Source organism: Ralstonia chuxiongensis (assembly GCF_024158925.1).
GTDB classification, from domain to species: Bacteria; Pseudomonadota; Gammaproteobacteria; order Burkholderiales; family Burkholderiaceae; genus Ralstonia; species Ralstonia chuxiongensis.
The window spans coordinates 1-86,040 of the sequence record NZ_JAMYWC010000011.1; the positions used below are offsets into that span (position 1 = coordinate 1).

Consider the following 86,040-nt stretch of genomic DNA (forward strand, 5'->3'; position numbering starts at 1 on the left):
CCCGTCGAAAGGGATCAAAGGAGGCAGAAAACGAAGAGTTATCCACACCGCAGTAACGCTTTACGCTGTCTCGGGGTGGGTCAAATTTAGATGAAAACCGTGGGTCAAATTTAGCTGCGCGCCAACATATCAAATCGGCACAGAGAAAGCGCGGAGCGTGGCGGCGGGTGGTTGGTTCCACTCGCTCCTACTCGATAACCAAACGCTACCGCTTCCGAAACCGGCACAAGCGAAGGCGAGTGGAAGCGAGATTTCCACTGTGTTTCCGCTCACACCAGAGCAGGCGATGGCCGTGGCTTCCAGCACGCAAAGCATTGGCCATGCGATACAACTCTCTCGCGAAGCCCCGACGTTCATCGGCTACCAGGTAGATGTGCCAGCTTCTGCAATCCAGAAAATCAGCGCTTTCATCCATAACTGCTTACGTCCGTGATTATTCTTGGTCGTAAGGGGTAGGAAAGACGCCGGCTGCGCCGGCACAGAGTCAAAAGGAGAGAACATGGACTTCGAGAAATACAACCGCATCATCACAGCGATCAACGACCAACTTGAGGCGATCGCTGAGCTAACGGCCGCACAGGCATTAACCGGATGCGCGGATCAAAACAATCCGTTGTTCGTTAAGGCGATGCGCGAACACGAACGATTGACCGCAATTTCCACTAAGCTGACCAATAGTGCTCTGCACGCGATCGGGCTGAAACCATAGCCGGATGAGAAGAAAACGCCGGCCGCGCCGGCACAAGGAAAAGCAATGGCAGTATTCACAGGCCCCGACAAAGAGACGCGGAAGAAAAAGGGTCCAATGGCGCGCTAGGTGTATTGCGCGGCAGTATTGCCGCATTCGTGACTATCTGTGCGGTGTGGCTTATGTAGCTTTGTGACATGGTCCGATGAATTTGCTGCCCCTTCTTGAAGCCATCCAGTCGCAGGTCGCTGTCGTGCTGGCCCATCCCTACACCAAGTTCATCTTCTGGCTGGCCTCGGCCGCCGCTGCGGTGGGCCCCGGCCTAGGCTTGGTCAGCAAGTTCCAAAGGCTGCAACTGAACCGACGCTCCAAACAGATTGCTGTGCGTATGCAGGCGGCGGCTAGCGTCTGCGCCTTCACCGAAGACGAAATCCGGCACGCCCTTAGCGACTACACGAGTCCAAATTGCACATCGATCGACCCTGCTAATGAATCCGATCTTCGCAACGTGATTGTGGCGGCGCCGCTTTTTGAGACCATCGCAAGCCATCTGGATTCCTCAGACCGGCGGCATCTCATCGTCCTTGCTGATTCCGGGATGGGAAAAACGACGTTCTGCCTTAATTTCTACGCCAGGCATCTCAGGCAGAAGCGAAGCCGGCCCGTCGCCGTCGTCGCCTTGGGACGCAAGGATGCGCTAAAGCATATCGAATCCATTGGCGACAAGCGCAATACGACGCTTGTGCTGGACGCCTTTGATGAAGATGCTGAGGCCATTCACCAACCGCATGAGCGGTTTTCCACCATTATGGCGGCGGCAAGCGACTTCCGCGCCGTGATCGTCACGTGTCGTTCGCAGTTCTTCCCCAATGATGACGCGGTTCCGAAAACCAGTGGGGTGATGTACGCCGGCCCCCGCAAAGCGGGCACTAACCGCGAATACCCATTGCGGTGCCTCTACATTGCCCCTTTCAATGAGCACCAAATCCGCTTTTACCTGCGCAAGCATTTCCCAGTTCTCTCCCTGAATGGCCACAAACGGCGCAAGCAGGCACGACAGATGATCGCGCAAATCCACGACTTGGCGGTTCGTCCGATGCTGATGGCCACTCTGCCAGATCTGGTTCGCCAGGGGCGGCACATCAGTGAAACCTACAGCCTCTATGAATTCATGGTGGACTCGTGGTTGGAGCGAGAGCGGTCCTGGATCGACGGCAAGGAGCTGCTCACGCTGTCCAAATCTATCGCCGTGACGCTCTACTGCAAGCAGTGTGCAGGCGGCGACGACCGCATGCCGCCCGATGAGTTGGACCGGCTGTGCGCCGCATCTGGCTGGGATGTACCGAGGTGGCAACTCACCCAGCGCTCCCTTTTGAATCGCGATTCACAGGGCAATCTTAAGTTTGCCCATCGCTCCATTCTCGAATATCTGTTCGTGACAGCCGCCATCGAGCACGACGACCGATGCTTCACCGTCCCCTGGACGACGGAAATGCGGCGGTTGTTCCTGAGTTGGGGGCGCACTGATGCCTCGTCGATTCCCGCCACGTTTTCGCTGATCGAACGCGACCATCGGGAGACGAAGCTTTTCCCGCTCTACGAAGAGCGCCTGCAGCGTCCTGCGTCCCTAACGATTGGGGAAATCAAGGCAATGCTGTCATCCCAATCACTGCTCTCCGGCACGATGCCCATCCACTGGCACCTCGCATGCCTTTCAGTTGTGTCTACGGCCGACTACATCAAGGTTATAGACGTCGCGTACGACACTACCTGGACCGTGGTGAACATCGGTGCAGTTGACGATGCAGACATCTACCGCGATAGGGCGTCTTCGATACGTTCAGAGCTGTTTGAACAGCAATTGCCCGATGCCCAGACCGCTGATGTGGGCGCTGGAGCCGGTTTGTTGCCGACGTTGGGCGAAGTCTGCGCCCTTATTGATGTCGCCTTACGTCATCCCTCCTGCCAAATTTTCGTTGAAGGCGAACTGTATTGGCTTGGACAGACTCTCGGCGATTCTCTGCTTGCGTTCGGCATTGGACCGGTCGCGGCAGAACTCCCAAATGCATCACTGATCCACTCGAAGCCGCTGTTGGGCAGCCGTTCGCTCCACGTTTATGAGATACCCATCCAGGTCTCCATCCGTGCTGCTTTCGCCGGCGCCAGCGTGGGGGGCAGCACGCCTCATCAAACGCGCGGGTTGGCGTTGCGCCTAACTTATGGAACAGCAGAGACGGATCGGGACCGACATCGCAACAATGTTATCCGGCTCGATCCCACATTCAACGGTGGGCATCTCACCTTGAGGAAAAGGTGACGGCCAAACTGAAAGCAGCGAGCGCTGCTTTGCCGGCACGCAACGCAAAAGGCTAGCTGTCTCGCGAATAGGAAAACTGGACATATGCCATGACCATCACGAAATCCTTGGGAGCTTGCTTGTGGCTTGCATGTGCAATTGGCTGTGCGAACGAATCTCTGGCCGCCCCTGCACAAGGGTCTGATGAGCGCGCCATCAATGCAGTGTTTCCATTCATCACGTGTATCCGTGTTGAGACCGAGAAACAGCTTGCGAATGCCGTCAGACCATCACAAGGCTCGCCCGTCTCTGAATTTGAGGTGAAGGTCTGGGCGGCAGTAGCTGATGTCTGCGGGAAGCAGCTTACAGACGAAGCGAAAGGACTCATGCTGCTTCGCGCTGGCGGTGATACGAGGAAGGCGATTGGCTTCTATGACGGCGTCGCAACTGCTGCTCGCAGTATGGTGGTTTCCCGCGTTATCGAATGGCAGAGCGATCACAATTAACACCACGGAAAAGATTTGTAGTCATACAGGAGAGGACGATGAGAATCGTTTGCCCAAAATTGTGCAGCGGCGGGGATTCATCGAGGCAACATGTTCTGAACGACGCGCAACTCGCCAAGCTGAGCGAAGCCGCTCGTGAGCGTGTCCAGTCCGCTGGCGGCGGCATGCGGTGTTCATACTGCGGGTGCGTTCACGTTCATGACAGCGGAAAGCGCGTCTCGCTTGGCTCACTGGATGGAGGTGTCACGGGCATTGGCTGGAATTCAACCCGGTACCCGTAATCGAAAGGAAAACACAGATGGAGATTCTGGTTGAGACGTACCGCAATTCTGGTGAGCCGTCCAACGCAGTCGTGCGCGTCCGAGCATTGCCAGGGCAGCGTCTGTTCGGAGTCGACGTCGGAGGCTTAAAGGTTGAATGTTCAAAGGCCATGCGTCTGTCAAGGAAGGTTGGACAGCGCTTTTGGCTAGAAGTGTCGCTGAAGGAGCGGCAAGGGGGGGGCTTGCATCTATATGCAGGGCCACGTGCGGAATGGCGCCCCTACAAGGAAGCAAACTGAATCAGAAAACGCCGATGCCTCTCGTCGACATTCTCATCGCTCTCGTTTCCTTCTTGCTCGGCCTGATGGTCCGAGAGTTCTTGCCTAGCTATTTCCGCAAAAAGGGTGAGAACCTGGCAACGAAAGAGGACATCGCAGAAATCACGGACTTGCAAAAAGCGGTAGAGCATCGATTCAATGACTTGATCGAAAACTCGAAACAACGACACGCTTTGCGTCTCGCGGCGATCGATCGCCGTCTTGCGGCTCACCAGGAAGCATTTTCGCACTGGCGCGAGCTGTTGGGAGGCGCGCACACAGAGACGGTCGGCACAGTCGTTCTCAAATGTCAGGAGTGGTGGGAGAGGAATTGCTTGTATTTGGAACCGGAAGTCCGCGATGCCTTCGTGCGTGCGTACTCTGCAGCTAATTCCCATCATGCTTATGTTCAAGCACGCGCCGATTCGAGGATCATCGAGGAGAACTGGAGCGCGATCACGAACTTCCCCAAGATCTTGTTTGATGCGATTCAACTGCCACCGATCACTCAAGCAGACGCTGTGCAGGTGCTACCTAAGGCAGAACTGAAAAAACAACAATGAAGATGCGCTTTGTGGCCCGATCGGGCGATGTGGGAGAGGTGAACCCAGCGACCTTCCCAAACAGGTACACCACCACTTCATTGCCGATGGTGAGCCAGCGGTGTTGGTCCTGTCGTTGCTGACAGAGGCGGAGTGACGAGAGCTGGATCAGTGGGCCACGAGCCAGTCGGCGGCGCAGGGTATCGTAAAGCTTGATGCTGCCGATCTGGCGGGTGCGCTAGTTGGTAACACAGTAACGAGAGGAGGCAGGAGTGTTGGCGAATGTGGGTCGAATGAGGCATGCAGTGAACGAATGGCTCATCACCGAGGGCCTATTGGGCGATGCGAAGTTTTATACGGGCGAAGAGTGGCGAACACGCGGGGAGCAACTCCACGACGAGGCCTTGCTGGTGCTGATGATCGACGGCAGTGCGCTACATACAATTCTGAACTACGGTGGAGACACTTCAGAGTTCGACGACCTAATCGAATCATTCGGGTTTTGGTACGAACTGGGTTACTCGTGGAGCGTCGGTTTTTATCCTGCGGAAGACTATGACTTCTCTCCGTTGCAATGCTCTTACGCGAGTAAGTTGAAGGATCAACGTTGGCAGCGAAAGGCGAAGTTAATCAAAGAACGCGCTGGCTACTCCTGCCAAGACTGTGGTGCAACGGCAGCGCTGGATGCGCATCATTGCTACTACGCGAACATGCGGCACGGGTTCGAGCCTTGGGAGTATCCGCTTGGCGCATTCAGGGCACTGTGTCGAACGTGCCACGAAGCTCGGGAGCGTGCGGAGATCCGTATGAGGGCATTTATGGCTTCGTTGACGAAGACTGAGATGGACTCTATTCGTGACGCTTTGGGTCATGCGTTCTACTGGTATCAACCGGGCGCAGTGTCGGCTTTTCTGTCAGCGCTTGGGCCGGAGGAGCGCCACATCCTGGGAGGTGTGGACCACCTTCGATTGGGCAGGACCAACGCGAATTAACTTGAGTGATACCACGAAAGGGAAATTCCAATGGCTACGTCAGTTACGGAAGTAGAAGTTCTTCGCCAGTACATCGAAGGCGTCATGCAGCGGGCAGACCACCATGCTCGGGGAGTCGATGAGGTCGCCCTGCCAATGATTGGGGCGATCCTTTGGCGGAAGGACGCGGATCAGGAAATCAGGGTGCTAAAGAATGTTCTCTGGGTCCATATTGGCGGGAATCGGTACGCATTCTCATACAACCATGACACTGGCGAAATTGAGATGCGGGACGGCAGTACCCAGGGCAACGTCAAGTACGCCTTCGACAACTCAGTGAGCGCAGCGCAGGTGAAGACGATCTTCGAAAGGCTGTAGGAAAAGGGAGGTTTGCTTTGAGCGAAGCAATTCAGTTTGCCGGGAGGCTCTACACAGCCTTGGCAAGCGGGGATCTGAACATAATCGGATTAATCGTGGGATTCATTGGTGGCGTGATGGTGACCGTCTTCGGCATGCCCTCGATCGGCCTACTGAATGAAGGCATGTATGTGGAGATTGAAGTGACCCTGCGGATGCGTATCTACAACAGGCTAGCGAGGCTCGGCTTGGTGATGATCATGACTGGCTTTCTCTTCCAGTTAATCCCAGCGGTGAAGGCAGTGCCCGTTCACTAACCTATCGATCGGAAAGATGGAAAACCGGTCTCCTCTGAGTGACAAGCTGACTGACGAACAAAGGGTCGCCGTCGCATCACACATCAATGCGCGGATGCACTGGCACTTGTTCTGCAAACGTGTCTTGATAGCCTTACCGTTGTTGTGCGTGGCGGTGTATTTCCTGTTGCCCGCTTTTGCGAGGGAGCTATCCGAATTTGATTGGCTGCCCTTTTTGGTCCGATTGCTCACCGTTGTCGTGTGCGTCACCGCCACCCTTGCTATGGGTGTGTATGCGTACATGGTTAGGAGCACGAAGCACGCAATGCGGGACGCGGGGCTTTCCGACTCGTATATCAAGGAGCTGGAGTCGTTGCCGGATCGAGAGATTGCAAAACACCTGTAACGAGGAACATTCAGGAGCAAGCGATGTTCAAGTGGCTGTATAAGTTGACGCACACGCCCAAAGAGGTGTGCGAACGCTACGGGCATCTTGCTGGTAGCGTCAGGGAAACCTCTGGGAACGGTCAGTCCTGGACGTGCGAACGCTGCGGTTTCAACGGTCATACGCCAGAGTGGCGTTGAAGCGCAATTTCAGCAGTAACGTCGGCGTGTGCCGCCGCGGAGACGAACATGAAATTGCTGACGTTTTGAAAAATCTTGCGGACGGGGTATCGCTGCCTGTGCCGACCGGGTGGTGGTTGAAGCGTTATCGCAATTTGGAACACCGTGGCTTGATCACCATTTCCGCCGGTGAGAAGGATGACTTAAACGGCGATATGTGGAACGTTGATCTGACCGCAGCCGGCCGGACGCTCCTGCAAGCTGCCTCTGCGGCGGAAGCAAATTGTGGCTAGTCAGAATACGTATCGACGCAGACGCCTCGGGGAGCGCATTGCTTTCATGTAACATGGGTGTTTCCTTTGCTCGAAACCCAATGACGGTGGAAGACACGCTGTACGGTGAAGATGCGCAGGCGCTGCGCAAGAAGGCCGGGTTGACCCAGGCGGGGCTTGCCGCCCGCTGGAACCTCACTCGGGTTCAGATCGGCCGCTACGAGAAGACGGGCCAGCCTGTGCCGCCCAAGGAAGCCGATGCTTATCGTGGGCTAGCGCTACTCGCAAAGCAAAAGGCAACATAGATGTTGCATATGAATCGTAGGTGATATACGATCTGGTCATGTTCAATCATGATCGGATCGCCACCATGCACACGTTCTGTCACGTTGAAGACTCCACCGTCGAACGCAAAAACGCCCGCGCTGTACTGCGTAACGAAGAGGGCGAAATCCTGCTGAGCGTTCCCGATTCCTGGACGGACGCCCAGATCAAAACCGCACTCGAACTCGCCAATCGCGCCTACGCGAAGGGAGTCGAATTCGGCAAGGCGCTCAAGGCGCTCGAAATCGAAGCCCGCCTTTCCATCTGACGACCAAGAGGACGCTGCCATGTTCAAGCTGGTTGCCAAGGTCGCCATCGACGGCGAGTTGCTGCAGGTAATGGAAGCCCCAGTGTTCGAGGTAAAGGGGCGGCAGATGCTGGCGCAGGCGCACGCCGATGAGCGTGCACTGCCGCTTGTGCGAGGTGCGTGGGAAGACGGTGCGGTCTGGATCAGTCTTCGCACCGCGGAAGGTGCCGATGTGGCAGCCGCGCCGGTAGGGTTTCATCGGGCCGATGCTCAAGACGCGCTGCAGCTGCACTTTGGCGCCGCGCCCGACACGGTGGCGCAGTGTCTTTCCCGAAGCAATATCGCTGAGCACTACAAGGAATATCGCGCGGCGCTGAAGGGTTCTCGCTAGAGCGCGTTTCTGAGTGGGAGTTGCCAGAGGCAACCTGCGTTACCGCCGATTGCGCTCGCGGCATGTGGGGTGATCGCGCTGCCCTAGGCAGCCTCTGCCACCAAAGTTGCAACCCGGTCTTTTTCGCCTACGCTAACGCGTTGCCGTTTGCTTCGTCATCGAGCCGAACAAAAACAGGAACCGCGGAGCGCATCTGAACCACTGGAAATCAAATCGCAACAGGAGAGCTTGAATGGAAACCCACGGCAAAATGGATTCGTTTTTCGCGATGATTCCAGTATGGCTGCAGGCGCTGGTGATGAGTTTGATCGTCATTTTGGTGCCAGAGATCGCGATGAAAGTGATGCCCGAATTGCAGTTCCCTGGCTCGCTGCTCATTGCAGGTCAGGTTCTTGGGTGTGTGGGTCTTGTGTACTCCGTGGTGAAGGCTTGGCTGTCCGAATCACCTTCCGGAAAGTGGTTTTGTTTTGCGGTGGCTTTGGTGGTGGGGGCGTCCATCGGTTGGACGGTCTTGGGATTCCTCGTCCACTAATGCTCACGAACGTTCCCCTAGGAAACTGCACATGTCGCAAATTGTGATCAGCGAACCGGACATTGAGGCTGCTGTTGCGCATCTGCGCGGGCTGCCTTATTCGGCCACCGCGACGATGCCGGCAGAGTGGTCGCGCAAGCGGTTCCTGGACACGCTAACGGCGACGTTGCGGGCGAATCCGAAGGCTAAGGGTGCGCTGCCTATTGCACCTGGCGTTTGGGCACTGGTGCAGCCGTTTGGAGTGGACCTCGCCGGTTCATTCGAGCCGGACGAGCGCCGGCAGGTTTGGGTGCTCCTTCGTTCGGTCGGGACCGATCCTGCTCGCATCGAAGCACTCGCCGTATAACCAAGGGAAAAAAACATGCTGAAACGAACAGTCAAATTCGAGACAAGGACAATGCAGCGCTTTCATGCCAGCCTGCTTGAGCATCAAGCGCAATTGCGTGCCAGCGGCGAACTCGCGCGGCAACTCGCGGAGAGCCGTCGCAGCTTCTGGAAATCTACTTTCCCCATTTTCGTGGCCCCGCAAGTGTTGGTGGCCGGGCTTGTGATGGGGGTAGAGGCGTATTTGGGTGCAGATATTGAGCGGATCTTCACTGCCGGCTGCGTAGGCGTCATCACAACGCTCGTTGCCTTCGTCATCCTGTACCCGCGTGCCTGAATCGGAAAAACAGGAAGAGATGCCATGATCGCTTTCAAAGACTTTCAGAAGGCACCGAAGCTTGGCGGTCTACTAAGCGGCTCATTGGAAACCGCCGTTGCCGCAGCCAATGAGTGGATCAACGCCAGTGCTGTTCAGGTGATCAACATAGAAACGATCTTCCGTGCGGGTAGCATCGCCGGGGTCACTTCGACATCGCAGGACGGGGTGCGTGTCTGGTATATCGAGTAAGACGGAAAAGCCAGCCATGAGCTTCGAACCCTCACTGCCATCACGAAAACCAGCTCCTGTACAGCTCGCCATGACAGGCGACGACTGGACAAGCGATCGAGATCGCAAAGCGCATGCACGTGCCGAAGCAGTCAGAAGAAAGGCCGCTGTCGAATGCGCCCGAAAACTGGAAGCGGCGTGCGACGCCTTGAATGCCTACTTGCTCGCATGTATCGGTTGCGATGACGCCTCGCGCAGTCGCGGCGCCGATGACGGTCGCCTCATCCTGATGGGCTGTATGAGCGAGTACGCCGGTTGGCTACGCTCGGTCTACGAAAATTAACCTCGAAAATTTTGGCGCGGAGAGCGCCCCGCACCGGCAAGAATGGCTGGATCTACACGGCGCCAACGCAAAGTGAGTTGCGCGACCTCTGCGACTCCCACTCGTAGCACGGACCAAACCAGGGTTCGTCACAAGTGTTGACACTGTACATCCATACAGTAGTATACCTCCAGGGCTAGCCGCGCCGGTCGCGGTGGAATGCGCCGGACGTTCGGCCAGCCCACGGTCGACAAGGAGGCGGCGATGGATTACTGGACGCAGGTTTCGCCCTACGGTTGGGAGCACCCGAGCGGGTGGGCCATTGCTTTACTGTACGTGCTAGGCCAGCCAGGCTACATGCTGTCGCGTGATGCCACCATCCATGGGCCGTTTGAGTCGCTTTGGGATGCCAAGGCGCGCCACGCAATCCTGGTCCCAGCGTTTTCCGTCACCGACGCGCCGGAGCTGGTCGACGCCGAGCTGTGCGATTGAACGGCGGGGTGGGTGGGGTGCGGTAGCCCGAAATTTTCGGATGCTGAGCTGATGGGCCGCAGCGCCGACAGGCCACCCCCCGACCGTTGTTGCGCTCGCTAAGGGTCCCGCTTCGCCGGGGTGGGGTGGGTGCGGGGTTGTTGTTGTGTAGCGGTGCCCGCCATGAAAAATCCGGAACGGAAGAACTATCCAGCGCTGACCCAGGCGGAGATCCGTGCCCTCTACCAGGAGAGCCCGACGCGCCCCATGCGTCGCCTGGTGTGGGAGATCTACTGCTTGCACACCGTCATCAAGACCGCCGGCGCGGTTGTGCGCGCGCACCGGATGCAGGATCAACTGATACCCGGCGGGTTCGACTATGTGTTGGGCGAGTTGGCCGAGGTTTTGCGCGACGAGTGCTACGTGCACGAGAACCTGCCGTCGCTGCATCACATCAAGGAGAAGCGGCGGCATCGCTACAGCACGAAGAAGCGTAATAAAAAAGTCTACCGCTAGTGCTCTATGATGGCGGGCATCGCAAGACTGCGAGGTGCGCATGTGCAATAACTACGAGCCGTCGGAGCTGGACCGGATCAACGAACTGTTTCGTACGGCCGCAGAGCACTTTGACTACCGTGCCGAGTCGTACCCCGACTACGCCGCGCCGATTGTGCGCATCAACGAGCACGGTGTGCGGGACTGCGTCGTGGCCAACTTCGGTTTCGTGCCCAAACGCAGGCTACCGCCTGGCGTGAGCATCGACACCACCAACGCGCGCTCCGAGACCGTGGGCGAAAAGCCCACCTTTGCGAAATTCTGGAAGGCTGGCCAACTGGCGCTCATTCCAGCTCGCGCGGTATTCGAGCCAAATTACGAGGCCGATCCGAAGAAGAGCACGCGCTACAAGATCTGGCTGAAGGACGAGCCCGACTTTGCCATTGCCGGCCTGTGGCGTGCTTGGGACGCGCGTGCCGATGGCCTACCACCTGGCTACAGCTTCACGATGCTGACAATCAATGCCGACGAGCACCCGCTGATGCGGCGCATGCACGCGCCGGGCAAGGAGAAGCGGAGCATCGTCATCGTCCCGCGCGATCGCTGGGATGACTGGCTGGTTTGTCGAGACCCCGAAGTCGCCCGTACCTTCCTGAGCCTCTATCCGGCCGAGCTGATGGACACTGCGCCGGCGCCGCGGCCGCCTCGGGCAGCCAAGCAGTCGGCGAGCGACCTCCTGATCTAAGGCTTGTACACCGTCGTCACTTCGCGGTGGTGGGGGGTGTGGAAGCCCTTGGGTGTCAGGTCGATCATCAGGTCGCTGAAGATCTCGATCACCTTTTCATCGACCTGCACGTGCACGATGGGGAAAACGACCTGGCCATCCTTGATAGCCTGGCGATAGGCCGCCGCCGGATCGCGACTACCGGACGCATCGAACAGGGTGACGGTCAGGTAAGGGGCCTTCAGTCCTTTGGGAGCCATCGTGGCCCGCAAATACAGCTGCAGGTTCACCACGACGTGGCCGGGCGGCAGGATGCCGTTGGCCTCCAGGTGCGCCGCCAGCGTGTCCGCCGTGCGGTTGTTATGTGCGTATGCGACGCCGCTCCAATCGTCGTCCGACATGCTCATCGTCGTCTCCCAGGCGTTGCCGCGCTTGTGCTTGCGAGCGCGTGGCTGCCGATCGAGGCAGGGCATGCAGCGCGGCCGTTCTCTGTTGCACCGTTCTATCGCATCTTACGCCGGCGTGGCCGGTTTCTGCAGGCGCCGGAGAGGCAACGGCAACTGACTGTCGACAGGCGTGCCGTAGTGGTCCACCAGGCTGTGGACAGCCGCTAGCGCGGCCCGTGTGGATAGCCTGATGGACAACCCGATGGACAGGCTGCGCCTGCCCACAGGTTGCCCACGAGGCTACCCACACTTGCCCACAGCAGCTCCAGTGTGCGAGCCCACATCACGAGCAATGTTTGATATTTTGAACCCCATTTTGAACCCCACCTGCGAGCGCTCGCGCCATGACAACCTAGATGGGACATCCAATGAGTCAGAAGACACCAGTCACGCTGGTGCTGCTTCCCGGTATGGATGGGACCGGCCGACTGTTTCAGCCGCTGCTTGCCGAAATGGGAGAGGGGATCGTGCCAAAGGTCCTCACGTATCCAGAATCAGAGCCCCTTCCATATGCAGCGTTGATTCCACGGATACAGGCCGAGCTAAAGGCCATCGATGGACCCTATGTCGTGCTCGGTGAGTCATTCTCCGGGCCGTTGGCAATCGAAATCGCGGCGAGCTGTCCTCCCGGCATGATGGGCCTGATCCTGTGCTGTACCTTCGCGCGTAATCCGCATCCTCGGCTGCGCCCACTCGGATTTGCCCTCAACCTATTGCCGTTCAACGACGTTATCACCCGCATTGGCAGCCGGCTGCTGTTTGGCCGATTCTTTACCCAGCCGTTGCATCGCATGTTCCTGCAGGCCGTGAACACGGTAGCGCCGGCAGTCTTTCGGGCCAGACTGCGATCCGTGCTTGAGGTGGATGTCACCGACAAACTTGCCGCGGTGCAGGTGCCGCTGCTCTATCTGCAAGGTGCGGAAGACAACGTCGTGCCGCGTTCCGCAGCTTCGCTCGTGCAGCAGGTTCGACCGGACATGCAGCTTGTCACGATGGACGCGCCGCATTGCCTGCTGCAGGCCGTGCCGCGTGAGGCGGCTTGCGTGATTGGCACATTTATCGCGGCGGCAGCTGAGCGCTTCACAGCTTCACAGGTCAAGTACGCTGGTGCGTGAGCGTTCCCCACACCTGCCCACGTTACAAGCAATATTTGCTATGTTGAACCGCATATCGAACCCCACCCACGAGTGCTAGCCATCGCAATCTCAGTAGATCCACCGGCCCTTGCATCGCGATGACCCGTGGCAACCCGCTCTCAACTTCAGCTTCTATGCCGAACCGCGCCGCCCTCTCCATCATTGAACCCAGCTCGACCGTGGCGTTGCGCCGCCGAGCTGAGGCAATCACGTGGGTCCGTCTGCAGATCGCGCGCTACGGGCTGACGTACGCCGACCTGGCGGCTGCAGGCGTGTTCCCATCGCGACAGCGAAAGCAGCTGACGGTGCGCTATCGCAGCGCGGATGGCCAGACCTGGGACGGGGAAGGCGAAATGCCCGATTGGCTGCAGCGGGCCGTCAACGCTGGCCAGAGTGCGGAGCATTTCCGGGTCGATAGCTGAGTCATCTGCCGGGCGCAGCGCGCCGGCTCCCACCGTCTTTGCAAAGGCGCAGACCTCATCGGGGCTGCGCCTTTTCTCTTTGGGGCCATCACGCGTCGACTTGGGCGGCCGCGGCGCCGTGTCCATGAGTTCCAAGTGCGGGCCGACGGCCCGTGAATGACGAGCGTTCCGCACCGCCCGCGCCCGGGCCAGTCCCGCGCCAGCGCTGCGCACTGTCACGCGCCTGGCTGATCCGGTCACGTGCGGCGCAGACCGCAGGCGGCACCGACGCAGCCGTCACGCCAGCGCCAGGGCGCTGTCATGCCGGCCGCCTGATGTCGGCACCGCCAACGGCACAGCGACACGGCCGATCACCGCGTCGCGCATCCCCACACAACCCCCGCACCAAGGTGAGGGGGCCTTGTGTGGGGATGCTTGATGCGACGCGGCGACCAGCCGTGTTGCTCGCTGCTTTAACCCCACCCCATCCCAACCCTTGCCCGTGAGGGCAAGGGCTATCTCCCACCCCCCGCCCGCCCCAGGGCGGGAGCGAGGGAAACCGAGCGAGAGGATCGCTCGTAAGTGCCTCTCAGAAAGCAAAAGCCCCAGAGCGGCTGCAACCGCACCGGGGCTTCCTGACCACTTCTCACGGAGGCTCGTGAACTATGGCTAAGCAACAGTGTAACCACTTGGACCCCCATCAACAGGCGTTGGTGAAACTAATTGAGCAATGCGCACGCCGGTATCGCCGGCACGAGGTGTTCCGCGACTTCTGCGAACTCGCGGCCCTGTCCCTCAGCAACCGCGTCGACCTGGTGCAATACGACGCACGCGAGGCGCGCTATTTGGAAATCGTGAAGCGCTATGAGCGCGAGGAAGTCGAATACTTCCCGCGCATGCTGGGCTGCCTGGTTGAATCGCTGGAGGGCGGCCACAAGGATGCGTTGGGCCAGATTTTCGAGGCTCTGCAACTCGCCGACCACTGGAAAGGGCAGTTCTTCACGCCGTTCGAGGTGTCGCGGCTGATGGCCAAGATACTCATGTCCGGCGCGCCGGCCGAAATCGAGCGCAACGGCTTCCTGTCGCTGATGGAGCCCGCCGCCGGCGCCGGCGGCATGGTGATCGCAGCTGCGTCCGCGCTGCTCGATGACGGCATCAACTACCAGCAGACCATGCATGCCACGCTGATCGACATCGACGCGACTGCCTGTCACATGGCCTACGTGCAACTGTCGCTGCTGCATGTCCCGGCCATCGTCATTCACGGCAATGCGCTGGCGCCCGACACGGTCTGGGGCCATTGGGTGACGCCGGCCCACGTGCTGGGCCTCTGGGATATGCGTTTGCGTCGCCGCGATCGTGAAGAGGCGAAGCGGGAAGCGGCCGACCAGGAAGAGGGTGCAGCGCAGACTGTTAGCGCTACGGCGCCCACCGTCGCCTCGGCATCCGATCCGCTCGCACAACACCGTGCGGCGATCGTGACGCGCCGCATCGCGCAGAGCGAGCAGCTCGATTTGTTCGGCACCTGACCCTAGCTATCGCCAAGCTGCCCGCGATGAGCGCGGGCAGCTCAGCAGGCGTGGTCGATGGTCGTCGTCTCCATGATGAAGTGCGCTGCCGCGTAGTGCGCATTGCAACTCCAGACCTTCGCGCCATCGCGAAAGAAGGTGCACCACTGGCCATCGCTCACGCACACCGCCTCCGGATACACGCTGCTGTGTCCGTTCGCTGCGGCGCTGAGTAGATCCGCCTCGCGGCACGTGGCGCGATAGGTGCCGGCGGCAAGTGGAGGCGGGAGCACGGGCTTCCGCCTCACCATGAACTGCTCTCCTCGTACATCTGTTTCCGAAACGCGTGTTGATATGGCGCTGACGATATCACGCGTGTCGGGCTGTGCGTCGCGCTAAGTGCCGCAACTGATGCTGCCGACGCGTCTTCATCGCGTCACCAACAGCCAGCCGCCGCCGTGCGGCATGTGCAGCTCGGATTCCAGTGCGGGCCAAGGCCCGCAATAGGCGCTCGCCGCGCGGCGTTGGCCAGCGGTGATGGCGTGCCCTGCCGCCGTTCTCCCGAGCCCGTCGCCCTAATCCGGGACCGTAGTCAACGCCAGCCAGGCGGACAAGGGTTCGCAAGCCGCGCAAGCGCGCCCTTGTCCGCCTGGCCGGCGCTGCCTCCTTAAGTCCCAGGGCGACGAACTCAGGAGAACGGCGGCAAGGCTGACAGGCCGCCGCACCGCCTGGCCAACCTGCCCACGAGGGGGCTCCGAATCTAGGAGCCCGGTAGCACGACAACCCGTTATGGAATCCCATCATGCAAGAAAACCTGACCACCGTACCGCTGTCCCGACTGGTCGAATCCGAGGCCAACGTCCGCAAAGGCGCGCTCGATGAGAGCCAAGTGCGCAGCCTTGCCGCCACCATCGCCGCGCATGGCCTGCTGTACCCGCTGCTCGTCACCGAAGTGGCGCCCAAGGGTCGAAGCAAGAAGACCGGATTCGCCGTGGCCGCCGGTCGTCGCCGGTTCGCCGCGCTGCGGCTATTGCGCGACGAAGGCAAGATCGACGCCGACCATGTCGTGCCGGTGCGCATCGTGGCTGATGCGAATGCAGTCGAACTCTCGGCGGTCGAGAACATGCACGAGCCAATGCATCCCGTCGACGAATACGAAGCCTTCCGCCGCATGGTGGACGAGGGTGCCGGTGTGGAGACCGTGGCCGCGCGCTTCGGCGTATCGGTGGCCGTCGTACAGCGCCGCCTGAAGCTCGCCAACGTCGCTCCCGCGCTGATTGCGCTCTATCGCGAAGGCGATATGTCGTTGGAACAGTTGATGGCGCTGACGGTGAGCAACGACCATGCAGCGCAATTGCAGGTCTGGCATGGCGCGCGTGGATACCATCGCGCGCCCGAGGCGCTGCGCCAAGCGCTGCTGGGTGAAACGTCGATCGAATCCGATTCTGTGCTGGCGACCTTCGTTGGGCGCGAAGCCTATCTGGCGGCCGGCGGCCGTGAACAGGTGGACCTGTTCACTGACCATGGTGCGCACTGGATCGATGGTGCCTTGGTCCACCAGTTAGCCGAAGCACGTCTGGCGCAGCAAGCCGAATCGATCCGTGCGGAAGAGGGCTGGGCGTGGGCAGTCGCACTGGTGCAGCCCGACTACGCCACCATCAACGCCTACGGTCGCGCGCCGATCATTTTGCGCGAGCCGACCGAGGCCGAGCGAGCCGCCATGGAGGCGTTGGAAGCCCGTCAGGAGGCAATTGGGGCACAGATGGAGGCGTTGGAACTGTCGGAGGACGAGGGCTCGGACGCTGCCTACCAGCGGCTGTCGCAAGAGAATGACGACCTCTATTTCGAGGGCCGGGCGCAGGAAGCCGCATTGGAGACGGTGGCGGACAAGACCAATGTCGGTGTCATCGTGGCGTTGCGCAGCAATCGCGTGGAAGTCATTCGAGGAGCGATCCGCCCGGAAGACCGCAAGGCGGCTGCGAAGGCGGCACGCGCCCAAGCGCCCGGAGCAGGCGCTGGGTCCGATGGCGGCAATACCAACTGTCTGCCCCCGATGCCCGAGAAGCTGGTGCGCGCGCTGACCGCGCAGCGCACGGCTGCCTTGCAAGCCATGCTGATGGAGAATCACCACGTGGCTCTTGCCGCGTTGGCGTTCACGCTGCTGACCGATCTGACGCCCGAGGTGTACTACCGGTGCAAGAGTGGCGTCGAGGTGTCCGCCAAAACCGTGGCCTACTCCATGCACCTCGCTGATCCGAGCGTAGAGCAGTCGCGTGCGTGGCAGCAGATCAGTACAGCGCAGGAAGCGTGGAGCGAGCGCCTTCCGAGCGAGCCGGAAGCCCTGTGGCAAAGCGTGCTGAGCCTATCGCAGGAAGACTTGATCGCGCTGCTGGCGCACTGCACGGCACTGACCGTCAACGGCATTCAGCTGCGTGCCGGTGAGCATGCCACCGATGCGCTTGCGCAAGCCGTCAATCTGGACATGGCGGACTGGTGGAGCGCGACGCCCGATGCGTACCTGAGCCGCGTGCGCAAGGCCGACGTGCTGCAAGCGGTGAGTGAGGCCGTTTCGCCAGCGGAAGCCGTGCCGCTCGCGTCGATGAAGAAGGGGCCGATGGTGGAGGCCGCAGGGCGCTTGATGGAGGGCAAACGCTGGGTGCCGCCGCTGCTGCGTCAGCACGCCGCCTAAAAAAATACCCCAGCGTTAGAGCCGGGGTGAGATGAGAGTTTGCGCGCGCAGAGCCATCTGCCGCGCGCAGGCGACAGTGTAGTGGCTCGCACCGTTGCCTGCAATCGTTCGCCGTCTTCTTGGCCGGTTGAGTCGCCAGTTGAGCGGCCATGTCCTCTGCGCTGTGTCGTGTCGCGCGCTCCAACGCTTACGTGGAATCTAGTGCGGGCTAAAGCCCGCAATAGGCGCTCGCCGCGCGGCGTCTGCCAGTGGTGTCGCCGGGCACTACCGCCGTTCCCCTGAGTTCCTCGCCCTGTTGTGGACGGTAGTCGACGCTTGCCACGCCGCAAGGGTTCGCTGCGCCGCGTACTCACCCGTTCGGTGCTCGCCCCAAGGGGCTGCGCTCCGCATGCGGCCTCCGTGCGCGCCCTTGCGGCGTGGCAAGCGTCGCCTCCTTTGTCCACAGGGCGAGGAACTCAGGGGAACGGCGGCAGTGCTGACAGGCCGCAACACCACCTGACACACCTGTCCTGGAGAGGGCTCCAAATCTAGGGGCCCGGTAGCTAAAAAACCATTGAGAGTAATAGCAATGAGCCAACATTATTTTGAAACGACCTACCTGAATCGTCCGGTGCGCGTCATGATCGGCTGGGACCGGCCCGTGCAGCAGTATCTGCTGACGGTCGAATATCTGGACGCTGACCGCTACGTCTACACGAACCTGCAGGAGCGCAAGCCGTTCGCGTTCGAGCTTGAGGACTACCGCAGCAAGCTGCAGACGCTGGGCATTGACGTTCCGGCTTCCATGTTCAATGAGGTGCAGCAGGACCGCGCCAGGAACATGCGGGAGCGCTATGTCTACTACAAGGCGGATGGCACCTATACGGAGCATTTCATGGGCCCCGCACCCGCAGGTGTGGAGCAGCGCCGGGGCCTGCCGTTCAAACTAGGCGACGCAATCATGACGACAGGGGTTTTCGACTACATGAACCAACATGGCCTGTTGGGCGTGGTGCCCGCCATGCTGGTAGCGCGTCACGCGATGGGCGACTGGGGCGACGTGTGCGAAGAGGACCGCAATAGCAACAATCTGGCGCTGGAAGAGGGCCGGCGCATCATGTCGAGCTACATGGTCGGTAGCCGCAAAATCTGGGTCATCACCGAGGCTGACCGTAGCGTGACCACCCTGCTGTTCCCGGACGAGTACTAAGTTGAACGGAGCGCCACCCTTGGCGCTCCTTAGGCGGGCCAAGCCCGCCCACCCTCGCGGCGTGACGGCTACGGCTGGATACGCCGCGAGCGGTCCACCTACCATGGCGGATGGGCTTGCAGTGAAGGGTAGTCAGGCAAGGGCAACGCTGAAGGCTGGGCGCTGCTGGTGATACCCGCTACTCGGTCCCCGCCAGGCGCGCTAGTCGCGCGACAACCGCCCGGACGCTAGCCAACGCTCCCATGTCCCCAGAGGGGCCCCCTGTGCCCTTCGATTGCGGCGCGGACACTCCTGACGCTGGCCGCCTGCCCTTTTTATCCGCTTGCCGTGGTCAAACCGTTCCCTGCGCCATTTTTCGCGGCTTGCTCGCGTTGCAGGCGTTTGCGCTCTTCCTGTTTGTGCAGCAATTCGGCCAGCGGGTTCGGCGGCTCTTTCTGGAACTGGCGCGAGTACAGATCGAGGATGGCTCGCTTGCTCAGCGTGGGATTTTCCTTGGCCAATTCCTCGACTTCCTTGATGGTCTCGGAGCTTGTCGCGTCTTTCTGCACAGAGTCGATGGGTGCTTGCGTGCTGACCGGCTTCGGCGTGTCTATCGCTGCTGCTGGCCGGGCCATGGCTGCAGTTTCCGCCCCCTTGGCATGCTTGGCGACAAACGCCGCCAACGTTGACAGGCCGATTGCCACGCCATTCGCTGCGAGGTAGTCGCGGATTTGAGCGATCGAGCATCCCGCCGTGCGCAAGGTCAGGATGTCGCCCAGCCATGGAAGCAGTTTTGAGCGCCGAGCGGCAGGCTTAATGCCCTCAAGAAACTCAGTAGGCGTCACACCAATCCCTCTCCGATGAATTCCTGCGAATTCTATCAGTGCATCCGGCCCATTCTCTGGAATTCCGCATCGACTCCGACCATTTCCGACGAGTTCTGACCCTGTCTGACCCTAGCTCCGGTCAACTCTTGCCGAGTCTGAGCTATTTCGATAGCGAGGAAAGAAGTAAGGCACGTCGGATATGTTTACGCGATGCTTCGCATCCCGTAAAATATCCCCGTGCCAAAGGGGCTCGCCCCTTTGAAACCCCCGCGGCCAAGGCCGCGTGGAACCCGCCGGCAGACGGCACTCCGCGCCTCCGTTTAGGCGTTGCGCGACGCGCCTCTGCCCTGCCTGTCACCCCCACCAAGAAGGCCCAGCGATGCCCAAACCGAAGACCGAAAGTGGCCTGTCCAAGCCGCTCAGCTTCCGGCTTCCTGTGGCCGAACGTGAGGCGTACTTGTCCAAGGCGAAGGCCGCGGGCCTTAGCCCTTCGGAATTCTTTCGCCAAGCGGTGCTGACCAACCGCACGGAGGTGGTGGCGAGTTTGAAAGCCACGCCGCACCGCGAACGTCTGTTGTTCATCTTCGGCAAGACGAGCCGCGACATCGAGCAGCTCGCGCGCCAGGCCTGCGATGACCACGAGCGCGGCGCCCTGTCCGAAGAGGCCTACATGCGCATGCTCGACCGGCTTCAACTCATTGGGCGCTACCTCAAGGCCACACTGGCCAATGTGGATTGAGCGGCCATGCTGATCCGTGTGCGCGGCCACAACGATGGCATCAAGGAGTACCTGGAGAAGGGGCAGAAGCAGGATCGCGAGTTCAGTCGCGAAGAGATGGACGAGCGCGTCATTCTGGCTGGCGATTTGGACCTGACCGATGCGTTGATCCAGTCGATCGCCACCGACGCAGAGCGCTACGTGCACATCACGCTGGCCTTCAAGGAAGACGAGTTGTCGCGAGAGGTGCTGGCCAACATCACGCGAGACTTCGAGGCGTTCATGTTCTCTGCGTATCGGCCGGACGAATACAACTTCTATGCCGAAGCGCACGTTCCCCGGATCAAGAGTTACGCGGACCGCAAGACGGGGGATCTGGTCGAGCGCAAGGTGCACATCCACGTCGTTGTGCCGTCGCTCAATCGGCTGACGGGCCGGCGTCTGGACCCGTTCGGCAAGGTCGAACAACAGATCCGCTTCCTGGAAGCCTTCCAGGAGCACGTCAACGCCAAGTACGGCTTGGCCAGCCCGCGCGACAACCGGCGTGTGGCCTTCACCGATTCGTCGGAGATGATCAGCCGGTACAAGGGCGACGCGTTCAATGGAACGAACCGTGAGCTGCGCTCCGCGATTCTGGACGCTCTGCTGGCGCGGGACATCACGCGTTACGACGATTTCCGAACGCTCTTGTCCGAGTTTGGCGAGGTGCGCACGCGCAACGCTGGCCGTGGCAGCGAATACGAGAACGTGAAGCCGCCTGGCGCGGCCAAGGGCGTCAACCTCAAGGAATACGTGTTCTCGCGCGAGTTCGTGGAACTCAGTGCGGAAGGCAAACGCGCAGCCATGGAGGCGCGCGTGCACGCTGAGTACGTGGTTCCGGGCGAGTCGCGCGGCACGCCTGCTGTGTTCCGCGAGGTGCTGGCCGAGTGGCACGCGGTGCGCGCACGTGAGGTCAAGTACCTCAACAGCGGCAGTCCGTTCTACAAGATTTATCGAGAAGCGCCGGCGGACGAGCAGCGCAAGCTGCTGGCCGAGCGCGAGTTTCAGTTCTATCAACCCTATGGAGGTTTGGATGGCAAAGCAGTCGACAGGAGCGAGCACAGCGGATACAGCGACCGGGACGCCTGGCGTTGGTCCGAACGAGTACGTGGACTCGGATGGGGTGATTCACACCCAACCGCCGACCGCGAGCGGGGAGTCGAAGCGCAGCAGCCGACCGAACGTGACCGGGGAATCGGGCACGGGCGTGGTGGCGTTGACGTTGATGCAGATCGACCCATCGAGGCGCCCGAATCCGCCGACCGTGTGCGAGGTTTGCCCTTCGGGGCTGTGGATGGCCAACCCGCGCGAGGTCAAGTGCTACTGCCGTCTGATCCACTACTGGAGCTGGGAGACGGGCAAGCCAAACGACCTGACGAATTGCGACGGGCTGGCGATTTCCCTGGAGCAGGAACGGGAGAGAGACGAGGCGTAAATCTGTCGGCCGAGGATCTCGCGTGGCGGTTTGTGGCGGCGCAGATGTACGACGCCTATCAGGCAGGAGGGCCCGCGGAGCGGGCACGCTTGGGAGCCGCAAGCGCGGCGAAGCTCACGCAGTACCAGTTTGCGCCGCCGCCTGGTGCGGCGGGTACGCCGGCACCGTTTGGCCAACGCCCCGGGCCGCGCAGCCTGGCTGATATCAAGAGCTTCGATGCGATCGGCTCGATGCCATTTGAGCCGGCGCGGCCGAGTCCGCCCATCCGAATAAATGCAATTAACAGCCAGCCTGTTAAGGCTGACGCTCCCCCCCACCACTTTCAGCCGCCACCATCATGGCCACCAGCCGTCGGCGCCGGCGACATTGTGGTGTCGTTCAACACCCGAGCGCGTCCGTCGACGGGACGCGAGGCAGATAGTGTGCTCGACCAGCTGGCGCGGGATTTGTCGGAGCGGCGGGCCGCCGGCAGCGACATCGAGCGCACCGAGTTCCGAGAGATCAAGGTCAACCTGGATGCTCAGCGGCTGCTCGATACGCTCTCGCGCACGCATGGGCTGATCGTGGACAAGTATGCGGTCACCAAGGGCACCGACGGAGGCGACCGCATCCGCGCCGGCACGCGCAACTTGAACGTGTCGGACTTCCTCACGAAGGAGTTGAACCTGTCCTGGGCGGAGGCGGCGCAGCTGCTGCGCACGACCTATCGGGCGCAGACCGGTCGGGAGATTGACCTCCCCTCACCGCAGCGACCAGAGCCGACGCCGGCGCTGTGGCGAGACTTCATGCTGCAGCGTGGAGGATTGGGAAAGGCGGACCGCGCTGTGTGGACTGCGCAGTTGCAAAGCGAGCGCGAGCGGCGCGAAGCAATTCGTTCAACCTTCCGCGATGCGCGCCGTGCCATCCGCGAAGATCCAACGCTCACGAAGGCCCAGAAGATGGCGGCATTGTCGACGTCTCGGATGATGCGCGTGGAGCGGGAAACCGCGCTCAGCCGCACCATCACGACCGAGCGCGATAGGCTGCACGCGTCACGGCCGTCGCAGGAGGATCGTTACCTGGCGTACCTCGCTGCGCGTGGCCAACGTGGCGACCACGCGGCGCTGTTCGAGTTGCAGCGATTGCGCGCAAAAGAGCCGGCGGAAGATCCACAACGCCTCACGATCCGCCCTGCGCGCCAGGTGCAGCCGAACGCCATCGTGTACGACGGCCCGGTCATTACGCACCAGGTGCAGCGCAACGGCGACGTGGAGTATCAGCGCAACGGCACTGCGCTACTCGTTGACCAGGGCAAGTCAGTGCGGCTGTGGCAGAACGATCAGGACGCGATCGAAATCGGCTTGCGCCTGGCGCAGCAGAAATTCGGGCCGGTGCTGGAGCTGACCGGACCACTGGAGTTTCAGATGGAAGCGGCGCGGGTCGCGGCCGAAGCGCGACTGCATGTTGAGTTCGCCGACCCCGCAATTAACCGCATGTTCGTGGAGCGCAGGGACAATCTGCGGGAACTGGATGCGCAGCGGGCTCGCAGACCTGAGCCCGAAGCGGCCGCTCCGGGCAGATCGATCAACGGGCCCGCGTCCACTAGCGCCCCTCAGCCCTCTCCAAGCGAACCAGCGAAGCACGACATGTCGCGCCCTGAACCAGAGCCTGGAGGCGACATCGAGCGCTGACGTGGTGAGCGTCGGCCAAGTTCATTGGTCCTGTTCCTCGGTCACCAGCTCCTTCGCTGCGCTGGCCAGGTGCTCCCTGCCATCCCAAATCGCATAGATCTGCCCGACTTTGCAATCACCACGCTCATAGGCAAAGAAGGGAGTCGCGATCTCTCGTGGGGCGGCTCGCCACGAAGGTTCCTTTGCCGGTGACGGTTCGTGACGTTGATACGATCGATAGGGAACCGAATTGCGCGTAAAGCGCTTGTGGATGTCCTCTTCTACAGCATGCTGGTTCGACAGCAGGTGCATTCCGTTACTGTCGGGATAGGCCACGCACGCCAGGCCATTGGATCGCGCGATGTGGATTGCCGTATCGAAGAACGCATCGACAATGGAACCGACCGCATGCGTCGTCCCCATCTCGCCAATCGGATTTAGCGCGCGAATCACCAGGCTGGGTGTCGTCCGGTCGATGCTGGGTATCACTTCCACGTAGAGCAGCGCCATCCCCGCCAAACGCTTGGAGACCGGGTCAACCACGAGTAGATGTAGCTGACGCGCTTCGCACCACATTGCGGTGTTCGCCCGCGTGCAGAGACTGGCGGCTTCCTTTGCGAAAAATGCGGCGGGGGACTTCGAGATGATCGCAGTCAGCTCGGTGAAGCGCGAATCGCTGCCTTCATCCTTGAACTTGGCGCGTTCCCGCTTTACCCAGCGTACATAGACGGTCGCTACGCGCTCTTTTGTATGCAGAATCGCGCGCTTGAGCCAAGCCGTGTCTGACTCGTGCTCTTGCCGGACAACCCCAAGCCTGCCTGCAAGGAGCGCGCAATCGCTTTGATCAAAGCGCCCGACGAACCGATCAACCCCCGCGACCACAGCGTCGGGGAGTTGGGTGTCAACGTACTTGAGCAACGCATCGAGACGGTCGGCAGCCGATACGCTGTCGGGGTCAATTTTTAGCAGCGCATCGAACTCCCGGCGGCCCCACTGGTCGGCCACCGAGTCGCCGCGGGCCACTGCCATCAGCACACCGAGGTGCATCGAGAGCGAAGCGGGATCAGCCGCGTCACCCCTGGCGAGGCGCCGAGGTTTCAGGTTGAGGCAAGCATCCGACATCCTGCCAAAATTCGCAGGACGGAAGCGCTCGGCGCACTCTGCCGCGCGCACAAGCGAGAGCAGGTATTCACGGTTGATTGGCGCACCGACCATGCGCCACCTTGTATGGCGCCAGGTCATTCGAATGGGAGTGCGCACTGGCAGCACATTCGCATCGGCCTCCCGACCGCCGACAGCCTGCCAACGTGACTGCACCACATCCACCGTTGTGCGATACACCAGCGCTACGGCATCGGCTTCCAATGCGGTGAGTGTAGAAGCGGATGGGCCGCCGCCGGCGAGCAATTCGTCCATGATCGGGGTAAGTCGGTCAAGCGCTTCGTCCAGCGCTGCATCCGACGTCCACAAGGCTTGCAGAAGTGCCGGAAGAACAATGCCGCGCGCGCGGGCCAGCAGTTTCGGAAGCAACGGGACAAGCGCGGCCCGGTGTCGCAGGTTGGCTGCTTCCCGAGCAGCGTGATACGCCTGTCGTTCACCTTCTTCGCCCTGATACGGGAACCGGCCGACCTCCGCGTCAATGCGACGGGAAACGGCGTGGGCTATGCATGACTGATTACCACCGAGCTGGCTGAAACTTCGGCGCGCAAATGCGTCATCGACCAACACCTCGTCGACGGCATCATGGCAGCCCCAATATCGATAGCCATCAATGCCCATCGCATCGTGGTAATACCAGTGAAGAAGCGCCTTGACCGTTCGCAATCCTCGCTTCTCGACGAGGTAGCGCAACAGCGAAGGGCCCAGAGGCGCTAACTTCGACGCCTGATGCAGTGAATCGAGTCCAGACATCGGAATTGCGCTCACCAGGTATTGGTATGAAGCGATGTACCCGCCCGCTCGTGCCTGGTGCAGCCACTCTACGGCCAGTTGAACCGGAACGCCGCGGGCGCGATCGCCCGCCACCGTCAACCATGCATCGAGATCCGATGCACTGGACTCCCGAAAGAACGGCTGGAACGCAAGTATTTCCTCGGGCGTCCGATAGCCGTGCCGCTGTAGCAACATCAAGTATTCGCGCAAATCACCGCGAACCGTGAGGTAGCTCTTGCATTCCGCAAGCTGCTCCAGGTTCAGCGCATAAGGCGCGCCAGCCAGCAACTCCAACTCCGTAGTGGGGGCGGGCCGATTTTCGATTTTGCCGACCCCCAACAGCATTGTCTGGCAAGCAGCGATGGCCGAAGATCCTGCGCCCATGCCGACCAGCCGGCGCGTCAATTCCCATGAAGGATCGGTGTTAGCGTCGAGCGTTTCCTTGAAAAGTCCGCCGTCCACGCAGACATCGACCTGCGCGCATTCGAGCAGATATTTCCACCGTTCTGTGGGGGCCGTCCACAGGCGCTTCTGCACCTGTTCAAAGACGGCGGCGATGTTGCCGACACCAGCCGACTGCAGGAACTCCAGGTTGGCGCGCAACCGCTCCGGTTGGAGTGCCCACAATTGCTCGTAGAAAACCTCCGACATGCGAGCACGATCCACCCCGTGAGGGGCCAAAAGTCGGATCGAGGCGCGCAATGCACGCTCGCGCGCAGGATCAAGTTCGGTTGGCCTATAGCGGTCGCGCCCGAGAAAGGAAACCCAGGCGAAATCTTCCGGCTCGCGGACCACACCCTCTTCCACGTAGATCATCAGCAACCGGGCTTCACCGCGCGAAATAGACGTTCGGCAAACGTCCGCGATTCGGGCAATCTCGTTCAATCCGATCCGCGCCATCGCTTGCAGTGCGACGACGTCCATAATCCAGATCCGCTTCAGATCCGCAACCTCGCGTGCACCTTTCAAATGGCGCAACGCGAAATCGACCGATTCGCAGTAGTGAGTCCCCGGTAGCGTCCATTCCAGGAACTTCTCATAGATGTACTCCCGCCCTTCTGGCGTGCGAACCGAGCGCAGCAGCTTGCGTGCGCGTTCCAGGTTGAAGCGTTCTGGCAGAAAGAGTTGTCCAAGCTGCCTCAAGCGGCTATACGTGCCGGACAGCAGGGGCACCGTGGCGGGAATTCCCAATGCGCGCCGAACGTGAGGCTCCAATGACGGCGAAGTCTCCAATGCGTCGGATAGGTGATACGCCACATATTCGCGATACTTTCGAATCCTGGCCTTCTGAAGGCTCAAAGGATGAACGTCGTTCTCGGCGCCATATTCCGTTGCCCTTTTGGGGGAAGGCGACGACTCGCATTTCAACAGCATGAAGTTACGAAAGGCGGCGTACGAAGTAGCGTTCTGGGTCACTGGTCAGCCCTTTTTCATTTCGGCGCGAATCGCCGAATCCTTGTCGAGATATCGGGAAAAATTGGTGTCAGCTTCAGGTTCCTGGAGAAGCTAGACCTTTGCATGGTCGCCGCCGGCTGGTCATCGCCGGCAACGCACATCGCTGTCCTACGGTCACCGGGCTCGCTTGCGCAGGCGTTTGGTGATTTCGTCAAAAGCGGCAAGTTTGGCTTCGTCCGACGAACCGAACCCCGCCTGCCTCCAACTGACGGCTTCGTCCTGCATTGGAGCAACGGTATAGGACCAAGACCGCCCAGTGAATTCAACGATGACACGATGTCCATCGGCGTACAGCGTGGAACGGCCATCGGCCGTACGCTTCCAGGCCCGCACGAACCAGCGCATGCGCTTCATCGACCTGCCCTCTTCGAATGAGGCGGTCCGTTTCTTCTGTTCAACGATCGGGCTTTGCAACGTCGCCGCGCACCGCACGTCGACCCGGATAGCTTCCTTCACGTTCGGGTGCCCTAATAGATGATAGGCACCGTGTCGAACGGCATTGCAAGCTGCGCATAAGAACTGTTCGCCCTTGCGCCCTTCTACTGCGATACGCGTCCATCCGTGTGACGGAAGATCCTGCCTAACCCATCGCCCGTTCTTCCAAATCGCCGGAAGTCGCGTCTGTTCAGCGCTGTGAAGCTTCATGGTGCTCTACTTGCTCCGTAACCGCCGCCGGCGTCCAGATCTTCCATAAACGCCGTGACGGCGGCCATTTCCTCTTCCGTCGCCTGCATCCCTTGATACAGTCCGCCCATCTCGTTCACCATGTCTGGCGGCGGCATCCCCGAACTGGCCATGTCATTCAACGTCTTTCCGAGTTCCTCCGAACGCGAACGCATCTGCTTGAACTGGGATTCCAACGCTTTCATCCGCCGCTTAAGGGCAGTCGCATCGAGACTGGCGAGCTGGGGGTAGGCCGTGCGGTAGTCCATGTATTTGTCGCCATAGACGGTGCGCCAGCGCAGGAAGCCCCACATCTGCCAGAGTTCGCGGCCGCTGGTTTGCTGCGGCAATTGTTCGGTATAGGTCGGATCTTTGAGGGCCTCGTCCTCCGTTTGCCCTTTGGCCTCACGTTGCCTTTTTAGGCGATCGTGCAGCTCCAGCATCGAGCGCTCTTCTTGTGTCAGTGGAGGCGGCGGCGGCACGCCCACTTTGGCTGTCAGCGCATTGATCTTGACCGGCGGCGGATTCTTCAGCGCGGCATCTTTCGCGGCGACCTTGTCGAGCGCGTTCTGCTGCTTTCGATACCAGACGTCGTTGTCGTCACCCACCGGCTTGAACCAGGCCCGTGAGTCGTGCACATAGCGTGAGAAAAAATGATCGACCGCTTGTGGAACGTCGTTGTTATCCCACGCACTCTGTACGGCGCTCCAGCTGTCGAACTTGTTGCCCAGCGCCTGCTTTGCGCGTAGGAAAAGCGTCGCACCTTGCACTGCGCCAACGGCCGGAATATAGGCGATTGGGCCCCCTGGCGCCTCCGGCACGGCGTTCTGCAAGGCCGCTCGACCGCCCGTGCCGGCGACACCGGCAACCAGGGAGCCCAAACTGGTTACGCCAGCCTCTACCGTCCATTTCCCGCCCTCCATGATCCAGCCTATGTAGTGGCCCTTTGCCCAACTCGGCACCAGGTTCTGGTAGCTCGAATAGCGCTTGACCCACTTCAACTCCTCGGCCAGCTCGGCATCGGAGGTAAGCAGGTCAGTCTGGTCAGTCTTGGCGGCATGCTGCACGCTCGGCATGCTGGCCACCTTGCCGAGCCAGCGGTGGCGCCAACGCAGGAAGTAACCGTAGTGGTGATGAATCAGGTCCGGCGTGGATGCCGCAGTGGTCTCGACAGTCGCTGCGCGATAGGCGTTGAACGCCTTGATCAAGTCCGGATCGACCTTGAACTGGTCCTGCAATTCTCGCGGCGCGGCGGAGGGTTTCATCAACGGAACGCCGGAGATGACCGCCTCCCGATACATGTGCGACAGCGAAACCTGTGACAGCTTGGCGCTATCGTCCGGCGTCCAGTCGATACGACGGCCGCGCCCCTGCTCACCCGGCTCATAGCCACCGCCCAAGTCGGAATGCACGCCCGGGTAGACGAACTCCTCCACGTTGCTGCCAAAGGCGCTGTCCAATGGAAACGAGCCTCGGACCTCATGGCCAGACACCAGGTGCACGCAGCGCTTGACCAGGTCAGGACCGGGAATGCGCATCCAGCGCTTCTGGCCCCAGGCCCCGTGCCCGGACACCATGGTCTCGATCATGCTTTGCGCCATGCCGGCTGACACCACGGTATCGAACAGGCCCAGGAAATCGATCTGAACGGGGATGCCGCACAGGCTGAGTCTCTCGCCGTTGGCATCACAGGCATCGCGAAGCCAGTTGCAGAACACGCGCGCCTGCGCTGAGCCACGCGAAAAACCGAATACGTGCAAGCGGATGCGCTTGATGATGGGCTTGCGCTCTTTGGGCAGGTTGCCCAAAGCCTTGGCCAGCGCCGCCTTGCGCTCGTTGAGCACGCGACGCCTGCCCTTGGTGTTGACCTCGCGCCAGTTGGTGCGAGCGACCGAGGTGAGCGAGGCAAATGAACCCACGCCGGCGCGCAGATCGCGGTCGAATTCGCCCTTGGCGCGGTACTTACCCTTCAGCTCACGCTCGATGGTGGCACTGCTGCCGAGGTTCTGCATCTGAATCTCGGGCGCGTTGATATCGGCGCTCATCTGCTTGACGAGCTCGCGGTCCGTATATCGATCTGACAGTGGGTGGTCGTAGTAATGGTAATGCAGATGGTTATGCATCTGCAGCAAGCCCCAGTTGATGCGGCACTCGCCACCCCAACCAGCTGCCGCGCCGGCAACGGCATGAATGCCGATACCGAGATCACCGACTTCCTTGTAGAACGGCGTGCCAACTCCGGCCGCATAACTGGCAAATCGGTATTGCCTTAGTTCCGTTGCCCGCCGATCCACATCAAAGAGGTCGAACAGCCGAGCTACGTTGCTGTGCGCTTGCCGTGGGCGGTCATTGTCCCTGTTGTTGCGTGTACCGTCGAAAAAAAATCCGAAGTGCAACTCTTCCTCGCATGGGGCAGGAACCTTCAGGTTGGCATCTTTCCAAGACTGCTTGCGCGACTCCTCTTGTGGTGAGAGGTCGAATGGTTTGTTAGGGCAAGGCGGTGCAAAACGAACGGTGGTCATCGTAGAGCGACGTGATTGCGAGAAATCGGGAAGTACCCGGCAGATCTTGCTATTGCGCTTTTTGCTGTTCTTTCTGCTTCTGCAAAGCGCGGTATTCCTCTCGATACTCTGGGGCGTAGCATGTCTCCCGCTCCTGTGGGGCTTTCCGCTTCAGGCACGCATCTTTAGGATCTTCAGGGCTGTTTTCGTCGCCTTTGTATCCAGGCCCCCCCTTGGTCAGATAGAGCTTGACCTCGTGGTTCGGATAGAACGCCACATAGAAATATGCACTCCCTGTCGGCGGATACTTCTCAATGGGCACTTCCTTTGTGTAGAGCGCCGTCTTGTCTTTCTCATACAACTCGTCGTCGCTCCATTTGATCGTCACTTTGAAGTTCGGGTCCCAGTGTTTGGGCACGGAAGCGCTTCCGATCCATTTGGTTCCGCCAGCGTGCGGCACCATCCCGCCGGCCCATTCCCCATTGACGTAGACCGCCCCGATCGGAATGTCGGTGTAGTTGAGTACGCCGATGGCACCGCCCAGCGTTTCATCGTCCTCAACGGCAGCAGCCTTCGGCGCTTCCGCTTTGCTGCAAGCGGCAAGGCCTAGCAGCGCTCCTGCTATTACCACTGCACACAGTCGCTTCATCGTTTTTGCATTCATGCTGATCCAATCTCGGTAACACCGTTCAGACTCCGGCTTATGTGCCTTGCGCTTTCTGCTTCTGTAATGCGCGGTATTCCTCTCGATACTCTGGGGCGTAGCATGTCTCCCGTTCCTTCGGAGCCTTTCGCTTCAGGCACGCATTAGTCGGGTCTTCAAGGTGATATGGGTCGCGCTCCCAACCTGGGAGCCAATCGGTCAGGTACACCTTGACCTCATGATTTGGAAAGAACGCGACATAGAAGTAGGAGCCGCCCTTCGGCGGATATTTCTCGACGGGAACTTCCTTCGTGTAGAGCGCTGTCTTGTCCTTCTCATACAACTCGTCATCGCTCCATTTGACCGTCACCTTGAAGTTCGGGTCCCAATTTTTGGGCACGGATGCGCTGCCGATCCATTTGGTTCCGCCTGCGTTAGCGACCATTCCGCCGGCCCATTCCCCGTTTATGTAGACCGACCCGATAGGAATGTCGGTGTAGTTGAGCACGCCGATGGCACCACCCAGCATTTCATCTTCCTCAACGGCAGCAGCCTTCGGCGCTTCCGCTTTGCTGCTAGCGGCAAGGCCTAGCAGCGCTCCTGCCAGAACCACTGCGCACACTCGCTTCAGCGTCTTTGCCTTCATGCCAGTCCAACCTCAGTAGCCGCACCCTGAACCACAGACAGATAGTCTTGCAACGCTTCTGGCGGACGTTGCGGATTACCTAACAGTGCCAGAAGCTGCGGCTCATGCAAGCCATCACCGCCGGTAGCGAGCGCGTAGGCTGCGAGCTGGACGGTGTCCGGTGTCGATTCAAGCGAATACTTCTTGGCCAGGGCACAGGCTTGTGCGACCAAACGATAGATTTCCGCCTTGCTCGTATCAGGCATGCTGCCTGGCGCCTCCCTGGTCATGAAATCCAGGATGGCGTCGGGCATGGCGGCATCGACCATCCGATCGATGTCACTTTGCGGGAGCACCAGCTGCGCACTCGGGTAGGTAGACGGTTCGTCCTGTGTCTCGGAGAGCCATAGGGTCTCCAGATCTCCGGCCCGATCGATATAGCACCAGTGCAATAGGGGCGCGGTCAGTTGCGACCATGCCGCGGGGCTCACCGCGCCTGGCAGTGCAGGCAGGACCCGCGTATCCGCGAACCGCAGCAGGTAGCGTGAGCCATCCTCTTCCACCACTGGCTGCAGGCACGGCTGCCACAGACGCACCAGATGTTCGGCCGGTTGCCATGAAGCCACGAAGCTGAGCATCGGGCGACCCTGGCAGTGCCTGCCCACCTTATCGATCAAGCCGCGCAGGTCATTGCTGGCCCGGCGATCGAGCGGCAGTAGATAGGGTGAGGCGGGAAGCAGTTCGTGCAGGGCGCTTGTCGCTCCATAGAGCGGATAGGTTGGCACTGGTGCGACGAAGGGCTTGCGCCCATAGTCAAAGACCCCATCGACCAGGGCAAACCAGTGAGCGGCCGGCGCGGCGTCGATGGTCTGCACCAGGCCATCGAGCCAAATATTGGGGTCACGGGAATCAACAGCGAAGTACATGGCGACCTATGGGTGTTGGAGTCATACGCGGGCGACTGGAGAGCCGGACGCGGCGGCCTTGAGTAAGCATTCAAGACACACGCTTTGCGGAAATGTCGGCAGCGGATACGACTGGTTCACTGGCCCATCAAAGGTGCGCTGCGCAGCCTTGTAGGTAATGGGCCCTGAGCACTCGACCGTGATGTTGCCGCCCTCCAGCGTGATGGCCGCACCGGCCGCCGTCGCCAGGCGAATCCGCTTGGCCGCCGCAAAATCCACGTTCATGTTGGCCGACACCAGTTTCAGGTCGTCCTTGGCCATGAGCTTGAGCGTGTCGTGCTGGGCCTGGACGTCGATGTTGTCCGCGCCGGCGGTGAGCTGCAGGCCGAGGTTGTTGTCCCCCGCCTTGGACAAGCCCGCCGCCACGCCGATCGCTTGGCCAGCGTGCACGCGTGCCTGTTTACCCACGGCGATGTTGGTGTCGTGGCCGCTGCCCAGGGCGATGTTCTCGCCGTTGGCCAGCTGCAGGTCCTGACCGGCCACCATGACCAACCCGGCACGGCCGTTCGCATGCACCATCGCCTCGCCCTGGTGCGGCACTTTGCCCTGCGTGCTGGTGTTGCCGGCACTGGCGTCCTGTTTGGCTGCATCGAGCGCCTTGCCATCCACCATGCCGGCGGCTGCCTTCTCCTGCTTGGCCAACGGCGCATTGTCGTCTTTCGCTGTGGAGAGGGCAGCCGTCTGGTGCGTGACCGCCCCTTGCCCCAGCGTTTCAGTGAGTGCTTTGGCCTGTTTGATCAGCGCAATGCCGGCTGCGTTGTCCCCCGTCGGCACGGCCTTGCCGCTTGCCGCATCGCGGTACGTGGTCAGCAGCACACCGGCCTGGCCGCGCACGGCACCATGGCCATCAGTCCGCAGCTCGAAGCCTTGGCCGCGGAAGCTGCCGCGCCGGTTGTCCTGCTGGTGCACCAGGTGCCCCAGGTTGAGTTGCGTGTGCTGCTGCGTGGTGGCGAGCTGCGTGCGCAGCTGTCCGTCGCTGTCGTCAAAGACGAGCTGGTTATAGCCGGCCCCGCCGTGTTCGGCACTCTTGAAGCCGGTGTGGGCGGCGGCGTTACGATGGCCGTCTGCCTCGGTGCCCATACCGTGCCAGGCCGGGCTGTGGCCGCCCGCGAGGTTGCCTTGTGCGCTGCCGGCGCTGTCGCTACCTTGCTTGTAGAGGGCCGTCGCATCTCCTGCGCCGGCGGCGCCCTGCCCACCTGGTGTGGGTGCAATGCCGGCTTCACCCTGCCCGTTGTACATGGCGCCAATGACGACCGGCTGGTCAATATCGTCTTCCTGGAATTTGACCAACACTTCCTGGCCGATACGCGGCAGCCACTGCCAGCCCATGCCGGCGCCCGCCTGTCGCTGCGCCACTCGGACCCAGCGACTGCTGCGGTCGTCCGCCCGCTCGCCGAGCTGCCATGGGAAGCGCACGCGGATCTCGCCTGCAGGCGAGGCATGGTGTTCGCCGGCGCCACCCGCCTGCGTCTGACCATCTGGGCCAACAACGATGGCGCTGTGCACGCCCTGCGCGGTCGGTTCGGCGTACAGCCGGCCCGTGTCGGGATGGGTGACTGCAGGACGCCAGCGGCGGCGGGCGTCGCCCGCGCGAAACAGACCGGCATAGCCATGCGCACGTGCAGCCGCGAGCAGTTCACGCGTGGGCGTGCTGCGCTCGATGCGTACGTCGTCGGCCATGAAGCCGAACGCTCCGGGACCCGACTCGGGGGGCGAGGGTGGCGCATCGAACGCCAAGGCGGCATCGAGCCCGCCCAGGCGTGCGCCAATGGCGGCATGCGTGTCGGCGGTCAGGTTGTTGATACCGCAGTGCTCGACCAGGTCCATCAGCAGCGGATAGCCGCCCTCCGCGTCTTGCGGCAGGTGCGGGCAGTCCACGACTTGCATGCGCGTGCCGCTGCGCAGCGTGCGCACCGTGCCACGCCCAGACACCAGCAGCGCACGCGCCTCCAGGCTCTCCATGATCTGTTCGGCGATGCGTTGGGCATTCGCGGCGTCCGGCGCAAGCGAAGGGCTGATCGACAGGTATGCATCGGGGCTGCCGGCACTCGTAGCCGACCGTGCCGGCGCATGGGCCCGCACACTGTGCTTGCCCTCCGGGTCCCACGCGGCCACAGCAACGCCGCCTGCCGTTGTGCGGTTGTGGCACATCAGCTGTTGGATAGCGTCGCGCTCTTCCAGGCTGTGTGCGCGGTGGAAGCGGATACCCCCGTCTGCAGCAGACTCCGCGTCTTCGGCCAGCTGAGTGCTGTCGGCAAAGATCAGCAACGAATGCCCGTTGGGCGCCTGCTCGTCTTCAACAAAGGCGAAGCCAAGACCAGCCTCGGCCAGCAGGCGCGTGACGAAGTGGTAATCCGTCTCCCGAAACTGTGCGATGTGACTGCGCGTGCCGAACGCGGCCATGCGCGCTTCGGCGCCGGCGGCGTAGTGCCACGAGACATACGGTTCGTAGGGCGACAGCACCAGCTCGACGATGTCAGCCAACGGCCGGTTCTGAAACACCTGGCTGTGGCGCTGCTGAGTGGTCAGCCAGAACCAAGGCACCACGGTCAGGCGGTAGCGGGTGAGACTGCCATCGGCACCGAGCTTCTCGGCAAGGCGAACCAGCCCGGTGCGCTTGGTCAGCGTGCTGTTGGCCAGCGTTGTGGTCAGCGTCACGCGTTGACCGATCAGGGATTCCAGCGCGATCCGCGCATTGGCGCTCACCACAATGATGCGCCACTCGAACAACTCGGATAGGGCCTCGCGGCCTAGCCAGGCTTCCACCGCCAGGTCGGCCAGCACGCCCTCCCCCTCCAACGCATACAAGCGATTGGCTGGCGCAAACAGGTTCTGCAACAACGTCGTGGCGTCCATGGTCGGCCTCGCATGTTCAAAATGCCCGACGCGCAACGAAAATGCGGGCGCACCATTTTAGATGGGGCGCCCGCATTTTCAACAATTAATACCTTCAATAATGTTTGCGCAACATTAAGAAAGCGAAATATTCAATATATCTATAATCAGACTTATAAATCACTAACTTCTCATTCCCTCTCGGTCCGATCCTGGCGCGGCACCCCCGCCAGCTCCATCACGCACGCATAGACCCGCTTGCGCAGCCGGTCGTCACGTTCGGCTTGCTCGCTATCGTGGCGGACCACGTGCTCGATGATCGCGCCCCGCTGCCGCATGATCCTGTGCGTGCCCTGCTTCTGATCCAGGTATTCCTGCGAGTCCGCTCCCATCGTTTCGATCAGGAGACGGCCCGGCGCATCCGACGACCCCGCCGGCGCCGGCACCTCCAGCTCAAAATCCGCCCGACAATGTGCCGTCGTGCCATCGGCCAAAGTCACTTCGCTGTCGAACAGCGGTTTCTTGAGCGTGACGGTGACACCCCTCCTTTTGATCCCCTCCATTACTTTCAGAAGCAATGCAAGCGTGTGCCGTTCGTAGCTGCTGTCCAGCGGCACGGGTTGGAGCATATTGAAGGCAAGCTGGGCGAACGCTTCGCGCACCCGGGCGACGCCGTTGTCATCCCGATCGATAACGGCAAGCACCCAGTACGGCGGGTTCGCGAAATTCTGGTCGCGGCCGCCGATCCGAATCTCGCTTGCCGGCGCTACGACAACGGGCTTCCCCTTGATCAACTTGGTCGCGGCCGCTGCGGTCACCTGGTTCGCGACAAAGAGGAGATAGCCCATCCGCTTCTTCCCCTTGGGCCACTGCAGTTTGTCCACCTCAGCCATGAAATCGCCAGGCTTGATCCATGCGCGGGTCTCCATCATGTCCCAGAGCGTGAGCGCCTCTGTCACCTCTTCTTCAACGGCAAATTGCTCCAGGCGGTCCCAAGGACTCAGCCGCTTCTTGCCGGTGTCCAAGTCATCCGTGGAAAACGTACTGAAGCCGGCTTGATCCAACAGGGTGTAAAGGATGCGCCCGAGCTTGGGCAAACGGCGGCTCCGACTCTTACCACTACTGCTGCCCGCCTGACCGCTGGGGCGCTTGCCACCCGCTTCGTGGGCCTTATCGAGATAGTCCAGCGAGTTCCGGATCGGACGCAGCGCCCGGTGCTTGCCTGGCTCAGCCTGAGCATCATCCTCGTCCTCGGACGGATCGGTGCGAAAGGTTTTAAGCACACAGGTATGTGTGTCGCGCCCGACGATGCGCACAAAGTGCCGGGGTCCATCCCCTCGAATGCGCGCCGTCATCCGCGGCCAGTGCTCGGAGGCCTCCCCATCCCGGCAGTCGCACTCCAGCCAATAGCGAGGCTCCTTACCGTCGTGCATTTTGGCAAGGATGCCCGCAACGACCTGCGCGTCCTGCTCTTCGGCCTTCATGCCCGCACCGCAGTAGCGGCGGACCGACGCTGCCTCTTCTGAAGTAAGTTGGAGATTTTGGGGGTTCTTCTTTTTTTCAATCAACCGCATCGATCCCTATCCTTTTACCAGTTCAACATGCGGCCGGGCCAGCCGGCGCCGCCGATACCAACATACTGCATTTCGCCAGCTAACCGCCTGCGAGGGGCCGCCCGGCCCCCTAACTGAACGTAGCTACTTCAGCTTGGCTTCGATCGCCTTGAGTGTCTCCAGCGTCTCCAGTTGCGTGTTCTGCATCTGAAGTTGCGTGTTCTGCATCTGACGTTGCGTGTTCTGGATCTGCGCCAACAGTTGCGTATTCATAGCGCCAACCTGAGCGGACTGCGTCGCAGTCTCCGGTCGCTTGAGCGTGTCGGCTTGCGCCTGAGCGGCCTGAGTGGCCGTCATATCAACGCCAAGGGGCGCCTGCGCGTGGGCCACGCCAGTCGCGAGTGCAGCGCAGAGGCTGAGGCAAAGCGAGATTTTCTTCATTGTCGTTATCACCAAAAGAGAGCCAGCTCACGCCGGCAAAGTGGATTTGCGTTTTACCCAGTCCTGATCGGTATTCCCCATCGGCGCTACCACGTCGAGGCCGGCATCTTGGCTTCGATGGCCCGAAGCGTGGCGAGGATTTCTGTCTGCGTCGCCAACAGCTGGGCCAACATGCGGGTCATGGGGTCCAAGGTGGCGCCATTGGATTTTTTCTCATCGACGTCACCACCGCGCAAACGGTTCGGCACGCCGATGATGGACACCTCTGGTTCGTCCCGATCGTTCTGGGGTGGCATTTGCGCACGCGCAGCGCCGGCGATGACAACGTAGGTCGTGGAAATTGGTAGGGTCTCAGTCATGGTTCTATCGTCTGAATTTTTTGAGTCGCAGCGAGTTTCCTCCACCTGCTGCCGTCAGGCCCCGCTGGCGGTCTTGGGCCGCCGTTTGCGGGCTATCAAAAGAATCGACACAAGGCACAGCACCGTGGCAGCGACCACCCAAGCTCCCCAGCTCACGGTGGGCTGCAGCAAGGCACAGAACATTTGGTTCATCTCAGCGGGATACCTGGCAATGAGCGGCGCCAGTCCCATCAGAAACGCATAGGCCACCAGCACCAAACCGAACGCGGTGTGCTCGGCTTTCCATTCGCGGAGCAGCTCCTCATTGCTGATGTCACGGCACCCCTCTCCAGCGGCCCGCACGCCTGCGGTCCTTGCGCACTCATGCGTCCGGTCTTGCGATTGCACGTCCATGTACTCCCCCTGCAAGGTCTGATTGGCCGGCTACCAGCGCACGCGCTGATACAAGACGTTGTTCATGTAGATGTCGATCGCACGCGGGCTCTGCGCCTTCTGCCAGACAACCTGGTCGTACACGTTGACCGTCGTTCCGTCGTCCATGCCGCCCATCTGGAAGCGGCCGACCGGCTTTCCGACACAGGCGCGCAGCACGGATGTCGCGCCCTGTTGCGCCGTTCCCTTCAGGCTGTACCCATAGACACTGTTTGACGCCGGTTGGCCTTGCACGACGAATTGATCGACGTCGGCCGGCTGCAACGGCGCGGGGCACGGGTCAAACGGATCGTTGACCGGCACGGCGCGATTGCCAGTGGACTCCGCCTCTTCACAACGCGGGAATGGGCGACCGTGTGCGAGGTCGAAGTACAGTCGGTTGATCGGTTCTGGGCATTCGGCAACGCCTTTCGGGCCGCCGTTGGACGCGGGATTGGCCAGGCACAGCAGCACCTTGCAGCCGTAGTCGCTCGCGCTCGCGTAGCCCGAGGCCAGCAGCGCAGCGAGCGCGCCGATCCGGGCCAAGGATTGGATGGTCAATTTCATGGGATCAATGGGATAGAAGTCGTACAACGATCACGGTGGTCAGGCCGCACGCCGCAGCCGCGCTACACAGCCCCACCACAATGTGGTCCAGATAGCGGCGGATGCCTTTCGTTGAACGCGTGGCATTCGCGGTATCCAGCGCCTCGCGGACCACGCCCAGCAGCTGCGTGCGGGCTTGCTCCGAGGCCTTCAATGCGACGGCGCCGACGAGCATTTCTCGCGCGGCGCTGGCGTCCTTGACGGCGGCGGCCATCTGCAGGATTCGCTCGGTCAACAGGGTGTCGGCGCGGGCAACCTGTTTGTCGAACTTGAGCGCCGCGAACTCGCCGGCGCGCTCGATGGCCTCCCGCGCTTGCGGCACCACGTTGGACAGCACCGCCACGTCCTCGCGCAGCTTGTGCACGTCGCCGAGCAGTTCGGCCAGCAGCGCTTCTTGGGCAGAGGTTTCCACCATGGCGTTAGCGCATCAGCGCCGCAAAGACGCTATCGAGCTGCGCGTTCACACCAACCGCCAGTCGGCGATTCGACACCTTGCGCGCCAGTTCGGTCTTCTCCAGTGGTGACTGGGCGTTGTGGATCATGGCCTTGTAGTCCGTCGTGTCGGCCAACAAGTCACCAATCGTCATTGGACTATTGGCCAGCTTGCCGAACAACTCGCTCTCGTGGATGGCGGCCTCTTCACGCAGAATGAAGCCGCGATGCGTGGCATGGAAGTTGAACAACGACGCAAAGGACGCCTCCAGCGACGCTCGCGGGTCCACCCGGTTCAAGACAACGCGGATACGGTCACGCTCGATGCCGATGTCGTCAGACAATGCCTTGATGGTGGCCAGCGTGTCGCGCTCCTGTTTCGCGTCCGGCACCGTGGGCACAATGAACATGTCGAAGTCCTCGTGCGAGCCGCTGTAGCTCTTCATGCGGGTCACCAGGTCTTCCACATTCGATGCACCGATATCGACCACGGCCGTATCCAGTGTCATCAAGTTTTCCTGCAGCATGCCGAATTCATTGCCGCGCATGGTGGGTCCATCGTTGTCGTCCGCGTTGATGGACTCGATCGAGATCACCGGCGCATCGTCCATGCGGGGCGCCAGCAGATGACGCGCCACGGTGCTCTTGCCAACGTTCCCGGAATAACTGATCACTGCAACAATTTTTGCCATTGAAGGTTCCTCTACTGTTCTGAATTCAACGTGGATGTGGTCTCACCGGTCCATCTCGACGCCCGGTTCAACGGCGGCCCGCTCCGGGGCTTTGGATGCTTGATTGGGCTGGCCAGGTGCGGCAGGCTTGGTGCGGTCAACCTCCGGGCGCTGCGCCGAACGACGCTGCGCCATGGTCTTTTCTGAGACCTTCGGCGTCGGCAGGTCGACCTTCTTGTCCTTGTAGGCCGCGGCGCTGGCAATCAACTGATCGAACTCCTTGCGGCACTTGTCCTGTGTGGCCGCCGGCCATTCCGCGATCTGGCGTTCCAGGACCATGCGCGCGGCGGCGATGCCGAGGCTTTCCTTAGCCTTCGGGTCGGTGTTGTTGGCCACCGGTTCCGGCGCGGCGGTCGCCTTTGCGGGTTCGGACGTCTTCTCGGCACCCTCGGCTGCTTTGCCATCCTCCGCGTCCAGGCTGTTTTCTTTTTCCTGGCTGCGCTCGCCGGCGCTGATGCGCATCTCCTGCCTTGCCGCTTCCAACATCGCGCGGTCCTGCGCCTTGGGGCGGAAACCGGTCGACTTCAAGCCAGCCAGTTCCGCGGCGATCCAACCTCGGCGCCGAAACTCTTCATCGCCCTTGAGCGCCACGGTGCCCCAGTTCTTCGCCTTGGCCACCTCCACCATGTTCGCAAGCACAGTGCGGTCATTGCTCTTGGTGGCCAGCGAGCGCCCCTTGTCTTCAAAGTGCAGTTCCTGGGTCTTGCGGTCGACAAACTTGCCCTCGTGCGCGACATAGAGCGCAGCGACTTTCTGGGGGATCTCGTAACCGGTTTTCTTGAAGACAGGCTTGGTGCCTTCCTTGCTGACCAACTCACCGCCGGCGTTTTCCTTCCCTGCCTGCTCTTTTCCCTTGGTTGCGGAACGCACTTGCTCGGCCACTTCCTTCAGCATCGCTTCGGCGCGCGCACGATCGGTCTTGCGCGCGGCCTTGACCGCGACAAGATCCAGATCCGTCAACTTCTCGGCCACCGGCTTCTGTGGCTCATTGGCAGGCTTCTTGGCATTGGCCTCATTGGCCGCTTCGCCGACGTCCACCTTGTCGATCTTCTGCTCGACAGGCTTCTCCGGCGTTTCGTTCAGTTCACGGTGATTACCGCGCTCAGCTGACTGGTAGCGCAGCTCCAGCGCCACGTCGGTCGCGGGATCGATGAAGTCCGGCAGCGGGGCATCGGTGCCCGATTCGCGCCAGACATCGGCCGCGGCATACCAGTCGCGCTCGGCCAGGTCGCGCAACCCTTCCACAATGGGGTCCAGCTCGGCCCGTTCCTTGCGCCAGTCCACGGCGCTGAGTTGCGCACGTAGCTCGTCGGCCCGCTCCTTGATGGCTTCCGGGGTGTCGATTTCAATGGTGTTCATGCGGCAATCGCTCCTGCGGTGTTCAGGATCGCCATCACCTCGCCGAAGTACGGCATGGCGCCGCACAAGGCTTCGGTGATTTCGTCCTCATTGGTAAAGTCCGACGCCTGCAGGAAGGACAACTCGTCCGGTTCCACGGGCCGGCTGTCATCCACTTGCGGGACATCGAATCGGGGGGTATCTCGAAGGACGAGGGCCATCACCTCGTCGAACTCAGGCATCACCTGGCGCATTGCCAGCAGAATCTCGTCGGCATTGGCAATGTCGGAGGCTTGCAGGATGGCCAGCTCATCGGCCTCAATGGGGCGGCTGTCGTCCGTCTGCGCCGCGTCCTGCGCTGGCGACGCGTTCCAGTACGCCTGGAAATCGACCTGCGGCAACTCGATGCTGCCCTCGCCACGCGTGAGGAACGCGTCTTCCAACTGCTCCTTGGTCGGCATCACGTCCTCTCCCAACGCGGCGATCGACGGGCTGACCTCTTTCAAGCGATCAATGAAAACCTTGTGCTTGTAGAAGAGCGCCTTCTCTGCCTGGATCGGCTTGCAGTTCTCCAAGGTCACGATGAGCTTCTCCTGTCCCATCTCCTTGAGTTCCTGCGGCAGCATCAAGGCGCGCTTCTGGCCCGATTCGCTCTCACCGGTGCTGTTCGACTTTGCGCCGCGGTTGCGGCTCTTGGAGCGAGCAATGGCCGTGAAGTACCCCAGCATCTCGGAGTATTCGTTGGCGTCCTTCTGCTCACGAGGCGGATACAGCAGGTGGGAGCCATGGTTGGTGATCAGCGTGCGGGCGCCCTGCTCCCCATAAACCTCGGTCGCCTGCGCCACGGTTTGGATGACGGTGGCCAGGCGCAAGTCATAGCCGGCCATATAGCCGTTGGCCTGCGCGATGATCTCGATCTTGCCTGGCGCCGTGAATTCGTCATTGAGCAGCAGACACTGGTACTTGAGTTCCGGATTGTCGGCAGGCAGTTCGCGCAGGTTCACATTGACCAGCTGCGAATAAAACAGGTTCACCAGCAGCTGCGCGGAGGCCTCGGCAAGCTTGCCCGGTGCGATCCCGACATAGATCGTCATGCGGCGCTTGCGCACGTCAGCGAGATCGAAGTCTGACTTGCTGGTGGCCGCCTCCACCACCGGATCGGTAAAGATCTGCAGCGGCGCGTTGAACGTCGACAACACGTTCCCCAACGTCGTTTCCGGCTGGTTCAGGAAGCGATTTAGCGCGTCAAGACATCGCCACGTCAGCGGCGGGAGATCCGTGTCCGTGCGTGTGCGCGCCTCCAGGATGCCCTTGAGGTATTCCTTGATCGGCTTACCCTTGCCCGAACTCTGGCGCAGGATCTCGCCCAACGTCACCGGCATGCCAGGCGTTTCGCGCAGATACAGCGTCAAGCCGAGAAACAGGCTACGCGCGTTATCGTTGAAGAACCGAGCGCGGGGCTCGACCTTGGCCGGGTACAGCGCGTCGCCGATCGACATAATGTCGCCGATTTGCAGGTGTTCTGGGCGCTGCCACACCGCATCGAAGACGTTCCAGCAGTGCGTGTGGCCCGTCTCGGAGAACGGCGCCCACAGGTACACCTCCTGGCCGTTGCGCTGACGGTAGAGCGACGTGTATTTGAAGTTTTCTTCCTTCACGTCCAGCTGCACGACCGAATGCGGGTAGTTCAGCAGGTTGGGGATCACGAAACCGACACCCTTACCCGAGCGCGTGCCCGCGGCCAGCAGCACGCCCTGCTGGCCGTGATAGATCAGTGGTCCCAGCTGAGGGTGCCAGCCAACAATCAGACCGGGATAGGCTTTCTGACTCATTGATCTTGCCCCACCAAGCCAGACTTGCGGATCTCGGCCAGCGTCGCAAAACGTGCGCTGCCGTGCAGTTCACGGTCTTTGCGCAAGCGTGCCAATGCCACGGCGATGAACACGAAGGGCACCGCCGTGATGGCGGCAGCGACCAGGCTGCAGACGCCCAACGCCTGCTTGACCGGTTTCACGTCCGCATAGAACTGCCAATAGCGGTAGAGCGTGGTCACGCCCACCACCGAATCCGGCAGCTTCTGCAGCTTGGCAAACAAGGTGGCGCCCGCGAGTTGGCCACCGATCGCAAATCCGCCCACCAGGACCAACCCAGCGACCACTGCAACGATGATTTGCGGCGTTTTCATGCCACCCCCCGCTGCAGCTTCCACTTCTCGACCGGATCGAAGTACAGCTGCGTCATGCGCTTGGTCTTCTTGTCCATGAAGGCCACCACGTCGATGGTGCGTTTGACCTCTGCCAGAATGAAGTTCCAGTCCAGGGTCATCCCAACCGGGCTTTGCTTGATCAGCGTGGCAATGCGCGCCAGCGCCGAGATGCAGTCGTTGGCATGCACCGTGGTCATGCCGCCCTGGTGACCGGTATTGAGCAGGGTCAGGTAGTCCCAGGCCTCGTCGCCGCGCAGCTCGGACAGGTACACCCGATCGAACATCATGCGCAGGGTCGACTTGACCAGTTCCCGGGCCGGCAGCGCGTCGCTGAAGAACAGGTGTGAGCGATTCGGGTGATACGGCAGAGACAGCTCGTGCGTGTCCTCGATCGTGCAAACGCACGTTTCTGTCGGCACCAAGTCGGCAAGCGCCTTGGTGAGCGTGGTCTTTCCGGAGCCTGTGCCGCCCACCAACACGATGTTCTGGCCGTTCAGCACCGCCAGTTCAAAGAAGCGCCGGATGTCGCGCTGCTCCTTGGCGACCATCATTTCCCGCTCAAAGGGCTCTAACTCAACTTCGACCGGCACGGTCTTGTGCGGTGAGACGTCTCGATAGTCCTCGAACGTCCCAAAGTCGATCAGGTCATCGATCGAGTACCGGTTCTCGCTTGCGATGCGCACGGTCAGGGAAACGGTGTTGGGCTCGCAGGCCGGTGGGATCACCACCTGGCCACGCTGTCCGGCGGGTAGTTCCACCGACTTGAGCGGGTCTTGCTCGGTTATCGCCCCCTTGCCCCGGTTGAAATTGACTAGGGTGTTGGCCAGCTTGCGGAGCAAATCGAGCGAACCTTGAGGCGCTTCATGGCGTTGCCATCCGGCATGGCTCCGGGTCCAGATCTCGCCTGGGCGGTTCACCCTAAGGTCGGTGACGCCTGCAGTGGCAAGCAACTCTGCAATGCCAGTCTGCTTGAGCAGGCTTCGCACCGTGGTGGATCTATCGTGTTCGTGCACGGCAGTCATTGCGCACCTCCCGACACAGACGGCAAGGCCGACACCAGCTCGTACTGCTTGCTGAAGTCGATGTCGCGCGCCACGAAGATGTTGATGATGGCGCCCTGGTTGGCGTAGCCCGTCGGCGGGATGTTGATGGTGTTGCGCAACGTCTCGGCCGCCAGGCTTTGTGTCGCCTGCGTTGTATTGGACAGGTTGATGGTCGTGGAGCCGCCCGAATTCCGGGTCTGATTGGAAACGGCCTGCCCAAAATCACTGATCAGCGCCACCATGGCCGCCCCGCCGAAGCGCTGCCAGAAGTGGTTGTCGACGAAGGCTTCCATGCCACTGGCGCCCAGCGCATCCGTGACGGGCGAGTCGAGCGGCACGGTCACTGAGCCGTCATCGATGCGGGTAAAGAGTGCAAAGATTCGCGCCTGACCTTGCAGCAGCGCCGAGCGCTGCTCGCCGGTCACCTCAGCGCCCTTGCGCAGCAGCAGCGTGCTGCCGTCCGCGCTGTACACATCGCGCATCAGCGAACACGACGACATACCGGGATAGGTGGTGACGGTCTTAGTGCCCATCGCGCACGGGAGCATCGTGCCGCGCTTGAGAAGGTAACGAAGGTCAGGCAGGAAGCCGGCACGGACGACGCCGGCGCGCGAGTTGGCCGAAGGTGTCAACTGCTCGTCCAGAGCGTTCTTGCCAGCGCCACCCAGGGAGGTCGAAGGTTGAACGCTCAACGCGCCACCCTCGCCTTCCGTCGGCGACGCTTGTCCCTTGCGTTGGGACAGCACGGTCACGTTGCCGGCTAGGCGGCGCTCGTCCGGTGTCTCGACGTGCTGTTGAGAGCCATTGCTGGGTGTGCCGGCGGTGGGCTGAACATTGCCCCCTGCGTTGCTCCCGTTGCCAGGCGTGCCGAAACTGTTGTCTGCCTGGGCGCCAGCCGGCGTGGCCAGCCCTCCCGGGCCCAAGGCACCGGCAGTCGCCCCCTTCGTCATCGCTTCCTCTTCCTGGATTCGTTTCTTCTGCGCTTCCAGATCGACGTTGTCCTGATTGGCGCGGGAGGTCTCCTTGGGCTTTTTGCGCTCGGCCTCCTTCTCCGCCAGCTTCATGTCGGTCAGCCGTTTCACGAACAGCGCTGTGCCGCCGATTGCCATGGCCAGCATGAGCACTACCACGACCAGGATCACCAGCTTCTTGCTGTTGGTCTGCTTCTTACCTCGGCGCACCGAGGGGATGCCGCGCTCTTCGGCCGGCGCGGGATGGATTGCATTGGAATCAGTCATGCGCTTATCCGAATTGAGAGGTCGGCAGTCCGTGGCGCAAACTCATCCGCTCCAAGCGGATTTCGCCATCGGCCGGCGTGTTGAAGTGTTGGCGCAGCATCGTGGCGACTGCAGCGCGGTAGTGATTGCGGAAGCCGAAGCGAATGCCCATCCAGGCCATCCCGACAACCTGCAACACCATGAACATGGCGCCGTACGGCAAGAGCGAGCGCATCCAGCTCGTCACGGCGGCCGGATCGGCACTGAGCAGGTTGCGGATCACGGCGGTGTGCGCACCTGGCTCCAGGAGTGCTAGCGCGATTGCGCTCCAAGCCATGCCCAAGGTCAGGCCGACGAGGAGCCAGCAAGCGCCCACCACCGCAACCTTCCCGACATTCAGCAGCTGAGCCACCGCACAGCTGCCGTCGTGCAAGGCCAGGCACTGGATGGCCGCATACTCGGCATCGGTAATGACGCCCACCTTGACGTCGTTGATCCGCACGCTCCATGCAAAGGGCGCGTTGGCTCTCCCTCGGCTCGCCAGGCGTGTGTCCACCAGCTTGAACAGGAGGTGTCCCAGCAACACTGTCGCGAGTAGGATGGTCACGGCTACAGCCAGGCGCAGCGATGCGCCGAAGACATAGACGAACCCCAGTGAGGCCAGCACGGCGGGCAGCATCAGGACTACCCAGCGCTTGAGTACGTTCTGTATCCCGGTCATTCAATGTTCCTTCGTGAGACGCACCGTGCCGGGCACCGTCGTGCCGGCGGCGTTGTAGTGGCCCTCCGGGGAGTAGCCATCGTTGCGGATGCCCAGCACCGAGTTGCCCAAGCGCGCCAGGAATTCGCGGGCAACCTCGTGAACCACGATCGTGTCGGCTTCCATGTGATACGCCGGCAACGCTTCGGACCCATCCGCACGCTTGACGAAGATGCGCGGCAGATCCCGGGCCGTCGCATAGCGGAAGTAGGTGAACGTGCCGTCATCCCACGCGGCCGTCGGCGCCAGTTCGGTATGGCCGCGCATCTGGTACGCCGCGTTGCGTGGCTTGGTCGTGCCCTGCACGCGTTGCGCCACCGCGGCGACCTGGGCGCGCTTGCGCGCGTCGTCTGCCGATGCGCGGGCCCGCGTATCCGGGTAGTCGAACTTGAGCACCCACGTGGCTGGCACGCCGCGCGTGGCCGTCACCAGGTCAAAGCTGTACGTCCGGCGATTGGTGACCACCATCAGGTTGGTGTCTGGGCGCTTGGCTGCGCGCTTGAGCAAGATCCAGTTCTTGTTGGCCGAGACGTTCCAGGCCTTGCCGTCCCCCATGCCGGCACCGTCGTCTTCGATCGTCTCGCCGGGTTCGAGCTGCAGCATGATGGCTTTGCCAGGCGTGGTGGCTACCTCATAAACCTCGTTGGGGTCATACACCGCGCACTGGATGTGGGTCTCGAATCCGCACGCACCAGGAATCACGCGCGCAGCTGCTGGCATCGCCGCCAAAGCGAGGGCGGCGGCAGGAATCCAATGTTTCATTGCTGACCCCCTTGCTGCGTGCCGGTGTCCTCGCCACTGCGCGACCAGTCACGTGTCACGGTGTAGCTGGTGGCTTTCCAACCCGTCGGGTTGATGTCCTGCAGTTCCCTCTTCTCTGGGATGTTGTCGTGCCGGTAAGTGATGGTGGCCACCCAGTACGTGGTCTCCGGCTTGATCGCCGCGTTGAGCGGCACGTACTTGCGCGAGAACATGACCTGAGCGGTCGAGCCGACAAAGCTGATCGCCCCGACCTTCGGAATGACACGCGCGTCTGCTTTGAGCACCTTGAGAGGGGAGTGATCGCCGCGGATGAAGTTGTCGTACAGCTCGCCTTCTTGCTCCGAACTCATTGCCTTCACGGCGTCGTGCATGTCCTGGATCGTTTCCCAGTCGTAGCCTTCGCGCCGCTCGACGTACTTGCGCAGGTCGGCCCGGTCTTCCTTCTCCGTGAAGCTGACCTTGCCGTCTGCTGCGGTCGGCAGCACGTCGACCTTGCCCGTCGCGTTGTCGACACGCAGCACCGGCGGCGGGTTGGGCCGCTTGACCACCACCACAGTCGCCATGCCAGCCACCGCGACAATCGTGATGGCGCCCATCCATTTGACGGCTCCCACCGCCACATCGGTTATCCGGTCACGGGATTCGACGCGCGACTTCGCCAGTTGTTTGGTCTGCTCCAGATACCACTTGCCAAGCTCCAGGTCATCGACCTGCGGCATGGTGATCGCGCCGGCAGCTGAACCGCCTTGGAGCTTGTTTTTAATTAGTTTGAACATGCCTGCTCCTTACTTCGACAGTGTTCGGTTGATTGGCTGCCATGCGCCGGATGGCTGTGGCGCTTCGGGAGCGCTGGCGCAGGCGGCCAGAAGCGCCGCCAGCGAAATGACGATGAGTGTTCTCATTGGAGAGTCAGTCGAAAAAGTTGGATGAGGAGCTGTGCCGCGTCCGATCACGGCAGTCGCGGAGGGCCTTCTCAGCCTCCCGTCGTCGGCTGGGCACCCGACGTGCCATGCATCGAGCCTCCACTGCCGCCCTTGCCGCCACCGCCCTTCATGAGACTGCGGATAGCCTGCATCGCACGCGCCGCCTGGCCGATCTTGCCGACCATGCTGGAGATGCCGACGCCGCCGGAGAGCTGAGACGCAAGGCCCGGCAGGTTGAGCGAGATGACAATGAAGGAAACCCCCATCAACACGATCTTGATCAGCGACCCCAGGGTGGCGTGGTTGGGCGAGATCGATTGGGCAAACCGAATCTCAATCAAGCCTGCGGCCGAAATCAGTGCGACGAGGAAGCCATAACTGAGGCATTGCCCAATCCATGCCTCGCAGAACCGACGTGTGGCTGGGAACAGCGCCGCGCCGATAAACATCGGCCCAAGTGCCAACAGCAGGCCAAGCGCGAATCTCGACAAGATGATGTAGGCCGCAGAAATCGACATGAATGGCATGCCGAAGAGCAGCGTGATCGCGATGTAGACGATCGCATTGAGGGTCTCTTCAATGCCGTCGGCCGCCTTAAAGATCTCCCACATGACCTGCGCATAGGTCGTTGCCAAGGAGTCGATTGCCGCGCCAGTCGAAGTGTTGCCGCACAGTGCGCGTGCGATGTCGTCACCCAAGCCGTTGAAGAACGGAACGACGTACTGGCTGTAGTAACCAATGTTCATTCCGAACGTCAGCACCACCGCCCACCCCACCATGCGCTGAATGAAGTCCGGCACTGGCTCGTGGCTGTGGCCACGCCAGTAGGACACCATCACCAGCATCACGTAGATGGAGAAGCCGACCGCCATCAGCGGCGTAATGAGCGTGATGATGTTGGCTGAACCGGTGTTAATGACACCCAACAGGTTGTTGTCGAAGTCATTGAACATGTCGGCAAAGACCGTCACCTGCAGGTTTCCACTATCTGCCATGTGTCACTCCCGTTTGGCCTTACATCCGCTGCAATTCAACCGGGCCGACCACCGTCATGGCGAAGTACCCGGTCTTTGTCACGAATGGCTTTTCCTTGGCGCCATCAGACCACCCGGCAGGTACGCTAATCAGTGCCAGCGCCTTGGTCTGCAGTCCGATCGGTTCCACATCCACCGCGTGGTGGGTCAGTCGTTCAAGATCGGCGCGCGTAAAGGGCCGCACTTCCTGCAAGGTGCGATCACCGCCCAGGAGCATTGATGTCCTGGGACGTCGCCAGTGGTCGTGGCTGAACTCGAACAACTGGTATTCCTGACCTTCCTTGGTGACCTTGAGCAACGGCATGACTTGACCGCTGTTCTTGGTGACGTACCCATAGGTCCCGATCAAGTCATCTGTACTGGGCGGTTTGCTCGCCGTGGTGGGTGAACGGTCGCACCCACCAAGGACGAACAGCGTTGCCAGCAGCGCGAGTACGAGACGCCTCATTCCGTTTCTCCGAGAAACTTCCGTTTGAATTCGCTCTCGTGCTTGCCGTCGCCATTCCCAGCACGGCCGCAACCGCTCAACGCGGTGCACACAACCAGAAGAACAACCATCGCTCGGCGCATCATTTGTCGGCCCCCAAGAAGTTGCTCTTGAATTCGCGGTGGCGTTGCTCCTGTGCCAGGCGCAGCTCTGTCTCCTGCAGCTGGGACATCAGGTTCAGGCGGGTCTGCTCGTTCTGGACCATGGTGTATTCAGCAGACCAGCGGTTCTGCAGATCGGCTTTGGCTGCCGGGTCCTGGGTCAGGTTGGACTGCTGCATGAGCGACTGGATGTTGTTCAGACGCGAGAGCGTTGCGCTGTAGGCCTGCATCGTCATGGCCTTGTTGGCAGCGAGCGTGTCGTAGTAGCGCTGCTGGCCGGCCGTCGACGCACCAGTCAGCCCCTCGGACTTCGCGATCTCCTGGGCCGCGTTGGAGATGCCGTTCAAGCGACCACTTTTGACCTGGTCGTAGACGGCCTGCCATTGGTCCGGCAGATAGCTGCGCAGCTTGGGGTCGTTCAAGATGTTCCCGTAGCCGCGGTTGCCAGTCAGCGCGTCGTACTGGCTCTTCATCTGGTTGAGCTGCTGCATCAGGTTCTGCACCATCAGCATCGCCTGCGCCAGGTTCGACACGTCGAGCACAGGAATACCCGTGGCATGCGACGTGGACAGGCACAGGGCGCTCGCGATCGCCACGACGGTGCGCCGCGCGACCTGTTGAAGCGGACGCTTGCGGGTGAACAGCCATGACAGATTCGGGGTGAGGGACATGCCCTGCCGCGTAGGCACGCAATAAGATTCTTGTCGTTCCATTGTTTTCTCTTCCGGTTGTTGAGAGGACTAGGTGTCGCTCCCCCTTACGTTCGATTTCTTATGAAGGCTCGCTGCTACGCTGCGCGGCGGTGTTCGGCGTCGTTTGCACTGCTGCGCTGCTCACGGCGGGCCCGCATGGCAGCTTCGAGCTTCGGTCTCCAGATCGACTCGTCGTTGCCGCACTCGGCCATCAGCTTCTTGCGGGTCTTGGCCTCGAACACGCGGTCCTGCAGAATCGGTAGCCACACGTCTGGGTTCTCGCCCACTTCTTCGATCACTTCGTCGAGCAGCTTGTTGTTCTCCTTGTTGCCGGAGAGCACCACCATCTCGTCCTCGAACCCGTGGAGGTCCAGCGTCGCAAAAGCTGACTGGTTGCTCTGCTTGATGAGGCACGTACGCGAGTTCTTGGAGAGGCGCTTGAACTGCGCGAACTCCTTGGCTGTCATGTTGGTGCGCTGATAACTGCTGAATTCCGCTTCGGGGTCTGGCATGAAGATCTTGGTTGCGGTCTGGCTGCGAATCTGCGGCCAGATGTCGCTTGCCATGCCCTGCTCCGGCTGTTGCGACACCAGCACCAGGAACTCGCCCTCCTTGCGCCCGGCGCTGAGCACCTTGGCCATCTCTTCTCGCGTGCGCTTGAACTTGATGGGCGCCCAGTACTCTTCGATGATCGACATCATCAAACCGCCTTCCTGCTGCATTAGCGCCTTGAGGTGGAACAGGTACGCGAACAGCGGCTCCGACGGCGCGTAGTCGTCAACCAGGAACTCCGTCACGTCGAAGCACACATGGCGTTGTTGGGTGACGTCGACCAGCGACCGGGGACGGTTGTCGAACATCCATGCGAGCGGACCGTCTTCGGCATGGCACCATTGGCCGAGGCGCACATACAGGCTGTCGCCACCCAGGTTCGTGATCGACTCAAGCAAGCGGCTGAAGGTGCGCTGCGACAGATCTTCCAGGGCCATCACGGTGTCAACGGCATCCTTGATCTGCTTCTTTTCTTCGGCAGTCAGCTTGCCGTTGGCATCGCGCCCGCAGATGTTGACCAGGTCATACAGAAACTGTCGGTTGTACCCAGTGTCTGGTAGCTCAAACGGTGCGAGCCCAGTTGCAACGCCGCGCTGCAACGAGATGTAAGTGCCCCGCAGCATCTTGAAGAAGATCTTCATGCCGCCGCCGTAGTCCAGGCCAAACAGCATCGGATCAAAGCGCATGAAGAACGAGGCAACGGCCAGTTGCAGGGCGGTCTTGCCGACACCGGTGGCGCCGTGGATGACGGCGTGGCCGGCGATCTTTTCGCCGACGTTAACTTCGTCCTCGCGCGTGGCGTGGTAGTTAAAGCTGTAGAGCTTCTTCGAGACCGTCTGCAACGGCATCACGGCCGTGCCATCGCCGATTGGATTGCCCTTGGACTTGCCAGCCGAATAGTCGTGGACAGAGAACGTCGATGCGAGGTTGCGCGAACTCTTGAGCATCGGCCGCGGCAGAGTCTTCGCGCCCGGCACCTGGCTGAAATAGGTGTACGGCGCGGAGGCGGTCGCTCGGACCCAGCCGACACCGCATTCGCCCTTGGACCGGACCTTGACCAGCTCGCCTCGGTCGATGGCTTCCTTGGCTGTGTCTCCGTAGACGACCAGCGCGCCGTGGTATTGGCCAAATGCCAGTTCGTTGGCAGTGATCAAGGCCTGGGCATCTTTAAGCTCGACAAGCTGTTTCTGAGCCTTGTCGCCCACCGATTCCAGCTTGTTGATCTGGCCCTCGATCGACTTGTCGGCGCCGGCGGCAGTCAAGCATCCAAACGATTGGGTGATGGTGAATTCCGCATCCAGGGTGAGCAACGGGTTCAACTGGCCCCAGCCGCTCCTGGGAAAATCCTTCAAGTCGTAGCAGGTCGCAAACTTCTCGGCGGTGTCGGTGCGGATGACGAGCAGGTCATAGCCGAAGTGCAACCACGAATCGGGAATCTGCTCATAGCCCGGTGCGGCAGTCACCGGCACCGCCACATCCGTCCCGTTGACGAGTTCACCAACGAAGCGGAACGGCTCAGAGAACGGCAGACCATTGCGTTGGTAAGTCTCCAGATACTCGGGGTCGTAGTCACGCAGTGACTTGATCGCCTCGTCGCCCAGCTGCTCAATCGCCTTGAGGCCATCATCAAAGTCGTCGTACTTCAGGATCAGCGACAGGTAGAACGAGTTCTCGAAGTAGTTGCCGTTGTGGAAGCGCGTCAGGTACTTCGCCGTGAAGTCCGCCAGGAACTGCGATTGAAATTGATAGGTCTGGCGGAATGAAACCTTCCGGCGCTTGAACGTCGCCCACATCGACAGGTTGTTACCGTGGTCGCGACCGATCCCTGCATAGAAGCCGCTCAGGTTGTCGAACAGGCTGGTGAGCAGCGCGTCGCTTGCAGACTCGAACGGAATGCCGGTCAAGCGCATGCTGAGCATCATCCGGCCGTCTTCGTAGTGGGTGACGCGGGGCGTGATGGGCATCTCGATGCGAGGCAGCCACGCCTCGATCGGTGGCACCTTGCCAAAGTTGCTGGTCAGTCGTGCTTGCATGGTCAAATCCTTATTGGGCGCGCTCGGCGGGCGCCTTGCGGAACGGCCGGCGGAAGACGCTGAGGTGTTGGCCGTAGCGAATCGGCGCCAGGGTCAACGTGCGACCGAACATGCGCCATGAGCGCCGGCGCAACACGCAAAGCATTTCGAGCCACAAAATGCGCAGTGCCTGGTCGTCGGTCTCGCACGTCTTGCGGAGGAACAAGAGGATCGGCACTGCCAGAGCGCCAAAGAGGAGCCCACCGGGGCCCATGAGGACACCGGCGAGCAACGCGACGAAGACGAACGTGCCGGCCACGATCAGCAACGGGATCAATGGGACGCCCCAGAGCATCGCGACCCGCCCGAGGCCCGCATAGGCCGAGTACTTCTTCGGCTTTTCCGTCATGGCTTAGCTAACGAAGAGGTTCCAGGCCCAAGGCGCGATCACAACCACCGCGCCGACACCGGCCACCTTGGCGACTGCCAAACCGAAGTCGGCCCATCGCGCTTTGTCGCTCCACAGCTCCAGACCGACCCACAAGAGGTAGATCCCTGCGCAGATGCCACAGAAGCCGTAGAACCAGATCTTGAATGTGCTGGCCGCCTGTGTGCCGGAGTCCAAGCCACCGGCAAAGGCGGGTGCGCAGCACAGCAAACCGGCAAAGAGTGCTGCCATGACCACGTGATTTTTTGGGGGGGTCTTCACTACTTTCTCCTACGGGAATGCCGACGATGCGGCTGGTTTGAATCGGGGGGATTCACTGCGAGCGGAAGTCGCCAAAGGCGTCCCACTTCGCACGCGCTTTGGCGCTTTCGTCTTGTGCTGTTGCAGAGGATGTTTCGGGTGCGCCGAGAGGGGTCTGTCTCGCAGAGCGTGCCGGCGTGGGGTTGCTCGAAGCGCGTGTGGCCGGCCGATCCAACACAACGGGGATGGCCGGTACTGCAGCGATAGCCGGATTGGCCGAGGTCGCATTTGCCGCGGTTGCATTGGCGGCAACGCGTTGGACGTAGCTTGTGCCCCCGCGCTCCACCTGAAAGCCGCGATTGAAATTTCCGCTGTAGTAGCAGCTGATGGCGGCGTTCAGCGCCTTATCAGAACCGAGCTGCGTGCGCGCACGGTCGTAGCACTCTTGGAGGATGCGCGCGCCAGCCTGCAGGTTGGCGCAAGGATCGAAAGCGGTCTCGTAACTTAGACCGAAGCGCGGTAGGTGAGCCTTGTTGACTTGGCCCAAGCCCATGCTGAAGTTCAGGCCCTGGGACGCCAGCGCCTTTGCGGTCGCAACCGCTTCAGCGCGCGTCTTCGGTTGGCGAGCCAGATGGCCACCAACGACACCAATCGCATAGGGGTTGAAGCCGGATTCCGTGCGGACGACGGCTTGCAGTGTCGTCGGATGGACGCCGGGAGCGCATTGCTGCGCGAGCGTATTGAAGTCAACCATGTGACCTCACTTACGCACGTGCGTTTTCACAAGGCGAGCAAACGCTATAATGGGCGCAGCCATTTGAGCCTCTCACGGGTTTTACGATGGTCAGGCTGGCATTGGTGCTCGTAACACCGATGCTGGCCGCTTTTACGATTGGACTGTTCAGTCCGGTCCTTCTGCCCTCAGTTGCCAGACCTTGCCTTCAACCGCGATCGACAAGTTCTGACAGCTTTCGCAGTACTCATTCACAAACGACAGCGCATCCTCCAGATACCGCCAAGTCTTGGTTTTGCCTCGGTTTGTCTGGACCTGATACTGCTTTGTTGTTCGTTTGTCGGCATCAATCACGCTGACGGCGATAACCCACTTCCCCTCTTCTTTCTGAAGGTCCAAGAAGTAGTTGTTTGAGCCGGTGAGCGCCACAGCCGCCAGTTCCCTAAATGTGAAGTACATATCCCCTCTGCCAGTTGCACAGGCGTATTTTCCATGGCCTGAGCAGCAGTACGGGACTTTCGTCGCTGCATTGAGCAAATCATACATCGTTTTCGCTCTCGTGAAATCAAAATAATCATTTTGATTTCAAATTGAATGCGCTGCCGCCGGAAAGGCCGATGATCGCGCGATCGCAGCAGCCCGCTCCACAGCTGAGTCCCAAAGAGGGAAAGCAGACCGGCGCTCCAATGAGCTGCTCCTTCGACTCGCTAGGGTCCGTCGCAGCGGATCTTGCGATCCGCTGACAACGAGCGTCGAGCATATCGGCCGCCCCTGGCGTCCGCTATAGCACTTTTGTCCCGAGACTCAACGGCGAGGCAAACCACTTTGACGCAAACACCGCTACCCCCGCCCGGTTAGAGCAACCCATCTTGTCCATGATTCGGCTCAAGTGGTGTTTCACAGTGCTTTCAGACGCGCCGACCAGTGCAGCGATTTCTGCGTTGCTCTTGCCCTTCCCTATCCATTCCGCAATTTCGCGCTCCTTCTCCGTAAGGCTGGAAAGGCTTTGCGAAGCAACAAACCACTGCTTATCTGAATCCGCGATAGCGCGGACAAGCGCAGCGTGAAGGACCGGGGTGAGATAGCGCAGGGTGGCGTCAAGCCCTTGAGGGTCGATATCGGGTAGTCGATGAAAACTGAAATAGGTGCCGACGGAGTTCTTCTCGTCGAACATTGCATCGGCCACGGCATTGCGCAGATCATGTTTGGCGAATTTTGCGAGCCAAGTGGCATCGATATCAGGCCATGGCGCTCGGGTCTCGAAGTAGACCGGGCGGTGCGTTGCCAGCCACCGCCGCATCAAGGGTGTGTCAATACCGCCGGCAGAATTCTCGATGGCACGGAGATGCTCGATTGGGTAGTCGACCAGGACTATGTGATCCATGGAAACGCCGGCAGAAGTGATTCGTCCGTGTCCACATGCCAAACACGCGTGCCTTAACACGAGGCCAACATCATTGCGCGTCCATGCTTTGAAGTCGGCTATCGAATGAACATCTTCTGCAGCAATAGTGCAGCGTTCAATGGCGTTGGTTATCATGACTTACACACTGGTGGTTCACACAGAGCCGCCTGCCTTCGCCAGCAAATGCGAAGTCGCACTACGGCGACTCGCCCTCGCTTGGCGCGGATAGGCGTGTAATTCCCCCAGTTCGGGCTATACTGAAATCGCGGCCGACAGTTGATGGCCGTGATTGTGCTGCCCGTTTCGCGCTTCATGAGCGGCAGACGCTTGCGGAATAATTCCGCCTTCCCCGTATCTGTTCTTTGCGAACTGCGCCGCTTTCCCGCGACTTGTTAGTCTCGGTCGCGAACGTTCTACTTCGCGACGATCTCCACAGCCGGTCGCACACGCATGCCCGGCGCCAACCTTGTCCATGGAAGCTCACCGGGATCGGCCAACGCCACACCAGGCGCTTTTGCCACCAGCACCGCTTGGGCGATCGGTTCAAAATCGGCCCGGAAGTGCACAGACGACTTGTTCACTAGGATCTTCATCAGCTCGGGCTGGATGCCCACCATGCGGTACTGATTCCGGTCCATCATCTGTGCGCGTGCTGAAGCCACCGCAACATGAACGTCGCCTATCCGTAAGCAGGCCGACAAGCCCAACTGGAGCTCCAAGCCGCTCATCATCGGGCCATGAAGAACACACTCGCCGTTGGACAAACTCACAACCGTGAATTTCCCTTCAAATGGGGCTCCGGAGTCCGATCCAATCGCGAGCTGGACCTCTGCCCCGAGCCCTGCGACGTGGGCTGCCTGCGCAGCGTCAGGATCGTAGATAAGACCAATCGCTGCGCGCTTGGCGTCGTGCCTTACAAGCGCGGCCAACATGCCGGTGGTGTTCGAATCGCCTCCGGCACCGGGGTTGTCTTGCGTATCAGCAATCACAACCGGCTTCTGCGCCGCCTCGGCAATTCCCATGGCGGCAAGCACGGCTTCGTCCGGCGTCAGGAACGTTGTTCCCCACAAGGGCTCGTTGTCCACAATGTCCCGATAGAGCGCGTCGACAGCGCGATCAAGCTCCGCCTGGTCTGTTCCGTAGCCAAAGATAGTGGGGCCACACTCGGGAAAGTCGGCAGCGGGAAAGCCTGGCGCGAACGAGAGTGACAGAACTCCGCCCGTCTCCAGTTGAGCTAAGCGCATATACACACTGTGCGCGGGTTCAGCGCTCGTACACATCCCGTTGATGGGGATCAGAAACGGCAGGCGCCGACACGCTTTGGCGACGGGCGACGTGGCTGCCGCAAGATCTGTGAGCAGTTGTGCCGCTCGCAAGCCCGTGGTAGCCATGTCCACGTGCGGATAGGTGCGATACGCGACCAGTCCGTCCGCGCAGGCTTGCATTTGCGCGGTCACGTTGGCATGCAAATCGAGCGACGCAACGATAAGTACCTCGTCACGCGTTGCTGCTCGCAGCCTTGCGAGCAATTCCCCTTCCCCGTCGTCACAGTGCTCGGTCACCATCGCCCCATGTAGATCGAGATAGATGGCATCGATATCATGCTGCTTGGCAGCGGCGACGATCTCCCCGGCAATCTTCTCGAATGCGTCCCATTTGACAGGCCCTGACGGATTCGCTGCTGCCCACAGCACTGGCACGAGCTCGTGGCCAGCTGCATCCATGGCCGCGAAGAAACCAGCGACCGGCACGTTTGCACTTCGCAGCGACAGAACGTCGCCGCCCCGCTTCATCGCCGGCCACCCATCGCCGTTGGCGAACATGTCATAGGTCGCGCGGGAACGTGCGAAGGTATTGGTCTCGTGATGGAAACCGGCGATCAGGATCTTCATGGCGTCACCGTTTGCGGCACGCCGGCCGCACGACGAACTGCCATCAGCACGGCCCCTATAACCAGCAATGCAGCGATGGCCAGGAGCCCGGCCTGCATCGAACCCGTAACGTCCTTGGTCCAGCCAATGATGGTCGGGCTGAAGAAGCCGCCAAACAGGCCAATAGAGTTGATGAAGGCAATGCCGCCCGCAGCGGCAGTCCCTTTGAAATGTTCCTGGGGGATCGTCCAGAAGACGGTGTATGACGCAAAAACAGCCGCCGTCGCGAGGGTGATGCTGGCCAACGCGGCAGGGAAAGATGTCGAATAGGCCGCAACGGTCAGAAAACCCGCCCCGAGAACCGCGGGAGCCGCGCTGTGCCACCTGCGCTCACCACCCCGATCAGAACTCCGGCTGATGGTGTACATGGCAACGATTGCCGCGAGATACGGCACTGCCGAGTAGATACCGATCTTGAACAAGTCAGTAAGCCCAGCGGACTTCAGGATCGTTGGCAGCCAGAAGCTGACGGCATACAGGCCACAGATGAGGCAGAAATAGGCCGCCGCCAGGACATACACCCGCGGATCGGTGAGCGCTTTGGTGAACGACATGGACCGGCCGGTGGCGGGTCCTTCAACTTGGCTAGCAATGACGGCCTTTTGCGCAGCTGTCAACCAAGGTGCGTCGGCCGGCTTATCAACCAGGTAGAAATACGCCGCAACCCCGAGCAGCACGGAGGGCACGCCTTCGATCAGGAACATCCATTGCCAACCGGCAAGCCCGCTGGCGCCTGCAAGATGCTTCATGATCCAGATCGATACCGGAGCACCGATCGCTCCGCCGACGGGGCCGGCGCCAAGAACGATGGCCATGGCCCGCGCCATTCTGGCCCCCGGATACCACAGGGCAAGGTAGTAGATCATGCCCGGCGCAAAGCCAGCCTCGAAGACACCAAGCAGGAAGCGCAGCGCGTAGAACGCTTCCACGTTGGTGACGACCAGCATGGCCGCTGACGTAAGACCCCACAACACCAGGATACGGCTGAGCGTCCGACGGGCGCCAATCTTGGCGAGCAACAGGTTGCTCGGCACCTCGAAGAGCACGTACCCCAAGAAGAAGATCCCTGCGCCAAGCCCATAAGCGGCATCGCTCAACGCGAGGTCACTTTGCATCTGCAGCTTGGCGAAGCCGATGTTGATGCGGTCCAGGTATGCAAACAGATAGCAAACAGCCAAGAATGGCAGGACTCGCCAGCTCACGAGGCGGTACACAGCTGCCTCCTGCTCTCGGATGACCAACACATGCGCCGTTGCGTTTGCTACCATCGACCGTCCTGCGATTATGCAAAATGTGACAGTAATCTACACGAAACACATAATGAAGGTGTCCGCTATTTTGTGGACGGGGTGGCCTAGAAATACGGACACCTTGATTTCACTCCATCGGGGGATGAAGCCACCCGCGGGGACGGGTAACAATAAAAAGGGGGGCTTGTTCATTATTCGAAGGAGACTGCATGTACGACATCACCCGCGCCAAGATGCGCGTTTTCCATGCATTGCTCGAACACCAATCGGTGCGCAAAGCCGCGGAGCAACTGGCTCTAAGCCGAACGCTGGTCAGTCGGTATCTGACAGAGCTTGAAGAGATGATTGGCGAGCGTTTGTTTGATCGTGCCGCCACGGGCTTGGTGCCGACCGACGCTGTGCCGTACCTGCTCGAATACGCGCGCAGTATCGAGGCTTCCCACGAGAAGCTGCTCGACGGTGTCAATCAGCTCAAGCGCTTGCATACCGGTAACCTTCTGATCTCGTTGAGCGAAGGTTTGATCGACACGCTAATCGAGGACGTACTGGCTGACTTCGCGAAGGAATACCCCGGCGTAGAGATCGTGCTGAACATGCGGGCGACCGCAGAGATAATCGACGATGTGTTATCAAATGAGGCGCATATCGGTTTGGCGTATAACCCACCCTTGACCGATGGTATCGAGTTCTGCGCCAGTGCTGTCCACAACATCGTGGCGGCCGTGCATCCCGATCATCCGCTAGCACAAAGTGACGGCCCCATTTCGCTTGAAGCAGCCCTCGCGTATCCCGTTGGAATCATGCCGCAGACATATGGCTTGGGTCTGTTGATTCGCACCATTGCCAAAGCGGAGAACCTTCGCCTCGCACCGAATTTCAACGCCAACACGCTTATGGCTCTACGCGCCTATGCAAGGCATGCAGGCGGCCTGGCGTTTGTTACCGACTTTTCGATTCGAAAGGAAGTGGCAGCAGGCCAACTGGTTGGCATTCGCCTCGACCATCCGCTCACAGAGAACCAGTACGCCCGCGTGCTAGTTAAGGAGAAACGTCCGCTGCCAAGGGCTGCGCAGGAGGTCATCAATGCGATCAACCAGCATCTGGCGGATCTATCTACGCAACGAACCCATTCGGATACTTTGGACGCGACTGGTGTTTGGTCTCCAAGGAATGCCGGATAGCGCTACCCGCTATCGGCTTCTTTCCGGCGCTGCTCACGGATGACCGTTTCTGGCTGCGGATTCAACCGGTCGATGCAACGTATGGATGGAATCGTTCCGCTGGCGTATCGAAGTTTAGCGTCTTGCGCGGACGTTCGTTGAGCCGTCTGGATCGTACCCGGTGTAGCGGTAATCCCATCGGCGGCAGCAGTCATCCTGCCGAGCCGGGCGGCAGCCTCGAGCTCAGGGGCTAGCGCTCAATTCGCGCACACCGTGTGGGCCGTCGTGATCGAACTGAAGCTGGCTTGCTACAGTGGGATATACAGGAAGTCCACACCTTCGGTAAGCGGCCCTCTCCCTCAAATAGGGGTGGGCATCCCGTAGCGGTATTCTCACTCCATCCAGTAGCACCGGCCCCTTGCCGTTATACATTGCGGCAAAGAGGCGCCATATCAAATCACTGCGCGCTCTACGCCCATTCCTGCTAATTCAGCACACGACCTTCACGGCCGATGATGCCAATGTCAACGTACTGCGAGCCCTCAAACTGAGAAAGGCCGTATTTCAACTCAAAGCCGCCCAGATCGAACGGGCCGCGCGTCTGCAATGCAGTACGTACCGCGTCACCCGTCACCGGGCCAGAGATCTTTCGTAGCACTTCCACGAACAGCCTCGCCGACACATAGCCCTCCAGGGCGGTCGTCGATTTCGCCAAGTCGGGTCGCCCCACCGCGATCATGTCGGCCACAAAGGCCCGCGTGAGCTTCGTATCGTGCTTGTCGAGCGCCGGCATGACTTCAGCGACGCAAACACCCCGGGCCAGATCCGCGCTTGATGCGCGCACGAGCTCGTCAGCCGACAACGCGGAGTTGGTTGTCACCAGTGCATTGCCGCCACGTTCACGATATGCTTTCAGGAGCCCGCCAACATTGACGCTGTCCGAGAACATCAAGATCACGTCAATGTTCGCATTCAGTACAGTCTCCGAAATCTTGTTCAGCGACGGAGCACCCATCGCCTTTGTTTCGAGCGGAACGGTCAGGACCGGCTTGATACCAAGTGACTGCATCGCAGCCGTACTTTTATCTCGTCCGTCCTCGCCAAATGCATCCTCCTGATACAACACGGCAACACGCTTACCGCCCACGGTAACGCTTTGCCGAACCATCCGCTCTGCCTCGGCCTTCACGCCCGCGCGAATGTAGAACACCCACCGGTTCTCTGGGCTCTGGCGGAGTTGCGTTGCCGACACAATGGCGCCAATAACGGGGGTATGAGCGGCATCCAGAACACCGCTTTTGATGAGGGCTGCCGTTCGAGAGGAGCCGTAGTAGTTCAGCAAGGCTACCGGATGCTGCTGACGTACGACCTCCGCGGCACGCTGCGAGGCGGTATCTGCATTGCTTGAACCGTTGATCGTCACGATCTTGATGGTATGTCCGTTCACACCGCCAGCCTCGTTGACACGACGCAGATACAGCTCAGCCGCCTCAGCTGTAGCACGCGTTGACGGAGCTATCGAACCCTCCAGTGGCAACACTTGAGCCACGGTGACGACGTCCGCCCCAGCGTGACTGGAAAGGAGCGCGGCAATCAAAGTCCCCAGCAAGGCAATGCTTTTGATCTTCATATCAGGTGATCCATGCGCGTTCGTGACGTATACCTCTCCATCTTGAGCAGGCGCGCGCTCGAAACCAAGCGTGAGCTGTCGGGATGCGGCATCATGGGCGACAGCAGACGCAGCCCGATCGAACCGGCCGTCGGCCATATCAAGGTGACGGTAAGCTCGACCGGAATTGGCTCCGCGGTGCACTGGGCAATGCGATGCACGCGGAGCTGTGCAACGTCGGCCATAACCTGCACGTGATCCTCAGGATCGAAAAAACGTGCTGAACCGATGTGCTCAAAGATCACTGACATCGTTAGCTCGGCGGTGCAGGTAGGCGCGGACCGGTTCAAGTTTCGCGAGCGTCGGCATCTGTGCGCAGGTCCGCAGGGCTGTGTTCCACGGATACGCTAGCTGGCCGAGCCAGTCATCGAAGACCACCTGCGTAGTGTCAGGCGGTAGCACTTCCATGGCGTCGATCACGATGTCCAGCGTTTGTACGCGCCACCCCTGTTCCTGCAGGGTGAATGCCCATTCGTAGCTGCCGCAGCCAACGCGCACGTTGCTGTCAACCTTGTTGGACATCCCGACGAGCCAGTCGCACTCATAGCGCCTTGAGCCAGGGGCGGGGGGCGAATTTGTCAAGCAAAACGTATAGACATTGTCGTAGGTCTGTCCGAAGCGCCTGACAAGCACATCGGCGATGGCGGCCAGGCCTTGGCTGCGCGCGGGGAAACTGATGGCCTCCGACTTGACTGTCATGTGGAGTGTTGCATCCGCAGCGAATGCATGCGGCATCAGGTGCGGGCGGTTCTCATCCTTTGCGCGCACATAAGTTCGGATCAAGGCCTCGGGATCAAGAGATGTCGGCATTTGCGGTGTCGTGAGGGTGTTCATGAACGACGAGCACGTAGGATGGCCCGTCGATCTCTTGCGTGTCCGCGACGATGAAAAAGGTCAAGGGAAGCCCCGGCCTTGCAGCGGGAATGGGCCGAAAGTACGCGGCCGTCACCGACAGCTTCGTCTCGGTTCGAGGAACCGGCTTTAGGCGCAGGGGCTTGGCGAGCGCCTTCATGAGCCCCGGCACCGCCGGAAAAGCAACGAGCTGAACGACTCCACTGTCGTCCCCTGCATAGAAGGCACGGCTGGCCTGATAGCCAAGACCTCGATGCCGGGCGGAAGTACATGGGTGTAGTTAGAGCCCCCCATCTGTACGCTGACCTTGACCCCGAGCCGCTCAAGGTCATGCCGCTCGTGCGCGTTGCTCCCGACCAATGTGGTCTTGCCTTGCGCGACGTCCTCCAGCAGGCGGCCGAGGTCTGCGGGAGACTTCGGCCCATCGGTTTGCGCATGGGCATGGGCCGCTACCAAGACGACTGCAGACACAAGCATTTTCAGGAGATGGCGCTTTTTCATATCGCTGGACGCTTCAAAGACCGTTTGTGGAATTTCGTGGTGTAACCCGCGCGTTGCCGCCCCCTTTGCGCAGTGATCGCCTACCGCTGGGGTTCCGCGGGCATGTCCACCCCCATGCGCTGCAGCTCATTCCTGGCGAGGCAGGCACGCCAGGCATCCATTAGCGCCTCGGCAACCTGTTGTGCCCGCTTGCCGCTTAGGCCCATCAGCTTGATAGTCAATACGTTCTTGCGCCGCCCATGCCATGCCCGAAAGCGCGACACACCGAGCGCTGGCGGCGCAGCCTGCGGCACGAGCGTCAGATGCACATTGAACGTGCCATTGAAGACCTGAAAGTTAAAGTCGTTGACCGTGTCCCACGGCAGCATTGCCGGCACGTTGAACAGTTGCAGCCCTTGCGGGTGAACCACCAGCGCCGGCTTGCGGCCGCGTCGCCATACCGCAAAGGCGCACCACAGGCAGAGCAGTGCCGCTGCCAGCAACGCCATGCCCTGCATCATCTGCGTATCGGACATGCCCCTGTGCACCAGCATCCGGCCAGAAAGCCCCAGCCCTACCGCCACCAGTGCAAACGCCGCTGCGGTGCCCAGCGGACGCTCGGTCACCGGCACAGGCGCGCCTGCCCGTTGCGCGATCTCGGCCAGCGCCGCGATCTTCTGCTGGCGCTGGGTTGCGGCAACCGCGCTCAACTCCTGTTGCAGCGTTGCATTGATGTCGACCGACGGCCCGGCCTCCGCGGCGGGCGTGCCGTCCTGCTGCTCCAAGCCGAGCTCCGCCAGCAAGCGGCTGCCGGCGGGGTCCATGGCGCGTTGCACTAGCGCCGGGCTCACCGGCATGCCGATGGCGTCCAGGCGTTCCGCCAGCTCCGGATGGGTGTCCGTCGGGTGAGCCTGGCGGTTCTGCAGATGCCGGCTCGGGTCGACCATGCCCCGTTCGTTGACGAGCTTGCAGACATGCGCCAACACGCCGCCTTGCACGGTCCCACCCTGCTCCCAGTGGCTGGCGAGCGCTTCGTCGACGTGCGGCTCCAGCGCGCTGATGCGCAGCAGGGACGTAGCGACAGCCTCGGCGCCGGCGGCCTCGGCGCCTACCGTGTCGGCGGCAAGCTCGCGCTGGCGGCTCCAGAAACGCACCGCGTTGTGAAAGCTATTCAAGAACATCTCGCCGAACAGCGTCGCCGGTCGGGTGAGCGCGGCGCGCAGACCATCATCCGCACGCTGGTCTCCGCCGACCGCCGCGATCTGGCGGATGGAAGCCGAATAGATCGGAGAGAAGTGCCGGCTATAGACCGTGTCCTCGCCGAGGAAGTGACCCAGCTCATGACCGACGACCGCCGAGACTTCAGGCGCATTCAGGAACGCCATGTACGGCAGCGGCAGATACAGTACGCGGCCTTTGGGCACGTCGGCGCCGCTGCTCAGACGCACCGGGTGCTCGGTCACGAAAAAACCTTCGTTCAAGCCGACGACGATCGCATCGGGCATGTCGGCGCCGACACGGGTCGCCACGCTGCCGACGAATGCCCACAATGCCGGCACTTGCTCGCGGGACGCCACCTGCCCCATCACCTCGATGGCCCCGACTTCGAGCGGCCGCCGCGCGGCGCGCACCACGTCGACCAGCGCCAGTACACCGTATGCAACCAAGATCCCCGCAAACAGGACGAGTGCGACGACCAGTTTCATGTCGCTGCGGCTGTAGTCCTGCTGGCGCAGGATAGGCATCACCTCGAACAGCATGGCGGCAACGGCTGCGGCGAACAGCAGCAGCACCATGACCACCATGTAGACCGGCAAGAGCCGTTTGCCCCGCAGGAACGTCTCCAGCAATTGCTCGCGCGAGCGCATCGCCTGCCGGGCCATCCGGCCCTGGTAAAACAACCCGGCGCCCGCGCACAGCAAGGCCAGGACGGCACACGCTGCAGTCACCATCGAGAGGACGGACTCCAGGCTGCGTGTCACGTGCTGCATGCTGCCGGATTCGATATCTGCCAAGGCCGTACTGACACGGTCTCTGGCACGGTTGACTGAGAGCCTGTGCCCCTGGCGGTCAAACACAAACGCGTATGGATCCCGCGCCTGGATGGCATCCAGATCGTTGAGCACCCTCTTGTAGGCACTGATTTGTTCTGCCACGTCGCCATCCACGCGCGCACGCGTCTGCTGCCACAGGCCCACCAATAGCAGGAACAGCGGAATGCCGATGAGAACACACCACTGTTTCACCCGGGATTTCCACTGTGCTTGTGCTGATTTCATTGGTTCTTCGGTACTTGCTGTGTAAAGCCGGCCGTACTATCGGGCCGGCAACTGAAAGGAAAACACAAAGTTCATATCGCCCCACGCCGCAAAATGCACGGAGACCTCAGAGCCCGTTTGGAAATTCAACGAGGAGCATTCTGCGCAGTAGCAAGCCGTTCATGGCGATAAGAATCATGACCTCCGATACGTCCGCGCGCTGCTCCTAGTCGCGTACGAGTCGGCGCCAGCGAACCATCCGCCCAAAGGTGCGCTCGACCACCCAGCTGCTCGGCAGAACGGCAAAGCCCGTTTGCTGCTCGCGGCGGCACACCACCTCAACCACGAAGTCGAGGGTTGCGGCCTTGTCCATCAGCGTTGTGCGGTCATACGCGCCATCAGCAAACAGGTGTTCACACCCGGCCGACATTTCTTCACGGCCTCTAGCACCGCCAGAGTCCCCGTTCTGTCGACAATGTCCGCCGGCGTCGGGTTCACCATCAGCAGTCGTCCATCCGTGTCCACCGCGATATGCCGTTTGCGCCCGACGAATTTCTTGGCTGCATCGTAGCCACGCTTGTCGGCCGAGGGCGCTTTGACAGCCTGGCTGTCGATAACGCCCGCACTCGGGCACGGCTGTCGCCCAGCCAACGCTCTATCGAGCATCAGCCCCACGTCGTGCAGCGTGCGGAACAGGAAGCGTCGCGTGAGCCGCCGAAACCACCAATACACGGTCTGCCACGGCGGGAAGTCGTGAGACAGCATCCGCCAGCCGCAGCCCGCCCGAACCAAGTACCGCAGGGCGTTGACCACCTCCCGCAAGACGTACTCCCGGCGCCGGCCTCGCACGGCTGCGCGCGACAACAGCGGTTGTACAGCGACCTACTCGACGTCCGTCATGTCGCTGGGGTAAGGCTTGATCTTGCGAGCCAGCTTCGCCTCGCGTTCTCGATGTTCTTCTTTCCACATCTCGCCTTTACATCAACCTCGAGAGGAATTTTCAAACGGGCTCTTAGTGGACCGCTCCACCTGAATAGCAACGCTGCGCCTCGCCAACCGATAACCCTCGCCCCGCACCGTCTGAATCAGGCCATCACAGCCAGTACCGGCAAGGGCAACGCGCAATTTCCGGATATGAACGTCGACCGTGCGCTCGCCGACGTACGCTCCCCCGCCCCACACCCGGTCAAGCAAATTAGCGCGCGAATGCAGATGCTGAGGGTGCATGACTAAAAAGTGCAGTAACCGAAATTCCAATGGAGTGACTGGAATTGGGCGCTGGCCCGAAGGCGTCTCAGCAGTCACGCTCAGCGTAAGGGGGTCGAGTCTTAAGTCATTCAACTGAACGCTGTTATCGACATGCTGGGTCGGACATCGACGCAGTATCGAACGAATACGCGCATGGAGCTCGGCGGGATCACATGGGTCGACGATATAGTCGTCGGCTCCAGCATTCAACGCTGAGATCTTGGCCGGGATACTGCTGTGACGAGAGACTACGATAATGGGCAATCGCTGCAGGTATGCGTCCGAGCGCAATGCCAGCAATTGGTCAATCGCGTGTTGTTGCTTCGGCCAAGCCCACTCCATCAGCATCATGTGTGGGCATGACTTGTACACCGTGGCCTGGACCTGATCAACCCCATTTGCAAACTGAACGCGATGTCCCGCGTCCCTCAGTACGAATGACAGCCGGTCGCGCTGCGCCTGATCTTGAACCACCAATAAGATCTCACTGCCCATAGATACTGCCACTTTCTATCGCTCTGCCCAGATCAACTGGCGTACCAGCCCCCTCCGTTTTGCCTGCAGTGCGGACCTCTTCGGTACGAGAGCGTCAAAACGCACGTCTTTTCTTCAAGGGGCAGATCGTAGCGCCCTCAATGGAGTTCTTGTGTCTAGCAAACGGCACCTCGGAGACTAAAGCAGCATCATTTCTTTGGCTACCGAATTATTTCGATCGATCAACATCGAATTTATCGATGGCAGATATTTTCTTTATCGACTTATCCTTGTTTTAGTCAATCCTATAGGAAATCATAACGACGCATACTTTAACAATTGATCATCAGGAGTTTCATCTTCCTGACATCCGGTTTTGGCGAAATGCGGCCGAAATTCCATTGCATATACGCAATCGGCCAATCACTCTCTTCGCCCAACCGCCCTCACCATGAACCACACCCTGAGCTTCCTCATGCACACTAAGATGCATGAGGCCTCTCGCCAATGCATCTACGCTCGACTCCTCACACGACATGACCTGCCTGCATTGCTCAAACTGGAGCACGAAAAGTGGGATACCGAACAGGCGGCCTCGCAGATCGAATTGGAGGAGCGCATCGCGGCCTACCCCGACCTTGCAATGGGTACTTTCTGTTCCGAGACGGGACAATTGCTTGCGTCTCTTTTCCTTAAGCCAGTAGCGCGTGACTTCCATCGTCACGTCCAAACTTGGCGAGACTGTACGTTGTTACCCGCCCCTGAGGAAACAACAACACTTTTCGGTATCAGCCTGACGAGCCGCCGCAGCAACGGCGTTGACGCCCTGCTGGCATTCTTCTGGCCTTATGCGCTTAAGCGCGGATGGCGCCATGTCTACCTTGGGTCTCCCATTCCCGGATTGAGCCAATGGCGGCAACAACATCCGAAGGGCCCAATCGAAACGTACGTGCGCGCGCGACGCTCCGGCATGCCGCTCGATCCGCAATTGCGCTACTACCGCGGCCGGGGCTTCACGAAGATCGTCGACGTCAAGTCCAACTACTTCCCCCATAAACGCTCGCTCGACCATGGTGCGCTCTTGCGCGGCACCATTCCGCTCTCAAGCCTGTCCCCGCTTTGGCGGATGATGTCGTTGCAGACGATCAAACGCATCACGCGCCATCTGGCGTGCCTGCTGTAGGAGGGTCCATGTCGTCAACAGTGACGCACCATAGGCATCAGCAACCAGGCTGGCGCGGCGACCTGCCCAGTCTTCTCTTCCTCGCCACCGTGCTGCTCAATACGGTGCTAATTGCGGCGACGTCGTCTCCTTGGCTGCATGCGTTGCTGGCGCTGCCCCAGGCGCTATTTCTGGCGGGTTGCCAAGAAGCGAAGCATATGGCCGTACATCGTACTTTCCTATCGCACCATGGTGCGAATGACGCGATCGGCGTCGTTTGCGCTGCGTTATTCGGCGTGAACTTCATCGCCTATCGCTACTTTCATCTCCGGCATCATCGCGCTACCTGCACCAATGCAGACCCGGAGGGCCGGCTTTATGTGCTGAGCTGGAAGACACGCTGGATCTGGCTGCTTGCACCGCTTGAGGTGCCTTGGGTTGCCTATCATCAGAATCGGGTTGGCTGGACGATGGTGCCGCCGTCACGATATTGGCAGCGAACCATGGCGCTTGCCTGGATGGTCACATTCATCGCTGCAATCGGCGTCGGTGCCTGGCATTCGGCCGCGGTAAGACAGTTGCTCCTGTGGGCCTATGTTGTACCTGCCACCGTGCTGTCATGGTTCGACTTCGTGCTGACGCAGGCCGAACACTACGGAGTTCCGGTCACAGCCACGACCCGTCGACAGGATCCCGGCGCGATCACGCAGGACATTTTGCTGCCACCGGGCCTGGGATGGATGACTTTGCACCGTTCGCTGCATCGGGTGCATCACTGCTACCCATCGGCGCGTTGGCATCACGCGCCTAGGCTTCTGCGCGTCGACCCGACCGCTGCTCCCATGACATATCTAGCATTCGTTCGCCGCTGGATGGCAGAAGGGCCCCGGCTCTGGCGCCCCTTGGAGACAATACCGATAGCGGCCAACGTGGACACTCCGATGGCGGAAGGTGGACAGTCGTCGTGAGCTGCTACACGTTCTCACTTGCTCATGCGAAAGACGACGCGCAGTTGCGCGAGCGCATGGCCTCAGATTGGATTGAAGGTGCCACTGCCATTAGCCTGCGCCGAGAGCCTTCCTATTTTTCGGCCAGTCGTCTGCAAGGAGACAAGGTGCAGGTCATCATAGGCCGCGATACCGTGACTGGGCGCGTGGTGGCAACAGCCGCCCGTAGCATTACGACTGTTGTTCTGAACGGCAGTCCGCAACGCGCAGCACTTCTTTCCGATATCCGCGTCGATCGCGCCCATCGAGGGCGAGGTCTGGCCATGCAGCTACTCCGTGCACTACGAACACTCGATAGTACCGACCCGTTGCCAACTCACGCGCTCGTCTACGATGACAACGAAGTGGCGCTTCGAAGTCTCACTGCCAAGCGTGCGGGCATGCCTCAATGGAAACAGTTTGGCGGGCTGACAGTGCTGGCACTGCGCTTAGGAAAACGACGCCCAGAACTGGAGCTTGATGGCGTTGAACTGCGGCGCGCCCATGCCAATGAGTTGCCGGCGGTCGTTCACTTTCTCAACGCGCACCGGAAAGGTAACTGGGCACCGTTGCTCGACGTTGCAGACTTCGAGCCGGGAGGTCGTTGCGATACCTTGCAAGCACGCGATTTCTTCGTGGCAGTCAAGGGCGGAAATCCGTGTGCCGTGATCGCTGCCTGGGACCAGTCCTCACTACGGCAGGCGCACGTGGAACGCTACTCGCGCCCATTGGCATGGATGCGTCCGGCCTACAACGCTTACGCATGGGTGCGCGGTCGAGCGCGTCTTCCTGCGCATGGACAGGCGCTCCCCTATCTCTACCTTGCCTTCATCGCCGTCGAACACCACGATACCTCTATCTGTGCTGCGCTACTGCGCTACACCCACAATAGGCTGGCCGAAGGTCCATGGCTCTACGCATTGGCAGCGTTGAACAATGATGACCCGCTGTTGCCGGTATTCAGTGCCTACCCTGCCGCCCATTCGGCAGTACGGCTCTATGAAGTGGATTTCGAGACGAGAGCCGACACTACGGACGCTCCTTCTCCCGACTCGCGCTCGTGCGTGGAGTTTGCCTTGACATGAGCGCAGTCGGCGCACCGAAGCATAAAAGGCGCTACCCGAGACCTAGCGCCGAATGCTGGCCCTTGGTCGATTTGTCGATCCGTTTTTTTTGCGATATCAAAGGAGGTCTCTTAGGCAACAAGGTCGCTACTTCGTGCTGTGTCATGACGATGCGCTGCATCAGCCTTCGCCCCTAAGAATGACAGAAAGATGACAACATCCTGGACAAAATGCGCGCACCACGCCAAAAACAATCCATGGGTCTGCATCGTTGCAATCGCAAAACACCAACCCACCACTGCGGACCCGATGACAACGGTAAAACCGGAAGCTTGCCCACGGACATGCGCCAGTGCGAAAAGAACCGCTGACAAGAGCGCGACTTGCGATGGCTCCCATACCCCGCGAGCTACTGAAATGATCGCTCCTCGGTAAATGAGTTCTTCTGACAGCGCATTGATCGCCGATATCGCGATCACCCAAACACCAAACTTGCCGATAAAAACCGGCCAATTTTGAATGTTGCGTAGAGAACTGAACACGAATGCCAGCGTGGCCAGGCCGAAACCAAATGTCAGCAAGCAGCCCCCGTGCAACCATGAGACACCATCTACGTGAGGAAGGCCAAAAGCTTCCATTTGGACTGACGACGCGAGTGCCCCAAGACTGAACTCTCGCGTGCGCTCCGAGTTAGATAGCTGGTGAGCAAGTACGACGACGATCACCGCTAGCGCACCGAAGGCGATTTGGTAACGCACCTGCCTTTGAATGAACCTTTGGGGGGAATCCGCAGAGGCAGCAACGAGCCGCGTGGGATAGCGCCAAAGAGCCCATGCCGCTGACGTGACGAGGCAGACGGCAGCAATGATCAGGACAAGAGGCAGCATGTTGATGGAGATCATTGCTCACTGATAGCAGTGAGTAAAATCGAAGGCTCCCCCGCCAGTAGCGGTAGTTGCCTATCCAGACAGCCTAAATGAGGAAGCTCATCTAAGGCTAGGCGAGAGTCGCTTTGGTATTGCTCTGCAGTGAAGTAAAATTCGACTCCCGCGCAGGCATCTTTCAATCGCATTGGGTTGTGTCAAGTGCAGAGATTGCTGGCATCAGCACTTCGGCGTGCATGCCACGAACCTGGCAAGCATGGGGTCGAGCAATGGCGACTGAATACGCATCGTCCGGTGCCTGACGACATCATCTGCATCGCTGGTCAGCTGGGCCACCACGTTCGGCGGCAGGTTCGGGATAACAGCGACGGCGCGGCGGACGACGGTACAGGGATCACCTGCCATCCGTGTCACCCATTCGGCCGGACCGCGGCCGTGCGCATGCACCACGGCCGCCCGGACGTCGGCCGCGGCATCCTTGGCGAAACATATCTGCAGGTCGGAGGGACAGTGCACGTGGCTGGCCACCGCTGCCCTCACGACGTGAGCCGGATCGTTGGCCAACTGCCGCAATAACGCTTCCGACACGTCTGGAGAGGTCGCTAGCGCCCAGCGCACGCGGGCATCGGCGTGGTCCGCTAGCAAAACCTGCAGCTCAGGCTCGAGCTTGGGGCGCATGGCCACGTCCCAGCCGTGGCTGGCAACCAGTTCGCCCAGGCGCGCGGGCGCGGTATCGGGGTGCAGCGCCTCGCGCCAGACGGTGGCAGGAGCAGGCTCCGGTGTGGAAAAGGCCGAGCGCCCCTGGGCTTCAGCGGCCTTCACGTGTGCGATGACTTTGGCTGAGCTCGGGGTCTCAAAGTCATCGTACTCGTCCTGCTCTTCGTCTTCGCAGCCCTCGGGGCTCGCATCTTCGACCTCGCACCCATCTTCTTCGCCTTCAATCAGACCGAGCATTCGGTAGGGCCTCAGGCTGCTCTTCGCGTCGAAGCCTAGACTGTAGTAGTAACCTTCGAGATCGGAGCGGTGCAGATCGAACAGGCACGATTTGTCGTCACCAATGAATGCCCGTGCAGCAACCTGCCCGCCACACTCAAAGACCCAGTCGTTGTAATACTGCAGGTTCAAACCTTGCACCAACAAATCGCGAGCAACATATAGCGTGTACCACGAGAAAACATGGCGGCAGCGCATGGAGCCAAATACGGCCAGCAACCCGCCTCCAAGGTAGTCGTCATACCAGCCGTCGACGATCATATCGCCCGTTACGATCAGGTTGATGTCGTTCACGACGTTGGAAGGCAAGCGCAAGTCGCCTTCGTGGATCCACCAAGTCCAGTCCCGCAGATAGACGTCGACGGTACTTGCCCCGCCCGGTGCCACGCGGTGGCACGCTTTGATCAGGGTTCGGCATTCCTCCTTGGATGCGCGGCGGAAACGATATTGCAAACTAGAAAGATAGATCATGCGACATTCGATGTAATCGCAATACCAGTGGCCATACGCCGGCTCGTAGCCATGGAGCGCATCGGGTCAAATTCTTATCGCTGCATCGCCGCCGCTACGCTCGCTGAAGGCGCCGCACCGGCTGTGGCGGAGGCAATCTCTTCTGCCGCGCTTTCGAGCCTTCCTTCGTGCAATGCCGTGAACAACGGGGCGGGCCAGCGCTTGACGCCCCGGTTTTGTTGGCGGGGTCTAAGCATCACCGAGCGTCAGACTGCACCGCTTCTGCAGGTCCGTTGGGTAAGTTCAGGAAGACAAAAAGCGATTCGAAGAGTGCGTCCAGATGTCCCGACGCTGGATCTTCTCGGTAGGTGACGAAAAGAGGAAGAGGAGCCAGGGTTGCCACGCTGCGCAGGCGTGTCAGTCGACTTCGCCCTTTTGCACGCGAGATGACGCTTTCCGGTAGCGTGGCGATACCGAACCCGTCTTCTGCCAGTTGCACCAATGCGGAGATCGAAGAGATGGTATGAATGCGAGGTGGCTCGACCCCATGCTGGCGAAAGAGTTGCAGAAGCTCCTGGTGTGGTTGTGAGCCACGTTGAAACGTCAGGAGGTCGGAGCCCGCAATGTCGCTCAGCTCATAGGCGTGCGAGTCTGAAAAAGAATCGTCCCCAACGAAACACATTTGCATGGGTGGCAGCGCGAATGTTCGGAATTCCTTTTCGGGCACCGCCCCTGCCGCAAAGATGATATCGAGTGCGCCTTTCTTAACTGACTCCATCAGAACCGGCGACGTTTCGATGGTGAGCTGCAACTCGAGGTTCATGTTCCCCTGACGCACGTCCCTAAGCCAGGAAGACAGCCAGCTATGGGCGACCGACTCGACAGCGCCCAACCGCAGCACGGTCGGCGTGTCATCGACGCCCCCCATAGCCAGCTTGATCTCGCGGTGCATTCCCAGCAGCTTTACCGACATCGTCAAGAACCGCTGGCCAGCGCTAGTCAGCCGGAATTGCTTGGATCGTCGATCAAGTAGCTTGACGCCCAGCTCGTCTTCCAAGGTACTGATACGGTTCGAAAGAGAGGACTGCGTGACATGCAACTTCTCTGCAGCGCGCGTAATGCTCCTGAGAGAGCATGCCCAATAGAAGGCCTCGACGAACTTTAGATTCATATCACCCAACGTACTGGCAAACCGTTTTTCCCAAGGCTTCGGAGCGCTCTCGGTTGTCCTTTCGTCCAGTCGAGAGCGGCCCCAAGATCAGACGTGGTCGCTGCCGTATCCACCACCGCCCGGCGTCTCCACAACGAAGACGTCATCTGCCTCCATCGCCACGGATGCGCAGGAGTTGAGATCCTCCGTGACTCCGTTAGCGCGCACCACCCTGTTTCGACCGACGCATCCGGGTGCGCCGCCCTGTGCGCCAAACGCGCCATGGCTACGTCCGTTGCTCAGGATGGATGCGATCATCGGCTCCAAAAACCGGATCCGGCGGTGGCCGCCGTTGCCGCCTCGCCAATGCCCGGCGCCGCCGGAGCCGTGGCGGATCTCGTAGGCGTCAAGGCGAACGGGATAGCGCAGCTCCAACACTTCGGGGTCGGTCAGACGCGAATTAGTCATATGTGTCTGGACGACACTCGTGCCGTGAAATCCGCGGCCGGCCCCCGATCCACCCGAGATGGTCTCGTAGTACTGGTAGCGCTCGTTGCCGAAGGTGAAATTGTTCATTGTGCATTGGGCGCCAGCCATCACACCGAGCGCACCGTAGAGCGCATTGGTAATGCAGCTGGACGTTTCCACATTGCCGGCCACAACGGCAGCAGGTGCGCGCGGATTGAGCATGCAGCCTTCCGGAACGATCACCTCGATAGGCTTCAGACAGCCCGCGTTGAGCGGAATCGCGTCATCCACCAACGTGCGGAACACATACAACACCGCCGCCATGGTGATGGATTTCGGTGCGTTGAAGTTATTGGGCAATTGCCCGCTCGTCCCCGTAAAGTCGAGTACCGCGCTACGGCGCTGCGCATCGACCTTGACCGACACACAAATCTGCGCACCGTTATCTAGCGGGAGCGTGAACTGACCATCCTTGAGCGCCGTGATAACGCGCCGCACCGACTCTTCAGCATTGTCCTGCACGTGCTGCATGTAGGCGCTGACCGTGTCCCGCCCATAGTGGGCAACCATCGCGCGCAGCTCTTGCACACCTTTCTCATTGGCTGCAATCTGCGCACGCAAATCCGCCATGTTTTGCGAGGGATTGCGTGACGGATACGTTCCGCTGCTAAGTAGCGCCACCATTTCAGCTTCGCGCAGTCGACCTTGCTCAACCAACTTGAAGTTATCGATCAGCACACCCTCTTCCTCGATCGACGTTGAGAATGGAGGGACCGAGCCCGGGGTCACACCGCCGATATCGGCATGGTGACCACGCGATGCAACATAGAAGCGTGGCCGGGTGTCCTCCTCAAGGAACACGGGTGTGACCACCGTGATATCGGGAAGATGCGTGCCACCGTGGTATGGGTCGTTCAGCACGAACACATCGCCAGAGTGCATATCAGGGTTACGCGTCATCACCGTCTTGATGGACTCGCTCATCGAACCCAAATGCACAGGAATGTGCGGTGCGTTGGCGATCAGGTTGCCCTGCGCATCAAACAGCGCACAGCTAAAGTCCAAGCGCTCCTTGATGTTCACTGAGTAGGCCGTATTCTGCAGACGCAGCCCCATCTGCTCGGCGATGTTCATGAACAGGTTGTTGAAGACCTCCAGCATCACCGGGTCGACATGCGTGCCTGCTGCATGCCCGCTGACTCGTGCGCGCACCCGCCGTAGCTCGAGACAACCTGAACCGGTCAGTTCCGCCCGCCAGCCCGGCTCGACAACCGTGGTGGAGTTGCGTTCGGCAACGACTGCGGGACCGTCGACTGTTGCCCCCGGGGCCATCTCCTCCCGGATGTACAGGCCCGCACTGCGCCAGCCAGCAGGCTCAATGTCCTGCATACAGTACATCTCGACTTGCGAGCGTGGCGTAGCAGCATGGGAAGTCACTGTGCCGGTCGGCGCCTGGGATACCGGCTCGCCAGGCAGCATGCATTCCACATTCACCGCCTCGATCACCAGTTCCCGGTCTGGCATCAGGAAAGCAAAGCGTTGGCGGTACGCCGTCTCGAATTGATCGCGCAGTGCGGCTATGGCAAATTGCGCCGGGCTTTGCGGGTCATAGGAGCACGTGAGTGCCGTATCGGTGCCGTTATAGCGCACCTGCAGTTGATAGCGGCTACGAATGAGGTCCGGCGCAACGCCTTGGGCTTCCAACTCGCAACGTGCTTCTGCTTCAAGTTTGCGTGCCTGCTCGAGGGCGGCGGCAAGCCCTTCTGCATCCAGCGCACGCTCAACAGAAATCTCGCGAAGGGCGATCTGATCAGCCAAGCCCATCCCATAGGCTGACAGGACCCCGGCAAACGGATGTGCCAGGACACGCGTCATACCCAACGCGTCGGCCACCAGGCAGGCGTGCTGTCCACCTGCGCCGCCAAAGCACTGCAACGTGTAGGTGCTGACGTCATAGCCGCGCGCCACCGAGATGCGCTTGACCGCATTTGCCATGCTGCCGACGGCGATCTGCAACGCGCCAGCGGCTACTTCTTCTGCACGCGTCGCACGCCCCGATGCAGTGGTCATCTCACGCGCCATGGATTCAAAGCACTGGACCACGACGCCGCGGTCCAAGGCCTCGTCCGCGGCTGGCCCGAACACTTTGGGGAACCAGTCCGGCTGGATACGCCCAAGCATTACATTTGCATCGGTGGTGGCCAGCGGCCCACCGCGACGGTAGCTTGCTGGGCCGGGGTTCGCGCCGGCGGACTCCGGCCCGACGCGCAGCCGTGCCCCATCGAATTGAATGATGGAGCCACCACCGGCTGCGACCGTGTGGATGCTCATCATCGGCGCACGCATGCGAACGCCGGCCACTTCGGTATCGAACGTGCGCTCAAACTCACCAGCATAGTGGCTAACGTCCGTCGACGTACCACCCATGTCGAAGCCGATCACCTTCGGATGGCCTTCAGCCTGCGCGGTACGCACCATACCAACGATGCCGCCGGCCGGCCCCGACAGGATGGCATCCTTCCCTTGAAAGCGTTGAGCTTCGGTCAATCCGCCCGAGCTTTGCATGAAGAAAAGGCGAACGCCCGGCATCTGCTGCGCCACTTGTTCGACATAGCGGCGCAGGATCGGGGACAGGTAAGCATCGACCACGGTCGTATCGCCACGTGGGACGAACTTAACGAGCGGGCTGACTTTGTGGGAGACGGAAATCTGTGTGAAGCCGATCTCTCGGGCAATAGCCTCGGCTCGCAACTCGTGCTCGTGATAGCGATAACCATGCAGGAACACGATGGCACAAGCGCGCAAGCCACGCTCAAACGCGGCCTTCAACCGCGCTTTTAGCGCGTCGACGTCCAGTGCCTGCACGGTTGAACCGTACGCGCTCATGCGCTCATCTGCCTCGATCACCTCTTCATACAGCAACTCGGGCAACACGATGTTTCGCTCAAACAACTGCGGCCGCGCTTGTGTTGCGATGCGCAGCGCATCCCGGAAGCCTTGCGTGGTCACCAGCACCGTGCGATCCCCCTTTCGCTCGAGCAGGGCGTTGGTGGCCACGGTCGTGCCCATCTTCACGCACTCCACACGCTCCGGCGTGATCATCTCGCCCGGCTGCAGCCCGAGCAGACGGCGAATCCCTTCCACCGCCGCATCGCGATATTGCTCAGGGTTTTCAGACAGCATCTTGAGCGTATGGAAGTGGCCTTCTGGATCGCGCCCTACGAGGTCGGTGAAGGTACCGCCGCGGTCGATCCAGAACTGCCAGCGCTTCGATGGGTGATTGGACTGCAAGCTCATTTCGATTTCATCCTTCAACAGCAGAGTTATGCGACGCTCAGGCAACCGCCTGCCCCAATTCCTTGCCGCGTGTCTCGGGCAGCGCGAATACCGTCAGGATGACCAACAGGTAGCACCCGGCCGCAACCACACCGATGCTCGCGCCAAGCCCGTACGTATTGCTAGTCAAGCCGATGATGGCCGGGCAGACCGAGCCGATGGCGCGGCCAAAGTTGTAGCAAAAGCCTTGTCCCGAGCCACGCACGCTATTCGGATACAGCTCGGCGAGGAACGCCCCCATTCCGGAGAAAATGCCGGACAGGAAAAACCCGAGCGGGAAGCCGAGGAAGAACATCGCACCATCCGTGATGCTGAACTTGGTGTAAGCCAGTACCAAGGCGATGCCTGCAGCTGCGAACAACGCGAAGCACTTGCGCCGCCCGATCGCATCCGATAGCCATGCACTTGTGAGATAGCCCGCAAACGACCCCGCGATCAGGATCAGCAGGTACGAACTGGTGCCGAGCACAGAGAGGTGACGCTCGGTCTTCAGGAACGTCGGCAACCACGTTGTGACGGAGTAGTAGGCCCCTTGCATGCCGCTGGCCAGAAGGCTCGCCAGAATCGTCGTGCCCAGCAGTTCCTTGGAGAAGATCTGCAGGAAGTTCGACGCTTGCTCTTGTTGCTGGCGGCGCTGTTTCTCCTGCAGGAACACCGGGGACTCGTCGACATTCCGGCGCACATAGACGATCAGGAGCGCCGGCAGGATCCCTATCCAGAAGAGCACCTTCCAGGCCAGCTCCTGGGGCAGATAGGCGTAGGCCATCCAGAAGGCGACGGCCGACAGCGCCCATCCGAACGCCCAACTGCTCTGGACAAGACCGGATGCCTTGCCCCGATGCCGGGCGGCAATCGTCTCCGAGATCAGCACGCTGCCGACCGCCCACTCCCCGCCCATACCGAGCCCTTGCAGCGTGCGGGTCGCGAGGAGCTGGTGAAAGTTCTGCGTAAATCCGCTCAGACAGGTGAAGATCGCAAACCAGAACACCGTCCATTGCAGGACGCGGATGCGGCCGTACTTGTCGGCCAGAATCCCTGCCGCCCAGCCGCCGATCGCGGAACTGACCAGTGAGGCCGTTGCGATGTAGCCAGCCTCCGCCTTCGTCATTCCCCAGACCAAGAACAACGTCGGAATGAGGAAGGTGTACACCATGTAATCAAATGCGTCGACCGCATACCCTAGAAAGGCGGCTGTCAACGTCCTACGTTCGGATTTCCCGATTTCCCCGATCCACATTTCCATTTCCTCCACACAAAAAGCGTTCCACCAACGGCTTGATTTATCTTTATTGTTCGACCATGTCTTCGTTCAGCATGTCGGTGACCAACATGCATCCCGGCGCATGGGTGATACAGAAATCCAGTTTCGCCTGCAGGAGCGCGACCTGCGGGGTCACTCCGCAACCCCAGAAGACCGGGATTTCGTCAGGCAGGATGTCGACCGGATCGCCGTAGTCGGGCGCGGCCAAGTCTTTGATGCCGATGCTCTGCGCATGCGCGAGGTGAACCGGTGCGCCATGAACCCTTGGCGTACGGCTTGTGATTTGAACCGCGCGGATGGCGTCGGCGGGCCGCATCGGCCGCATCGTGACGACCATGTTTCCGCCAAACGGGCCGAACGGCTCGGTCTGGATGTTGGTACGGAACATGGCCACGTTCTTCTTCTGCTCCACGTGCCGCAGCTTGATCCCAGCCGCAAGCAGCGCGTGTTCGAACGAAAACGAGCAACCGAGCAGAACCGTCACGAGGTCGAGCCGCCAGAACACCGTGATGTCCGGCACCTCCTCGACCATCTCGCCGGCGCGCCAGATCCGATAGCTCGGAATGTCGGTGCGAATATCGAGATCTGCGCCGCAAACGGGCAACCTGGGATCACCCGGCTCGGAAACCGCTAGCACCGGGCACGGCACGGGGTTGCGCAGGCAATACTCCAGGAAATCGTAAGCGTGGGCCCTCGGCAGAATGACGCAGTTTGCTTGAACGTACTCGGCAGCCAAACCGCTGGTGTGACCAAGCAATCCGCCATTGCGGGCAGCTAGGCGCACGTCCAATCCGCTGGACAGCGCATTCAAACCAATCGATGAAGTCATAGTTCAATACTCGGACGGTGATCGTGATACATGCATGTCGCCGGCGGCCCAACGTGGAGCCGCCTCGGTGTGATGCGTATTGTTTGAATCTTTGATGAACAAATCCAATGGGAAATATGCGTATCCTGCAATCGAATTTTTCGATGAGGCCGACACCAGGCTAGTTCGATGCAAGAATCAAGGGTTTTCCCTTAATCGGAATATCCACCTGAATCTGATCGGGTGAGTGCACACCAGAACAAAACATCAACTTTATCGATTGCTCTCGATAACAATTGTTTGGTGCCCAGGCAATAAATACGCGTGGCGAGCCGCAGATTGGTGATGCCCGCTTTCCAATGCGCTCTCCCACTTCGCTGACCGAGGGAGAAAATTATCAAATATCCCCCGATAAAAAAAAATTGATGGCAAAAAAAATGTTGCCAATTTAATCTAAATAAAGTCAGTCATTCATAACACCGCACCCCTATTTGGCATACTTCGGTGGAGGTCTTGTTTTCCGATAATTTTGGATGGATTTAATTCATTCGCAACCCAAAAAATAGGAAATGCTTCTATATCACCGACCAACATCAGGGCATAGCTACAAAGCTTGTCTGCTGCTATCGATTCTTGGAATCAAGTTCGAAAGTGTATTCATTCAAGCAAATGGCGGAAAAAACGTCGTCAATGACGAATATCTGGAATTGAATCCGCGAGGGCAAGTTCCTACGCTTGAGGATGACGGAACGGTCGTCTGGGGCTCAACGGCCATTCTTGTGTACTTGGCCAGCAAGTTCGACAAGCATCGAACCTGGTTGCCCGCCGACCCTTGTCGGACTGCATCCGTGATGCAGTGGATGGAGCTTGCGCAGAATGAAGTAAATGGCTTGTTCCTCTCGCGCGCCATCCAAAAGTTCGGATACTCGGGTGACCTTGTCGCAGCACAACGCGCTGGCAATACCGCATTGGATATTCTCGAGGACCGGCTCGGCCGGCATCACTGGCTGGCTTGCGACTGGCCTACCATCGGGGACATCGCATGCTTTCCCTACGCCGCAGTCGCCGATGACAACGGTTTTGATTTAAAAGGCAGACCCGCTTTGAATCGCTGGTTCAAACGCATGATTCAAGTAAGAGGCTTCTTTCCTATGCCGGGCATGGAGCCCCTTGTCGCCAGATTGACTGAAGAACGGAAGCTGACTGCCTCGCTTGGGGCCACTCACTTCTAGAGCCGCTTTACGACGATCCCGGCGCCGCGTGCCTCCGTTTTCTCTCCTAACGAGATTGGCGCCGGGTCTTTTTTTGAATCACGATGCGCCGCCGCAGGACTGGCGTTCCAGTGAAGCGCATCCGCTAAAGCGTGGCGCGTCAACGTCGCCCTTGGGATCCCAGAAGCCGCCTCTCCACCGAAAATTCATTGCACGCGGATCCAATACTTTGGACATCGTCGACCTTCGATCTATGAAGCTAATCGCGATCCTTTGTTCCGCGGCGACGGCGCTCGCCGCTGCTGTTGGTGCCGCAGTCGCGGCGCCGCCGACGGCAAGTGATAAGCCAACACACTGGCACATGGCAACCGAATACCCTGCAAACACAATGCCCGGCGAAGGATTGGCGGAGTTTGCCAAGGAAGTGAAAGCCCGCACGGCGGGCACCTTGGACATCGTGGCATCTTATGATGGGTCCGCAGGTATCCCCTCTTCTGAAATACCGTTGGCTGTACGCGATGGGCGCCTGGAGGCTGGCGATGCCTACGAAGGGACACTGGCAGGGTTGAATCCAATCTTCTCACTGTCTTCCCTGCCATTTGTGGTCAACGAAGTCAAGGACGCGCAGCGACTGGCAGATTTGGCACGCCCACTCTATGCCGAGGCGTTCGAGCAACTCGGCCAGCATCTTCTCTATGTGACACCCTGGCCGGCATCAGGGCTCTGGTCCACCAAACCGATCGCCAACACAGAGGTGCTGCGGACGCTTTCCATCCGCACGTATGACGCAACGTCGGCCAAGGTCATGCAGACAGCTGGCGCCCGAGCGCAGGCCTTGTCATTTGCAGAAGTGCCGGCTGGCTTGGGAAATGGTTCCATCAATGCAGTGCTGTCATCAGGTGACGGCGCGGCCGGTCAAAAGCTGCTGAAATGGTTGCCGTACTTCACGACCATCGAGTACGCAATGCCACTGTCGTTTGCAACAGTCAACAAGAAGGCATACGCGGCTCTCTCACCGCAGCAAAAGCGCGCGGTCGACCAGGCAGCCGAGATCACTGAATTCCGACAATGGCTGCGGCTGCAGCATCGTGCTGCCCAGAACCGCCAGCACTTGCAAGAACTGCACGTAGCCGTGGACCAGCCGTCGGCCCCGCTGCGCGAGTCGCTGCAGATCGCGGCCCGACAGGCCATTGTCGAATGGGAGCGCACGGCTGGCCCCGAAGCGACCGCAATGCTTGAACAATTTAGGCACCGGGCCAACCCATGAGTGCGATTGGCCTTCGGATCAGGCGGGCCTATTCTGCGCACCATCGGTGTGGGCCATGGGCGATAAAAAAAACCTAACGCCACCGAGCAACTTTTTTTGCGTCAACACGCTGTCAAGTTGCGCGCCAGCCCGACGATGAGAAAGATCAGAGCACGCGCCGACCGTCAGCGTGCAGCCTGAAGACCCTTGGAGAATGCAATTGAACAGACTCAGCTTTCGTCAGAAACTCTGGCTGCCTCTCGTGTTCAGTTTGATCGCGTTGACGTTGCTGTCGGTCTTCAACGCCTATCAGACGCGCGAGATCCGCATGGAGGAGCGCAAGAACAATCTTGTCAGCGTGACCACTGAGGCCTTCAGCATCATTAAGCAATACGGTGATCTCGCACACAGTGGATCCATGAGCGACGAGGAGGCGCGCAGACAGGCGCTCGATCGCATCCGCGCGTTGCGCTACGACAAGGATGGCTACTTCACCGTCACGTCTTCGCAAGAGGTCGTGATCATGCATCCGATTGCACCCGATCTGAACGGCAAGAAGCGAACCGACTTCAAGGATGCACAAGGTAACGCTCTGTATGTGGATATCACGAATGCCGGCAAGCAGCCCGACGGGGGGTTTATTCGATACGTCTGGCCACACGTAGGAAGCACTGAGCCGGCTCCGAAGCTTGCCTATGTCCTGAGATACCAACCGTGGGACTGGAACCTGACGACAGGCGTCTACATTGACGACATCAACACAGCGTTCATGCACTCCTTGTACGGAATTGCGGGGCTGTTGGCAGCAATCGTGATTTCCATGGTCACCCTGACAAGCTTGGTGACCCGCAGCCTGCAGCGCACGCTGGGTGGCGATCCATCCTATGCTGCGGACGTCGCCAACCGCATCGCAGGAGGCGACTTGACGGTGCCAATCACAACACACCCGGATGACCGCGACAGCTTGCTCTACGCCATGAGCCGGATGCGTGCTGCATTGGTAGAGATGATCGGTCGCATTAAAGATGCATCCGATACGATCGGTACGGCCACGCGCGAAATCGCGAGTGGTAACTTGGATCTGTCATCACGCACAGAGCAGCAGGCGAGCTCGTTGGAAGAAACGGCTTCGGCAATGGAGCAACTGATGTCCGCTGTGCAGCAAAACGCCGACAACGCCAATCAGGCGAATCAGCTCGCCGTATCCGCTTCAGATGTGGCGGTCCGCGGCGGCGAAGTGGTGACACGCGTGGTGGAGACGATGAGCTCAATCAACGCCTCCTCACACAAAATTGTCGACATCATCGGGGTGATCGACGGCATTGCGTTCCAGACCAATATCCTCGCGTTGAATGCGGCAGTAGAGGCCGCCCGCGCCGGTGAACAAGGCCGCGGATTCGCCGTCGTGGCAGGTGAAGTACGCAGCTTGGCGCAACGCAGCGCCGCTGCGGCCAAAGAAATCAAAGCTCTCATTGACGATTCTGTGGCCAACGTGAATGCCGGCAGTTCGCTTGTCGATGAAGCCGGCACGACCATGCGCCAAGTCGTCACCAGCGTAAAGCGGGTCACGGACATCGTTGGAGAAATCACAGCGGCCAGTCAGGAACAGCGTTCGGGTATCGAAGAGGTCAGTCACGCCGTTACGCAACTGGATGATGCGACGCAACAGAACGCGGCCCTGGTTGAGCAGGCCGCGGCTGCCGCACAGTCACTGGAGGAGCAAGCACAGGAACTGCTGGCGATTGTTGGAGAGTTCAGGCTTCAAGCCTAGCAACTTGCAGATTCCGTAGCTACAAACAACAAATCATGGGTAGCATGACTACGCGAATTGGGCACCAATAGAAGATCACCTGAGCTACTGCCCCGGCAGTGGTTGCATTCGACGCAGAAGGGACAGTCGATGCACACGAACGCGCACGCTCAACGATCGAGCTTCGATTGAAGCGTCAATCCGTAGCGGCGACGTTCGGCTCCGCTGTTCTTGCCCACTGCATCGTCACTAGTCGCTTCGCACCCCACTGCACGAGCATCGCTATGACCGAGGCCTCGTCGAAGGCCACAAGTGGCCGCTGGTAGTACATCTCGGCAACTGTCTCTGTCTATTCGGGGGCGAGTAAACTCCGTGGCCGATTCCTGGTAGGGCATTGCCGCTAGTCGGCAAGATCAGGCCCATACAGGCCTCCCCGGCGTAAGGTAAATGGCTCTCGTTGCGCCCTTGGCTTCGGGGAATTGATTCCCACAGTGGAACGCGGAAGATAACATCTGAGATCAGAAGAAGGAAGGACGCTCGAAATGAATCTCCGGTTCTTGGAAACCTTTGTTTGGGTAGTGAGACTGCGTAGCTTCAGGCTGACGGCAGAAAAACTTTTTACTACGCAAGCATCCGTTTCTTCGCGTATTGCGGCACTTGAAGAGGAGTTAGGCGTACGTTTGTTTGACCGCGATGCGCGTGGTGTGAAACTCACCCCGGACGGACACAAGGTCCTCGAATACGCTGATCGCATGGTGACTACGCTTCACGAGTTGCAGGCAGCCGTTACGCAACACGCCGGATTTGAGGGGCGCGTTCGGATAGGTGCCATGGATAGTGTGATACACACTTGGCTTAGCCCCTTAATTTCGCGGACTGTAGAGCAATTTCCCGCTTTAGAGATCGAGTTGGTGGCAGACAGCGCCACGCACCTGGTAGAGCAACTACAGAAAGGGACTTTGGATATTGCTTTTCAGACGGAAATCTTGCGACAAGAGAGCATTCGTAATGTCGAATTAGCAAGATATCCGATTCGATGGGTCGTAGCGAGTAACTCTCGGCTGGATCGTCCTTATGCTTCATTGAAGGATTTGGCACAAGAGCGGCTAATCACGTTTGTCAGCAATTCTCGTCCGCACCAAGATTTGTTGAATCTATTGCACCTGAACGGTATTGAGTCACCACGCATCAATTGCGTCAACTCCATAGCGGCAATGACGAGGCTTGTGGATGATGGGTTCGGTGTTGGCGCACTACCCACAGTATTGGTACGGGACAAAATCGACTGCGGGGCACTGATTGTGCTCGACATCGAACCGCCATTACCCGTACTTCCAATCGTCGCCTCATGGCGAGTTGGGGCGGGCCTGCAAGCACACGAGACTGTCGTGGAGTTGGCGCGCAGCATGGCGTGCGAGTTTTGCAAGCTCGCGGGTCCAGCCCACGCACTGTCCGAAGCAGACTGGTCAGTAAAGCACCGTATGAAGCAATAAACGAAAACCCTTTTTGACAACGCCACGGGCTCAAGGCCAATCAGAATGTCCCAAATTTAGCGACCGATTCGGTCTTTCCAAATTCGCGACAGCACCTAGCGTTTGTCATCCCCGCGAAGGCGGGGAACCAGTGGCTTTAACGACGCTGTCTTCCCGCCTTCGCGGGAAGACAGCACGTTCAGTTCAGCGTGCCGTGAAATTCCAGCGTCTCGCCATCGGCCGGAATACGTAGTCGCGTTTCGACCCCTGCTTGCGCGGCGGCGCGCTTGAGGTCGTTACGCGTCACGGGACAGTGGCTCAGTGCCTCGAGGTGATTCGCAATCACGATGCCAGGAGACAAACGCGTGAAATCGATAACATCCTCGATGCCCATGATGATCTCGCCGCCGAGATCAAAGCGCGCACCGCCTGCGGGCACCACACAGACTTGGGGACGGTGCTGCACAACGAAGTCCCTGACAGAGGGCGTCAGCAAAGTATCGCCACTCAAATACAGAGAGGGCTCGCCGGGCGACTCGATCAGATAGCCAACGCCGTGCTCCATCAGCCTGCCAATCAGTCCGCGTCCGTGTGTACAGCGTACGGTCCGTATCGTGCCGCCTAGAAACGGGCCTGGCTGCTCATGCTCATGATGCAGTGGTTGCGCGTTCAGGCCCCGCCCGATCAGGTGACCAGCATCATGCGGCGTGCAGCTGACGGGAATCTTCCGTTCACGCAGCCATTGCTTCGCCGCGCGGTCCAGGTGGTCGAAATGCCCTCGCTTGTTGGCGCGCAGCTAAATTTGACCCACGGTTTTCATCTAAATTTGACCCACCCCGAGACAGCGTAAAGCGTTACTGCGGTGTGGATAACTCTTCGTTTTCTGCCTCCTTTGATCCCTTTCGACGGG

General features: G+C 60.3%; 83 protein-coding genes and 2 pseudogenes. 36 read left to right on the forward strand and 49 right to left on the reverse strand.

Annotation, left to right across the window (positions count from 1 at the left end; translation table 11 throughout):
- The first annotated feature begins 499 nt into the window (after positions 1-499).
- The 19 genes from NKG59_RS24930 (at position 500) to NKG59_RS25020 (ending at position 11,467) form a co-directional block, all read left to right on the forward strand.
- A complete protein-coding gene (locus tag NKG59_RS24930; protein WP_253542707.1) occupies positions 500-709 on the forward strand; it encodes a hypothetical protein in 210 nt (69 codons plus the stop codon).
- Positions 710-893: 184 nt separating this feature from the next.
- Positions 894-3,005, forward strand: a complete 2,112-nt coding sequence (locus NKG59_RS24935) for an NACHT domain-containing protein (protein WP_253542709.1) — start codon at positions 894-896, stop codon at positions 3,003-3,005.
- A gap of 89 nt (positions 3,006-3,094) precedes the next feature.
- Positions 3,095-3,490, forward strand: coding sequence for a hypothetical protein (locus NKG59_RS24940; protein WP_253542711.1), 396 nt, complete (start codon positions 3,095-3,097; stop codon positions 3,488-3,490).
- Between the two features lie 573 nt (positions 3,491-4,063).
- Positions 4,064-4,630: a hypothetical protein gene (locus NKG59_RS24945; RefSeq protein WP_253542713.1), complete on the forward strand. Its 567-nt coding sequence runs from the start codon at positions 4,064-4,066 to the stop codon at positions 4,628-4,630.
- 284 nt (positions 4,631-4,914) lie between these two features.
- Positions 4,915-5,601, forward strand: a complete 687-nt coding sequence (locus NKG59_RS24950; protein WP_253542716.1) for an HNH endonuclease — start codon at positions 4,915-4,917, stop codon at positions 5,599-5,601.
- A gap of 30 nt (positions 5,602-5,631) precedes the next feature.
- Positions 5,632-5,958, forward strand: a complete 327-nt coding sequence (locus tag NKG59_RS24955; protein ID WP_253542719.1) for a hypothetical protein — start codon at positions 5,632-5,634, stop codon at positions 5,956-5,958.
- Between the two features lie 17 nt (positions 5,959-5,975).
- Positions 5,976-6,254: a hypothetical protein gene (locus tag NKG59_RS24960; protein ID WP_253542722.1), complete on the forward strand. Its 279-nt coding sequence runs from the start codon at positions 5,976-5,978 to the stop codon at positions 6,252-6,254.
- 560 nt (positions 6,255-6,814) lie between these two features.
- On the forward strand, positions 6,815-7,090 hold the full coding sequence (locus tag NKG59_RS24965; RefSeq protein ID WP_253542725.1) for a hypothetical protein: 276 nt from the start codon (positions 6,815-6,817) through the stop codon (positions 7,088-7,090).
- 80 nt (positions 7,091-7,170) lie between these two features.
- A complete protein-coding gene (locus tag NKG59_RS24970; RefSeq protein WP_253542728.1) occupies positions 7,171-7,374 on the forward strand; it encodes a helix-turn-helix domain-containing protein in 204 nt (67 codons plus the stop codon).
- A gap of 38 nt (positions 7,375-7,412) precedes the next feature.
- Positions 7,413-7,661: a hypothetical protein gene (locus tag NKG59_RS24975; RefSeq protein WP_253542731.1), complete on the forward strand. Its 249-nt coding sequence runs from the start codon at positions 7,413-7,415 to the stop codon at positions 7,659-7,661.
- Positions 7,662-7,680: 19 nt separating this feature from the next.
- Complete coding sequence (locus NKG59_RS24980; RefSeq protein ID WP_253542733.1) at positions 7,681-8,031, forward strand: hypothetical protein; 351 nt, start codon at positions 7,681-7,683, stop codon at positions 8,029-8,031.
- Between the two features lie 232 nt (positions 8,032-8,263).
- The gene (locus tag NKG59_RS24985; RefSeq protein WP_253542735.1) at positions 8,264-8,563 is read left to right on the forward strand and encodes a hypothetical protein; all 300 of its coding nucleotides are present in this window, start codon (positions 8,264-8,266) and stop codon (positions 8,561-8,563) included.
- A 31-nt stretch (positions 8,564-8,594) separates the two neighbouring features.
- Positions 8,595-8,909, forward strand: coding sequence for a hypothetical protein (locus NKG59_RS24990; protein ID WP_253542738.1), 315 nt, complete (start codon positions 8,595-8,597; stop codon positions 8,907-8,909).
- 15 nt (positions 8,910-8,924) lie between these two features.
- On the forward strand, positions 8,925-9,224 hold the full coding sequence (locus NKG59_RS24995; RefSeq protein ID WP_253542741.1) for a hypothetical protein: 300 nt from the start codon (positions 8,925-8,927) through the stop codon (positions 9,222-9,224).
- 24 nt (positions 9,225-9,248) lie between these two features.
- Positions 9,249-9,455, forward strand: a complete 207-nt coding sequence (locus NKG59_RS25000; RefSeq protein WP_253542744.1) for a hypothetical protein — start codon at positions 9,249-9,251, stop codon at positions 9,453-9,455.
- Positions 9,456-9,471: 16 nt separating this feature from the next.
- Entirely contained in the window at positions 9,472-9,777 is a 306-nt protein-coding gene (locus NKG59_RS25005; RefSeq protein WP_253542747.1) for a hypothetical protein, read from the forward strand.
- Between the two features lie 198 nt (positions 9,778-9,975).
- Positions 9,976-10,248 carry a hypothetical protein gene (locus NKG59_RS25010; protein WP_253542750.1) on the forward strand — a complete coding sequence of 91 codons (273 nt, stop codon included), beginning with the start codon at positions 9,976-9,978 and terminating at the stop codon, positions 10,246-10,248.
- Positions 10,249-10,410: 162 nt separating this feature from the next.
- Positions 10,411-10,743, forward strand: coding sequence for a hypothetical protein (locus NKG59_RS25015; RefSeq protein WP_253542766.1), 333 nt, complete (start codon positions 10,411-10,413; stop codon positions 10,741-10,743).
- Positions 10,744-10,783: 40 nt separating this feature from the next.
- Positions 10,784-11,467, forward strand: a complete 684-nt coding sequence (locus NKG59_RS25020; RefSeq protein WP_253542769.1) for an SOS response-associated peptidase — start codon at positions 10,784-10,786, stop codon at positions 11,465-11,467.
- Here NKG59_RS25020 and NKG59_RS25025 read toward each other — a convergent pair.
- Positions 11,464-11,853: a hypothetical protein gene (locus NKG59_RS25025; protein ID WP_253542772.1), complete on the reverse strand. Its 390-nt coding sequence runs from the start codon at positions 11,851-11,853 to the stop codon at positions 11,464-11,466. The genes NKG59_RS25020 and NKG59_RS25025 overlap by 4 nt on opposite strands.
- 407 nt (positions 11,854-12,260) lie before the next feature.
- Between NKG59_RS25025 and NKG59_RS25030 the strand changes: the two genes are divergently transcribed.
- The 3 genes from NKG59_RS25030 to NKG59_RS25040 all read left to right on the forward strand — a co-directional run bounded on the left by NKG59_RS25030 (position 12,261) and on the right by NKG59_RS25040 (position 14,958).
- Positions 12,261-13,007, forward strand: a complete 747-nt coding sequence (locus NKG59_RS25030; protein ID WP_253542775.1) for an alpha/beta fold hydrolase — start codon at positions 12,261-12,263, stop codon at positions 13,005-13,007.
- 155 nt (positions 13,008-13,162) lie between these two features.
- Entirely contained in the window at positions 13,163-13,450 is a 288-nt protein-coding gene (locus NKG59_RS25035) for an H-NS family nucleoid-associated regulatory protein (RefSeq protein ID WP_253542778.1), read from the forward strand.
- 692 nt (positions 13,451-14,142) lie between these two features.
- Positions 14,143-14,958, forward strand: coding sequence for an N-6 DNA methylase (locus NKG59_RS25040; protein ID WP_253542780.1), 816 nt, complete (start codon positions 14,143-14,145; stop codon positions 14,956-14,958).
- A 41-nt stretch (positions 14,959-14,999) separates the two neighbouring features.
- On the opposite strand, the gene NKG59_RS25045 is transcribed toward NKG59_RS25040, so the two are convergent.
- Positions 15,000-15,230, reverse strand: coding sequence for a hypothetical protein (locus tag NKG59_RS25045; RefSeq protein ID WP_253542782.1), 231 nt, complete (start codon positions 15,228-15,230; stop codon positions 15,000-15,002).
- 509 nt (positions 15,231-15,739) lie between these two features.
- On the opposite strand from NKG59_RS25045, the gene NKG59_RS25050 reads away from it, so the two are divergent.
- Both NKG59_RS25050 and NKG59_RS25055 read left to right on the forward strand, forming a co-directional pair.
- Positions 15,740-17,626: a ParB/RepB/Spo0J family partition protein gene (locus NKG59_RS25050; protein WP_253542784.1), complete on the forward strand. Its 1,887-nt coding sequence runs from the start codon at positions 15,740-15,742 to the stop codon at positions 17,624-17,626.
- Between the two features lie 568 nt (positions 17,627-18,194).
- Complete coding sequence (locus tag NKG59_RS25055; RefSeq protein ID WP_253542786.1) at positions 18,195-18,815, forward strand: hypothetical protein; 621 nt, start codon at positions 18,195-18,197, stop codon at positions 18,813-18,815.
- 314 nt (positions 18,816-19,129) lie between these two features.
- On the opposite strand, the gene NKG59_RS25060 is transcribed toward NKG59_RS25055, so the two are convergent.
- A complete protein-coding gene (locus NKG59_RS25060) occupies positions 19,130-19,639 on the reverse strand; it encodes a hypothetical protein (RefSeq protein WP_253542788.1) in 510 nt (169 codons plus the stop codon).
- 361 nt (positions 19,640-20,000) lie between these two features.
- Between NKG59_RS25060 and NKG59_RS25065 the strand changes: the two genes are divergently transcribed.
- Both NKG59_RS25065 and NKG59_RS25070 read left to right on the forward strand, forming a co-directional pair.
- Positions 20,001-20,360 carry a plasmid mobilization protein gene (locus NKG59_RS25065; protein WP_253542790.1) on the forward strand — a complete coding sequence of 120 codons (360 nt, stop codon included), beginning with the start codon at positions 20,001-20,003 and terminating at the stop codon, positions 20,358-20,360.
- A gap of 6 nt (positions 20,361-20,366) precedes the next feature.
- Entirely contained in the window at positions 20,367-23,483 is a 3,117-nt protein-coding gene (locus NKG59_RS25070) for an LPD7 domain-containing protein (protein WP_253542792.1), read from the forward strand.
- A gap of 21 nt (positions 23,484-23,504) precedes the next feature.
- Here the strand turns inward: NKG59_RS25070 and NKG59_RS25075 are convergent, their stop codons facing one another.
- From NKG59_RS25075 to NKG59_RS25235, 33 genes are all read right to left on the reverse strand, one after another.
- Positions 23,505-26,810 carry a hypothetical protein gene (locus NKG59_RS25075; RefSeq protein ID WP_253542794.1) on the reverse strand — a complete coding sequence of 1,102 codons (3,306 nt, stop codon included), beginning with the start codon at positions 26,808-26,810 and terminating at the stop codon, positions 23,505-23,507.
- Between the two features lie 153 nt (positions 26,811-26,963).
- Positions 26,964-27,494, reverse strand: a complete 531-nt coding sequence (locus tag NKG59_RS25080; RefSeq protein ID WP_253542796.1) for a hypothetical protein — start codon at positions 27,492-27,494, stop codon at positions 26,964-26,966.
- Positions 27,491-30,034 carry a T6SS phospholipase effector Tle1-like catalytic domain-containing protein gene (locus tag NKG59_RS25085; protein WP_253542798.1) on the reverse strand — a complete coding sequence of 848 codons (2,544 nt, stop codon included), beginning with the start codon at positions 30,032-30,034 and terminating at the stop codon, positions 27,491-27,493. Before NKG59_RS25085 ends, NKG59_RS25080 begins: the two co-directional genes overlap by 4 nt.
- 49 nt (positions 30,035-30,083) lie before the next feature.
- On the reverse strand, positions 30,084-30,677 hold the full coding sequence (locus NKG59_RS25090; protein WP_253542801.1) for a DUF3304 domain-containing protein: 594 nt from the start codon (positions 30,675-30,677) through the stop codon (positions 30,084-30,086).
- Positions 30,678-30,714: 37 nt separating this feature from the next.
- Positions 30,715-31,302 carry a DUF3304 domain-containing protein gene (locus NKG59_RS25095; protein WP_253542803.1) on the reverse strand — a complete coding sequence of 196 codons (588 nt, stop codon included), beginning with the start codon at positions 31,300-31,302 and terminating at the stop codon, positions 30,715-30,717.
- Entirely contained in the window at positions 31,299-32,207 is a 909-nt protein-coding gene (locus NKG59_RS25100; protein ID WP_253542805.1) for a DUF4123 domain-containing protein, read from the reverse strand. Before NKG59_RS25100 ends, NKG59_RS25095 begins: the two co-directional genes overlap by 4 nt.
- 21 nt (positions 32,208-32,228) lie before the next feature.
- A complete protein-coding gene (locus NKG59_RS25105; protein ID WP_253542807.1) occupies positions 32,229-35,102 on the reverse strand; it encodes a type VI secretion system Vgr family protein in 2,874 nt (957 codons plus the stop codon).
- A 170-nt stretch (positions 35,103-35,272) separates the two neighbouring features.
- On the reverse strand, positions 35,273-36,655 hold the full coding sequence (locus NKG59_RS25110; protein ID WP_253542809.1) for a hypothetical protein: 1,383 nt from the start codon (positions 36,653-36,655) through the stop codon (positions 35,273-35,275).
- 123 nt (positions 36,656-36,778) lie between these two features.
- A complete protein-coding gene (locus NKG59_RS25115; RefSeq protein WP_253542811.1) occupies positions 36,779-36,991 on the reverse strand; it encodes a hypothetical protein in 213 nt (70 codons plus the stop codon).
- A gap of 170 nt (positions 36,992-37,161) precedes the next feature.
- The gene (locus NKG59_RS25120; protein WP_253542813.1) at positions 37,162-37,434 is read right to left on the reverse strand and encodes a hypothetical protein; all 273 of its coding nucleotides are present in this window, start codon (positions 37,432-37,434) and stop codon (positions 37,162-37,164) included.
- 54 nt (positions 37,435-37,488) lie between these two features.
- On the reverse strand, positions 37,489-37,827 hold the full coding sequence (locus NKG59_RS25125; protein WP_253542814.1) for a hypothetical protein: 339 nt from the start codon (positions 37,825-37,827) through the stop codon (positions 37,489-37,491).
- 30 nt (positions 37,828-37,857) lie between these two features.
- Positions 37,858-38,412 carry a hypothetical protein gene (locus NKG59_RS25130; protein ID WP_253542816.1) on the reverse strand — a complete coding sequence of 185 codons (555 nt, stop codon included), beginning with the start codon at positions 38,410-38,412 and terminating at the stop codon, positions 37,858-37,860.
- A gap of 4 nt (positions 38,413-38,416) precedes the next feature.
- Positions 38,417-38,866 carry a hypothetical protein gene (locus NKG59_RS25135; protein ID WP_167870987.1) on the reverse strand — a complete coding sequence of 150 codons (450 nt, stop codon included), beginning with the start codon at positions 38,864-38,866 and terminating at the stop codon, positions 38,417-38,419.
- Between the two features lie 4 nt (positions 38,867-38,870).
- On the reverse strand, positions 38,871-39,575 hold the full coding sequence (locus NKG59_RS25140) for a ParA family protein (RefSeq protein WP_167870986.1): 705 nt from the start codon (positions 39,573-39,575) through the stop codon (positions 38,871-38,873).
- A gap of 42 nt (positions 39,576-39,617) precedes the next feature.
- Positions 39,618-40,973, reverse strand: coding sequence for an LPD7 domain-containing protein (locus NKG59_RS25145; RefSeq protein WP_253542818.1), 1,356 nt, complete (start codon positions 40,971-40,973; stop codon positions 39,618-39,620).
- Positions 40,970-42,784 (reverse strand): type IV secretory system conjugative DNA transfer family protein, encoded by a 1,815-nt coding sequence (locus NKG59_RS25150; protein WP_253542820.1) that lies wholly within the window; start codon positions 42,782-42,784, stop codon positions 40,970-40,972. The genes NKG59_RS25145 and NKG59_RS25150 overlap by 4 nt, the downstream gene beginning before the upstream one ends.
- Positions 42,781-43,137, reverse strand: a complete 357-nt coding sequence (locus NKG59_RS25155; RefSeq protein WP_253542822.1) for a hypothetical protein — start codon at positions 43,135-43,137, stop codon at positions 42,781-42,783. The genes NKG59_RS25150 and NKG59_RS25155 overlap by 4 nt, the downstream gene beginning before the upstream one ends.
- Positions 43,134-44,180, reverse strand: a complete 1,047-nt coding sequence (gene virB11 / locus NKG59_RS25160) for a P-type DNA transfer ATPase VirB11 (protein WP_253542832.1) — start codon at positions 44,178-44,180, stop codon at positions 43,134-43,136. The genes NKG59_RS25155 and virB11 overlap by 4 nt, the downstream gene beginning before the upstream one ends.
- The gene (locus tag NKG59_RS25165) at positions 44,177-45,439 is read right to left on the reverse strand and encodes a TrbI/VirB10 family protein (protein WP_253542834.1); all 1,263 of its coding nucleotides are present in this window, start codon (positions 45,437-45,439) and stop codon (positions 44,177-44,179) included. Before NKG59_RS25165 ends, virB11 begins: the two co-directional genes overlap by 4 nt.
- A gap of 4 nt (positions 45,440-45,443) precedes the next feature.
- The gene (locus tag NKG59_RS25170) at positions 45,444-46,139 is read right to left on the reverse strand and encodes a hypothetical protein (protein ID WP_253542841.1); all 696 of its coding nucleotides are present in this window, start codon (positions 46,137-46,139) and stop codon (positions 45,444-45,446) included.
- Entirely contained in the window at positions 46,140-46,940 is an 801-nt protein-coding gene (locus NKG59_RS25175) for a TrbG/VirB9 family P-type conjugative transfer protein (protein ID WP_253542843.1), read from the reverse strand. It abuts the gene before it with no gap.
- Positions 46,937-47,716 carry a VirB8 family type IV secretion system protein gene (locus NKG59_RS25180; RefSeq protein ID WP_253542845.1) on the reverse strand — a complete coding sequence of 260 codons (780 nt, stop codon included), beginning with the start codon at positions 47,714-47,716 and terminating at the stop codon, positions 46,937-46,939. Before NKG59_RS25180 ends, NKG59_RS25175 begins: the two co-directional genes overlap by 4 nt.
- 197 nt (positions 47,717-47,913) lie before the next feature.
- Positions 47,914-48,858 (reverse strand): TrbL/VirB6 family protein, encoded by a 945-nt coding sequence (locus tag NKG59_RS25185; protein WP_253542847.1) that lies wholly within the window; start codon positions 48,856-48,858, stop codon positions 47,914-47,916.
- Between the two features lie 19 nt (positions 48,859-48,877).
- Positions 48,878-49,345, reverse strand: coding sequence for a hypothetical protein (locus NKG59_RS25190; RefSeq protein WP_253542849.1), 468 nt, complete (start codon positions 49,343-49,345; stop codon positions 48,878-48,880).
- 121 nt (positions 49,346-49,466) lie between these two features.
- Positions 49,467-50,156 carry a P-type DNA transfer protein VirB5 gene (virB5, locus tag NKG59_RS25195; RefSeq protein WP_253542857.1) on the reverse strand — a complete coding sequence of 230 codons (690 nt, stop codon included), beginning with the start codon at positions 50,154-50,156 and terminating at the stop codon, positions 49,467-49,469.
- Between the two features lie 116 nt (positions 50,157-50,272).
- Entirely contained in the window at positions 50,273-52,762 is a 2,490-nt protein-coding gene (locus NKG59_RS25200; RefSeq protein WP_253542859.1) for a VirB4 family type IV secretion system protein, read from the reverse strand.
- Positions 52,763-52,772: 10 nt separating this feature from the next.
- Positions 52,773-53,150, reverse strand: coding sequence for a VirB3 family type IV secretion system protein (locus tag NKG59_RS25205; RefSeq protein WP_253542861.1), 378 nt, complete (start codon positions 53,148-53,150; stop codon positions 52,773-52,775).
- Between the two features lie 3 nt (positions 53,151-53,153).
- Positions 53,154-53,450 (reverse strand): hypothetical protein, encoded by a 297-nt coding sequence (locus tag NKG59_RS25210; protein WP_253542863.1) that lies wholly within the window; start codon positions 53,448-53,450, stop codon positions 53,154-53,156.
- 52 nt (positions 53,451-53,502) lie between these two features.
- The gene (locus tag NKG59_RS25215) at positions 53,503-54,183 is read right to left on the reverse strand and encodes a lytic transglycosylase domain-containing protein (RefSeq protein WP_253542865.1); all 681 of its coding nucleotides are present in this window, start codon (positions 54,181-54,183) and stop codon (positions 53,503-53,505) included.
- Positions 54,184-54,330: 147 nt separating this feature from the next.
- Positions 54,331-54,708, reverse strand: coding sequence for a hypothetical protein (locus NKG59_RS25220; protein ID WP_253542867.1), 378 nt, complete (start codon positions 54,706-54,708; stop codon positions 54,331-54,333).
- A 235-nt stretch (positions 54,709-54,943) separates the two neighbouring features.
- On the reverse strand, positions 54,944-55,702 hold the full coding sequence (locus tag NKG59_RS25225) for a helix-turn-helix transcriptional regulator (RefSeq protein ID WP_253542875.1): 759 nt from the start codon (positions 55,700-55,702) through the stop codon (positions 54,944-54,946).
- Between the two features lie 278 nt (positions 55,703-55,980).
- Positions 55,981-57,459, reverse strand: coding sequence for a M81 family metallopeptidase (locus NKG59_RS25230; protein WP_253542882.1), 1,479 nt, complete (start codon positions 57,457-57,459; stop codon positions 55,981-55,983).
- Positions 57,456-58,766 carry an MFS transporter gene (locus NKG59_RS25235; protein WP_253542884.1) on the reverse strand — a complete coding sequence of 437 codons (1,311 nt, stop codon included), beginning with the start codon at positions 58,764-58,766 and terminating at the stop codon, positions 57,456-57,458. Before NKG59_RS25235 ends, NKG59_RS25230 begins: the two co-directional genes overlap by 4 nt.
- A gap of 191 nt (positions 58,767-58,957) precedes the next feature.
- Here NKG59_RS25235 and NKG59_RS25240 point away from each other — a divergent pair, with 191 nt between their 5' ends.
- Positions 58,958-59,929, forward strand: coding sequence for a LysR family transcriptional regulator (locus tag NKG59_RS25240; RefSeq protein WP_253542886.1), 972 nt, complete (start codon positions 58,958-58,960; stop codon positions 59,927-59,929).
- Between the two features lie 463 nt (positions 59,930-60,392).
- On the opposite strand, the gene NKG59_RS25245 is transcribed toward NKG59_RS25240, so the two are convergent.
- Positions 60,393-61,538, reverse strand: a complete 1,146-nt coding sequence (locus tag NKG59_RS25245) for an ABC transporter substrate-binding protein (RefSeq protein WP_253542888.1) — start codon at positions 61,536-61,538, stop codon at positions 60,393-60,395.
- Between the two features lie 105 nt (positions 61,539-61,643).
- Here NKG59_RS25245 and NKG59_RS25250 point away from each other — a divergent pair.
- Positions 61,644-61,801: pseudogene (locus NKG59_RS25250) on the forward strand (IS5/IS1182 family transposase); the annotation flags it as partial.
- Positions 61,802-61,811: 10 nt separating this feature from the next.
- On the opposite strand, the gene NKG59_RS25255 reads toward NKG59_RS25250, so the two are convergent.
- Complete coding sequence (locus tag NKG59_RS25255) at positions 61,812-62,411, reverse strand: nuclear transport factor 2 family protein (protein ID WP_253542889.1); 600 nt, start codon at positions 62,409-62,411, stop codon at positions 61,812-61,814.
- Positions 62,371-62,589 (reverse strand): hypothetical protein, encoded by a 219-nt coding sequence (locus tag NKG59_RS25260; protein ID WP_253542891.1) that lies wholly within the window; start codon positions 62,587-62,589, stop codon positions 62,371-62,373. The genes NKG59_RS25255 and NKG59_RS25260 overlap by 41 nt, the downstream gene beginning before the upstream one ends.
- 170 nt (positions 62,590-62,759) lie before the next feature.
- Between NKG59_RS25260 and NKG59_RS25265 the strand changes: the two genes are divergently transcribed.
- Entirely contained in the window at positions 62,760-62,975 is a 216-nt protein-coding gene (locus NKG59_RS25265; protein WP_253542892.1) for a hypothetical protein, read from the forward strand.
- A gap of 35 nt (positions 62,976-63,010) precedes the next feature.
- Here NKG59_RS25265 and NKG59_RS25270 read toward each other — a convergent pair whose 3' ends face one another.
- The 3 genes and pseudogenes from NKG59_RS25270 to NKG59_RS25280 all read right to left on the reverse strand — a co-directional run bounded on the left by NKG59_RS25270 (position 63,011) and on the right by NKG59_RS25280 (position 66,910).
- Positions 63,011-65,188 (reverse strand): M48 family metallopeptidase, encoded by a 2,178-nt coding sequence (locus NKG59_RS25270; RefSeq protein ID WP_253542894.1) that lies wholly within the window; start codon positions 65,186-65,188, stop codon positions 63,011-63,013.
- Positions 65,189-65,294: 106 nt separating this feature from the next.
- Positions 65,295-66,136: pseudogene (locus NKG59_RS25275) on the reverse strand (IS5 family transposase).
- Positions 66,137-66,148: 12 nt separating this feature from the next.
- Positions 66,149-66,910 carry a winged helix-turn-helix domain-containing protein gene (locus tag NKG59_RS25280; protein ID WP_253542895.1) on the reverse strand — a complete coding sequence of 254 codons (762 nt, stop codon included), beginning with the start codon at positions 66,908-66,910 and terminating at the stop codon, positions 66,149-66,151.
- Positions 66,911-67,340: 430 nt separating this feature from the next.
- Here NKG59_RS25280 and NKG59_RS25285 point away from each other — a divergent pair, with 430 nt between their 5' ends.
- From NKG59_RS25285 to NKG59_RS25295, 3 genes are read left to right on the forward strand one after another with little or no spacing between them, the layout of a single operon-like run.
- The gene (locus NKG59_RS25285) at positions 67,341-68,072 is read left to right on the forward strand and encodes a hypothetical protein (protein ID WP_253542897.1); all 732 of its coding nucleotides are present in this window, start codon (positions 67,341-67,343) and stop codon (positions 68,070-68,072) included.
- Between the two features lie 8 nt (positions 68,073-68,080).
- Entirely contained in the window at positions 68,081-69,019 is a 939-nt protein-coding gene (locus NKG59_RS25290) for a fatty acid desaturase family protein (RefSeq protein ID WP_253542899.1), read from the forward strand.
- Positions 69,016-70,122 (forward strand): GNAT family N-acetyltransferase, encoded by a 1,107-nt coding sequence (locus NKG59_RS25295; RefSeq protein WP_253542901.1) that lies wholly within the window; start codon positions 69,016-69,018, stop codon positions 70,120-70,122. Before NKG59_RS25290 ends, NKG59_RS25295 begins: the two co-directional genes overlap by 4 nt.
- A 110-nt stretch (positions 70,123-70,232) precedes the next feature.
- Here NKG59_RS25295 and NKG59_RS25300 read toward each other — a convergent pair whose 3' ends face one another.
- The 6 genes from NKG59_RS25300 to NKG59_RS25325 all read right to left on the reverse strand — a co-directional run bounded on the left by NKG59_RS25300 (position 70,233) and on the right by NKG59_RS25325 (position 79,472).
- Positions 70,233-71,003: a CPBP family intramembrane glutamic endopeptidase gene (locus tag NKG59_RS25300; RefSeq protein ID WP_253542903.1), complete on the reverse strand. Its 771-nt coding sequence runs from the start codon at positions 71,001-71,003 to the stop codon at positions 70,233-70,235.
- Positions 71,004-71,204: 201 nt separating this feature from the next.
- Positions 71,205-72,449, reverse strand: a complete 1,245-nt coding sequence (locus NKG59_RS25305) for a HEAT repeat domain-containing protein (RefSeq protein WP_253542908.1) — start codon at positions 72,447-72,449, stop codon at positions 71,205-71,207.
- A gap of 235 nt (positions 72,450-72,684) precedes the next feature.
- The gene (locus NKG59_RS25310; protein ID WP_253542910.1) at positions 72,685-73,599 is read right to left on the reverse strand and encodes a LysR family transcriptional regulator; all 915 of its coding nucleotides are present in this window, start codon (positions 73,597-73,599) and stop codon (positions 72,685-72,687) included.
- 87 nt (positions 73,600-73,686) lie between these two features.
- On the reverse strand, positions 73,687-77,343 hold the full coding sequence (locus NKG59_RS25315) for a hydantoinase B/oxoprolinase family protein (RefSeq protein ID WP_253542911.1): 3,657 nt from the start codon (positions 77,341-77,343) through the stop codon (positions 73,687-73,689).
- A gap of 37 nt (positions 77,344-77,380) precedes the next feature.
- Positions 77,381-78,619, reverse strand: a complete 1,239-nt coding sequence (locus NKG59_RS25320) for an MFS transporter (protein ID WP_253542913.1) — start codon at positions 78,617-78,619, stop codon at positions 77,381-77,383.
- Positions 78,620-78,668: 49 nt separating this feature from the next.
- Positions 78,669-79,472 (reverse strand): putative hydro-lyase, encoded by an 804-nt coding sequence (locus tag NKG59_RS25325; RefSeq protein WP_253542915.1) that lies wholly within the window; start codon positions 79,470-79,472, stop codon positions 78,669-78,671.
- A 548-nt stretch (positions 79,473-80,020) separates the two neighbouring features.
- Between NKG59_RS25325 and NKG59_RS25330 the strand changes: the two genes are divergently transcribed.
- The 4 genes from NKG59_RS25330 (at position 80,021) to NKG59_RS25345 (ending at position 85,151) form a co-directional block, all read left to right on the forward strand.
- A complete protein-coding gene (locus NKG59_RS25330; protein WP_253542916.1) occupies positions 80,021-80,683 on the forward strand; it encodes a glutathione S-transferase family protein in 663 nt (220 codons plus the stop codon).
- Between the two features lie 232 nt (positions 80,684-80,915).
- On the forward strand, positions 80,916-81,929 hold the full coding sequence (locus tag NKG59_RS25335; RefSeq protein ID WP_420804053.1) for a TRAP transporter substrate-binding protein: 1,014 nt from the start codon (positions 80,916-80,918) through the stop codon (positions 81,927-81,929).
- A gap of 199 nt (positions 81,930-82,128) precedes the next feature.
- Entirely contained in the window at positions 82,129-83,679 is a 1,551-nt protein-coding gene (locus tag NKG59_RS25340; RefSeq protein WP_253542920.1) for a methyl-accepting chemotaxis protein, read from the forward strand.
- Between the two features lie 521 nt (positions 83,680-84,200).
- On the forward strand, positions 84,201-85,151 hold the full coding sequence (locus NKG59_RS25345; RefSeq protein WP_253542921.1) for a LysR family transcriptional regulator: 951 nt from the start codon (positions 84,201-84,203) through the stop codon (positions 85,149-85,151).
- Between the two features lie 178 nt (positions 85,152-85,329).
- Here the strand turns inward: NKG59_RS25345 and NKG59_RS25350 are convergent, their stop codons facing one another.
- Positions 85,330-85,695 carry a hypothetical protein gene (locus NKG59_RS25350; protein ID WP_253542928.1) on the reverse strand — a complete coding sequence of 122 codons (366 nt, stop codon included), beginning with the start codon at positions 85,693-85,695 and terminating at the stop codon, positions 85,330-85,332.
- Positions 85,696-86,040 lie beyond the last annotated feature (345 nt).

What these genes read in the sequence shown, in the direction of transcription:
- NKG59_RS25140 (WP_167870986.1), bottom strand. Translation starts at nt 39,575, where the DNA reads ATGGCAAAAATTGTTGCAGTGATCAGTTATTCCGGGAACGTTGGCAAG.
- NKG59_RS25085 (WP_253542798.1), bottom strand. Translation starts at nt 30,034, where the DNA reads ATGACCACCGTTCGTTTTGCACCGCCTTGCCCTAACAAACCATTCGAC.
- virB11 (WP_253542832.1), bottom strand. Translation starts at nt 44,180, where the DNA reads ATGACTGCCGTGCACGAACACGATAGATCCACCACGGTGCGAAGCCTG.
- NKG59_RS24940 (WP_253542711.1), top strand. Translation starts at nt 3,095, where the DNA reads ATGACCATCACGAAATCCTTGGGAGCTTGCTTGTGGCTTGCATGTGCA.
- NKG59_RS25120 (WP_253542813.1), bottom strand. Translation starts at nt 37,434, where the DNA reads ATGACTGAGACCCTACCAATTTCCACGACCTACGTTGTCATCGCCGGC.
- NKG59_RS25005 (WP_253542747.1), top strand. Translation starts at nt 9,472, where the DNA reads ATGAGCTTCGAACCCTCACTGCCATCACGAAAACCAGCTCCTGTACAG.
- NKG59_RS25100 (WP_253542805.1), bottom strand. Translation starts at nt 32,207, where the DNA reads ATGTACTTCGCTGTTGATTCCCGTGACCCCAATATTTGGCTCGATGGC.
- NKG59_RS25105 (WP_253542807.1), bottom strand. Translation starts at nt 35,102, where the DNA reads ATGGACGCCACGACGTTGTTGCAGAACCTGTTTGCGCCAGCCAATCGC.
- NKG59_RS25280 (WP_253542895.1), bottom strand. Translation starts at nt 66,910, where the DNA reads ATGGGCAGTGAGATCTTATTGGTGGTTCAAGATCAGGCGCAGCGCGAC.
- NKG59_RS25260 (WP_253542891.1), bottom strand. Translation starts at nt 62,589, where the DNA reads ATGAAGGCGCTCGCCAAGCCCCTGCGCCTAAAGCCGGTTCCTCGAACC.
- NKG59_RS25010 (WP_253542750.1), top strand. Translation starts at nt 9,976, where the DNA reads ATGCGCCGGACGTTCGGCCAGCCCACGGTCGACAAGGAGGCGGCGATG.
- NKG59_RS25270 (WP_253542894.1), bottom strand. Translation starts at nt 65,188, where the DNA reads ATGAAATCAGCACAAGCACAGTGGAAATCCCGGGTGAAACAGTGGTGT.
- NKG59_RS25055 (WP_253542786.1), top strand. Translation starts at nt 18,195, where the DNA reads ATGAGCCAACATTATTTTGAAACGACCTACCTGAATCGTCCGGTGCGC.
- NKG59_RS25035 (WP_253542778.1), top strand. Translation starts at nt 13,163, where the DNA reads ATGCCGAACCGCGCCGCCCTCTCCATCATTGAACCCAGCTCGACCGTG.
- NKG59_RS25135 (WP_167870987.1), bottom strand. Translation starts at nt 38,866, where the DNA reads ATGGTGGAAACCTCTGCCCAAGAAGCGCTGCTGGCCGAACTGCTCGGC.
- NKG59_RS25255 (WP_253542889.1), bottom strand. Translation starts at nt 62,411, where the DNA reads ATGAACACCCTCACGACACCGCAAATGCCGACATCTCTTGATCCCGAG.
- NKG59_RS25080 (WP_253542796.1), bottom strand. Translation starts at nt 27,494, where the DNA reads ATGAAGCTTCACAGCGCTGAACAGACGCGACTTCCGGCGATTTGGAAG.
- NKG59_RS25230 (WP_253542882.1), bottom strand. Translation starts at nt 57,459, where the DNA reads ATGAAGATCCTGATCGCCGGTTTCCATCACGAGACCAATACCTTCGCA.
- NKG59_RS25320 (WP_253542913.1), bottom strand. Translation starts at nt 78,619, where the DNA reads ATGTGGATCGGGGAAATCGGGAAATCCGAACGTAGGACGTTGACAGCC.
- NKG59_RS25070 (WP_253542792.1), top strand. Translation starts at nt 20,367, where the DNA reads ATGCTGATCCGTGTGCGCGGCCACAACGATGGCATCAAGGAGTACCTG.
- NKG59_RS25335 (WP_420804053.1), top strand. Translation starts at nt 80,916, where the DNA reads ATGAAGCTAATCGCGATCCTTTGTTCCGCGGCGACGGCGCTCGCCGCT.
- NKG59_RS24930 (WP_253542707.1), top strand. Translation starts at nt 500, where the DNA reads ATGGACTTCGAGAAATACAACCGCATCATCACAGCGATCAACGACCAA.
- NKG59_RS24970 (WP_253542728.1), top strand. Translation starts at nt 7,171, where the DNA reads ATGACGGTGGAAGACACGCTGTACGGTGAAGATGCGCAGGCGCTGCGC.
- NKG59_RS25115 (WP_253542811.1), bottom strand. Translation starts at nt 36,991, where the DNA reads ATGACGGCCACTCAGGCCGCTCAGGCGCAAGCCGACACGCTCAAGCGA.
- NKG59_RS25175 (WP_253542843.1), bottom strand. Translation starts at nt 46,940, where the DNA reads ATGAAACATTGGATTCCTGCCGCCGCCCTCGCTTTGGCGGCGATGCCA.
- NKG59_RS25190 (WP_253542849.1), bottom strand. Translation starts at nt 49,345, where the DNA reads ATGAGGCGTCTCGTACTCGCGCTGCTGGCAACGCTGTTCGTCCTTGGT.
- NKG59_RS25155 (WP_253542822.1), bottom strand. Translation starts at nt 43,137, where the DNA reads ATGAAAACGCCGCAAATCATCGTTGCAGTGGTCGCTGGGTTGGTCCTG.
- NKG59_RS25030 (WP_253542775.1), top strand. Translation starts at nt 12,261, where the DNA reads ATGAGTCAGAAGACACCAGTCACGCTGGTGCTGCTTCCCGGTATGGAT.
- NKG59_RS24995 (WP_253542741.1), top strand. Translation starts at nt 8,925, where the DNA reads ATGCTGAAACGAACAGTCAAATTCGAGACAAGGACAATGCAGCGCTTT.
- NKG59_RS25290 (WP_253542899.1), top strand. Translation starts at nt 68,081, where the DNA reads ATGTCGTCAACAGTGACGCACCATAGGCATCAGCAACCAGGCTGGCGC.
- NKG59_RS24990 (WP_253542738.1), top strand. Translation starts at nt 8,595, where the DNA reads ATGTCGCAAATTGTGATCAGCGAACCGGACATTGAGGCTGCTGTTGCG.
- NKG59_RS24975 (WP_253542731.1), top strand. Translation starts at nt 7,413, where the DNA reads ATGTTCAATCATGATCGGATCGCCACCATGCACACGTTCTGTCACGTT.
- NKG59_RS25345 (WP_253542921.1), top strand. Translation starts at nt 84,201, where the DNA reads ATGAATCTCCGGTTCTTGGAAACCTTTGTTTGGGTAGTGAGACTGCGT.
- NKG59_RS25225 (WP_253542875.1), bottom strand. Translation starts at nt 55,702, where the DNA reads ATGATAACCAACGCCATTGAACGCTGCACTATTGCTGCAGAAGATGTT.
- NKG59_RS25220 (WP_253542867.1), bottom strand. Translation starts at nt 54,708, where the DNA reads ATGTATGATTTGCTCAATGCAGCGACGAAAGTCCCGTACTGCTGCTCA.
- NKG59_RS25165 (WP_253542834.1), bottom strand. Translation starts at nt 45,439, where the DNA reads ATGACTGATTCCAATGCAATCCATCCCGCGCCGGCCGAAGAGCGCGGC.
- NKG59_RS24955 (WP_253542719.1), top strand. Translation starts at nt 5,632, where the DNA reads ATGGCTACGTCAGTTACGGAAGTAGAAGTTCTTCGCCAGTACATCGAA.
- NKG59_RS25020 (WP_253542769.1), top strand. Translation starts at nt 10,784, where the DNA reads ATGTGCAATAACTACGAGCCGTCGGAGCTGGACCGGATCAACGAACTG.
- NKG59_RS25050 (WP_253542784.1), top strand. Translation starts at nt 15,740, where the DNA reads ATGCAAGAAAACCTGACCACCGTACCGCTGTCCCGACTGGTCGAATCC.
- NKG59_RS25095 (WP_253542803.1), bottom strand. Translation starts at nt 31,302, where the DNA reads ATGAAGGCAAAGACGCTGAAGCGAGTGTGCGCAGTGGTTCTGGCAGGA.
- NKG59_RS25205 (WP_253542861.1), bottom strand. Translation starts at nt 53,150, where the DNA reads ATGACGGAAAAGCCGAAGAAGTACTCGGCCTATGCGGGCCTCGGGCGG.
- NKG59_RS25265 (WP_253542892.1), top strand. Translation starts at nt 62,760, where the DNA reads ATGCCGCTCGTGCGCGTTGCTCCCGACCAATGTGGTCTTGCCTTGCGC.
- NKG59_RS25215 (WP_253542865.1), bottom strand. Translation starts at nt 54,183, where the DNA reads ATGGTTGACTTCAATACGCTCGCGCAGCAATGCGCTCCCGGCGTCCAT.
- NKG59_RS25185 (WP_253542847.1), bottom strand. Translation starts at nt 48,858, where the DNA reads ATGGCAGATAGTGGAAACCTGCAGGTGACGGTCTTTGCCGACATGTTC.
- NKG59_RS25130 (WP_253542816.1), bottom strand. Translation starts at nt 38,412, where the DNA reads ATGAAATTGACCATCCAATCCTTGGCCCGGATCGGCGCGCTCGCTGCG.
- NKG59_RS25310 (WP_253542910.1), bottom strand. Translation starts at nt 73,599, where the DNA reads ATGAATCTAAAGTTCGTCGAGGCCTTCTATTGGGCATGCTCTCTCAGG.
- NKG59_RS25315 (WP_253542911.1), bottom strand. Translation starts at nt 77,343, where the DNA reads ATGAGCTTGCAGTCCAATCACCCATCGAAGCGCTGGCAGTTCTGGATC.
- NKG59_RS25000 (WP_253542744.1), top strand. Translation starts at nt 9,249, where the DNA reads ATGATCGCTTTCAAAGACTTTCAGAAGGCACCGAAGCTTGGCGGTCTA.
- NKG59_RS25090 (WP_253542801.1), bottom strand. Translation starts at nt 30,677, where the DNA reads ATGAATGCAAAAACGATGAAGCGACTGTGTGCAGTGGTAATAGCAGGA.
- NKG59_RS25150 (WP_253542820.1), bottom strand. Translation starts at nt 42,784, where the DNA reads ATGAGTCAGAAAGCCTATCCCGGTCTGATTGTTGGCTGGCACCCTCAG.
- NKG59_RS25015 (WP_253542766.1), top strand. Translation starts at nt 10,411, where the DNA reads ATGAAAAATCCGGAACGGAAGAACTATCCAGCGCTGACCCAGGCGGAG.
- NKG59_RS25245 (WP_253542888.1), bottom strand. Translation starts at nt 61,538, where the DNA reads ATGAAGATCAAAAGCATTGCCTTGCTGGGGACTTTGATTGCCGCGCTC.
- NKG59_RS25235 (WP_253542884.1), bottom strand. Translation starts at nt 58,766, where the DNA reads ATGGTAGCAAACGCAACGGCGCATGTGTTGGTCATCCGAGAGCAGGAG.
- NKG59_RS25305 (WP_253542908.1), bottom strand. Translation starts at nt 72,449, where the DNA reads ATGATCTATCTTTCTAGTTTGCAATATCGTTTCCGCCGCGCATCCAAG.
- NKG59_RS25125 (WP_253542814.1), bottom strand. Translation starts at nt 37,827, where the DNA reads ATGGACGTGCAATCGCAAGACCGGACGCATGAGTGCGCAAGGACCGCA.
- NKG59_RS25325 (WP_253542915.1), bottom strand. Translation starts at nt 79,472, where the DNA reads ATGACTTCATCGATTGGTTTGAATGCGCTGTCCAGCGGATTGGACGTG.
- NKG59_RS25300 (WP_253542903.1), bottom strand. Translation starts at nt 71,003, where the DNA reads ATGATCTCCATCAACATGCTGCCTCTTGTCCTGATCATTGCTGCCGTC.
- NKG59_RS25025 (WP_253542772.1), bottom strand. Translation starts at nt 11,853, where the DNA reads ATGAGCATGTCGGACGACGATTGGAGCGGCGTCGCATACGCACATAAC.
- NKG59_RS25110 (WP_253542809.1), bottom strand. Translation starts at nt 36,655, where the DNA reads ATGCGGTTGATTGAAAAAAAGAAGAACCCCCAAAATCTCCAACTTACT.
- NKG59_RS25145 (WP_253542818.1), bottom strand. Translation starts at nt 40,973, where the DNA reads ATGAACACCATTGAAATCGACACCCCGGAAGCCATCAAGGAGCGGGCC.
- NKG59_RS24935 (WP_253542709.1), top strand. Translation starts at nt 894, where the DNA reads ATGAATTTGCTGCCCCTTCTTGAAGCCATCCAGTCGCAGGTCGCTGTC.
- NKG59_RS24985 (WP_253542735.1), top strand. Translation starts at nt 8,264, where the DNA reads ATGGAAACCCACGGCAAAATGGATTCGTTTTTCGCGATGATTCCAGTA.
- NKG59_RS25200 (WP_253542859.1), bottom strand. Translation starts at nt 52,762, where the DNA reads ATGCAAGCACGACTGACCAGCAACTTTGGCAAGGTGCCACCGATCGAG.
- NKG59_RS25180 (WP_253542845.1), bottom strand. Translation starts at nt 47,716, where the DNA reads ATGTTCAAACTAATTAAAAACAAGCTCCAAGGCGGTTCAGCTGCCGGC.
- NKG59_RS25065 (WP_253542790.1), top strand. Translation starts at nt 20,001, where the DNA reads ATGCCCAAACCGAAGACCGAAAGTGGCCTGTCCAAGCCGCTCAGCTTC.
- NKG59_RS25285 (WP_253542897.1), top strand. Translation starts at nt 67,341, where the DNA reads ATGAACCACACCCTGAGCTTCCTCATGCACACTAAGATGCATGAGGCC.
- NKG59_RS24945 (WP_253542713.1), top strand. Translation starts at nt 4,064, where the DNA reads ATGCCTCTCGTCGACATTCTCATCGCTCTCGTTTCCTTCTTGCTCGGC.
- NKG59_RS25330 (WP_253542916.1), top strand. Translation starts at nt 80,021, where the DNA reads ATGCTTCTATATCACCGACCAACATCAGGGCATAGCTACAAAGCTTGT.
- NKG59_RS25170 (WP_253542841.1), bottom strand. Translation starts at nt 46,139, where the DNA reads ATGACCGGGATACAGAACGTACTCAAGCGCTGGGTAGTCCTGATGCTG.
- virB5 (WP_253542857.1), bottom strand. Translation starts at nt 50,156, where the DNA reads ATGTCCCTCACCCCGAATCTGTCATGGCTGTTCACCCGCAAGCGTCCG.
- NKG59_RS24980 (WP_253542733.1), top strand. Translation starts at nt 7,681, where the DNA reads ATGTTCAAGCTGGTTGCCAAGGTCGCCATCGACGGCGAGTTGCTGCAG.
- NKG59_RS25350 (WP_253542928.1), bottom strand. Translation starts at nt 85,695, where the DNA reads ATGGAGCACGGCGTTGGCTATCTGATCGAGTCGCCCGGCGAGCCCTCT.
- NKG59_RS25240 (WP_253542886.1), top strand. Translation starts at nt 58,958, where the DNA reads ATGTACGACATCACCCGCGCCAAGATGCGCGTTTTCCATGCATTGCTC.